At 67.4% G+C, this 113,822-nt stretch carries 101 protein-coding genes and 2 pseudogenes (1 of these 103 running past the window's edge); 31 read left to right on the plus strand and 72 right to left on the minus strand.

The annotated features are described in order from the left end of the window. The first annotated feature begins 270 nt into the window (after window positions 1–270). Complete coding sequence (locus E9536_RS42015) at window positions 271–582, plus strand: hypothetical protein (protein WP_247873399.1); 312 nt, start codon at window positions 271–273, stop codon at window positions 580–582. A gap of 314 nt (window positions 583–896) precedes the next feature. Here E9536_RS42015 and E9536_RS00010 read toward each other — a convergent pair whose 3' ends face one another. The 29 genes and pseudogenes from E9536_RS00010 to tssJ form a co-directional block, all read right to left on the minus strand. Next, window positions 897–1,925 carry a hypothetical protein gene (locus E9536_RS00010; protein ID WP_136469036.1) on the minus strand — a complete coding sequence of 343 codons (1,029 nt, stop codon included), beginning with the start codon at window positions 1,923–1,925 and terminating at the stop codon, window positions 897–899. 70 nt (window positions 1,926–1,995) lie between these two features. Further along, entirely contained in the window at window positions 1,996–3,159 is a 1,164-nt protein-coding gene (locus E9536_RS00015) for a hypothetical protein (protein WP_136469037.1), read from the minus strand. Window positions 3,160–3,249: 90 nt separating this feature from the next. After that, entirely contained in the window at window positions 3,250–4,131 is an 882-nt protein-coding gene (locus E9536_RS00020) for a contractile injection system protein, VgrG/Pvc8 family (protein WP_247873400.1), read from the minus strand. Continuing rightward, window positions 4,115–4,570 carry a phage tail protein gene (locus E9536_RS00025; protein WP_136469038.1) on the minus strand — a complete coding sequence of 152 codons (456 nt, stop codon included), beginning with the start codon at window positions 4,568–4,570 and terminating at the stop codon, window positions 4,115–4,117. Before E9536_RS00025 ends, E9536_RS00020 begins: the two co-directional genes overlap by 17 nt. A gap of 19 nt (window positions 4,571–4,589) precedes the next feature. Further along, entirely contained in the window at window positions 4,590–5,375 is a 786-nt protein-coding gene (locus E9536_RS00030) for a hypothetical protein (RefSeq protein WP_136469039.1), read from the minus strand. Window positions 5,376–5,423: 48 nt separating this feature from the next. After that, complete coding sequence (locus E9536_RS00035) at window positions 5,424–6,236, minus strand: N-acetylmuramidase family protein (RefSeq protein WP_136469040.1); 813 nt, start codon at window positions 6,234–6,236, stop codon at window positions 5,424–5,426. Then, window positions 6,233–6,505 (minus strand): phage holin family protein, encoded by a 273-nt coding sequence (locus E9536_RS00040; protein ID WP_136469041.1) that lies wholly within the window; start codon window positions 6,503–6,505, stop codon window positions 6,233–6,235. Before E9536_RS00040 ends, E9536_RS00035 begins: the two co-directional genes overlap by 4 nt. Before the next feature lies 1 nt (window position 6,506). Continuing rightward, window positions 6,507–6,851 carry a putative holin gene (locus E9536_RS00045; RefSeq protein ID WP_136469042.1) on the minus strand — a complete coding sequence of 115 codons (345 nt, stop codon included), beginning with the start codon at window positions 6,849–6,851 and terminating at the stop codon, window positions 6,507–6,509. 15 nt (window positions 6,852–6,866) lie between these two features. Beyond that, window positions 6,867–7,073 carry a tail protein X gene (locus tag E9536_RS00050; RefSeq protein ID WP_059449121.1) on the minus strand — a complete coding sequence of 69 codons (207 nt, stop codon included), beginning with the start codon at window positions 7,071–7,073 and terminating at the stop codon, window positions 6,867–6,869. Next, entirely contained in the window at window positions 7,073–7,552 is a 480-nt protein-coding gene (locus tag E9536_RS00055; protein ID WP_136469043.1) for a head completion/stabilization protein, read from the minus strand. Before E9536_RS00055 ends, E9536_RS00050 begins: the two co-directional genes overlap by 1 nt. 100 nt (window positions 7,553–7,652) lie before the next feature. Continuing rightward, window positions 7,653–8,342, minus strand: coding sequence for a terminase endonuclease subunit (locus E9536_RS00060; RefSeq protein ID WP_136469044.1), 690 nt, complete (start codon window positions 8,340–8,342; stop codon window positions 7,653–7,655). Continuing rightward, window positions 8,339–8,572 (minus strand): annotated as a pseudogene (locus tag E9536_RS00065) (P2 family phage major capsid protein); the annotation flags it as partial. The gene E9536_RS00060 and the pseudogene E9536_RS00065, both read right to left, overlap by 4 nt. A gap of 55 nt (window positions 8,573–8,627) precedes the next feature. Then, window positions 8,628–13,367 carry an RHS repeat-associated core domain-containing protein gene (locus tag E9536_RS00070; protein WP_136469045.1) on the minus strand — a complete coding sequence of 1,580 codons (4,740 nt, stop codon included), beginning with the start codon at window positions 13,365–13,367 and terminating at the stop codon, window positions 8,628–8,630. A 14-nt stretch (window positions 13,368–13,381) separates the two neighbouring features. After that, entirely contained in the window at window positions 13,382–14,647 is a 1,266-nt protein-coding gene (locus E9536_RS00075) for a hypothetical protein (protein ID WP_136469046.1), read from the minus strand. A gap of 15 nt (window positions 14,648–14,662) precedes the next feature. After that, the gene (gene tssI, locus E9536_RS00080; protein WP_136469047.1) at window positions 14,663–16,867 is read right to left on the minus strand and encodes a type VI secretion system tip protein VgrG; all 2,205 of its coding nucleotides are present in this window, start codon (window positions 16,865–16,867) and stop codon (window positions 14,663–14,665) included. Then, window positions 16,864–19,524, minus strand: a complete 2,661-nt coding sequence (gene tssH / locus E9536_RS00085) for a type VI secretion system ATPase TssH (protein WP_136469048.1) — start codon at window positions 19,522–19,524, stop codon at window positions 16,864–16,866. Before tssH ends, tssI begins: the two co-directional genes overlap by 4 nt. Window positions 19,525–19,536: 12 nt before the next feature. After that, window positions 19,537–20,613 carry a type VI secretion system baseplate subunit TssG gene (tssG, locus tag E9536_RS00090; RefSeq protein ID WP_348772114.1) on the minus strand — a complete coding sequence of 359 codons (1,077 nt, stop codon included), beginning with the start codon at window positions 20,611–20,613 and terminating at the stop codon, window positions 19,537–19,539. An 8-nt stretch (window positions 20,614–20,621) separates the two neighbouring features. Further along, complete coding sequence (tssF, locus tag E9536_RS00095) at window positions 20,622–22,493, minus strand: type VI secretion system baseplate subunit TssF (protein WP_060371992.1); 1,872 nt, start codon at window positions 22,491–22,493, stop codon at window positions 20,622–20,624. 4 nt (window positions 22,494–22,497) lie between these two features. Continuing rightward, window positions 22,498–23,046 (minus strand): type VI secretion system baseplate subunit TssE, encoded by a 549-nt coding sequence (gene tssE, locus E9536_RS00100; RefSeq protein WP_021157089.1) that lies wholly within the window; start codon window positions 23,044–23,046, stop codon window positions 22,498–22,500. 16 nt (window positions 23,047–23,062) lie between these two features. Next, window positions 23,063–23,554: a type VI secretion system tube protein Hcp gene (locus E9536_RS00105; RefSeq protein WP_027791618.1), complete on the minus strand. Its 492-nt coding sequence runs from the start codon at window positions 23,552–23,554 to the stop codon at window positions 23,063–23,065. A gap of 71 nt (window positions 23,555–23,625) precedes the next feature. Then, entirely contained in the window at window positions 23,626–25,134 is a 1,509-nt protein-coding gene (gene tssC, locus E9536_RS00110) for a type VI secretion system contractile sheath large subunit (RefSeq protein WP_124671510.1), read from the minus strand. Next, window positions 25,127–25,681, minus strand: coding sequence for a type VI secretion system contractile sheath small subunit (gene tssB, locus E9536_RS00115; RefSeq protein WP_059694813.1), 555 nt, complete (start codon window positions 25,679–25,681; stop codon window positions 25,127–25,129). Before tssB ends, tssC begins: the two co-directional genes overlap by 8 nt. A 73-nt stretch (window positions 25,682–25,754) precedes the next feature. After that, window positions 25,755–26,879 (minus strand): type VI secretion system protein TssA, encoded by a 1,125-nt coding sequence (gene tssA / locus E9536_RS00120; protein ID WP_136469050.1) that lies wholly within the window; start codon window positions 26,877–26,879, stop codon window positions 25,755–25,757. Next, window positions 26,866–29,226 (minus strand): serine/threonine-protein kinase, encoded by a 2,361-nt coding sequence (locus tag E9536_RS00125; RefSeq protein WP_136469051.1) that lies wholly within the window; start codon window positions 29,224–29,226, stop codon window positions 26,866–26,868. Before E9536_RS00125 ends, tssA begins: the two co-directional genes overlap by 14 nt. A 75-nt stretch (window positions 29,227–29,301) precedes the next feature. Then, window positions 29,302–29,997 carry a type VI secretion system-associated protein TagF gene (tagF, locus tag E9536_RS00130; protein ID WP_091919606.1) on the minus strand — a complete coding sequence of 232 codons (696 nt, stop codon included), beginning with the start codon at window positions 29,995–29,997 and terminating at the stop codon, window positions 29,302–29,304. After that, window positions 29,979–33,608: a type VI secretion system membrane subunit TssM gene (gene tssM / locus E9536_RS00135; protein WP_136469052.1), complete on the minus strand. Its 3,630-nt coding sequence runs from the start codon at window positions 33,606–33,608 to the stop codon at window positions 29,979–29,981. The genes tagF and tssM overlap by 19 nt, the downstream gene beginning before the upstream one ends. Window position 33,609: 1 nt before the next feature. Next, window positions 33,610–34,932: a DotU family type VI secretion system protein gene (locus tag E9536_RS00140; RefSeq protein ID WP_136469053.1), complete on the minus strand. Its 1,323-nt coding sequence runs from the start codon at window positions 34,930–34,932 to the stop codon at window positions 33,610–33,612. Window positions 34,933–34,947: 15 nt separating this feature from the next. Continuing rightward, the gene (gene tssK, locus E9536_RS00145; RefSeq protein WP_136469054.1) at window positions 34,948–36,372 is read right to left on the minus strand and encodes a type VI secretion system baseplate subunit TssK; all 1,425 of its coding nucleotides are present in this window, start codon (window positions 36,370–36,372) and stop codon (window positions 34,948–34,950) included. Next, window positions 36,369–36,884, minus strand: coding sequence for a type VI secretion system lipoprotein TssJ (gene tssJ / locus E9536_RS00150; RefSeq protein WP_027791609.1), 516 nt, complete (start codon window positions 36,882–36,884; stop codon window positions 36,369–36,371). The genes tssK and tssJ overlap by 4 nt, the downstream gene beginning before the upstream one ends. A gap of 631 nt (window positions 36,885–37,515) precedes the next feature. On the opposite strand from tssJ, the gene E9536_RS00155 reads away from it, so the two are divergent. Further along, window positions 37,516–37,902 (plus strand): TssQ family T6SS-associated lipoprotein, encoded by a 387-nt coding sequence (locus E9536_RS00155; protein WP_060371998.1) that lies wholly within the window; start codon window positions 37,516–37,518, stop codon window positions 37,900–37,902. A 44-nt stretch (window positions 37,903–37,946) separates the two neighbouring features. Next, a complete protein-coding gene (gene tagH, locus E9536_RS00160) occupies window positions 37,947–39,383 on the plus strand; it encodes a type VI secretion system-associated FHA domain protein TagH (protein WP_136469055.1) in 1,437 nt (478 codons plus the stop codon). Window positions 39,384–39,437: 54 nt separating this feature from the next. Here tagH and E9536_RS00165 read toward each other — a convergent pair whose 3' ends face one another. From E9536_RS00165 to E9536_RS00200, 8 genes are all read right to left on the minus strand, one after another. Continuing rightward, the gene (locus E9536_RS00165) at window positions 39,438–40,916 is read right to left on the minus strand and encodes a diguanylate cyclase (protein ID WP_136469056.1); all 1,479 of its coding nucleotides are present in this window, start codon (window positions 40,914–40,916) and stop codon (window positions 39,438–39,440) included. Window positions 40,917–41,354: 438 nt separating this feature from the next. Continuing rightward, window positions 41,355–42,800: an NAD-dependent succinate-semialdehyde dehydrogenase gene (locus tag E9536_RS00170; RefSeq protein WP_059552233.1), complete on the minus strand. Its 1,446-nt coding sequence runs from the start codon at window positions 42,798–42,800 to the stop codon at window positions 41,355–41,357. 152 nt (window positions 42,801–42,952) lie between these two features. Continuing rightward, window positions 42,953–44,251 (minus strand): cytochrome c, encoded by a 1,299-nt coding sequence (locus E9536_RS00175; RefSeq protein ID WP_060359050.1) that lies wholly within the window; start codon window positions 44,249–44,251, stop codon window positions 42,953–42,955. A 15-nt stretch (window positions 44,252–44,266) separates the two neighbouring features. Then, window positions 44,267–46,501 carry a xanthine dehydrogenase family protein molybdopterin-binding subunit gene (locus E9536_RS00180; RefSeq protein ID WP_136469057.1) on the minus strand — a complete coding sequence of 745 codons (2,235 nt, stop codon included), beginning with the start codon at window positions 46,499–46,501 and terminating at the stop codon, window positions 44,267–44,269. Window position 46,502: 1 nt separating this feature from the next. After that, complete coding sequence (locus E9536_RS00185; RefSeq protein ID WP_021162722.1) at window positions 46,503–46,958, minus strand: (2Fe-2S)-binding protein; 456 nt, start codon at window positions 46,956–46,958, stop codon at window positions 46,503–46,505. A 148-nt stretch (window positions 46,959–47,106) separates the two neighbouring features. After that, window positions 47,107–47,406 (minus strand): putative quinol monooxygenase, encoded by a 300-nt coding sequence (locus E9536_RS00190; protein ID WP_059694835.1) that lies wholly within the window; start codon window positions 47,404–47,406, stop codon window positions 47,107–47,109. Window positions 47,407–47,499: 93 nt separating this feature from the next. Further along, complete coding sequence (locus tag E9536_RS00195) at window positions 47,500–48,558, minus strand: NADP-dependent oxidoreductase (RefSeq protein ID WP_059694837.1); 1,059 nt, start codon at window positions 48,556–48,558, stop codon at window positions 47,500–47,502. A gap of 234 nt (window positions 48,559–48,792) precedes the next feature. After that, window positions 48,793–49,413 (minus strand): TetR/AcrR family transcriptional regulator, encoded by a 621-nt coding sequence (locus tag E9536_RS00200; protein WP_059694839.1) that lies wholly within the window; start codon window positions 49,411–49,413, stop codon window positions 48,793–48,795. 53 nt (window positions 49,414–49,466) lie between these two features. Here E9536_RS00200 and E9536_RS00205 point away from each other — a divergent pair, with 53 nt between their 5' ends. After that, window positions 49,467–49,799: a hypothetical protein gene (locus E9536_RS00205; protein ID WP_124838455.1), complete on the plus strand. Its 333-nt coding sequence runs from the start codon at window positions 49,467–49,469 to the stop codon at window positions 49,797–49,799. 149 nt (window positions 49,800–49,948) lie between these two features. On the opposite strand, the gene E9536_RS00210 is transcribed toward E9536_RS00205, so the two are convergent. Together E9536_RS00210 and E9536_RS00215 are read right to left on the minus strand one after the other, a co-directional pair. Beyond that, complete coding sequence (locus tag E9536_RS00210) at window positions 49,949–50,968, minus strand: DNA-binding protein (RefSeq protein WP_060207333.1); 1,020 nt, start codon at window positions 50,966–50,968, stop codon at window positions 49,949–49,951. Between the two features lie 174 nt (window positions 50,969–51,142). Beyond that, the gene (locus E9536_RS00215) at window positions 51,143–52,489 is read right to left on the minus strand and encodes a PLP-dependent aminotransferase family protein (protein WP_060085274.1); all 1,347 of its coding nucleotides are present in this window, start codon (window positions 52,487–52,489) and stop codon (window positions 51,143–51,145) included. Window positions 52,490–52,622: 133 nt separating this feature from the next. Between E9536_RS00215 and E9536_RS00220 the strand changes: the two genes are divergently transcribed. From E9536_RS00220 to E9536_RS00240, 5 genes are all read left to right on the plus strand, one after another. Further along, window positions 52,623–53,027, plus strand: a complete 405-nt coding sequence (locus E9536_RS00220; RefSeq protein ID WP_027791597.1) for a VOC family protein — start codon at window positions 52,623–52,625, stop codon at window positions 53,025–53,027. A 35-nt stretch (window positions 53,028–53,062) separates the two neighbouring features. Further along, window positions 53,063–53,692, plus strand: coding sequence for a LysE family translocator (locus E9536_RS00225; RefSeq protein WP_059694847.1), 630 nt, complete (start codon window positions 53,063–53,065; stop codon window positions 53,690–53,692). Between the two features lie 54 nt (window positions 53,693–53,746). Then, entirely contained in the window at window positions 53,747–54,592 is an 846-nt protein-coding gene (locus E9536_RS00230; protein WP_027791595.1) for a PhzF family phenazine biosynthesis protein, read from the plus strand. Window positions 54,593–54,769: 177 nt separating this feature from the next. Beyond that, on the plus strand, window positions 54,770–55,345 hold the full coding sequence (locus tag E9536_RS00235) for a DinB family protein (RefSeq protein WP_027791594.1): 576 nt from the start codon (window positions 54,770–54,772) through the stop codon (window positions 55,343–55,345). 178 nt (window positions 55,346–55,523) lie between these two features. Next, window positions 55,524–56,189, plus strand: coding sequence for a cation diffusion facilitator family transporter (locus E9536_RS00240; RefSeq protein WP_136469058.1), 666 nt, complete (start codon window positions 55,524–55,526; stop codon window positions 56,187–56,189). Between the two features lie 200 nt (window positions 56,190–56,389). Here the strand turns inward: E9536_RS00240 and E9536_RS00245 are convergent, their stop codons facing one another. Next, window positions 56,390–57,580 carry a LuxR family transcriptional regulator gene (locus E9536_RS00245; RefSeq protein WP_021162732.1) on the minus strand — a complete coding sequence of 397 codons (1,191 nt, stop codon included), beginning with the start codon at window positions 57,578–57,580 and terminating at the stop codon, window positions 56,390–56,392. A 281-nt stretch (window positions 57,581–57,861) separates the two neighbouring features. On the opposite strand from E9536_RS00245, the gene E9536_RS00250 reads away from it, so the two are divergent. The 5 genes from E9536_RS00250 to E9536_RS00270 all read left to right on the plus strand — a co-directional run bounded on the left by E9536_RS00250 (window position 57,862) and on the right by E9536_RS00270 (window position 63,252). After that, on the plus strand, window positions 57,862–58,800 hold the full coding sequence (locus E9536_RS00250; protein ID WP_136469059.1) for an alpha/beta hydrolase: 939 nt from the start codon (window positions 57,862–57,864) through the stop codon (window positions 58,798–58,800). Then, window positions 58,797–59,921 (plus strand): bifunctional 3,4-dihydroxy-2-butanone-4-phosphate synthase/GTP cyclohydrolase II, encoded by a 1,125-nt coding sequence (ribBA, locus tag E9536_RS00255; protein WP_136469060.1) that lies wholly within the window; start codon window positions 58,797–58,799, stop codon window positions 59,919–59,921. Before E9536_RS00250 ends, ribBA begins: the two co-directional genes overlap by 4 nt. A 152-nt stretch (window positions 59,922–60,073) precedes the next feature. Next, a complete protein-coding gene (locus E9536_RS00260) occupies window positions 60,074–60,502 on the plus strand; it encodes a helix-turn-helix transcriptional regulator (RefSeq protein WP_059694854.1) in 429 nt (142 codons plus the stop codon). A gap of 2 nt (window positions 60,503–60,504) precedes the next feature. Continuing rightward, window positions 60,505–61,845, plus strand: a complete 1,341-nt coding sequence (locus E9536_RS00265) for a type II toxin-antitoxin system HipA family toxin (protein WP_060372011.1) — start codon at window positions 60,505–60,507, stop codon at window positions 61,843–61,845. Window positions 61,846–62,016: 171 nt separating this feature from the next. Continuing rightward, a complete protein-coding gene (locus tag E9536_RS00270; RefSeq protein ID WP_136469061.1) occupies window positions 62,017–63,252 on the plus strand; it encodes an NADH:flavin oxidoreductase in 1,236 nt (411 codons plus the stop codon). 46 nt (window positions 63,253–63,298) lie between these two features. On the opposite strand, the gene E9536_RS00275 is transcribed toward E9536_RS00270, so the two are convergent. Further along, complete coding sequence (locus E9536_RS00275) at window positions 63,299–64,426, minus strand: VOC family protein (RefSeq protein ID WP_021162738.1); 1,128 nt, start codon at window positions 64,424–64,426, stop codon at window positions 63,299–63,301. A gap of 355 nt (window positions 64,427–64,781) precedes the next feature. Between E9536_RS00275 and shiA the strand changes: the two genes are divergently transcribed. Together shiA and E9536_RS00290 are read left to right on the plus strand one after the other, a co-directional pair. Then, window positions 64,782–66,089 carry a shikimate transporter gene (shiA, locus tag E9536_RS00285; protein WP_027791586.1) on the plus strand — a complete coding sequence of 436 codons (1,308 nt, stop codon included), beginning with the start codon at window positions 64,782–64,784 and terminating at the stop codon, window positions 66,087–66,089. A 204-nt stretch (window positions 66,090–66,293) separates the two neighbouring features. After that, window positions 66,294–67,595, plus strand: coding sequence for a UDP-N-acetylglucosamine 1-carboxyvinyltransferase (locus E9536_RS00290; protein WP_136469062.1), 1,302 nt, complete (start codon window positions 66,294–66,296; stop codon window positions 67,593–67,595). Between the two features lie 96 nt (window positions 67,596–67,691). Here E9536_RS00290 and E9536_RS00295 read toward each other — a convergent pair whose 3' ends face one another. Continuing rightward, the gene (locus tag E9536_RS00295) at window positions 67,692–68,303 is read right to left on the minus strand and encodes a hypothetical protein (protein ID WP_027791584.1); all 612 of its coding nucleotides are present in this window, start codon (window positions 68,301–68,303) and stop codon (window positions 67,692–67,694) included. Between the two features lie 172 nt (window positions 68,304–68,475). On the opposite strand from E9536_RS00295, the gene E9536_RS00300 reads away from it, so the two are divergent. Beyond that, on the plus strand, window positions 68,476–69,246 hold the full coding sequence (locus E9536_RS00300) for an IclR family transcriptional regulator C-terminal domain-containing protein (RefSeq protein ID WP_060372116.1): 771 nt from the start codon (window positions 68,476–68,478) through the stop codon (window positions 69,244–69,246). Between the two features lie 21 nt (window positions 69,247–69,267). Here the strand turns inward: E9536_RS00300 and E9536_RS00305 are convergent, their stop codons facing one another. From E9536_RS00305 to E9536_RS00325, 5 genes are all read right to left on the minus strand, one after another. Next, window positions 69,268–71,568, minus strand: a complete 2,301-nt coding sequence (locus tag E9536_RS00305) for an ATP-dependent DNA helicase (RefSeq protein WP_136469063.1) — start codon at window positions 71,566–71,568, stop codon at window positions 69,268–69,270. Continuing rightward, complete coding sequence (locus E9536_RS00310; protein ID WP_134257537.1) at window positions 71,565–73,259, minus strand: VRR-NUC domain-containing protein; 1,695 nt, start codon at window positions 73,257–73,259, stop codon at window positions 71,565–71,567. The genes E9536_RS00305 and E9536_RS00310 overlap by 4 nt, the downstream gene beginning before the upstream one ends. A 97-nt stretch (window positions 73,260–73,356) precedes the next feature. Next, window positions 73,357–74,238, minus strand: coding sequence for a MipA/OmpV family protein (locus tag E9536_RS00315; RefSeq protein WP_136469064.1), 882 nt, complete (start codon window positions 74,236–74,238; stop codon window positions 73,357–73,359). 203 nt (window positions 74,239–74,441) lie between these two features. Then, window positions 74,442–74,753, minus strand: a complete 312-nt coding sequence (locus E9536_RS00320) for a hypothetical protein (protein WP_060085522.1) — start codon at window positions 74,751–74,753, stop codon at window positions 74,442–74,444. A 306-nt stretch (window positions 74,754–75,059) separates the two neighbouring features. Then, the gene (locus tag E9536_RS00325; RefSeq protein WP_136469065.1) at window positions 75,060–75,341 is read right to left on the minus strand and encodes a hypothetical protein; all 282 of its coding nucleotides are present in this window, start codon (window positions 75,339–75,341) and stop codon (window positions 75,060–75,062) included. 141 nt (window positions 75,342–75,482) lie between these two features. Here E9536_RS00325 and E9536_RS00330 point away from each other — a divergent pair, with 141 nt between their 5' ends. From E9536_RS00330 to E9536_RS00340, 3 genes are all read left to right on the plus strand, one after another. Continuing rightward, a complete protein-coding gene (locus tag E9536_RS00330; RefSeq protein ID WP_060314823.1) occupies window positions 75,483–75,731 on the plus strand; it encodes a hypothetical protein in 249 nt (82 codons plus the stop codon). A gap of 351 nt (window positions 75,732–76,082) precedes the next feature. Then, window positions 76,083–76,514 (plus strand): CBS domain-containing protein, encoded by a 432-nt coding sequence (locus tag E9536_RS00335; protein ID WP_027791577.1) that lies wholly within the window; start codon window positions 76,083–76,085, stop codon window positions 76,512–76,514. Window positions 76,515–76,571: 57 nt separating this feature from the next. Beyond that, window positions 76,572–77,069, plus strand: coding sequence for a PRC-barrel domain-containing protein (locus E9536_RS00340; protein WP_027791576.1), 498 nt, complete (start codon window positions 76,572–76,574; stop codon window positions 77,067–77,069). Between the two features lie 12 nt (window positions 77,070–77,081). Here E9536_RS00340 and E9536_RS00345 read toward each other — a convergent pair whose 3' ends face one another. The 4 genes and pseudogenes from E9536_RS00345 to E9536_RS00360 all read right to left on the minus strand — a co-directional run bounded on the left by E9536_RS00345 (window position 77,082) and on the right by E9536_RS00360 (window position 80,515). Beyond that, entirely contained in the window at window positions 77,082–77,693 is a 612-nt protein-coding gene (locus E9536_RS00345; protein WP_136469066.1) for a DUF4142 domain-containing protein, read from the minus strand. A 49-nt stretch (window positions 77,694–77,742) separates the two neighbouring features. Further along, a complete protein-coding gene (locus E9536_RS00350; protein ID WP_059694873.1) occupies window positions 77,743–78,288 on the minus strand; it encodes a hypothetical protein in 546 nt (181 codons plus the stop codon). Between the two features lie 89 nt (window positions 78,289–78,377). Continuing rightward, a pseudogene (locus E9536_RS42620) lies at window positions 78,378–78,508 on the minus strand (transporter); the annotation flags it as partial. Window positions 78,509–78,523: 15 nt separating this feature from the next. Beyond that, window positions 78,524–80,515, minus strand: coding sequence for an ATP-binding protein (locus tag E9536_RS00360; protein WP_136469067.1), 1,992 nt, complete (start codon window positions 80,513–80,515; stop codon window positions 78,524–78,526). A 381-nt stretch (window positions 80,516–80,896) separates the two neighbouring features. Between E9536_RS00360 and E9536_RS00365 the strand changes: the two genes are divergently transcribed. Next, complete coding sequence (locus E9536_RS00365) at window positions 80,897–81,934, plus strand: sigma-54 dependent transcriptional regulator (protein ID WP_060372117.1); 1,038 nt, start codon at window positions 80,897–80,899, stop codon at window positions 81,932–81,934. Window positions 81,935–81,993: 59 nt separating this feature from the next. Here E9536_RS00365 and E9536_RS00370 read toward each other — a convergent pair whose 3' ends face one another. Both E9536_RS00370 and E9536_RS00375 read right to left on the minus strand, forming a co-directional pair. After that, window positions 81,994–83,793, minus strand: coding sequence for a methyl-accepting chemotaxis protein (locus E9536_RS00370; RefSeq protein ID WP_027791571.1), 1,800 nt, complete (start codon window positions 83,791–83,793; stop codon window positions 81,994–81,996). A 355-nt stretch (window positions 83,794–84,148) separates the two neighbouring features. Further along, window positions 84,149–84,403 (minus strand): DUF3562 domain-containing protein, encoded by a 255-nt coding sequence (locus tag E9536_RS00375; protein ID WP_060085258.1) that lies wholly within the window; start codon window positions 84,401–84,403, stop codon window positions 84,149–84,151. Between the two features lie 554 nt (window positions 84,404–84,957). Between E9536_RS00375 and E9536_RS00380 the strand changes: the two genes are divergently transcribed. Continuing rightward, the gene (locus E9536_RS00380; RefSeq protein WP_027791569.1) at window positions 84,958–85,392 is read left to right on the plus strand and encodes a hypothetical protein; all 435 of its coding nucleotides are present in this window, start codon (window positions 84,958–84,960) and stop codon (window positions 85,390–85,392) included. Between the two features lie 551 nt (window positions 85,393–85,943). Here E9536_RS00380 and E9536_RS00385 read toward each other — a convergent pair. The 5 genes from E9536_RS00385 to E9536_RS00410 form a co-directional block, all read right to left on the minus strand. Further along, complete coding sequence (locus E9536_RS00385) at window positions 85,944–86,879, minus strand: universal stress protein (RefSeq protein WP_091919663.1); 936 nt, start codon at window positions 86,877–86,879, stop codon at window positions 85,944–85,946. 209 nt (window positions 86,880–87,088) lie between these two features. After that, window positions 87,089–88,471, minus strand: coding sequence for an amino acid permease (locus E9536_RS00390; RefSeq protein WP_059694883.1), 1,383 nt, complete (start codon window positions 88,469–88,471; stop codon window positions 87,089–87,091). 443 nt (window positions 88,472–88,914) lie between these two features. Further along, on the minus strand, window positions 88,915–89,940 hold the full coding sequence (locus E9536_RS00400) for a DedA family protein/thiosulfate sulfurtransferase GlpE (RefSeq protein WP_021159151.1): 1,026 nt from the start codon (window positions 89,938–89,940) through the stop codon (window positions 88,915–88,917). Window positions 89,941–90,125: 185 nt separating this feature from the next. Beyond that, entirely contained in the window at window positions 90,126–90,632 is a 507-nt protein-coding gene (locus E9536_RS00405; RefSeq protein ID WP_091919666.1) for a cupin domain-containing protein, read from the minus strand. Between the two features lie 377 nt (window positions 90,633–91,009). After that, on the minus strand, window positions 91,010–91,480 hold the full coding sequence (locus tag E9536_RS00410; protein WP_060085250.1) for a universal stress protein: 471 nt from the start codon (window positions 91,478–91,480) through the stop codon (window positions 91,010–91,012). A 322-nt stretch (window positions 91,481–91,802) separates the two neighbouring features. Between E9536_RS00410 and E9536_RS00415 the strand changes: the two genes are divergently transcribed. Next, window positions 91,803–93,911 (plus strand): PAS domain-containing sensor histidine kinase, encoded by a 2,109-nt coding sequence (locus tag E9536_RS00415; RefSeq protein ID WP_059694887.1) that lies wholly within the window; start codon window positions 91,803–91,805, stop codon window positions 93,909–93,911. Then, window positions 93,908–94,555: a response regulator transcription factor gene (locus E9536_RS00420; RefSeq protein WP_006483707.1), complete on the plus strand. Its 648-nt coding sequence runs from the start codon at window positions 93,908–93,910 to the stop codon at window positions 94,553–94,555. The genes E9536_RS00415 and E9536_RS00420 overlap by 4 nt, the downstream gene beginning before the upstream one ends. Before the next feature lie 73 nt (window positions 94,556–94,628). Here E9536_RS00420 and E9536_RS00425 read toward each other — a convergent pair whose 3' ends face one another. Further along, window positions 94,629–95,033, minus strand: coding sequence for a lysozyme inhibitor LprI family protein (locus tag E9536_RS00425; RefSeq protein ID WP_021159155.1), 405 nt, complete (start codon window positions 95,031–95,033; stop codon window positions 94,629–94,631). A gap of 348 nt (window positions 95,034–95,381) precedes the next feature. On the opposite strand from E9536_RS00425, the gene E9536_RS00430 reads away from it, so the two are divergent. The 3 genes from E9536_RS00430 to E9536_RS00440 are packed head-to-tail and all read left to right on the plus strand — an operon-like array spanning window position 95,382 to window position 97,698. Next, window positions 95,382–95,984: a DUF1326 domain-containing protein gene (locus E9536_RS00430; protein ID WP_059683480.1), complete on the plus strand. Its 603-nt coding sequence runs from the start codon at window positions 95,382–95,384 to the stop codon at window positions 95,982–95,984. Window positions 95,985–96,007: 23 nt separating this feature from the next. Beyond that, window positions 96,008–96,796: a DUF2182 domain-containing protein gene (locus E9536_RS00435; protein WP_136469068.1), complete on the plus strand. Its 789-nt coding sequence runs from the start codon at window positions 96,008–96,010 to the stop codon at window positions 96,794–96,796. An 8-nt stretch (window positions 96,797–96,804) separates the two neighbouring features. Then, window positions 96,805–97,698 (plus strand): DMT family transporter, encoded by an 894-nt coding sequence (locus tag E9536_RS00440; RefSeq protein ID WP_136469069.1) that lies wholly within the window; start codon window positions 96,805–96,807, stop codon window positions 97,696–97,698. 135 nt (window positions 97,699–97,833) lie between these two features. On the opposite strand, the gene E9536_RS00445 is transcribed toward E9536_RS00440, so the two are convergent. The 6 genes from E9536_RS00445 to E9536_RS00470 form a co-directional block, all read right to left on the minus strand. Continuing rightward, a complete protein-coding gene (locus tag E9536_RS00445) occupies window positions 97,834–98,160 on the minus strand; it encodes a DUF4148 domain-containing protein (RefSeq protein WP_027791556.1) in 327 nt (108 codons plus the stop codon). A gap of 223 nt (window positions 98,161–98,383) precedes the next feature. Beyond that, window positions 98,384–99,265, minus strand: coding sequence for a PilZ domain-containing protein (locus tag E9536_RS00450; protein WP_136469070.1), 882 nt, complete (start codon window positions 99,263–99,265; stop codon window positions 98,384–98,386). Window positions 99,266–99,344: 79 nt separating this feature from the next. After that, complete coding sequence (locus tag E9536_RS00455; RefSeq protein WP_136469071.1) at window positions 99,345–101,933, minus strand: transglycosylase domain-containing protein; 2,589 nt, start codon at window positions 101,931–101,933, stop codon at window positions 99,345–99,347. A 173-nt stretch (window positions 101,934–102,106) separates the two neighbouring features. Next, the gene (gene lhpH / locus E9536_RS00460) at window positions 102,107–103,114 is read right to left on the minus strand and encodes a trans-3-hydroxy-L-proline dehydratase (protein WP_021159162.1); all 1,008 of its coding nucleotides are present in this window, start codon (window positions 103,112–103,114) and stop codon (window positions 102,107–102,109) included. An 81-nt stretch (window positions 103,115–103,195) separates the two neighbouring features. Beyond that, on the minus strand, window positions 103,196–104,317 hold the full coding sequence (locus E9536_RS00465; protein WP_059694892.1) for a branched-chain amino acid ABC transporter substrate-binding protein: 1,122 nt from the start codon (window positions 104,315–104,317) through the stop codon (window positions 103,196–103,198). Between the two features lie 121 nt (window positions 104,318–104,438). Then, complete coding sequence (locus E9536_RS00470) at window positions 104,439–105,176, minus strand: GntR family transcriptional regulator (RefSeq protein WP_059683474.1); 738 nt, start codon at window positions 105,174–105,176, stop codon at window positions 104,439–104,441. Window positions 105,177–105,439: 263 nt separating this feature from the next. Here E9536_RS00470 and lhpI point away from each other — a divergent pair, with 263 nt between their 5' ends. The 3 genes from lhpI (at window position 105,440) to E9536_RS00485 (ending at window position 107,743) form a co-directional block, all read left to right on the plus strand. Further along, a complete protein-coding gene (gene lhpI, locus E9536_RS00475; protein WP_136469072.1) occupies window positions 105,440–106,375 on the plus strand; it encodes a bifunctional Delta(1)-pyrroline-2-carboxylate/Delta(1)-piperideine-2-carboxylate reductase in 936 nt (311 codons plus the stop codon). Window positions 106,376–106,542: 167 nt separating this feature from the next. After that, window positions 106,543–106,947, plus strand: coding sequence for a response regulator transcription factor (locus E9536_RS00480; RefSeq protein ID WP_027791549.1), 405 nt, complete (start codon window positions 106,543–106,545; stop codon window positions 106,945–106,947). Between the two features lie 16 nt (window positions 106,948–106,963). Further along, on the plus strand, window positions 106,964–107,743 hold the full coding sequence (locus E9536_RS00485) for a helix-turn-helix domain-containing protein (protein ID WP_021159167.1): 780 nt from the start codon (window positions 106,964–106,966) through the stop codon (window positions 107,741–107,743). A 48-nt stretch (window positions 107,744–107,791) separates the two neighbouring features. Here the strand turns inward: E9536_RS00485 and E9536_RS00490 are convergent, their stop codons facing one another. The 6 genes from E9536_RS00490 to E9536_RS00515 form a co-directional block, all read right to left on the minus strand. Then, the gene (locus E9536_RS00490; protein WP_027791547.1) at window positions 107,792–108,142 is read right to left on the minus strand and encodes a hypothetical protein; all 351 of its coding nucleotides are present in this window, start codon (window positions 108,140–108,142) and stop codon (window positions 107,792–107,794) included. A gap of 155 nt (window positions 108,143–108,297) precedes the next feature. Continuing rightward, window positions 108,298–108,537 (minus strand): hypothetical protein, encoded by a 240-nt coding sequence (locus E9536_RS00495; RefSeq protein ID WP_006479066.1) that lies wholly within the window; start codon window positions 108,535–108,537, stop codon window positions 108,298–108,300. A gap of 22 nt (window positions 108,538–108,559) precedes the next feature. Further along, window positions 108,560–108,844, minus strand: a complete 285-nt coding sequence (locus tag E9536_RS00500) for a DUF1488 domain-containing protein (protein WP_027791546.1) — start codon at window positions 108,842–108,844, stop codon at window positions 108,560–108,562. Window positions 108,845–109,006: 162 nt separating this feature from the next. Further along, the gene (locus tag E9536_RS00505) at window positions 109,007–109,405 is read right to left on the minus strand and encodes a DUF488 family protein (RefSeq protein WP_060359022.1); all 399 of its coding nucleotides are present in this window, start codon (window positions 109,403–109,405) and stop codon (window positions 109,007–109,009) included. 164 nt (window positions 109,406–109,569) lie between these two features. Beyond that, window positions 109,570–110,772: an amino acid aminotransferase gene (locus E9536_RS00510; RefSeq protein ID WP_136469073.1), complete on the minus strand. Its 1,203-nt coding sequence runs from the start codon at window positions 110,770–110,772 to the stop codon at window positions 109,570–109,572. A gap of 45 nt (window positions 110,773–110,817) precedes the next feature. Beyond that, window positions 110,818–112,203, minus strand: coding sequence for an amino acid permease (locus E9536_RS00515; protein WP_124814782.1), 1,386 nt, complete (start codon window positions 112,201–112,203; stop codon window positions 110,818–110,820). 319 nt (window positions 112,204–112,522) lie between these two features. On the opposite strand from E9536_RS00515, the gene E9536_RS00520 reads away from it, so the two are divergent. Then, entirely contained in the window at window positions 112,523–112,996 is a 474-nt protein-coding gene (locus tag E9536_RS00520; RefSeq protein WP_021159174.1) for an Lrp/AsnC family transcriptional regulator, read from the plus strand. Between the two features lie 13 nt (window positions 112,997–113,009). Here the strand turns inward: E9536_RS00520 and E9536_RS00525 are convergent, their stop codons facing one another. Beyond that, window positions 113,010–113,822 carry the 3' portion of an EamA family transporter gene (locus E9536_RS00525; RefSeq protein ID WP_060195834.1) on the minus strand. The gene runs 99 nt beyond the window's last position, so the window shows 813 of its 912 coding nt (coding positions 100–912); its start codon lies beyond the right edge, outside the window; it ends in the stop codon at window positions 113,010–113,012.

The raw sequence follows: 113,822 nt of genomic DNA on the forward strand, positions 1-113,822 counted from the left end.
TCCGCTCCGTTGCAGCCATCGCAGCCTCCGGCGCCGGACACCCGGCGGCCGGACAGCTTACGCGGCACGAAAGCGGACATTTCCATGTAGCCAAAAGCGGACATTTCCATCTAGCTACTACAACACAAACTACCGATAATTCACGTTATGTAAAGTAAAATCGCTAGCTTTCCCGATTGATTTCATCGGCTACGCACGACATTTGTCTGAGCATGAATGTAAGGTTTACGTTAGTTTACCGCCGCTCTTTGCAGTCCAGCAGGTTTTCTAGTGTCCGACCTCCGTCATGGCACGCTGCAGGAGCTTCTCGACCTCATCGACGGGCTGACCGTCAGCGATATCGCGCGCACGTTGCGCTGTTGCTCACGCATAGTCCGCAACTACCTCGCCGGCCGCTCACCAATACCGTGGCATCGCATTGAATTGCTGCGTTTATTGGCATGTGAGGCACCCGGCGAGCATACCGTTGTGCCGAGAAACGTCGAAGCTCCTGTAGTAGCCAACATCGAACCAGATCCGGCCGCGCCGGATGTAACGCCTGACGAAATGCTCGCCTGGGTTGGCGTCCATGCGTCGCATTAACTTTCGAGTCAGCGCAGCCTGGCGTATTACATTCGCGGCTGGAGCGTCGTCGATAAGATTCGGCGCGCGAAGCAGGAAGGCACGTTCAGCGCCGTCCTGGCGCGTTGGCGCACGCTCGCGCTCGAACTGCCACGCATGTGGCGTTCCGGCCCAATGCGGGCCGGCATCGGGCCGCCCGCTTACGTCGAAAGGTAATCGGGTTCGTCGGTGCCAGGCACTTCACGAACCCTTATGGCTCAGCCACAAAAAACCTCACCCTGTTACGTTGGCCAAACAACGTATTCTTTGCATCCTATTGATGGGCACTCTAGCGCTCACGAACTAGGTCGGGACAGGAGGCGCGGCAGAACCCGCACAAGACCAGCATTAATTTCAGTAATGATTTTTCGATCTGCGGCAGGTATCGCTCTGAAATTGTGGAAAATCAAATTTCTTACGTCATAAAGAAGATCTCCGCACTGCTCACTTTTGTACGCTTTATTTGCGCCAGCGAGGAGTGTCTTGCACGCAGAACAAATGTCCGCGAGCAAGTCTGCCGAGATTGATGATATCGATATCGAGGCTCTAATTCTATCTCGTTCAGCGCTTAATTCTTGGATGGGTGTAACAAGCTCTCTGAGATCGGAGGCTGTTCCGCTAAAATTATTAATCGCTTCTTTTAATTGTTGAAGTCTCTCAGAAAATACAGCTTGCATGAGCACTTCAAAAACTTGATATTGAAGCAGAAACGTCGCTATCGGATTTGCCTCATATGGGAGCATTTCGGTGTACAAGTTTTTGAAGTATGGTTCGCCTACATACTCCTTCCATACCGGATGAATTTTTAGATTTTTACCCTTGGGTAAATCCTTGAAAGCGAAGCTGCATGACGCAGAACGCCCCGGACTGTAAACGGAGTATCCGTATGAAAATAGACCGGGCAAATAGGAGTCTATATTAAAGTTGGGTTGTGCACGAGGATTTACAACTAAGATGGAAACGCCGTCCTCGTAAAAATCGGATATTTTGTAGTCGTATGCGTCAATTGATTCTGTCAGTTGAGAATATCCCGCCGCATCCTCTACAAGTTGCCAAAAGATAGAGGCCGCCACAGCTTGAAAATACTCATCATCGCTACGGGCGTGCTCGCGAGAGTCGAGCGCACGAATGGGCGTTAGAAGCCCAACGCGCTCATCGGCTGCAATATCAAAGATATCGTAAATCTGTCCCTCGCCAGGAACCGTCGACACAAAGAAGAACAGTTGATAGTCACGGGCTACGCGGTCTGCATAGGGGCGTGTGACGACAATTTCCCCTTCGTAATCTTCCGAATTCACATCGGCACGCAACTCTCGACCATCCAAGCTGGCTCGATAAGACGAGAGGTGCGCGGTCTCCCCGTTTGCGGTCCGAACTCTTAACACATCACCCCCTTCAAAATACTTGACTCTTGTATTTCTGGAGGGCAAGCGGAATTGATTCGTAAAGACTCAAATACCCATCGCCCGATGGATTAAATAGCTCCCTAAAATAATATTGAAAATACATGCGCTGCGCGTTACCGATTTTCTTTGCGTTATCGGCAATCCAGCGCATTGATTTATTGAATTCGGCTAAGAACATTTGAGTTTCGCTGCCGATCGAAATTTGGGAAAGCACTGATATCACGTCCTGAAAACCTTCGATAACATCATTGTCTTTTAACTTCCCAATTGCCGCCCCAAATCCGGCCAAAGCTTGTTGCTTCTTAAATACTTGGGTTGCGGTTTTTCCCCATACTGTGCCCTCCCCAAATCGCGCCTCATCTAGCGATTCGTCATCCATTAATTCATTGACTCGTATTACGAACTGATGAAAGGATGCGACAAATTCTCGGAAAAGATCTTTTCCGGAATTTTCTTGCGAGAGCTTCTCAAGACTTTTGATGTTCTCGAGGAGATCTGCGCGCTCCAGAGGCAATTCATTTCGCTCCAGGTAGCAATTAAATCCCTCTATAACTTCTTTGAAGTTATAGGCATTGAGGCCTTTGGCCTTGGTTGCATCAACTTCCCGCGTGAGAACGACTCCTGCGATTTCTTCTTTCGAGTAATCAAGATAAAGCATTTCAATTTGCTGGCGCAGGGACATTGGGGTTTGCCCGGTGTTAAGCGTCAGCATTCTGTATAAAATGCCCAGTCGATTGATGCCGAGGTATATTTCGCATCGAATCGGTAATTCTCGATAAGATTTTAGCCCCACATCATCGCCACGTCGTTTAAATTCGTCTTCAATGTCGATGAATGAGTGGCTTCGCTGGAGTCCGTCCAAGATCATTAGATGATCGACATGCCCCTCCAGGGCTGATTTAAGGTTTTCGTTTGTTAGTTCCTTGGGGTCCGGCGAAGAGAGTGCTAGTACGATCGGCGGTATGACGCAACCTTGAACCGCGTCTGTCTTTAATAGCGAGTATATTGTTTTTGAGCTGGAGACACGCTTTCTCTGAAACTCGTTGTTGTCAAGGACTGTTCGAGCCAAATCGATATAGTCGCCAATCGATATTTCGATCAAGTAATTCGTTGCGTTGATCCGACCGTCGTGAAGTTTCGATGCGATGCGCATTGTTTTCCCTATTCTTAGGTCATTGCCCCACCGGAGTCACTGTGCAGCGGCTAGATGGGACTGGTGTGAAGATTCTACCGCACGCTATAGCTAAAATTTCCGACTCGCCCGTAAGCTCACCCCCTTGTTTCGCGATCGGCGGACACTGCATCCGGACCCAGCAGAGGGGGCGCTACGAGCGCCCACGTCATCCGCTGGCTTGCAAGCGTGTCGCAGAGCTACAAGCACGTATAGCCGAAATACAATCATGTGGAAATCCGCTCCGTGCCAAGTGGCCGAGTAATTTTCGCGCTCGGACACATGATAGCGGTGCGTGTCACCATCCGCGCGCGTCAGGTTGAGCACCTTCAGCGCTTTCCCGCTCGAGGTCTTGCCCGCGCCGATCGGCATAAACAGCAGCCGCTTGTCCTTCACGTTCACGACGGCGTCGTAACGCTTCGCGAGCCGCGTCAAGAACGACATATCGCTTTCGTGTGTCTGGTCGATGTGTGCAATCTGAATTTTCGCGAGCTTGTCGCCGACCGTCGGCGTCAGGGAATAACGCTTCGCGATGGTCTGCACGATCGTTGCGATCGTCTGCTTGTGCCAGCTCTTTTCACGGCGTTCCTGCATCCCGTTCGTCATCGCGGCCGACCGCGCACGCACGGTGATCGTGTCAGGCGCCCCGCTGTGTTCGACTTCGTTCACAACGAACGTGCCCTTGTCGACGAGTGGGTCGCCGGCCCATCCGATCGATACCTTGATTTCGTCGCCGCGCTTCGGAATTGCCAGGTCATTCCGTGAATCGTCCAGCACCAGGTCGATTGTGTCCGCCTCGTCGGACCGAGCTTCAGACAACGTTAGCGATTCAAGCCGCGGCAGGAACCGGCGTGAAATGTTCTTGCCGCCGAGCGTAATGCGGTAGTCCGGTTTCGGCTCGATGCGATCCGATCGACGTCGCTCGTCGGCTCCGTATTCACTTCGCGTCGTCATTACCCCCCTCGTCGTCTGCTATTGCGTCCTGCTCTTGGTCGACACGCAGCGCATCTTCGTCGACGCGCTCCAACGTCAGCGTGAAATCGATTTTCTTCGGCCCCCCCTCCGGCGTGTGATATCGCTGCGTTTCGTTCAGGCTGGTGATTACGAATACCCCATAAACGACTCCCATTCCGTCGACCAGGACGTAGCCGTCGCCAGTGTCGGCCATGTCGGCAAGGCGCTTAATCGACGCGATCGAGCCGATGGCTTGAGGGGCCACCATGCCGTGCAGCGTGATCGTGTCGTCGCCCTGCCCCGTGTACTGGCGTGAGTCGCGTACACCGATTCGCGATTTCTTCGGATGCTTCCACTGTCGGTGCCGTTGCAGTTCGTGATACGGCGCCGTCGTCAGGTTGAAGGCGAATTGGTCGAGCGACAGTAGCGATGTCAGCATCGGTTTATCTCCGTGAAGGTCAATCCGACAGCCGCGAGCCGCTACGTGCGCGCTTCGCTCGCTCGCGACGGTCGAGTTCGGCCGCGACCGCTCGCGCGATCGCCTGCGGATCCGTTCCTGGCTGTGGGTGAATGTGGATCGTGATGGGCGCCGGCGCCATGCTGGCGGCCGTTGCGGCCACGGGCGCGGTCGGTGCGAGCGTCAGCGGCGGTCGACGGTCGATCGCAATCGGTTGCCGTACGACGGCCGCGGCCGCCGCTTCGCCGAGCTGCGACGCCGGCGCAGCACCACTCGTCGTCGGCAACGTCGGTGCCGGCATGCTGAACGCTGGCGTGCCGAACGCTGAAACTGCGGCCGTGGCGACACCGAGTGCTGCGCGCGCGACTCGATGCTGTTCGCCGTCGATCCCGATCGCCGCGCCCTGCCCGACGAATCCGCTGAGTTCGGCGAACACCCGGCTAGGGCTATGAATGCCGAGCTTCTGTTTGAACCAGGAAATCGCGCTTTCGCCAATGTTGTTCAGCGCTTGGCACATCGCCGACATGCCGCCCATGAACCCTGCAATCACGCCCTCGATAATCTGACCGCCAATCGTCCTGAAGCGTCCGACCAAGCCGAACACGAACCCGATTATCTGGTCCCAATGTCGCACGACAACGCCGAGCAACGTCCAGTTCATGAAATAGTCGACGATGCCACGGCCGACCGCTGCGGCGGTGCTCGCGATCCAATCCCACGTTGCGGCCGCTGCCGCCTTGATCGTGTCCCAATGGCGAACGATGACGCCGACCAGCGTCCAGTTCACGAAGAAGTCCACTACGGCGCCGGCCGCACAAGCGCGCACGGATCCCGGTCACGCGGCTGCCTTTGCGTCGGCGGTGAAGCGTGCGTATGCCTGGGCCAGCTTCGCGTCGTACAGGTTTCGGGCGTAATCCGGGCCGTTGTAGCCCTTCGCGAACGCGGCCCACTTCCGCCCCTTCAGCGCAGCCAGCAAGCCAGCATCCGCCGCGACGAAGCGCACGAACGCGTCGAACTGCGCGCCTTCGCTCGTCTCCATCGCCGCGACGAAGGCGTCGACGCTCGAGTAGCCGAGGCGTTGCCAATGGAAACCCATGACCTGAAACGCGCCCCAACTAGCCGATTCATACGCGGCCGCCGCGTCGATACGTGCCGCCAGGTCGAGGCGAACATATTCCGCAGCGCCGCCCTGATAGCCGCCGGCCGACATCGAAACGATGTTCGGGAACGAAGCCGCATATAGGGACGCGGTGCCCTTGTCCCGATGCTTCACCAGCTGCCGAAACATGACGTGCCGTTCGAACAGAATCACCGGCCGGCCGTCCGGCAGGAATCCCGAGCCGCGCGATTCGACGGCGCACACGGCGCGAACACACGCGGTCGGCACGCCCAATGTGTCGGCCGCACGCTCGATATCGGCGTCGGTTATGTGCTTCGGGTCGCGCATGCCGGTTGCCAGAAATGCATTGGTGTTCTTGCCCGCGACGCCGTCGACGACCAGGCCGGCCGCCCGTTGCAGCGCAATCACCGCCTGCTCTGTCTGCTCGTCGAAAACGTGCGTCACGTCGACGGGATAGCCGGATCGCGTGAGTCGTTGCTGCAGCAGACCGACTTCCGCGCCGCGGGCGTCCAATCGTAGGGTGTTCATGCGTCATCACTCCGCAGTAGGCGCGCGACGTTGCCGCGCGCAAGGTGTACGAATAGCGCCAGCAGCACGTCGCGCAGCGCCTGAAACGCACCGACCGACTCGGGATGCAGTAGCAGCTCGATCGCCGAGCCGCCGGAAATCGCGACGATCAACCAGGCAGTCCACGCGACATGGAAACGGTGTCGAGCGCCGTTCTTGCGGTACGTCAGCACACGCAGAATCACGGCAAAGTGCGCCGCCAGCGCGAGCAAGGCATAGGACAGGTGCATGTCACTTCCCCTTGCGGAGAAAATCGAAAACGTCCATCCGCTTCACCCGCTCGATAAGCGTCAGCGTGACCGTGATGACGAGCGCCGCGGCGAAGAATGCGGCGACGCCGGTCGAGCGGATCGGAATCGCGTTGATGATTTCAGGTGCAGCCAGATAGCCCATGACCAGGGAAATCAGCATGTAGGCGGCCCGCTTCGCGATGCCCACGTCTTTCGACGCAACGACAACGAGCGCGGCGCCAGCAAATGCGCCGATCAGTGCATCGCCGTCGATGCCAGGCGCAACGCCGGCCGGGCCGACCGCGGCAAGCAACGCTGCAGCGGTCGAGGTGTTCGGTTCAGCCATACGGGCGGCTCCAGGTCAGTCAAACAGTTGCAGTAGCGGCTTCGTCTGCGCGATCGTGTCCAGGTCGGGCATATCGACGAGCGTCCCCATCGGCAGCGCGACGCCCAGGCCGGCCAGCCCCGGATTGGCTTCGAGCACGGCTTCAACCGTGCCGGCCGTCGTTCCGTAGTGGCGCCAGCACATCGCGTCGAGGGATTCACCTTGCAGGGCCGCAACCTTCATCAAATCAATTCCACAGTCGAATTCGGGACGCCGAGGATTGCGCTTACCGCCCATCGGGCGTTACGCCCGGCTTCTTCGACGGTACAGGCCAGGTCGACGGCATCCTGACCGCCCGATTTCGTCGAGTCGTAGCCGCGGAATTTCTCCGTCACGTCGGCATACGCGCGGTGATACACCGCACGCAGGTAGTGATGCACGAAGGCGCTTTCACCGTCGACGCGTACCGCGGGCACATCGTCGAGCGCCGCATGACCGGCTGCGACCTGGCGCATGCGCCATGCGGACAACTCGCAGTTCACGCTCAGGACGGCGTCACGCGTCGCATGCCGGATGCGTTCAGCCGTCAACGTACCGTCGAGGCGCATCGCGTCGCGCATGTCCGTGAGGCTCACGTCGGGATACCAACCGTCGTTGGTAACGACACCGTCGATCGGCGACGCGGCGGGCGCCGGCGATGCGGTTGCAATAAAGCTGCTCATAGTCGGGAATGGGTGAGGTGGCGGTGGACCGACGCACAAGGTCCGTGTCCGTCAGGCGTAGGACCTGGGGCGTCGGTGCCGCCATGCCGGGTTGGGCTCTTTACGTGCCGTCGGTGCCGTCGCCCTGACGGCCCGAGGCTTCGACCTGCTTCGTCAGCCGGTCGATGTCCTTTTTCACGCCTACGCGTTCGTTGTACTTCAACGCGCGCCGCAGATATTCGAGCGCGCGTACCGGCTCGTCCTCCTGCACGACATAGCCGAGCGCGCGGTACAGCTTCGCGCGTATCTGGTCGTGCATGTCGCCCTGCTCCGTCAGCTCGGCAATCGTTTCGAGGCTCGCGGCGTTGAACGAGCCGTCCTCCATGAACGATTGCAGCGCCGCGTCGGCGAACTGCTCGGCGACGACTGAAGCGAGCGAGCGGTCGAACTGGTCAGGCATGACCAGGCCATGTTTCAACGCATAGGTTGCGATCGCGAGCGCGCCGTCGTAGTCGCCGGCATCGATCCGCCAGACCATGATCGTCACCAGGACGTCGTCCTGCGCACCGCGGCCGCCCGCCAAGACACCGGCCACGTAATCGGCATATTCCGGCAACAGCTTCCGCTTCTGCTCGATTTTCCGCGTTACCGACTGCACGCCCTTCAGTGCGCGGCGGTCGATCGCGAGCTTGCGCAACATCAGCTCGTACGGCGTTGCCCCGGCCATCGTTTCGCCAGGTGCGGCCGCAGCCGCTGCACGTGCGGCGCTCACGCGCTCGAAATGGATCCGGGCCGGCGTCTTGATCGTCATGCCGTCACCAGCTCGATATTTTCGGCCACGCAACCGCAACCGAAATCTTCGACCATGTACGCATCGTTTGACGATTCGTAGTTCTCGATGCGATCGCGCTCCGGAACGTCCTTCAGCGTGCGCCGGCGGGCGCCTTCCTGGTAGTAGATCGACAGGTTTTCGAGCTTCGTCACCATCAGCGCGCCCTTCGGGACGAACGGCACGCGCACCGCCGGCAGATTGCCGATGCGCTATCCATCAGCGATATTGCGGTGGCACGAACCTCGGCCGGCGGGCGTGCCGACGTTACAACTTGGGATCGCGCTTGCCGGTCATGCATTCGTGCCGTCCGCCGCGTGTATAGACGTCCACGCGCGCAATCTGCGACATCGAACCACCGGAGTACACCGTCAAACGGCCGATGCCCAGCGGGGCCAAAAGCCGGGACAGCATCGGTCTGCAGGCAGGCGCGCATGTCGTCCGGTCATTGATCAGGGTGACCTCATCGCCGAGCAGGCCTTCACGATGCCCCAGCAATAATGTGCCCGCCTCGGAGTGAAATAGAAATTGAAACGTGTTTCCCTTTGACCCATCAAGGCCGAGGCATTGCCGCCACGCCCGCGTCAACTGGAAATCCTGGGTCTCCCGCAAAGTGGAATTGATCCCGTACACGCGATCCGAGCCCAAGATCGTGCCGATCGATCCCAATTTATCCCCGGTCTTGAACCGGCCATCAGGATTGTTCGGCAGATCGAGCCCTCTTCTTTCCCGAAATGACCGGATTCTTTGATAGCCGTCAAATGGCGTTTCCTCTCGTTTAAGACCGAGAGGATCTCGCCAGCCAAATACGTTGGGCGCGTATTGGTACGGGTTGATTCCACCATCGATTCGAATGGGGTCCTGGCTGACGAAGCTCCCGATCGCCGGATCGTAATATCGGTATCGGTTGTAGTGCAGGCCCGTTTCCCAGTCCTCGTACTGCCCCTGGAGCCGTAGTCGCTGATCGTCGGCAGCGTGCATCCGGGCTGAACCGACATGCCCCCACGCCCCGTAGCGGCCTTCCCAGACGATTGCACTGGATTGATCGATCAGTCGTGTCGGCGCCCCGCTGGGCTCGGTTTGGAAGAACACGTTGCGCGCCGCAGATTCCGACGCCGCCGTCGACTGATCCGAACGGTTCTTCGGTGCGTATCGCAACGCTGCCAGTGGCCGAAACGTACCAGGGTAATAAACCCACTCGCACGATTCTCCGTAGCCATCCGCCGGAGATATGTCGACCGGGCCCGCTCCCCAGCCGGGATCCAGCTCGTTGACGACATTCATCAACGGCACGTCGACGTTCTGGTCCGGGCGCGCTATTTCACCCACCAACGCGTCGCCGTCCCAAAAGTAATCGTGACGGTGCGACCTGACTGTCGATGCTGATACCGACCCGGCCGGCGCGTCAGGCTTGTCGAGGATCTGCGTAGTCTTCCGGATGCGCCTTTGAAAGACGTCGTACGCGTAGCGGGTATGAATACGACTCGCCTGGATCGCAGGGTCCGCCGGGATGCGTACCGCCGATGTTTCGATCAGCAGCCCGTCGCCGTCCCAGCGCAGCAGCAAATCCTGTTGCGCGTCACGCTTGCGTATCAGGTTGCCGGTGCGATCGAACGTATAACGACAGCCATCGTGCTCGCCCTCGCGGACCCAGGCATCGAGTGGCAATGTCGGGTCCGACACACCGGTGCGATGGCTCGGGTTGCTTCTCGTCGTCAACAGGTCGCCCGCAGGATCGTGCAGGAAGCGCAGCAGTTTGCCGCTCGGGTCGAGGTGTGCGGTCAGCTTGCCCATCGGGTCGTAATCGAAACGTTCGATACCGAGTCGGGAGTCGCGCTTCTCGGTCATCTCGCCGTTGGCATCGTATGTGTACTCGGTGGCAAAGATGGCGCCGGTACCGGACAACAATGTTTGCCGCGCCAGTTGCCCCTCCTTCGTGTACACCAGCTCGCGTCGCAACGCCTCGCCCAGGTATTCCACGCAGATCCGGCCAAGCGCGTCCCGCTCGAGCTTGACGGGGGCGGCATCGTCGATCTGGATCGAGGCGACGGCGCCGAAAGCGTCGTAGCCATAGCGTACGGTGTGCGTCACCGTTTCGTGACCGGTCACGAGCCGTGTGCGGCGCTCGATGCGCCGCCCGACCGTATCGTACCGGTAAGCGATGACGAAATCGTCGCCTTGCCTTTCTTTAATGAGGCGGCCTGCGTCGTCGTAGCCCAGTCTGAGGCAACTGTCCGGATTCTGCGCCCCGACGAGCCTGCCGATGCGGTCGTATTCGAATTCCTCGATGCGGAAACCGTCGGCCTGTCTGGCGTCCGCGACCTGCTTCTGCACCACGCGCCCGAACCTGTCGGTCAGGTAGAGAACAGCCAGCCCGGCCGGGTCGACACTCCGTCGCAGTTCGCCGAACTCGCCATACTCGTAGCGACGCAGTTGGCCCCAGTAGTCGACTTCCTCGACAATGCGGCCCATCGCATCGCGCTTGAGCTGGTATCGTTCGCCGCGCTCGTTGATGACGCCAATGAGCCGGCCTTCGGTATCGTACTGGTATTCGACGCTGGTTCCGTCCAGCGATAGCCGTTTGGTGATTCGCCCCAGCGTCGAGTACTGAAGCTGCGCCGTAGCGCCGGCCGGATCGCGATAGTGCGTCAGGTTGCCGTCGGCATCGTACCCGCACAGAATCTCCTTCCCGCTCGGCTCGATTGCGCGCGTCAAATTGCCATTGCGATCGTATTCGTACCGACTCGTCTGTCCGAGCGCGTCGATCACTTCGACGAGATGTCCTCGCGCATCGTGCCGATAGAGCGTTCGATGACCGAGTGGGTCCGTTACCGCCGCCAGATGGCCATCGCGGTCGTATTCGAATCGCGAAAGTTCGCTGCATGGTCCGATCTGTGCGACAAGCTGCCCGTACGAGTCGTACTCGTAACGAGAGGTCGCATTCGACGGTGTCGTTTGTGCAAGCAAATTGCCTCGCTCATCCCATTCGTATCGCCATTGTCGTTCGCCGGGCAACGTCACGCAGACCGGATGATGGTTCGAGTCGTACTCGGTTCGAATCGATCTGCCATCCGGCAGCGTTTCCATCACGAGATTGCCGCGCCGATCGTATGCCCACGACGTGATGCGTCCGGCGGCATCGGTCGCGACACTCGTGCGTCCCTTTTCCTCGTACCGGTAACTCGTGATACCGCCGAGCGGATCCAGCTCGAATACAGGCATGCCCTGCGCGTTCAGTTGCAGTACTGTCGTATGTCCCAACGAATTGGTGATACACGTTTGCATTCGTGTGCGGTCGTACACAAATCGGTAATTGAACAAGCCGTCGTCGCCCCATGCATGGTCGACGCGCCAAACGCCGTCGTCGTCGGTGCAGTAATGGTAATGAAACGACATGCCCCGCGCGGTCGTATGCCTGACGATCCGATGCCCGTCCGCATAATCGAAGCGATACGGGCATCCCATTGCATCGACCGCGGCACGCAAGTTGCCGTCTCGATCATGCTCGTAGGTAACAAGCGGATGCGCGTGTCCATTCGCATCGACCAGCGTCAATGCGGTCAGCAATCCGGCATGCGCGGCGCCGTTCGCATCATGACGCGTAGCGTCCCGGATCTCGCATGCGATGACGCGCCCGGTTGCGCCATCCCGTCTCCATTCGGCGATACGTTCGAGTCGTCCGCCCTGATCGCGTTCGAAGACCCATGCATTTCCGTTCGGGTCGGAGATGCGATGGATGGGCAGCGTCGGTCTCGACTCGCCGCTCGGCGGGATAATCGTTTGCCGCCATTGCGGCGGCAACGGGAATCCGTATTCGATGCTTTCGCGCGTGCGCAGCAAAAGCCGGTCGCCGAGCAGGTACAACGCATCCGCTTGCTGCCAGTCGCATTCGCGCGAGGACCAGCCTTCGGTCGCGGGCAGTGCATCGAACGCAGTCGTATGATCCGGAAGATAGGCGACCACGCCGATCGCGTCGCCGTTCGGCAACAGCTCCAGCCGGATATCCGCTGGCGTCTGCCAACCTGCTCCAACGGCACCGACATGCGTATCGTGACTTGAATAGTATCGATCCCACTCGAGCGGCAAGCGTCCCGATACGATGAAGTCGCGTTGCTCCACGACCACTTCACCCGTCGACGCGTCCACCGGCTCCGCGTGCAACACCTTGCAGCGCAAGAATCCCGGCTTCAAATGCAGCTTGTCCGCCAGCGTCTTCGCCCACTTCGATCCCCGAAATGCCTTGAACAACCCCTTCGCCGCCGCGGCCATGTTCATGATCGGTGGTCCGCCCACCAACACGGGCCTTCCTGCCGGAATCGGCAGCATCACCGAACTCGGCATCGACGGATAGGTTCGATCGGTATGCGCGCTGTTATGCGGTGGCGGCTCCATCCCGATCGACCAGCAACTCAACGCCTCCAGCGCCATGTACGACATCGGATCGTTGTTGGCGAGCACCGTCTTGCTGCCCATGAACGATTCCCCGTCATTTGACGGCTCGAACTCGGCTGGCGGCGGGGCAAACGATTCGCCAAGCGGAAAATGCAAACCCGGAACGTGATACGCATGCGTTCCGGCCGTGGCCCGCATCATGCCGTTCACGAAAATCGGCCTGCCGCTGCCGCCACCCGATCCGACGTTCGAGCCAAGATCGTCGCTGATGCGATTCCTGATCGTATTGGCTGCTTTCGCCAGTTTCATCCCCTCGGCGACATTGGGGTCGCTGGTCAGTTCATTGACCTGCTGGCCCGCGTCATCGGCGAGGTGTTCGAGCTTCGCCACATCTTCAGGGTGATCTTCGATGTATTCGGTCACCTTCTCCTGCACGATCATCATCGCAATGCAGCCGGCCACAGCCTTTGCGGCCTGGATGTACTCGCGCAGATCGAGCATGAACCCGACATGGGGGTGCGGCAGGAACACCGGTGGCGTACCCGGCGTGACCAGTACCGAATGAACGTCCACGCCAACAACGGGATCCAGATGCTTGACGGCCAGAAGTGCCACGGTTTCGCCCCCGCTCAGCGACCACTGCGCAACGCCGCGACCTTTTCGCTCAACGCGTTGCGCCGTCGGTCCTGTACACCGAGCTGCGACACCATCCACTCGACAACCATCGGCAGATTGCTGTTCGCCCGCATCGGCTCGTCGATCATCAATCCCGCATCGAGCGCGTTGAACCCGGCCTCCAGCGCATGGTCACGCTCCCCTGCCCGCGCCCAGCACACCGCACTCATCCGCCACGCCTCGACCGTCATCAGCCCGTCCTTCGCCGCGGTAGTCGACGCCACCGCACGCTCATAGCAATACGCCGAGTGCGCATAATCCCTGTGCGTCAGATGCACGCTCGCTTCGCCGAACAAACCATTCGCGACAAGCTTGTGCCCGGCCGGATGCCCTGCTTCGACCGCACGCATCCCGCTGCTGACAGCGCTGCGATACGCTTCGATCGCACGCGCGCGATCGCGCCACTTCAGATATGCCGAACCTGCGATCAAATGGACGACCACGCACTGATCAAACCACTCCTCGCGTTCCGCGACGCCCAGTGCCGCCGCACGCAGTTCCTCGAGCCGTGCGGGACTGCCGCCTTCGATCATCTCGGTCAGCATCACGAAGTGCCGTCGGAACTCGCCGCTCGGCCCGCGCTCGCCCGATTCCGCCAGCAATTCGCGCGGCACGCTCGCCATCGAATATTTTCCCCGTACGACACGCACTGCCGCCCGATGCCGTTGCATCAACGCAGCAAACGGTGCGATTTCGATACGCGGCACGACAAAGCGCACGCGCTCGGCAAGCTGCGGCGCGACTGCAATGATCGACAGCACATCGTCCATCCATCGCACCCATGCCGCGTCATCCCGCACTTTCGCCGGCTCCAGCACGAACACCATCGCCGGAAAAACATCCGGATGGTGCTGCATCAGGCTGTCGGCAACCGCGAACAGATACAGCAACGGATTCTTGCCGTCGTCATACGGCGGCCGCCAGTTCGCACGCACGCCCTGCGCATCAGGCCCCTCTCGCCGGCTGTCGTAGAACGCAACGAGTTCATCCGTCAATGCTTGTGCATAACCCGATTCGTCGACGAACGACGCCCGCATCGTCCTGACCGCGCACGACGTCTCGTCCTGAACCTGGAAATACAGCCGCACGAGTTCCGAATCGGTCTCGTCGGTCTGCCAGATCATCAACCTCGCGGCTTTGTCTTTCGCGAAACTCATCCAGTCCGCATGCGCATCCATGAACCTGCGCTCCACCGGATTGGTCGGCTGCCAGTTCTGCATTCGTGCGGACCTCCGTCACGGGTTCAGTTTCAGGACGGCGCCTTCGACCGTGTGTTCCGCAGTCGCCGACGACGTCACCGTCTTGCCGTTCACGCTGTGGGTGTTCGTACCGGTCGATGCGACGTTGACGCCCTGGATCGTGATGGTGCCGTCGCTCTTCATCACGATGCTCGACATCCCGCAGACGAGCGCAAGCTGATCGCCTGCGTTGACGAGCACCTGATGCTGCACGTTCGTCGTATGGTTCGCGCCGACGTTGACGGTGTGCTCACCGCCGACCGTGTGCGTGTGCGCATTCGCAATCGTCGAAGTGCGCGTGCCGATCTCTTCGGTATGCGCCGACGCAACCAGCGTCTTCATGTCCTGCGACGTCGTCTGATACATCTGCCCGACGTTCAGCGTCTTGGCTTCGCCGATCGTTTCGGTCTTGGCTTTTGCAACCGTCTCGGTGTGCGCGCCACCGATGGTCGCATCCCGATTCGCGGCAATCGTCACGGTTTCGTTCTGTCCGACCGTTCGCGTCCGGTTGCCGACGACCCCATGCGTCTCGTTCGCCCCGATCTGCGCGACCCGGTTCTGCCCGATATTCACCGTCTCGTTCTGCCCCACGCTCCGTTGCCGGTTGTTCTTCACCTGCATCGTTTCGTCGTTCCCGACCGTATGCGTATGGTTGTTCCCGACGGAAAGCGAATGATCGAGTTCCGTCTCCGCATCGAAATTCCGTTCCGCGTGCATCCAGAGCTGCTCGGCGCCCTTCTTGTCCTCGAACCGGAACGCATTCGCATGCTCGGTCGTCCCGCCCGGTGACGAGCGCGACAGCAACCCGCTCTGCGTCGCGCTCCCGGGCAGCCCCCACGGCGGCATCTTTTCGCCGTTGTAAACCCGCCCGGTCACGATCGGCTCATCCGGATCGCCGTTCAGGAAATCCACGACGACCTCGTCGCCCACCCGCGGAATCTGCACACCACCGAACCCACCACCCGCCCAAGGACTCGACACCCGCACCCAGCACGACGAATCCTGATTGCTTTGCCCATATCGATCCCACCGGAACTGCAGCTTCACGCGCCCGTATTGATCGGTCCAGATTTCCTCCCCCGGCGGCCCGACCACGGTGGCCGTCTGCGGCCCGTTGGTGCGCGGCCGCGGCGTGTCGCGCGGCGCCCGGTAAGGCAGGCTCGACGGCTGCACGAGCATCATCGTCTGATGCACCACGGCCTCCGCGCCCTGATCGCTCGCATACGCGTTCTCCTGAAAGCGGTACTGGCACCGCACGATCAGGTATTCGCGGTTCTGGTCGGCGCGCGGGCAACGTTCGAGCGTGAACAGGTAACCGGGCGCGACACCGCGCACATCGGTATCGGCGCTCGCCCGCTCGTGCTCGGCCTGCTGCTCCTCGAGCCGAACGCGGCTGTAATGCGCACCCGGCGCATCGTCGCGATAGCCGCCCGGCCACTCGAACAACGCAAAACTGTCGTGATCGTGCCCACGCGGATCGACCTTCTGCGACGAAAGGTCGGCACGCGGCTTCGTATAGTCGTAGTCGGTGGTCTGGTGCCGGCCGACACTCACTTCCTGTGCGGGCAGCCAGCCGTCGATGCGCTCCTCGTCGGCGATCGCTGTGCGGTCGCGCGCGATGTACGGAATCGTCTCGTAGCCGGGCAGCGCCGTGTGCGACGACATCGCGTCGCCCAGCATCAGCGTATGCGTATCCTCGGCGTGCCTGAACCAGAAGTAGATCCCCTCGAACTCCATCAGCCGCGACACGAACGCGGCGTCGGTCTCGTTGTACTGCACGCAGTAATCGCGCGGCACGTACGTCTCCGCCAGATGGCTCTCGATCGGAAAGCCGTACGTCGACAGGACCTCCTGCACGATCTCCGGCACGGTCTTGTTCTGGAAGATCCGGCAATCGGAGCGGCGCGTCGCGAGCCACAACCAGGGCCGCACGATCAGCTCGTAGCCGTAGTACCGCTCGGCGCGCCGGCCGGCGAGCGACGCGCGCGCCACGATGCCGTTCAGGTAACGCGTCGACAGGTCCTGCTGTTCGATCCGGACCGTCACGGGCTTGCCGAGCATGTCCTTCAGCGACAGGCTGTGACTGTCGGCGAGCGCCTCGATCCGGAATTCGAACAGCCGGCCGAGTTCGTCGCTGCCGTCGAGCGTATGGAACTTGAGGTCGTCGCCGTGCGGGCTGTCGAGTGTGAATACGCGATTCAAGTCGTCTCCTCCTCGTCGAACCGGTATGCGAATTCGCCGTCGGCCGCGCCCAGCTCGATCGACGACAGCGTGCGGCCTTCGAGCGTCGCCTGCAGGATCGCGCGGCCGATGCGCGGCATCACGGTATGCGTGAGGATCGCGTCGACCATCCGGCCGCCGGACTCGATCGTCCGGCAGCGCTCGACGACCAGCGCGGTCGCCGCATCGGTGCAGCGCAGCCGGATGCCGTGATGCGCGTCGATCCGTTGCTCGATCCGCCGCAACTGCAGGGCGACGATCCGCGCAAGCGTCGCGTCGGTGAGCGGGTAGTACGGGACGACGGTCAGCCGGCCGAGCAGCGCGGCGGGAAACACGTCGAGCAGCGGCGCGCGCAGTGCATCGGCGAGCGTCTGCACGTCGGGCAGGCGCTCGGGATCGCGGCACAGCTGCATCACGCGATCGGCGCCGACGTTCGACGTCAGCAGGATCACCGTATGCCGGAAATCGATGTCGCGCCCCTCGCCGTCCTCCATCCAGCCCTTGTCGAATACCTGGAAGAAAATCTCGTGCACGTCGCGGTGCGCCTTCTCGATCTCGTCGAGCAGCACGACGCTGTACGGGCGCCGGCGCACGGCCTCGGTGAGCACGCCACCCTGCCCGTAGCCGACATAGCCGGGTGGCGCGCCCTTCAGCGTCGACACGGTATGCGCCTCCTGGAACTCGCTCATGTTGATGGTGATCGCGTTGTGTTCGCCGCCGTACAGCGTGTCGGCCAGCGCGAGCGCGGTTTCGGTCTTGCCGACGCCGGACGGCCCGCACAGCAGGAACACGCCATGCGGCTTCTTCGGGTCGTCCAGCCTGGCGCGCGCGGTCTGGATGCGCTCGGCGATCAGCTCGACCGCATGCTTCTGGCCGACGACGCGTTCGCCGAGCGTATCGGCGAGCTTCAGCACGGCCTGCGTTTCGTCGCGCACCATCCGGCCGAGCGGAATGCCGGTCCAGTCGGCGACGACGGCGGCCACGGCGTGCGTGTCGACGGCGGGCAGCACGAGCGGCGCATCGCCCTGCAGGTCGGCCAGCGCCTGCTGGGCGGCCGACAGGCGGGTTTGAGCGGCGACGCGCGCGTCGGCGTCGAGCACGTGCGACGGGTCGTCGTCGAGCAGCAACGCGCGGGCATCGACGATCGCCGTCAACGCGTCGCGTTCGGTCTGCCAGCGCGTGTCGAGCCGGTCGAGTTCGGCCCGGGCGGTGGCGATGTCGTGATCGATCGCATCGCGCCGCGCGGTATCGCCGGTGCCGAGCGCGCATTCGCGTCCGATCCGCTCCTGTTCGACGCGCAGGCTGTCGATGCGGCGGCGCGCATCCTCGATCGGCGCGGGCACCGCGTGCTGGCTGACGGCGACGCGCGCGCAGGCCGTGTCGAGCAGGCTGATCGCCTTGTCCGGCAACTGGCGGGCGGGAATGTAGCGGTGCGACAGCGTGACGGCGGCCTGCAGCGCGTCGTCGAGCACGAGCACGCGGTGATGCGCCTCGAGCTTTCCGGCCAGGCCGCGCAGCATCGTCAGCGCGGCCGCCTCTTCCGGTTCGTGCACGTGCACGAGCTGGAAGCGTCGCGTCAGCGCCGGGTCCTTCTCGATGTACTGCTTGTACTCGGACCACGTGGTCGCGCCGATCGTGCGCAGCAGGCCGCGCGCGAGCGCGGGTTTCAGCAGGTTCGCGGCGTCGCCGGTGCCGGCAGCCCCGCCCGCGCCGACGAGCGTGTGGACTTCATCGATGAACAGGATCGCCGGCCGCTCGGACGACATCGCCTCGTCGATCACGCCGCGCAGCCGGCTCTCGAACTCGCCCTTCACGCTCGCGCCGGCCTGCAGCAGCCCGATGTCGAGCAGGTACAGCGCGACGTCGCGCAGCGACGGCGGCACGTCGCCGGCGGCGATCCGCAGCGCGAAGCCTTCCGCAACGGCCGTCTTGCCGACGCCGGCCTCGCCGACCAGCAGCGGGTTGTTCTGCCGGCGCCGCAGCAGGATGTCGACGATCTGGCGAATCTCGGCGTCGCGCCCGACGACCGGATCGATGTCGCCGGCGCGCGCGCGGGCGGTCAGGTCGACGGCGAAGCGCGCGAGCGCCGGGCCGTCCGCGGCGCCGGCCGCGCCGCGCATCGCCGTGCCGCCGCCCGGCGTCGCTTGCCCGGCCGGCGGCGCCTCGGGCGAGCCTTCGACGATCGATTCGAGCGCGTCGGCGAGCACGTCCGGCACGATGCGCTCGAATTCGCGCGTGATCGCCAGCAGCACGTTGCGCAACTGCGGCGTCTTCAGGATGGCGAGCAGCAGCACCGCGCCGCGAATGCGGGTCGCGTCGTACTTCAGCGTCGCGTATACCCACGCACGTTCGACGGCGTCGTCGATATGCACGGACAGATCCGACACCGAGCCCGCGCCGCGCGGCAGCTTGTCGAGCGCGGCGACGAGCCCGCGGTCGATCGCGGCGTCGTCGATCGCGAAGTGGCGCAGCACGCGCTGCAGGTCGGCGTCGGGCCGTTGCAGCATCTGCTTGAACCAGTGCGCGAGCTCGACGTACGGATTGCCGCGCAACCGGCAGAAGCCGGTCGCCTGCTCGAGCGTCTCGTAGAGGAACGGATTCAGTTTTCCGAACAGGTTGACGCGGCCGATATCGGACATGACGGTTCCCGTTTAGGCGGTTTCGCGATGAAGGGGTGCGCCGGCGCGCCGCACGTCGTAGCGGACGACGAGGTCGCGCGCGGGGCCCGGTTCGAGCCGCTGCCCGAGCCACGCGGTGCGGCCGATGCCCTGCGGCGCGCCGAGCGCGATCGCCGGCACCGCGTCGGCCGCCAGTTCGAGCTGCACGTCCCAGTCGAACTCGATGCCGACGTATTCGCGCACCCATGACACGAGCTGCCGGGCATGCGGGCCGCCCGGCAGGAAGCGGCGGTACGCGTCGAGCGACAGCGGGCCGAGCACGATCCGGAAGCGCGACTGCGCATCGCGCACCGCGATGCCGAGCGCGACGGCGCCCAGCCGCAAGGTCGGCCGCGTCGCGCGGATCGTGCAGCGCTGCGACCGCTCGATCGCGACCCATTGCGGCACGTGCTCGACGATGCGGGCCTCGACACCGAAATGCCGGCGCAGGATCTGCACGAGCCCTTCCGGGTTGCGCGTGTGCCGGACGAGATGGCCGGCATGGAAATAACGTGCATGCGGCGCGAGCGTGTCGGCGTCGGCATGCGCGGCGGGATCGTTGTCGTGCGCCGCGCGCCCGATCAGGCTCGCGACATACCCGTCGAAGCGCGCGCGTTCCGGGCGATCGAGGCTCACCGTCGGCTGCGCGTCGGCCCACGCGCGGTAGAACAGCAGGATCAGCCGGTGATGAAACACGTCGGCGAACGCGGCAAACGTCGGGTCGTCGTGCTGTGCGGCGCGTTCGTACGCGTATTCGGTCAGGTGTGTCGGCAGCGGCCCGTTCGGGCCGAACAGCCCGAATCCGTGAATCGCAATGCGCGGCGACACGGTGCCGTCGTCGGACACGCCGGCGAGCATCGACGCCGCGAACGCGAGCGACGGTTGCTGCCCGAGCCGCACCGGCTCGTCGCGCGGCCGCGTGGCATGGCCGAGCGGCGCGCGGCCGGGCGACAGCGCATCGAGCCAGCGCAACGCCTGGAACAGGTCGTAACCGTGCGGTGCGGCACGCAGGCGCGCCCACCACGCGTCGCGACGTGCGGCTTCGGTGGCCGTTCCGGCACGCGGAGACATGTCGCGCGTCATATCGCGGGCCGCCTGCCGACACGCGCCGGCCAGTGCGCGAGCGTGCCGCGCTGCGCGCTGGTCAGCACGCATTCGGCGAACGCGTTGATCGACACGTGGCGCGCGAAGAACTGTTCGAGCACCGCGCCGAGCAGGAACGGGCTGTCGCCGGAGAACGCATGGTCGTCGACGGTCACGTCGACCTGCACGCCACGCCCGAACATCAGGGGGCCGGACGCCGGCAGCCGGCGGAACACCGGCGAGAACGCCACGCGCAGCACGCCGTCGATCTGCCGGCGCATCGCGGCATCGGCCGGGTCGGCATGCAGGCCGAGCAGTTCGCGCAGCGCATGCGCGCCCTCGTCGTCGTCGAGATCGGTCAGCGTGTGACGTGCGAGCCCGAGATGGCGGATCAGCCGCCACGCGGTTTGCGCGTCGGCGATCGGCGGGCGCGGCCGCGACGGGCCGCGGATCGCGACGATGCTGTCGACCGGGGCCGACACGCGCAGCGTGAACGTGTTCGCATCGCCGGGCGGCTGCAGCAGCACGAGGTCGCGGTTCGTGCACAGCGTGTCGGCCGCCAGGTAGCGCATCGTTTCGTCGTACGGCGCGCACTGGCTGTCGACGAGCGACACGTAGGTCTCGCTGCCGACGTAGCCGGTGCGCGTGCCGTTCGCGCGCGCCTGGGCGGAGACGAGCCGCGGTTCGCGCCGCACCGTGTAATACGCGCCGTGGTTGCCGTCGTCGCCGGCGAACGACGCGTGAAACGGCCGGAATTCACGCGACTGCCCGTCGTCGCGCTGCTCGCTCGCGAGGCGCTGCACCGCATAGACCTCGTAGTCGAGCGGCCGGCTGCGATCGACGACGACATGGTGTTCGCGCGCCCCCGGCTGCAACTGAATGCGATCGGCGCGGCGCGCGAACAGGTTCACGGCCGGCGTGCAGTTCAGCGCGAGGTGGCGCGCGCTGACGGCCGCCTCGAGCGCCGCGTCGTGGCGGTCGAACAGCACGGTCAGCTCGAACTCGTCGCCGGTCGCGCGAGCGAGCGCGGCACGCAGCCCGCCGATGCTGAAGAACAGGAAGCGCGCCGGAAACGCGAAATACTCGCGCAGGAGCCGGTAGCCGTGGAAGCTGCGGCCGTCGTCGGGCAGGATCGCCTGCGCGGGATCGAAACCCTCGTGGACGATCGCGTCGGCATCGAGCGTATGCAGCCAGCGCGGCGGCTGCGCCGGATCGTGGCACACGACGCCGAGCGCATGCGCGGCGATCAGTTCGAGCAGGTGCAGCGCGTCGCGCTCGGGGCCCGCGAGATGGAACGTCAGCCGGTCGAGCGGCAGTTGCGACAGCCTGGCGCCGCCGCGCGCCTTCAGCCGGATGCGCAGCGCACCGCGCGCGTCCTGCCGTGCGGCGACGACGCCGCGCGGCAGCCACGACGGTGCGCCGGTGACGCTCGCATCGGTCAGTTCGAGCGGCCACAGCGTCAGGTCGTGCGCGGTACGGAATTCGCACGCGGTCTGCTCGGACGCGGCCGGCCGTGCACGCAGCGCCGTGCCGGCCGGCAGCCGCCAGCCTTGCGCGAGGCTGCCTTCGTTCAGCATCGGCGCGAACCGCACGATCGCCATCGACGGCAGCGGCGCGACATAGCCGGGATACACGGCATCGAGCAGCGCCTGCGTGAAGCGCGGAAACTCGGCGTCCATCTTCAACTGCACGCGCGCGGTGAGGAAGCTGAAGCCCTCGAGCAGCCGCTCGACGTACGGGTCGGGCGGCCCCGATTCATTGAGCCGCAGCCGCGCGGCCACCTTCGGGAACTGCTGCGCGAATTCGCCGCCGAGCTCGCGCAGGTACGCGAGTTCACGGTTGTAGTAGTCGAGCAGGCGCGTATCCATCGCGTCAGGCTCCCGCCACGGATTGCAGCGACATCGCGCCCGTCTCGAGATCGAGGTCGGAGCGCAGCACGAATTCGAGCGGATGCGGGATCGACCACAGCGTGCCGCGAATCTCGAACAGCAGCACGTTGTGACGCCGTTCGCCGGCGCGGCCACCCGGCGCATCGGTCACGCTGCGGACATCGATGCTGTCGGGTGCGATGCGCGGCTCGAAGCGCACGATCGCGTCGCGGATCGATGCCTCGACCGACATCCGCTCGACGCCCGACATCGGCTTGCCGACGAGCGGCCGCATCCCGTAGTTGAGCACCGACGCCTGCGCGTGCGCGAACGCCGGCCAGTCGACGAAACCGTCCTCGGCGTTGCGCGTGTTGAGCAGCCATGCGAGATCGCGCAGCACGGCCGCACGCAGGCGTTCGGTGCCGATCCACTGCGCGCCGGGCGCTTCGCTCGCGCGCTGCGGCGTGTCGTCGGTGAGCCGGTCGAGCAGCGCGGGCTGAAGCCGGTCGCGCAGGTTGCCCTCCCGGCCGTCGCGGGTTCGCGGGTCGTCCATGGTCGTCTCCGCGCCGTCACATCTCGGTGTTTTCCTTGATGTTCCAGCCGACGGTCACCTCCGCGCCCTTGCCGCCGTTGTCGTTCTGCTGCCAGTACTGCTTCTTCACCTTCGCGGCCTGGAAGCCGTAATGCATCATCAGCCGGTCGGCGACGTCGCCCGGATCGATCCCCGCGACCTGCGCGGACGTGACGAGCACCTCCTGCAGCGTGACGCGCATGAACTCGACCTGCGTGCCGCCCGTCTTGCACGCGGAGATCTCGACCGACGACAAATGCTTGCCGTTCGCGCAGTTCTTGATGATCGCGGGTGCCCCCTTGTCCATGTACGCGGCGACGACCAGATCGTTGAAGCTCGCCTTGCCCGCGTTGCCGCCGCTGCCGCTCGCCATGGCGCCCGGCTGGCTCGCGCCCCACGTGAACGACTGGATGTCGGTCCAGCCCTTGTGCTGCGCGTCCGCCGATTCGCCGGTCACGCCGTCCACCTTCATAAACATTGCCACGCCCATAACCGTCTCCGTTTCAGTGCGATGTCAGGATGAATGCCGCGTTGAAGTCCGATCGTTGCATGCGCCGCCGCTCATTCGTTGGCCGCCTTCGCGGTCGGCAGCCGCGAGATGAGCCGCAGCGACACGGTGAGCCCTTCCAGCTGGTAATGCGGCCGCAGGAAGAATTTCGACGTGTAGTAGCCGGGGTTGTCCTCGACCTCGTCGACGACCACCTGCGCGGCCGCGAGCGGCTTGCGCGCCTTGGTTTCCTGCGACGAATTGACGGGGTCGCCGTCGACGTAGTTCATGATCCAGTCGTTCAGCCAGCGCTCCATGTCGTCGCGTTCGCGGAACGAGCCGATCTTGTCGCGCACGATGCACTTCAGGTAATGCGCGAAGCGGCAGCACGCGAACAGGTACGGCAGGCGGCCGGACAGGCGCGCGTTCGCGGTCGCGTCGGGATCGTGATACTCGGCCGGCTGATACAGCGACTGCGCGCCGATGAACGCCGCGAAATCCGAGTTCTTCCGGTGCACGAACGGCATGAAGCCGTTCTTCGCGAGTTCGGCCTCGCGGCGGTCGCTGATCGCGATCTCGGTCGGGCATTTCTGGTCGACGCCGCCGTCGTCGGTCGGGAACGTGTGGCTCGGCAGCCCTTCGACCGCCCCGCCCGATTCGACGCCGCGGATCGACGAACACCAGCCGTACTGCTTGAACGAGCGGTTGATGTTCGCGGCCATCGCGTACGCCGAGTTCGCCCACGTGTAGCGGTCGTGGTTCGCGGCGTCGGTGTCTTCCTCGAAGTCGAATTCGTCGACCGGGTTGGTGCGCGCGCCGTACGGCAGCCGGGCGAGAAAGCGCGGCATCGCGAGCCCGATGTAGCGCGAATCCTCCGACTGCCGCAGGCTGCGCCACGCCGCGTATTCGGTGTTCTGGAAGATCTTCGTCAGGTCGCGCGGGTTCGACAGCTCCTGCCACGAATCCATCTGCATCAGCTCCGGCGACGCACCGGCGATGAACGGCGCGTGCGCGGCCGCCGCGATTTTCGACAGCTCGCCGAGCATCTCGACGTCGGGCGGGCTGTGGTTGAAATGGAAATCGCCGACCAGGCAGCCGAACGGCTCGCCGCCGAACTGCCCGTATTCCTCCTCGTAGATCTTGCGGAACAGCGGGCTCTGGTCCCACGCGACGCCCTTGTAGCGTTTCAGCGTCCGCGCGACTTCGTTGCGCGACGCCGGCAGCGCCTTGATCTTCAGCAGCTCGTCGGTCTCGGTGTGCGTGACGAGGTAATGCAGCCCGCGCCACGCGCCTTCGAGCGTCTGGAACTCGTCGTGATGCAGGATCTGGTTGATCTGCTCGGACAGCTTGCGGTCGATCTCCGCGATGATCTGCTTCACGCTGCCGTACGCGTCGGTCGTCATGCCGACCGTATGTTCGAGCGCCTGCTGCGCGAGCGTGCGCACCGCGCGCTCGACCGATTCGCGCGCCTCGGCCGTCTTCGGCTTGAACTCCTTCTGCAGCAGCGCCGCGAATTCGTCGTGCGCGACGGCGGGTCGCGCGGCGTCGCGCGCGTCGACGCGGGACTGGACAGGATCATTCATCGCGGGCCTCCGGTTGGGTCGCGTCGCCGCTCTGCGTGCTCGCGTGCGGTTCGCGCACGAGCGTCTTCAGCAGGTCGGGGTCGTTGATCGCGCGTTCGATCAGTTGCTCGGCACCGTGCTTGCCGTCCATGTACGACAGCAGGTTCGACAGCTCGGTGCGCGCCTCCAGCAGCCGGCGCAGCGCGTCGACGTTGCGTGCGATCGCGGCCGGCGAGAAATCGTCGATCTGCTCGAACGTCATGTCGACGTTGAGCATCCCTTCGCCCGTCAGTGTGTTCGGCACCTGGAACGCGACGCGCGGCGCGACCGATTTCATCCGCTCGTCGAAGTTGTCGACGTCGATCTCGAGAAACTTGCGCTCCGGCAGGTCCGGCAGCGGCTCGGCGCGCTTGCCCGCCAGGTCCGAAATCACGCCCATCACGAACGGCAGCTGCACCTTGCGTTCGGCGCCGTAGGTCTCGACGTCGTACTCGATCTGCACGCGCGGCGCCCGATTGCGCGCGATGAACTTCTGTCCGCTGCCCGCCGCCTTGGTTCTGTCCGTCATCGTCCACTCCTTCACATCGATCAGGTTGCGCAGTCCGTCGTTGCCGCCCGCATGGCGGTTCCTTTCGTTCGGTTCATTCGTTTGATTCGCTTCGCTCGCCGCTCAGCAGGTCCAGCTTCGCGAGGCTCTCCGGCGCGAGATCGCGGATGATTTCGTAGAAGTCGAGCGCGAGCAGCCGCTGCGCGCGCCGCAGCAGCAACGGCGCCGGGTGGCTCGGTTCGTGCTGCTCGAAATAGCGGCACATCTTGTCGAGACCGATGCGCACGTCGTCGCGGCTCGTGATGTCGGCTTCGCGCCATGCGCGGCCGTCCGGCATCGGCTTCGGCGCAGCGGGTGCCGAGGCGGCCTGCGATGCGTCGCCGGGAACGGCCTGCTGCGTGGCGGGCGACACCGGTTGCGGCTCGGGTAGCGGCACCTCGCGTACGATCCGCCGCAGCGCCCTTTCCGCATCGCCTTCGTCGGGTGCCCATTCGCGGCCCAGCTTCTCCGTCACGCACGCGCGGATCGCATCCAGCGCGTGCAGTGCCGCGCGCGCCGCGTCGAGCGGCGTCGTGCCGTCGCCCGACTCGGCCGACAGCGCGGCCAGCAGGCTTTCGCGGCTGCCGGCTACGGGGCTGCCGGTATCGTCGCGGCCGTCGAGCAGCCGTTCGGCGTCGCGCACGCTCGGCCCGCCTTCGAACAGCGGCTGGCGGCGCGCCGCGCGCGCGCAGTCGTGCGCGCCGGCCACGTCGGCGAGCGCGTTCATCCGCGGTGTCGGGTCCGGTTCGCCGTCCGCGTCGAGCCGCGGATGCAGGGCGTCCCAGCGGCGCTCGAGCAGGTTCGCGACGAGCGCGAGCGCGTCCGCATAACCGGGGATGCCGTGCTGCTCGGTCCAGCTTCGCGCGAGACAGGCGATCACGCGCAGGTCCTTCGTGCGCGCGGACAGCGCCAGCGCGAGCCGCTCGACCGCGCGCCAGTCGGGCGCCTCGGCCGGGATCACGGTGTCGCCGTATTGCTGCTCGGCGCGCGGCGTCGCACGCTCCTGCAACTGCAGGAACTCGGCGTCGTATTCGAGGTTCGCGCCGCACGGCGCATCGGGCGCGACATCCGCGAGCAACGGGCCGATCAGGCCCGCGCGCGGCGTCGCCGGGATGCCGGGCGGCACCGCGGAAAATGCGGCGGCGGCCAGCGCCGCCTGGCTGACGTCATTCGAATGCATAGTCGATGTTGACCGGTTTGCTGCCGAAATCGATCGCCACGGTGCGGTGCAACGGCGGCAGCGAGCCGTTGCGGATTTCGATCACGTAGACGCCCGGCGTCAGCGATACCGAACGCAGCGGCGGGCTCGCACCGCGCCGCGCGCCGTTCACGTAGACGTCGCCCCATGGCCGCACGTTGAAACGCACCTGCACGGTTTCCTGCGCCTTCGGCGCACGCGGCTGTTGCTCGGCAGGCAGCGCGTTCACGGCGGCGACGGCCGTCTGGCTGTCCGGCGGTTTCGGTGCCGGGGATGGCGTCGAAACCGGCGGAACGGCGGCTTCCGACGGCGGCACGTTGACGACGCGCTCCGACGCGTCGAGGCTGCCGGCGGGCGCGATGGCGGGGCTGGCGCCGGCCGGCGGCGGGGCCGCGTTCGTCACGGTGGTCGCAACCTGCGGCGCGGGCGCGGCGGCCTCGACGGCCGGCGTGCTGGCAGGCTCGGCGGCGACGCGTGGCGGCGGAACCTGTGCAGACGATCCGGCCGGCAGGCTGGACGGCGGCACGACGATCGGCGTCGGCCCCTGCTGGGCCAGTGTGGCAGCCGGCGCGCTCGCGGGCGGTGACGTGCCGGCCTGCGGCTGGCTCGCGACGGGCGCGGGCTCGTCGGCCACGCGGGCGGGACGCGACAGGTAGGTCGCGGCGAGGCCGACGGCGATCAGCGCAGCGACCGCGCCACCGGCGTAGACAGGCAGTCGGCGCTTGCGCGATCCGGCGGGGGCGTGGCTGTGCTGGGCGCCGGGCGGCACGGAAGCGCCGCCTGACGACGATGCGGCGGGATACGGCGCGGTCGTACTGGCGGCACCGACACCGGCACCAGGGCCTTCAGCTGCGAACGCGTCCGCTTTCGCGGAACCCGCCGCACCACGCGCGCCGATGTCCGTATCGGGTCTTGCGGATCGCGTGCCGGTTTCGTCGTGCGGGTCGGTGCGTGCAGCGGCCGGTTCTTTCGCGCGTTCGACGTCTCCATTCGGCGCATCGGATTCAACCGGTTCCGCGGCCGGCCGGGACGCATGCGATGCGGACGCTGCGAGCGCTCCCGCAGCCGCCGTGGCGGCTGCGCCTTGCGTGGCCGCTTTCAACGTTGAAGACACATCATCGGTTTCCGGCTTGCCGTCCGACACACCGGGCGATGCGGATACCGTGTCCGTAGGCGTCGACAGGGGCCCTGCGCCCGCCTGCGTCGGCGGCCGCCCATCCGGTGCAGCGCCACCCGAAGCGGCCCCACCCGCGCCGATCGAAGTCGCGGCGGCAACCGACGCGGTCCCGGCCTCGACAGAAGCCGCCCCCTTGTCTCCCCCGCTCCTGCCCGCATCGCCCACGGGCGGCACGGCGGGCGCGCCATACCCGCTGCCCGTCCGGTCGAAGTCCCGCAACCCGAGTTCCGCCGCGAATGCCGCGACCGATTCCGGCCGGTCCGGAATCCGCAACTGCAGCGCATGATCGACGGCCGCGAGAAAAGCCGGGCTGTACACCTCGCCGGCCGGCAGTTCACGCGACGCGAGCGGCCGGTACGTGTCCTTGATGCTGCGCACGACGGCCGCGGGCGGCAACTCGCCGGTGATCATCGCGTGCATCACCGCGCCGAGCGCATAGAGATCCGTCCATGGCCCCTGGCTGAACGCGGGATCGTCGGTGTATTGCTCGATCGGCGCGTAGCCTGGCTTGATCATCATCGCGCCGTCGTCGACCAGATCGCCGATCCGTTTGCGCGCCGCGCCGAAGTCGAGCAGGATCGCGCTGCCGTTCGGGCGGATCAGCACGTTGTCGAGCGCGACGTCGCGATGGAAGCACTGCGCGCGATGCAGCGTGTCGAGCGCACCGAGCAGCGCGCCGACGATGTTGCGCAGCTGCGTCTCGCTGATCCGCATCCCGCCGTCGAGCAGTTGCTTGAGCGTGCGCCCCTCGTAGAACGGCATCACCATGTACGCGGTGCCGTGGCTTTCCCAGAAGTGCAGGACCTTGACGAGCCCCGGATGGTCGAATTGCGCGAGCAGGCGCGCTTCGTTGAGGAACGCGCCGCGCCCCGCGTCGAATGCCTGCGCGAACCGCTCGGAGCGCAGCGACACCGTATAGTCGCCGCCGCGCGTGGCCAGCATCGACGGCATGTACTCCTTGATCGCGACCGCGCGCCGCAACGTGCGGTCGAACGCGCGATAGACGATCCCGAAGCCGCCGATGCCCAGCACTTCGTCGAGCTGCAATTCGCCGAGGCGATGGCCGAGCGGCAGCGGCCGCACCGTGAATTCGGATGCGTCGCCGCGTGTCGCCGTGTCGTGCTCGTTGTCTCTCGATCCAGCGTCCTTCATCTCCACCACCTCTCGAAACCGCGTCCTTTCCGCCCGCCGCCGCGCCCGGCGGCCCGCCGTCCTTCTGTCCGGCCGCTAACCGCCGCCGAACAGCGTCAGGAACAGCGCGTTGTCGGGCGTGCCCGTGTGCGCGTGCGTGCGCAGCGGCGATCCGTCCGCGCGGTTGGTCCACCAGAAGCTGGTGCCGCCGTGCGGATCGAAGTAACCGGACAGCCCCGGCCACGCGGCCGGCGCCGGCCGCTCCGGCAGCGGCGCCGGCGTGCCGTCGACGATGTCCGCGTGGCTGTCGACGCCCGGCGCGAGCCGCACGCGTTCGAGCGTCCGCTCGAGATCGCCCGGCGCGCGGGCATGGCGGATCGCGTCGAGCAGCGCCTGTCCGACCTGCCAGTAGAACGCGTCGGCGGCGTCCGGCAGCCCGCTCCAGTAATCGGCCGCACGCATCGGCAGCGTGACGATCACCGGGTAGTAGCGCCCCACGCGGTCGCAGCTCGGCGCGAGGCAGCCCGGCTGCACGCACGACGCGCCGGCGCCCGCCGGGATCAGGAAATTCCAGACCGGCGCGACCGTGTAATGGCGCTCGATCTCGTCCGCGCCGCGCTGGCGCATCGCGGCCATCCCCTGCTGGAGCCAGCGCTCCCACCACAGCGCGAGCGCATGCGGCAGCCGGCTGTTCACGAAGTCGCCGGCGCCGGGAATCTTCCCGTACCAGGCCGGCGCATCGCCGTCGGTACGCGTGAACGGCGGTGTCGGGCTCATGGCTTCGGAGGGCATGTAAAGGACTCCATCTGGGGCAGCCTGAACGGGTTGCGGACACTGCCCGCATTCACTTGCAGCACGACCGGTTTGCCGTCGACCGTGAAGCGCGCAATCATCTGGTCGGAGCCGCGCCCGGCCGATACGGCCGCGCGGTCGAACAGCCGGTGCAGCGCCCACGGCCCGTCGGTCGAGAAGCCGTCGGTCGCGCCGGCCTGCCCCGACACCTGCAGCCGCACCTGGCTGCTGCCGCGCGGGCCCGGCCAGTCCACCGCGCTCTGCACGAGCGGGCCGTGCGCGTAGCGGACGATCTGCCCGTCGACGTCGAGCACCATCTCCGTGATCGACGGGTCCATTTCGAGCGGCTGGATCTGCACCTTCAGCTGCGCGGTGCGCGCACCGCCGCCGAAATAGGCGTCGCGGATCACCGCCGCCTTCTCGAACGACGCCAGCATCGCGGCGGCCGACGGATCGGCGTCCGCATTGCGGTTCGCGAAGCGCCACGGGTGCGACGTCGTATCGACGATCGACTGCAGGTTCTTCTGGAAGAAGTCGTCCATCAGGCCGCCGGGTGCGAACATCTGCGCGAAATCCGCCGGCGCGACGTCACGCGACGATCCGCGCGCGAACGGATAGCGCCCCGCGATCGCCTGCCGGCAGAAGTCGCCGACGTTCGCGCCGGCCCGCGTCGCGACGCTGCGCTGCTCGACGGTCGCCACGCTGCCGTTCGCGACGTTCGACAGGTCGTCGAGCACGTCGCGGAACGGCGTGGGCAGGCGGCCGGCCTGCGCGCGCAGCTTCGCCGGCGCGTCGGACGGCGGCGGCTGCGCGCCGCTCCTCAATGCGTCGTCGGTGGCCGTCAGGTAGGTGTACAGCGCGTCGATCGACTTCAGCACGTCGTTGAACGCCTGGGCCTGGTCGCCGCTGCCCGGCGCGAACGCGCGCAACCCGGCGAAGTGGCTATCGACGATCTGCTCGGCGCTCGCGGGCGCTGCTGCGGACGTGTTCGCATCGCTTCCCTTGCTCGCGAAGATCTGCGACAGCGAGCTGCGCGCCTCGTCGACCTTGTCCTGCGCGCGCGTGGCGAGATTGCGCGCCCCGCCGCCCGGTGCATCGCCGAGTGCCGTGTCGCGCGCGAGCGCGACCATCAGCCGCGTGAGCGGCGAATCGGCGGACGACAGCGCGCGTGCCACCTGGATGCTCTGCGCGAGCGTCGCGGTGCGCTGCAGCTTGATGTCGGCGAGATAGTCGTCCCAGATCTTCAGGTAGTCGTTCAGGTACAGCTGGCGGATATCGCGGGCCCACGCGGCCGCGTCGTTCGGCCCGGGAATCTCGGAAAGCCCGAGGTTCAGCACCCACACTTCCTCGCGCCCGTAGGCCTCGACCTCGCCGGCCAGGCGCGGCGCGAACACGTTGCGATAGCCGTTGCGCGTATAGAGGCCCGGCACGCCTTCCGACAGCGGCTTGCCGCCCTGGCGGCGGAACACCAGCGACGCGTCGGGGCCGACCGCGCGCGCGACGCTGAAGTCGAACGCGGCGGTGGCCGGCCGCAGCGTCATTGTGAGCTGCCGGTACAGCCGCTGCGAGAACGGCACCTGCCGCAGCCGGTCGCGCACGTCGGCCACGAGCCGCTCGTTCATCGGATACGGCGACACCGCGACGCGGCCGCCGAACAGCGCGGCGAGATGCGCACGCAGCGCGGTGCGTTCGGCCGGCGAGAAATCGGGCGGCAGCGCGCGTTCCATTTCGAGATCGACGACGGCCTGCACGAACGCGGGATCGTAGTGCGCGCTGTCGTACAGCATCAGGTACGCCTTCAGCGCCGCATACGCGAATTCGGTCTCGTCGGGCCGTGCGTCGCGCAGCGCGGCCTCCATCCGGCTCGCGGCGATCGGCAGCAGCACGTCCTCGAGCGCGCGCCGGTACACGGCGTCGACGGCCTCGTCGATCTTCTCGCCCTGGAACAGCCCCCACCGGTACGCGAGCGGCGGATGCTGCAGGTCGACGCCACCGGTATTCGCGAGGCCGCCGAGCGCGTCGAGCACGGGCAGCAGGCGGGCGACGTCGGCCGCATCGGAGAATTTCGCGCCGGCAATCTGCGCATCGACGGCCGGCACGCGCGCGCCGATCTGGTCGAGATACGCGCGATTGTTCGAATAGCTGCGCAGCCAGGCGACCAGCACGGCCACGCACACCAGCGCGAGCAGCACGTAGCCGGCGATCTGCAGCACGCGCCGTTTCTGATGCCAGCGCAGGTCGCTGCCGGCGAGCGACGCTTCGCGGAAGATGTGCTCCTGCAGCAGCGACTTCAGGAAGAAGCTGCGGCCGGTCGAGCCGACCTGCGCGACCGGCGGCACGCCCTCGATCTTCAGGAAGCGCTTGATGCCGCTCATCACGCGATCGAACGCGGTGCCCTCCTGCGTGCCGCTCGTCAGGTAGACGCCGCGCAGCATCGGCATCGGTTCGTAGCTCGACACGGAAAACACCTCGGCGACGAACTGGCCGAGCATGTCCTGCAGGTCGGCGATCTGCTGCGGCAGCAGGTACGTCATCTCGCGCTGGCGCGCGTCGGTCTGCGCGGCGAGCAGTTCGGGCAGCCCGTCGTTCAGCCGCTGGTGCAGCAGCCGGTATTCGCGGTCGAATGCCGCACGCAGGTCGAAACCCGGCGCCTCGCTCTGCGCGAGCGGGAACGTGAAACCCCACACCTGCGCGCATTCCGCGCGGCCGTAGTTGCCGAAATACTCGGCGAAGCCTGCGAGCAGGTCGGCCTTCGTCACGAGCAGGTACACGGGAAAGCGGATGCCGAGCTGCGCGCGCAGTTCGAGCAGCCGCTTGCGCAGCACCATCGCGTGCTGCGTGCGCTCGGCCTCCGACGCGCCGAGCAGGTCGGCCACGCTGATCGTCAGCATCGCGCCGTTCAGCGGCTGGCGCGTACGGTACTTCTTCAGCAGGTCGACGAAGCCTTTCCACTCGGCCTCGTCGAGCGCACGGTTGCCTTCGTGCGTCGTATAGCGGCCGGCCGTGTCGATCAGCACCGCGTCGTTCGTGAACCACCAGTCGCAATGCCGCGTGCCGCCCACGCCGCGAATCGCCGCGCGGCCGAACTGCTCGGCGAGCGGAAAACTGAGCCCGGAATTCACGAGCGCGGTGGTCTTGCCCGAGCCCGGCGCGCCGATGAACACGTACCACGGCAACTGGTACAGATACTGTCGCGACATCCGGTCGAACCAGCGCGGCAGGCCCTTGCGCACGGTGTCGGCCTGCCCGAAGCGGACCTTCTTCAGCAGCGTCGCGGCTTCGTCGAAGCGGCTGCGCAACTCGTCGAGCTGCGCTTTCGCCGGATCGTCGGCGGTGGCCGGCCCGGGCGCCGCTTCGCGCAGCTGGTTCAGCAGTTGCGCGTTGAGCCGGCCGGCGCGCCAGCTGCGCCACGCGACGCGCGCGCCCCACGCGACGAACAGCACCGCGATCGTCAGCCCGCGCGCCCAGCCGCTTTCGAGCGGGCGGACCTCGGCGAACGCGAACAGCGGGCCCGCGAGCCACACGAAGCATGCGAGCACGACGAGACCGGCGAAGGTCCAGATTTCCCGCGACGGCAACGGCCGGACGAAACGCGCGACAGCCTGGTTCATGTCAGTTGGCTCCCTGCGTTGCGCTCGCGCCGACGGCGGCACTGCCGGGCGCCGGCAGCAGCGTGATCTCGACGCGCCGGTTCAGCGCGCGATTCGCGGGCGAATCGTTCGGCGCGACCGGGTCGAGCGTGCCGCGCCCTTCCGCCGCGAGCCGTTCCGGATGGTCGAGCCGCGCGGCGATCATGCCGCGCACGGCTTCCGCGCGTTCGCGCGACAGGTCCCAGTTCGACGCGAAGCGCGCCGTATGCACGGGCGTGTCGTCCGTATAACCGGTCACGCGCACGTTGCCGGGCACCTTGTCCAGCGCGTCGGCCACACGGGCGAGCACCGGCACGTAGCGGTCGATCACCGACGTCGAACCCGACTTGAACAACCCGTCGCCGCGCAGCACGATCACGCTGCGATCGGCGGCGTCGCGCACCGACACGAGTCCGGCCGCGATCTCCGGTTCCAGGAACTTCGCGATGCGCGGGGCCGGTACCGGGCGCGGCGGCGCCTGCGCGGGCTGCAGCTTCGGCACGTGCAGCGCGTCGATCGACGCGAACAGCCGGTCCGAATGCCCGGCGAGCGCGATCCGCAGCCCGACGAACACGCCGAAGCCGATCAGCAGCGCGAGCGCCACGCACACCCACAGCGGCACGACGAACCGGCGCGCGACATCGCGCGTGACGACGTCGCGCCAGTGCGGCGACAGCGCCGGCTCGAATTCGCCGCGCACCGAGCGGATCGTGAGCGCGAGCTGGTGGCGCAGCGCGTCGAGCTGCGCATGGCCGTTGTCGAGCACGCGATAACGGCCCTCGAAGCCGAGCGCGAGACAGAAATACAGCAGCTCGAGCAGGTCGAGATGCTGGCGCGGCTGCTGCGACAGGCGTTCGAGCAGGTGGAAGAATTTCTCGCCGCCCCAGGTCTCGTTGTGGAACGACACGAGCAGGCTGTGCGATGACCACACGCTGCCGCCCCACGGCGTCAGGGCGGCCGCCTCGTCGAGCGCCGTGCACAGGCAGTAGCGCGCGCCGATGATCGCTTCCGACGGCACGCCGGCCTCCTGCGCGCGCGCCTCGAACTGCCGGATCTCGACGACGAGATGCTCGCGCAGCCACGCGGGATTCGGGTGATGGACGGTCGAACGGATCTGCGGCACGAGGTTGAGCAACGGATTGGCGGCCGCGACGAGCGGGTTCGTGCCGCTCGCGGCCCAGCGCCCGGGGCGCGGCTGCGTCGCGGTCGGGCCGGCCGCGCCCGCCGCGGCCGGATGCATGCCGCCCGGATTCGGCGGCACGAATCCGCCTGCGCCGGGAGAGATCGAATCGGAGGAGGAATTCATCGCGTCGCCCCGCCCTCACCCGCGTATCGCCCAGAACTCCATCGAGAGTCCAGGGAATTCGCCGGCGAAATGAAAAGCGAGACCACCGGAGCGCGCCAGCTGCTTCCACAGGTCGCTGCCCTTGTCGATCTCGAAGTACGTATGGCCCGCGTGATACGGGATCTGCCGCGGCGCGACCGGCAACTGGCGCATCGTGATGCCCGGCAGTTGCAGCTGCACGAGATCGCGGATCCGCTCGACCGGCCCGAGCTTGGCCTGTGCGGGAAAACGCGCGCGCAGGCTGTCGGCCGGTACGTCCGCGCGCACCGCGAGCACGAAGCCGGCCGTGTCGCGCAGCACCGGGTCGGCCAGCGTCGCGACGCGGATGCCGTTGCCCGCATCGCGCAGCTCGATCTGGATCGCGTTTTGCTCGAGCACCGTCGACAGCGACCGCCGCAGTTCGGTCATCAGTTCCGCGAAGCTCGTGCGCAGGTCGTCGTGCACGTAGACGGCGAGCGACTGCGGGCGCCGGCCGGCCGCCGTGAACGTGCTCAGGTCGCACGCGAGCTTCAGCCAGTCGCAGAACAGCGCCTCCGGATGCGTCGACACGTGCTGCTGCGCATGCCAGGTCAGCGCGAGATAGCGGTTCACGAGCTGCAGCAGCAGGAAGTCCGCGACTTCCGACACGCCGCCGCGCCCGGGCTCCGACAGCCGTTCCGCGAGCGCTTCGCTGCGTTGCGTGAGCAGCCCGTGCAGCTCGCGCGCGTAGGCCAGCAGCACGGCGTCGTGCTGCGCGACGAGGCGCGGCGGGATGTAGCCGTCGTCGACGAGCAGCCGTGCATCGGTGCGCCGCTCGACGATCCGGGCGACGCCGAGTGCGTGCCAGTCGCCGGTCAGCTCGGCTTCGAGCATCAGCCTCACGTTCAGGCGCCCCGTCTGCAGCAGTGCGGGACCGAGCGCGACCGCGTTCGCGTCGGCCACTTCGTATTCGCGCACGACGTAGCGCGCGACATCGGCGCCGCCGTTCGTGCCGTTCGTACCGTTCGCGCCGCTCGCGCCGTTCGGGGCATGGCCTTCGCCTGCACCGAACGACACCTCCTCGCCGCCGCCGCGCCACAGCGGCAGCGCGAGCACGACGAGCTGGTCCTTCGCGTCGGCCGGCACGTCGAGCGGTTCGGGAAGATCGTCCGGATGGGACAGGTCGAACGGCGTGCCGTCGCGCATCACGCCCGATGCGGTGCGCAGCGCGACCTTGCCGAGCGCCAGTTGCTCGCGGTCGAGCTCCAGCGTGTCGAAGCCCCAGAAGAAGCCTTGCAGCGGGAGGCAGCGCAGCGCGACATAGCGTTCCCAGTGCCGTTCGAGCTGCTGGAAATGCTGCGGCCGCAGGAACATCCCCTCGGTCCACACCACCCGCTGGCGGAGCGCCGCGACCGGTGTCGCGGACATCGTCGGTTCGGTCATGGGCGCCCCTTCGCATCGTTCAGCGCGAGGCCGCCGTTGCGCACCGCGATCGACAGCTTCAGCTCGCCCGGCGACGTCTGCCAGAACTTGTAGAGATTGAGCTGCTTCGCGCGCGGCAGCGGCACCGTCAGCCGCCAGCGGTTCTTTTCGAGCATCCGGTATTCGGCGACCACGCCGATCGCGCCGGCCTCGACGTTGCCGCGATAGTGCAGCGTGCGCGACTCGCCCGGCCGCAGGATCACGCGATCGGTGCCGAGCAGGTCCGTGCCGAGCACGTTCTCCGGCTTGTCCTGCAGCGAGAAGAAATCCGCGCTGTCGAACGACGATGCCGCGCGGAGCTGGAACACCTTCAGCACGATCGGCGCAGGCTTGCGGTTCGGGTCAGGGTTGACGTCGGGTGCAACGTCGACCGTGATCGCATACGGCACCGCCGCGGCGTGCTCCGTCGCGCCGCATCCCGGCAACAGCATCACGCATCCCCATACGATGAAACTGCTCGACCGCCATTGCATATTCCACCCTCGCCACCCAATAGCCGTCCGCCGGTTTTCGACCGCGAAACCGGTTGATCCGATTGAAAAAGGGACAATTAATTGATCGGTAATTGTGTAATCCGTATATCCATCCACCTCAATCCGTATCGGCAAATTGTTCTTGTAAAAAGCCGGGTCATATCATTCATGGATTTTGAAAGTCGATTTGGCGAGATGGTGGTCAATTGAGAATTGGGGTTGATGAATTAATGGCAAAAATCAATCCGACCGGTTCGCCGTCGCGGCCCGGTTCTGTGGCGTGGACACCTGTCGGATGGGCTCGGGCGCAAGCCGGCCGGCCACCGGGCAACGAACGCCCGCGGCGCTGACGGTGTGCCAGGCTATTCGTTTCGCACGAACGGACGGCCCGTTTTTTCGTGCATTGACGTGCGCTGACCAAACAACTGACGAATCCGAAAAACACAGCGAACTATAGGCCGTTTTTCCGGATTCACAAGCACTGAAATTCGTAGTCGATTCTGTATTCAGGTGGAAATGGAATGGTGAAATGAAACAAAACGTAACAGGCGATTCGGTGCCGATGATTGGCACTAGAATCCAACAGCGCTTGTGTGCCACCTTCCAATTACGCCAATTCCTGATTTCAATAATGAAAGGTCGTTCATCGCTCGTTCTTTTCCTCGGCGCATTGTTGCTGGGGGCCGGCGGGTGCAGTACGTCCCCGACCCAGTCGGCTGCACGCGCGACGGTCGACAGCGCGCGCGCCGCGTACGACAGCGGCGACTACGGGCGCACGATCGCGCTGCTGAGCCACGCGAAGGAAATCGACGGCGCCGACACCGACACGCAGGTTGCCGCGCACAAGCTCCTCGCGTTCAGCTATTGCGTGACGAACCGCATCACGCCGTGCCGCGCCGAGTTCTCGAAAATTCTCGACCTCAACCCGCGCTTCGATTTGTCCCCTGCGGAGAAGGGACATCCGGTCTGGGGGCCTGCGTTCGAATTCGCGCGCCGCAGGCATGCGTCGTCGTCCTGAACGAACCGGCCTGCGCGCGAGCACTTCACCGAGCGACGTATGACATGCAACTGATCGTGATCGAACATGCCGGCGAGCCGGTCGAAAACGACTCCTACGACGCCGTCGTGTTTCATCCGCCGGGCGGCACCATCGGCCGGGCCAGCGACAACCATCTCGTGTTGCGCGACGACACGCGGCAGATTTCGCGGCTGCAGGCGCTGCTGCAGGTGGGCGACGACGCCTGCCTGCTGAAGAACCTGAGCAGCGTCTCGACGATCGAGGTGAACCGCGAGCCGGTCGGCTATGCGCAGGAGCGCGCGCTCAACACCGGCGACATCATCCGCATCGGGCCGTACGTGCTGCGCGCCGAACGTGACGACGGCGGCGACGGCGTCGATGGCGGCCATGCACCGGTCATCGACATGGAGACCGATACCGGCATGCGTGTCGATATGCAGGCGCAAGCCCGGGCGGCAGCGGCGCCCGCGCAACCGTCGTCATCGCGTGTCGATACGAAAGGCGCCGGCAACCGGCTGTGGGGGCTCCTCCAGGATCGTCTCGCGCCGCGCGGCAAGGCGGCGGACGCCGCTGCGCGGCCAGGCGGCCCCGCACGTGCGGGCGCGGCGCAGCAGGCCGCACCGCCCGCGCCTTCGCAGCGCGACCTGCACCAGCTGTCGACCGATCCGCTCGACCTGTTCGCGCAGTCGTCGGGCGACCTCGGCGCAGCGGGCACGGCGGCGCACGCCGATCGCGGCAACGCGGCTCGCGACGCGTCGTCCGCGACGCAGGCGGATCACGCGCCCGAGTGGACGCAGCACGTGCGCGTGCAACCGGCCGCCGCGCACACCGATACGCGGCCGGCCGACGAACCGGCGCCGCATGCGGCGCGCGCGCCGACCCCCGACGAACTGCTGAGCGCGTTCTTCGAAGGCGCGGGGCTCGACACGGCCGCCGAATCGCATCAGTGGTCGGCCGAGCAGCTGTACATCGCGGGCCAGTTGCTGGCGCTGTTCGCGAACGGCACGGTCGAGCTGCTGTCGTCGCGCAGCATCCTGAAGCGCGAGGTGAAGGCGCACATGACGATGCTGCTCGATCGCGAGAACAATCCGCTGAAGCTGCTGCCCGACGGCGGCGCCGTGCTGCGGCAGATGTTCGGGCTGCCGCTGCCGGGCTTCATGTCGCCGCAGAGCGCGGTCAGCGACGCGTTCCAGGATCTGCACGCGCACCAGATCGGCATGGTCGCCGGCATGCGCGCGGCGTTGATGGACCTGCTGACGCGCTTTTCACCGCAGCGCCTGCGCGAGCGCGACGACGCGATGCGCTGGTACGAGAAGCGCGTGCCCGTGCTGTACAAGGCGAGGATGTGGGATCGCTACGCGGCGACCCATCGCGACACGGTGTTCGCGATCGAGGACGATTTCGCGTCGGTGTTCGGCAAGGCGTTTCTGGCGGCGTACGACGCGGAAGTGGAAAGCTATCGCGGCAGCGGCCGGCATTGAGCATCGAACCGCGCGCCCGCCACCGGTCGCGGGCGATGGGTGCCGGCGGAGGCGTCAGGTGGCCGCACCACACGACGCGACCTTGTTTCGCCCCGTTTCCTTCGCGACGTACAACGCCTCGTCGGCTGCCTTGATCACCGACTCGACCTCCCCTTCCTGCCCGGGCGCCCAGCTTGCCACGCCGATGCTCGCGGTGACGCGCCCGAATTCGCTTTCCGCATGTTCGATCGCCAGTCCGTCGATGGCTGCACGAATCCTTTCGGCGATCTCCGTCGCACCCGTCGCCGGCGTATCGGGCAGGATCACGACGAACTCCTCGCCGCCATAGCGGGCGGCGGTGTCCGCCGGGCGCCGGATGTTGTCGCCGATGCACCGTGCGACCGCCGCCAGCGCGTCGTCGCCGGCCTGGTGGCCATACGTGTCGTTGTAGGCCTTGAAGCGGTCGACGTCGACGAACAGCAGCGAAAACACCGATCGGGCACGGCGCGCGCGGCGCCATTCGAGATCCAGCACCTCCCCGAACGAGCGGCGATTGTTGAGCCCGGTGAGGCCGTCGGTGCGCGCGAGCATGACCAGCTCGGATTCGGCGCGCATCCTGCGTCGCAGCTGCGAGCCCAGCATGAAGGACAGCACGATGAACGCCGCGCCGAAGGTGGCGACCAGCGCGCCGATCGTGATGGCCCGGTGCCGCCACGCGGCGTAGATGTCCTGCTCCGCCTCGGCGACCATGATGATCAGCGGCAGGTGCGGCAGCGTTTTGAAGTAGTACAGGCGGCGCACGTTGTCGATCGTCGAGGTTTCGATGAACGAGCCTTCCGGTGCCGTCATGAAGTGGCGAAACGTCGGCGCCTTGCTGATGTCGCGACCGATGGTGCGCACGTCGAACGGCTGGCGCATGAACATGATGCCGTTCGTGCCGATCAGCGAAATCGCGCCGTGCGAGCCGAGCGCGAGGCCGGCGAACAGCGTGTGGAAATACTCGAGATTGACCGCGATCATTGCAATGCCGGCGAACGAGCCGTCCGGGTTCGACACACGGCGCGTCAGCGCGACGCTGAGCGCGCCGCCGCGCAGGCGGGACGCAAAGGGATCGCTGATGTAAAGCCCGACGTCCGGATTGTCGCGGTGCACCGTAAAGTACTTGCGGTCGCCGAAATTGCCGTGGCGCGGCACGTCGTTCGCCGAATCCAGGATGATGTTGCCGGCGGAATCCAGCACGAGCATCGAGCCGAGAAAATTCGCCGTCATCGCGTGATCGAACAGGATGCCGCGCCGCAGCGCCGGCGGGGCGGCCATGACGTCCGGCCGCCGGAGGCCCTGGATCACCGCCTCGAGCGACAGGCCGTAGAGCTCGATGTTGCGTTCGATGTCGCGCTCGGCGACGAGCGCCAGATTTCGCGACGTCTCTCGCGCGCGATCGAGCGCATCGTGACGGCTCTGAAACAACTGCAACACGCAGAGGCCCATCAGCGCGCACGCTATCAAGGTCCCCGCCAGCACAACGTAGTACGGCGCTGCCGACCGCGGATGCATCCGTGTCCTCTCAGATTGGCCCGGCGCTGACGCACCGGTCGTTATGGTTTGTTCTGAATAACCTATACCAAAAAGTACGACTTCCGGGTACGAGGTGCAGTCCTGACTTGCCGGGTTGCGTACGACGTGACCTGAGCGGTGTCGGGCGGATCGTGTTCCGCTCGGACCGGCACCGGGTGCCGGCGCTCATTCACCGAGGGGCGTCGCGTGGTGTGGCGTGTGGTGCTGCCGATGACGAAATCGAAACAATCCGACCGCAGTGGTACGCGTATTGAAATTGCCGTCAGGTTGCCATGCGAATGCACGGCTGGCGCGAAAGCCGGCGGGAGACCGGGCGTGCCGTTGCGCAGTGCGCAACGCGAGCGCCGCCCGGCCTGCGCCGATCGCGCGCGCCGCGCCGGCGGCGCCGCGCACGCGATCGGTCGGGTCAGACGGTCGTCAGACGGCCATCACCGTCACCGACTTCGTGACGAGGTACGGTTCGAGCGCTTCCGGCCCGCCTTCCGAGCCGTAGCCCGAGTCCTTCACGCCGCCGAACGGCATTTCCGGCCACGGCGTCGCGGGCTGGTTGATCCACAGCATCCCGACTTCGAGGCGCTGCGTGAGCAGGTGCACGTTCGCGAACGAACGCGTGAACGCGTAGCCGGCGAGCCCGAACGGCAGACGGTTCGCTTCCGCGATCGCGTCTTCGAGCTTGTCGAAACCGCGGATCGCCGCGACCGGGCCGAACGGCTCGTTGTTGAACACGTCCGCTTCGAGCGGCACGTCCGCGATCACGGTCGGCGCGAAGAAGTTGCCTTCCGAGCCGATCCGCTCGCCGCCGGTTTCGATGCGCGCGCCGACCTTGCGCGCGTTGTCGACGACGGATGCCATCGCGGTGAGCCGGCGCGGGTTCGCGAGCGCACCGAGCGTCGTGCCTTCCTCGAGGCCGTTGCCGACCTTCAGCCCTTCGGCATGCTTGACCAGCGCGCGCGTGAATTCGTCGCGGATGCTGTTGTGCACGAGAAAGCGCGTCGGCGAAATGCAGACCTGCCCCGCGTTGCGGAATTTCGCGCCGCCGGCGGCCTTCACCGCGAGCGCGACGTCGGCGTCCTCGGCGACGATCACCGGCGCGTGACCGCCCAGTTCCATCGTCGCGCGCTTCATGTGCAGGCCGGCCATCGAGGCGAGCTGCTTGCCGACCGGCGTCGAACCCGTGAACGTGACCTTGCGGATCACCGGGTGCGGAATCAGGTACGACGAGATTTCCGCCGGATCGCCGTACACGAGGCCGATCACGCCGGACGGCACACCCGCGTCGACGAACGCGCGCAGCAGCGCGGCCGGCGACGCCGGGGTTTCTTCCGGCGCCTTCACGAGGAACGAGCAGCCGGTTGCCAGCGCGGCGCTCAGCTTGCGCACGACCTGGTTGACCGGGAAATTCCACGGCGTGAACGCGGCGACCGGGCCGACCGGCTCCTTCACGACGGTCTGCTGCGCGCCGAGGTTGCGCGGCGGCACGATCCGGCCGTACACGCGGCGGCCTTCGTCCGCGAACCATTCGATGATGTCCGCCGCCGACAGCACTTCGACGCGCGCCTCGGTGAGCGGCTTGCCCTGCTCCTGCGTCATCAGCTGCGCGATCGCGTCGGCACGTTCGCGCACCAGCGCGGCCGCCTTGCGCATCGTCGCCGCGCGCTCGTGCGCGGGCACCTTGCGCCAGGCCTCGAAGCCGCGTTGCGCGGCGGCGAGCGCACGGTCGAGATCGGCGATGCCCGCGTGGGCCACCTTGCCGATCGGCTTGCCGGTCGCCGGGTTCACGACGTCGATCGTCTTGCCGCTCGCGGCGTCGACCCATTCGCCGTCGATCAGCAGTTGCGTATCCGTATAAGTCACGTTAGCCATCCAGACACCCCTACATTGCGTCGATAAACGCGCGCTGCCGCGAACGGCCGCGCGCCGGTTGACAGAAAAAGCCAGGCCGCCGGGGCTGGCACGCACCCGGCGGCGTCGACGGCAGGCACGCCGGCCCGCCATCGTTCCGCATGGAGTCGCGCTCAGCGCGCGGCCGCCGTCGCCTTGCGGAGTTTCGCGACGTCCGCCGCCTGCACGGCCGGCGCGCCGTTGTTCCATCCGGCGCGCATGAAGGTCAGCACGTCGGCGATCTGCCGGTCGTTCAACTGATTCGAGAACGCCGGCATCGGATAAGCGGACGGCACGCCATCGATCACGAGCGTCTCGCTGCCGTTCAGCGTCACGTTGATCAGCGACGCGGCATCGCCTTCGAGCACGTTCGGGTTGCCGGCGAGCGGCGCGAGCAGCGGCGCGTAGCCGCGCCCGTCCGCGCCGTGGCAATGCAGGCAGTAAGCGTTATACACCTTCGCGCCCGGATCGGCTGCCGGCCGGCCCAGCGCGACCTGCGTCGCCTTCGGATCGTAGCGGTACGGCGGCGCGCCCGTGCCGCCTGCCGCCGGCAGCGATTTCAGGTAACGGGAGATGGCCGCCAGATCGTCGTCCGTGAGGGCCTGCGTGCTGTGGTTGATCACGCTGACCATCGAACCGAACGCGGTCGCATGGCGGTTCGCGCCGGTCTTCAGGAACTGCGCGACCTCGGCCTCGTTCCAGCGGCCGAGCCCCGTGTTGGGCTCGCCGGTCAGGTTCGAGGCGAACCAGTTGTCGATCGGCGCACCCGACAGGAACGCCGCGCCGCCTTCGTCGAGCGCCTTCTCCTGGAAGCCGACGCCGCGCGGCGTGTGGCACGACCCGCAGTGACCGAGCCCCTGCACGAGGTACGCGCCGCGGTTCCACATCGCGTCCTTGGCCGGCTTGTCCGCGTAAGGCGTCGTGTCGAGGAACACCATGTTCCACAACGCGAGCGGCCAGCGCATGTTGAGCGGCCACGGGATGTCGGACGGCCGGTTCGCCTGCTTCACCGGTTCGACGCCGTGCATGAAGTACGCGTACAGCGCCTTCACGTCCTCGTCCTTCAGCTTCGCATACGACGGATACGGCATCGCCGGATACAGGTTGTGACCGTCCTTCGCGACGCCCTTGCGCAGCGCGCCGGCGAACTCGGCTTCCGTGTAGCCGCCGATGCCCGTTTCCGGATCGGGCGTGATGTTGGTCGTGTAGATCGCGCCCATCGGCGTGACCATCTTCAGGCCGCCGGCGAACGGCGTGCCGCGCGGCGCGGTGTGGCACGCAACGCAGTCGCCCGCTTTCGCGAGGTACGCGCCGCGCGCGACGAGCGCGCTGTCGGCCGGTGCCGTCTGCGCGGCCTGCGCGGCCGGGCCGGCCAGCATGGCGGACAGCGCGAGCAGCGATGCACGGAACGTATTCAGGGTGAGGTTTCGCATGATCGTCGCCTCCCCTCAAGCCGTCTTCAGCTGGTCGCCGACCGGCAGCTTGCGCAGCCGCTTGCCGGTCGCCGCGAAGATCGCGTTCGACAATGCCGCGGCCGTCGCGGCCGTGCCCGGTTCGCCGATCCCGCCCGGCGCTTCGCCGCTTTTCACCAGATGTACCTCGATCGGCGGTGTCTCGTTGATCCGCAGCATCCGGTAATCGGTGAAATTGCTCTGCACGACACGGCCGTCCTCGATCGTGATCTCGCCGTACAGCGCGCCCGTGATCCCGAAGATGATGCCGCCCTGCACCTGTGCCTCGATCGTGTTCGGGTTGACGGACATGCCGCAATCGACCGCGCACACGACGCGCTTGACCTGCACCTCGCCGTTGTCCACCGCGACGTCGATGACGATCGAGAAGAAGCTGCCGAACGCGTGCATCACGGATACGCCGCGCCCTTGCCCCGTCGGCAGCGACGGGCCCCAGCCGGCCGCCTTCGTCGCGACGTCGAGCACGTTGAGCGCGCGCGGCGTCTTGCCGAGCAGCGCGCGGCGGTATTGCACGGGGTCGGTCTTGGTCTGCGCGGCCAGTTCGTCGATGAAGCTCTCGACGACGAACGTGCTGCGCGTCGGCCCGACGCCGCGCCAGAACGCGGTCGGTACGTGGCGCGGCTCCTGGCGCACGTAGTCGATCAGCTGGTTCGGCAGGTCGTACGGCAGGTCGGTGGCCACCTCGACCGCGTCGGGATCGACGCCGTGCTGGAACGCGGGCGGCGCGAAGCGCGCGAGGATCGACGAGCCGACGATCCGGTGCTGCCACGCGATCGGCTTGCCGTTCGCGTCGAGGCCGGCCGAGATCCGGTCGTAGTAGTACGGGCGGTACATGTCGTGCTGGATGTCTTCCTCGCGCGTCCAGATCACCTTCACCGGCGCGTTGACCTGCTTCGCGATCTTCACCGCCTGGCCGATCATGTCCGTCTCGAGGCGCCGGCCGAAGCCGCCGCCGAGCAGGTGGTTGTGCACGACGATCTTCTCCGGCGGAAAGCTCGTGAGCTTCTGCACGGTGTCGACCGCCCGCGTCGGCACCTGGGTGCCGACCCAGATCTCGCAGCCGTCGGCGCGCACGTGCACCGTGCAGTTCACGGGCTCCATCGTCGCGTGCGCGAGGAGCGGCTGCTCGTACACGGCGTCGACGCGCGTCTTCGCATCCGCGAAACCCTTGCCGACGTCGCCGTCCTTGCGTGCGACGGCACCCTTGCCGTTCGCCGCGGCCTGCGCGAGATCGGCGACGATGTCCTTCGTCGATACCTTCGCGCCCGCGCCTTCGTTCCACTTCACGACGAGCGCCGATGCGCCGCGCTTCGCGGCCCAGGTGTGATCGCCGACGACCGCGACCGCGTTGTCCGCGCGCACGACCTGGCGCACGCCCGGAATCTTCTTCGCGGCCGTATCGTCGATGCTCGCGACCGTGCCGCCGAACACCGGGCTGTTCACGATCACCGCGTACAGCATGCCGGGCAGCCGCACGTCGAGCCCGAACTGCGCGGTGCCGTCGACCTTCTCCGGCGAATCGAGCCGCTTCGCGGGCGTGCCGATCAGCTTGAAATCCGCCGGCTTCTTCAGCGCGACGTCCTTCGGCACCGGCAGCTTCGCGGCGGCGTCGGCGAGCTGGCCGTACGACACGCGCCGGCCGCTCGGCGGATGCTGCACTTCGCCGTTCACCGCACGGCAGGATGCCGGATCGACATTCCATTGCTTCGCGGCGGCCGCGACCAGCAGCGTGCGCGCGGTCGCGCCCGCGCGGCGCAGCGGCTCCCATGCGTAGCGTACCGACGTCGAGCCGCCGGTGAGCTGGCCGCCGAGCAGCGGATCGAGAAAGAGCTTCTCGTTCGGCGGCGCATGGTCGAGCGTCACGCTCGACAGCGGCACTTCGAGTTCCTCGGCGATCAGCATCGGCAGCGCCGTGTAAACGCCCTGCCCCATCTCGACTTTCGGCATCACCAGCGTGACCTTGCCGGCGCGGTCGATCTGCACGAACGCGTTCGGTGCGAACACGCCTGCGCGCGCGGTTTCATCGCCGTCGCCACCGATCACCGAACGGCGCGCATCGTCGCCTGCCGCCGGCAGGCTGAAACCGAGCAGCAGGCCACCGCCCGCCGCCGCGCCCAGCGACATGCCGAGCCTGAGGAACGAACGGCGCGACACGCCCGCGCCGGCGGCTTGTCCAGCGGCCTTGCCTGCTTCGATCAGTCCTCGCGACATGTCATGCCTCCTTCGCGGCTTGCTTCACGGCCGCGCGAATCCGGTTGTACGTGCCGCAGCGGCAGATGTTGCCGGCCATTGCCGCGTCGATGTCGGCATCGCTCGGGTTCGGGTTCGATGCGATCAGCGCGGTGGCGGCCATCACCTGCCCCGACTGGCAGTAGCCGCACTGGACGACGTCGAGCTCGCGCCACGCCTGCTGAACCTTGTGGCCGGCCGGCGTCGCGCCGACGGCTTCGATCGTCGTGATCTTGCGGCCCGCGACGGCCGCGACCGGCAGCACGCACGAGCGCGCGGCGACGCCGTCGAGATGCACGGTGCACGCGCCGCATTGCGCGATCCCGCAGCCGAATTTCGTGCCGGTGAGGCCGACGACGTCGCGCAGCACCCAGAGCAAGGGCATGTCGTCGGGGGCGTCGACCGTGCGGGTTTCGCCGTTGATGTTGAGGGTGACCATTCAGCCTCCGGGGCCGGTGTATTGGGGAAACGACGCGCATCGCGCGCCGCGCGGGGTTTTCGATTTCGTCGCTGTCTTCGCCGTTGCCGGGCGAGACGGCTGCCGCGCGGCCCGGGGCGGAGCGGGCCGCGGCGTGGGTGCTGCTTCGTTACTCGGCCACGTCGATGCCGGACAGCACCTTGATGACCGCCGGCGCTGCGAACCAGTCGGCCGATTTCACGCGGAATTCGCCGAAATACGGGCTCGCGAGGTGTGCGTCGAACGCAGCCTGGTCGTCGTAGATCTCGTACAGGTGCAGGTTGGGCGAACCGTCCTGTTCGCGGAACAGGTCGTAGCGCCGGTTGCCCGGCTCGGCGCGCGTCTTCGCGACCATGCTGCGCAGCTCGGCTTCGGCGGCCTCCGCGTGTTCGGGTTTCAGGTACAGGGACGCAATCACGTGAAGCGCCATCTTGTCACTCCTTTTGAATCGAAATCGAGCATGCCACAAGCCGGCGTCGCGCGACGCCAGCGTGCAATCTTCATGGTTTGCCGTGCCGCGGTATCAGGCCAGTTCGTCCGGGCCCACGCGCACGACGACCTTGCCGAAGTTCTTGCCGGCCAGCAAGCCGATCAGCGCTTCCGGCGCGTCGGCCAGGTCGGGGACGACGTCCTCGAGCGTCTTCACCTTGCCCTGCGCGACCCATTCACTCATCTCTTTCAGGAACGGTGCATAACCGGTCGCATAGTGGTCGAGGATGATGAAACCCTGCATCCGGATGCGCTTGCGCAGGATCGTGCCCATCAGTGCCGGCACGCGATCGCGGCCGGTCGACACCGCGGTGTCGTCGTATGCCGCGTCGTTGTAGTGCGCGATGATCCCGCACACCGGCACGCGCGCGTGATCGTTGAGCAGCGGCCACACCGCGTCGAACACGGCCCCACCGACGTTCTCGAAATAGACGTCGATGCCGTTCGGGCATGCGTCCTTCAGCTTCGCGGCGAATGCCGGGTCGCGGTGATCGACGCACGCGTCGAAACCGAGCGTATCGGTCACGTAGGCGCACTTGTCGGCGCCGCCCGCGACACCGATCACGCGGCAGCCCTTCAGTTTGGCGATCTGGCCGACCACCGCGCCGACCGCGCCGCTTGCCGCCGCGACGACCACGGTTTCGCCGGCCTTCGGCTCGCCGATTTTCAGCAGCCCCGTGTAGGCGGTGAAGCCCGGCATGCCGAGCACGCCGAGTGCATACGACGGATGCGCGACGTCGCGGCCGAGCGGAATCAGGTCGCGGCCGTCGGACAGCGCATAGTCCTGCCACCCGGCGCCCGCGACCACGAGGTCGCCTTCGCGGAACGCGGGCAGGTTCGACGACACGACCTGGCTGACGGTGCCGCCGACCATCGGCTGCCCGAGTTGGGCCGGCGGCGCATAGGACGGCGCATCGCTCATCCGGCCGCGCATGTACGGGTCGAGCGACAACCAGACCGTTCGCAGCAGCACCTGGCCGGCACCGGGCGTCGGCACGGCACCGGATTCGGTGCGGAAGTTGCCCGGCGTCGGTGCGCCGACCGGGCGCGAATTCAGGACGATCTGGCGGTTTGCGGTCTTGCTTTGCGGCATGTGAGCCTCCGTCAACAGGAATGGACGTGCTTCGTGGGCACGATCGGATCAAGGGTGGAGCAGCGGAGACGCCCGCATGCTGCAACGTCGGCGGTCGGGCCGTCGCGGCTGCGTGCAGGCGCTTGAAACAATGGGGAACAGCGTAACGCGGCGTGGCACGTTCGTCATACTTGCTTGAGTAGACCAGTCGTCTAGAGTCAGGACAAAAACAAGGCGCGCCGATGCGCGCCCGGGTTACGACTGTGCGCCGCCATGCTCGGCCGGCGGCAGGTTCAGCATGCGCCGCGTTTCGACCATCGCCCTTTCGAGCGGCTTGCGGTCGCGGTGAATCTTTTCCAGCAGCGTCGCGCCCAGCCACATTTCGTAGAGGATCGCGGCCGTGTGCGATGGATCGGCGATCCCGCTCAGCGAGCCGTCGGCCAGTCCGGCCTCGATGCCGCCTGCGAGCCGCTCGATGATCTGGCTCGTGCCCTGCCGCAGCACCGCGCGCATCGTTTCCGACAGATCCGACACTTCCGCGCCGAGCTTCACCGCGAGGCACTTGCCTTGCGGATCGTCCGCGCACTGCGTGTGCAGCCAGTTGCGCCAGTACGTCATCAGGCGCTCGGCGCCGGTGCCGGCCTGATGCTTGAGCAGGTTGTCGAGATGCGCGTGATAGCTGTCGAAATACGCTTCGAGCAGTGCTTCGCCGAATGCCTCTTTCGAGCCGAAGTAATGGTAGAACGAGCCCTTCGGGATGCCCGCCGCAGCGAGAATCTCGTTCAGGCCGACCGCCGAAAACCCCTTGTGGAGCATGATCGGCTTGGCGATATTCAGGATGTGCTGGCGGACTTCGGCGCCCGAAGATGCGTTCATGGTGGCGTATGTTAGCAACGATTAGACCGGTCGTCTAGCGGCGTCGATCCGGCATGTTGAGCGGCACTTTACCCGATCCCCGCCGGGCCCCCAAACGTTGTGCCGGTCTTCCTTTCCTCGCTCCGCGTTGCCGCGCACGCGGCGTCACGCGCACGACCCGGTTTCGTCGCGGGCGATTCATCGAGCATCCGCATAACTCGTGGAATTTGGGCCTCGACACGCGCTCCCTGGCTGTCCAACCACGCGCGAAGCTGTTGCAAACCGATATCTCGATCACGTTAGCGACAGAGCATATTCCGAATATCCTGATCCATGATGTTCAAGCTCATTTCTCCGTCGGAATAATCCAGTCGTCAGATCACGATTTTGTTGTTCTCATGAACTGATTTTGTCCACCGGAGCCGACGCTGCCGTCGCGGTATATGGCAAGTTGACCGGTAACGTTGGGTGGGTGGGCGTGTAGCCGTCTCGTTTGCCTGCTTGCCGGCGGTTGGCGTGCATCGCCATCGGCTGATGCACGCTCGCGGCGGCGCCGTCAGCGCGGCGCTTCGTCAGCACGCTTTCGCGTGCGTGCCCGTCGCTCGTCCCGTTGCGCGGCCGGTCCCGCCTTGGCGCCACGCAGCGGCGCGCGGCGCACGAGCACCGTCATCTCGCGCCGCAGTGCATCGAGTTCCTTGCCGCGCGCCGCATCGGCCGCCTGCGCAGCGTCGAGCTGCCCCTGAAGCACGCCGCATCGATGCAGCGCGTCGCCCAGTTGCGCCTGCAGCGCGGCAACGTCTTTCCGCTGCTGCGCATCGCGCTGCTCCGTGCGCGATGTCACGGCATCGAGCTCCTTTTGCAGTCGCGCGGCTGCGAGCCGCTCTCGATCGATCTCCTGGAGCGCCCGCTTCTCCGACGCACGCAAGCGTTCCTCGGCCCGGCCGGCGTCGTCGCGTAACCGGTCGAGCTGGGTGGTGAAATCCGCGCGGGCCTGCGCGAGTGCACGGTCGCCTTCCGCGTTGTCGGCCGTCAGGCGCTCGATGTCCGCTTGCAGCGCTTGCCGCGATGCTTCGTCGGCCGCCCTCGCCTGCTCCAGCTCCTGAATGCGCACCTGCGCGGCCAGCAGCGCGGCCGTGCGTTGTTCCAGCGCGGTTTCGGTGCGGGCCAGCTCAGCCTGCAGCGCCGCGACTTCCGCCTTCGCCGCCGTCCGCTCGGCTTCGACTTCCGCGCGCAATGCGTCGAGCGCGGCGGCCGCGTCGGCGCTCGACCGATTCCATAGCGCCGCGACGAGTTCGCCGGCGGCCGCCTGCAGATCGGCCGGCAGGTCGGGATGCTCGATGCGGACGCGGCTCTTTTCCCGCAACTCGGCCCAGAACTCGCCGAGCACGGCCGTCGGCGTGCTCATGCTGCCCTTGCGAACGAGCTGGTACAGGCGGTTCGCGGTGGGCGTGATGCCGAAGCGGAAGAACAGCAGCGCGCAGGCTTCGCGATACAGCTCGCGGGTTTTCGGGAAGTCGGCCTTGAGGCGCTCGATTTCGGCGGTCAGGCGGGATTCGTCGGCGGCGAGATCGGACATGGCGGGTTTCGGTGGCAATTTCGTCAAAAATATAACGTAAACCGTTAAAAATACAATTATGTCGATTTATGGATTTGACATTATTTCTATAATGTCGAGATCGTGGAATATCGGTATGTCCCCGCCGGTATGCGGCGCGCGGCCGTCGGCCAGTACGGTGCTCGCCCGGTGGCGTCAAGCGCGCTGCTTCAGCAGCCCTGCCAGAAGGGTCAGTGCTTCCGTCAGATCGTCGAACGACGGGCCGCCGAGGCAAAGTCGGATTCCGCTCGCCCGATCTTCCGGGTTCACCATCATGGATTCCGGAGGGGTCAACTTGATATGCATCGCTGCAGCGACGGATGCGACACGATTGGCAGCATCGCGCTCCATCGGCAGCCAGGCGTTGTAGGCGCCGGGATGCGAGACCAGTTCGCTCGCGCCGAGCAGAGAGATGGCCAGATTGGATCGACGCCGCGCCTCATGGTGCAGATCCCGCTGGATCGAGGAGATGACGTCGGTGGCCAGCCATTCCTCAACCACTGCGCAAGAGAGCGGCGACGGCGCCATTGGCAGGTCCCGCAGCGCGTCCTCCGCTGCGTCGTTGAGTCCGGCCGGCAGCGCGAGCACGCCGATCTGCAAACCGGGGCCAAGCGATTTGGACAGTCCGTTCACATGAAAGGCGATCTCGGGCGCCAATGCCGCTAGCGGTGGCGAAGCCTGCTCTGCCGACGCATAGACGCCGTCCTCGATGATCCACGCGCCCACCCGGCGGCATATATCCACGATGGCCTGCCTTCGTTCCGTGCCCATCGTCGCAGTGGTCGGGTTGTGCAGCGTCGGCGTGAGATAGACCGCCTTGCCGCCGGTCGATGCGGTGCCGTCGAGTGCGTCCGCCAGTGCCCCCGGCACCATCCCTTGCGCGTCGGTCTCGACGCCTTGCATCCGATATCCGTTGCGCCGAGCCAGCGCGATCGCGCCAGGATAGGTAATCCGCTCGGTCAGAAGCAGCCCTTGCGAGCCGCAGGCAAGATCGAACGCCAACGATAGCGCCTGGCGGGCGCCGCTCGTTAGCACCAGATGAGACGGTTCCACCATCAGGCCCAGCGTTTCGAGCCAGCGAGCCAGCACACGTCGGTGCTCCATATGCCCAGCGGGCGGGGCATAGAGATTGAGGTGGTCCGCATCGATCTTGCGTGCGATCCCCGTCAATGTTCGCGCCAGCAAGCGAGCGTTGAGCATGGCTGGCGGCACATTGGACGAAAGGTCGATCTGTCGATCCTGATGCGCCTGGCGAATCGCCACGAAGGTTCCCCGGCCCTTGATGCTGCGCGTCAGGCCGCGCCGTTCAAGCGCGGCATAGGCTTTCGTCACCGTACCAAGGCCAATCCCCAGTTTCAACGCGAGATCGCGATGAGCGGGCAGGCGGTCGCCTCCCGTCAGCCGCCCCTCGACGATGTCGTCGGCCAGGGCGAGGACCAACCGCTCGGCGGTATTCGCCTCGATGTCGGCAAGCCGTGGTGACCAGGGAGATTGCAGGAGCATGTTCGCCGCCTAGATATTAGTGTCACGTGACACTATTTATATAAACAACAAGCGTAACATGTGCGATGTGATTGGATGAAGTCATGCATTTCTGGAGGCGCCTGATCGCCACGATGGGCGCGTGGAGAGTCAAATGTTCAGCCATGTAACTGTTGGGGCGCGTGATCTTGGGCGGGCAGGCCGTTTCTATGACGCTGTACTCGCTCCGCTCGGACTGAAGCGTCGCGTCGTCACGTCCGATGGCGGGCCTCCGGCGCTTTGCTGGGTAACCGGTCAAACGCCGCTGCCGCGCTTCTATGTCTACATTCCTTACGATGGAGAGCCGGCGACCATCGGCAACGGCAGCATGGTCGCCTTTCTGGCCCCGTCGCAAGAAGCCGTGAACACGGCCTACGCGAAGGGTCTTGAGCACGGCGGGACGGACGACGGTGCACCCGGGTTACGCCCCCGCTACGGTGACGGCTACTTCGGCGCGTATCTGCGCGACCCCGACGGGAACAAGATCCATATCGTTCATCGCGGAGACCTCCAGCCATAACGCTGGAGACGCCCCGCATCTCTGGAGAAACTCGAATGATCGCCAGTCAGATCGCACTCGCCTACGGCACCTATCTCATCGCCACCGCCAGCCCCGGGCCGAGCAACATGGCGATCATGGGAACAGCGATGCGTGACGGCCGCCTGCCTGCCCTCGTTCTAGCGGCAGGCGTCATCACGGGCTCACTCTTCTGGGCGATCCTGGCGGCGACCGGCGTTTCCGCCGTGCTGGCGGCCTATGCCGAGGCGCTTTTCGTCATCAAGATGGTGGGTGGTGTCTACCTGCTCTACCTGGCGTTCCGCACGGGCAGGTCGGCGCTGAAACCGGGCTCCGACTTCGCGAAGATGGAACCGGGACGCTCGACACCTCGCTATCGGCGGCTCTACCGCCAGGGCGTTCTCATGCATATCGGAAACCCGAAGGCGGTTCTGGCCTGGATGGCAATCATGTCACTTGGGCTTCCGGAGCACGCCCCCGGCGGTACCTTGCCGGCGATCATCGGTGGTTGCGCGTTCCTCGCCGTCATCGTGTTTGGTGGTTATGCGGTCCTCTTCTCGACCGCTAGGATGATCGCCCTGTATACCCGCCTCCGGCGCTGGATTGAAGGCACGCTATCCGCGGTGTTCGCCGTTGCGGGAGTCCGGCTGCTTGCCTGGCAACGTTGATATCCCGGCTTGTCGGCGCCCTCACGAACCGATCTGAATTGAAAGAGCGATGTCATGACTTTTGCGATCCATATGATCGATGTCTTCGGCGCCGGGCCGTTTTCGGGCAATCCGCTGGCGGTCGTTATCGGTGCCGATGCCCTGGCAACGGATGACATGCAGCGGTTGACGCGGTGGTTCAACCTGTCCGAGACCGCTTTTCTCTTGCCACCCACGCATCCTGAGGCTGACTACCGGGTCAGGATCTTCACGCTGGACAGGGAGATGCCTTTTGCCGGGCACCCGACGCTCGGCAGTTGTCATGCGTGGCTCTCGACGGGCCGCGTGCCGAAGAGCGAAGCGGAAATCGTCCAGGAATGCGGCGCCGGGCTGGTTCCGATCCGACGCAATCACGAGCGGCTTTCCTTCGCCGCCCCGCCGCTGATCCGCTCCGGTGCGCCAACACAGGATGAATTGGATCAGGCTCGGCGACTGCTGGGGATCGAATCGGGCGATGTCCTCGATGCCGCCTGGATCGATAACGGCCCCGGATGGCTGGGCATCAGGCTGGTGTCGGCGGAGACGGTGCTTGCCCTCAATCCGCTCCGCAGTTGGCCCGGCCGGATCGATGTCGGCGTTATTGGCCCTCATGCAACAGGCGGCAACGCGGCCTTCGAGGTTCGCGCCTTCTTCAGCGACCATCTGGGCGCTATCGTCGAAGATCCAGTTACTGGAAGCCTCAATGCTTCAATGGCGCAGTGGCTGTTCGCGACAGGTGTGGTTGAGGACGACTATGTCGCCGCCCAGGGGACACGCCTCGGCCGCCATGGCCGCATTCATTTGACCCGCGACGAGGCTGGCCAAATCTGGGTCGGCGGCAAGACTCGCACGCACGTCGAAGGCCGGCTTCACGGCCTTTGAAAAGGCAAACGAGAAAGCTGCAACCTGATGTTCGGGCGAACTGGCGCACATAACGCCTGTCCGGGTCGCCCCATACGCTGAACAGCTTGCTCGCAAGACTGCTTGCCGGCGTGACGCGACAGCACCGGATCAACCTGAGCACTGTTCTGACGCTCGAAAACACGCAAGGAGTTCAGCATGTCTGCCCCCCCGCAGAACCCGATTGCTCCATCCGTAACCACCGATCGCATCACACTGCCCGCCTCGGCGGCAGACACCTTAAGAATGCTGGTGCGCTACAAGTCCTGGGCGAATGGACTGACGTTCAAGAGCGTGATGGACCTGCCGGCTGGCGAAGCCCTTCGGCAGAGACCGACGCGGTTCGGAAACATGGTGCATACCTTGAATCATGTCTACGTGGTCGACGACATTTTCAGACATCATCTGCAAGGAAAGAAGCACACCTACACCTCGCGCAACACCGACCACACGCCTGCCGTTTCCGATCTTTGGAAAGCGGTTCAGGAAATGGACCGCTGGTACATCAATCTTGTCGACACCTGGTCGGACGCGGATCTCGCGAAAGCCGTTCATTTCGAGTTTGTTGGCGGAGGAGAAGGCGTCATGACCCGCGAGCAAATCGTGCTGCATGTCGTCAATCACGCCACCTATCACCGCGGATTTGTCGGCGACATGATGTATCAGGTGCCTTTCGCGCCACCGTCAAACGATCTTCCCGTATTCATCAGGGATCACTATCGCGATGCCCGGTGAGCGCCTGTTCGGCCGACCCGGCGCACGCCGGCAACTTGTCTCGCATCTGTGTGGGCCGCGGAGACCGCCGGATGCGCATCGCTGACTGGTCGCGTCGCGACCGTCGCCTGTCATTGATCTGCCACCGTTGCCCGGTAGCGTTCGGGTCTGACCCACGCTTTCGACAGACGATTCCGCCATGCAGCGCACGTCGCGCGCCACGCCCCACGTTTATGCGGCCACGTCCCGTGCCCTCGCCGCCAGCCTTGCGATCAACCTGCTGCTGCTCGTCGTCGAGACGGTCGCGGCTTGGTCCGCGCATTCGTCGGGGTTGCTCGCGGACGTCGCGCACGCGGCGATCGATCTCGCAGCCGATGCGCTGATCCTCGTTGCATGCCGGCTCGACGCGCGCCTGCCGCCGGAACGGCGCCCGACCTGCGAGCCGCTTGCGCTCGCGGGCCTCGGCGCATTGCTCGTGGCGACCGGCGCGCAGATGATCTGGCACGCGACGAACCGGTTCGCTGCGCCGCCCGTCGTACAGCCGGGCATGACGACGCTCGCGCTCGTCGCCGTCACGCTCGCCGGCAAGGCCGCGCTGTCGCACTGGATGCTGCGCAAGGCGCGCGAGACGGGCTCCGCGCTGCTCGAGGCGAGCGGCTGGCATGTCCGGACCGATGCGCTGGCGTCGCTGCTGGCGGCGCTCGCGATGGGCGCGGCACGGATCGGCTTCGGCCGTCTCGACGACCTGGCCGCGCTCGCGATCGGCGCGCTCGTGATCCGCACGGGCGCGGGTTTCATCCGGCGCGGTTGCGCGCAGTGGCCGGCGTGGGCGTCGTGGGCGGGTCGTTCCACGCGCGGGTCGTGAACGCGCCCGGCAGCGCCGGCGTCGGGCATCCGGTCTCCGCGAGCGGCTGCGCTGAATGAAGGAGCGGTTCGCGCGGGTGCGAGCCTCTTTCGCGTGATGTCGTCGCCACGGCGTGGCACGTGACACGTGCCACGTCGATCGCTGCCGATGTATCGCCGGACGAATGCGGCCGGTTTCGATGAATCGGCGTCGGCTGCCGCTTACCCGAGCGGCACGACGCTCCCGAGCAGAATCCGCACGAGCGTCGCCTGGCGCGTGACGCCCGTCTTCGAGAAGATCGCGCGCAGGTGCGTGCGCGCCGTATTCTTGCTGATCCCCGATTCCTCCGCGGCCTCCTCGAGCGTCAGCCCGTTCGTCAGCAGCAGCGCGAGCGACGTCTCGGCCGGCGTCAGGTCGAACAGCTTGCGGATGATTTCCTGCGCACCCTGCGGCTTGCGGTCGGGGTCGCGCAGGAACAGCGTGACGGCCGGCCGCCGCTTGTTGTCCTCCGACCAGTCGGACAGCAGCACCGTGCGCACCAGCAGCCCGAGGCGCGGCTTGTCGAAGCTGCGCGTGATCGGCATCGCCTCGACGGTCGCCGCGGCCGTGCCGTGGTGCCCCATCACCGCGTGGCGGATCAGCCGCTTGAGCGTGCGGTTCTCCTGCGCGTCGGTCGCCTCGATCGTGCCGCGCGCAATCGTCAGACCGTTGTTCTGCTTCAGGATCTCGTCGGCGACGCTGTTCATGTCGATGATCGTGCCGTTCTCGTCGAGCGTGATCGTGCCGATCTGCATCCGGTTGATCGCGTTCGCGTAGATCGAGCGCTCGACCTCGGCCGTGTCGAGCCGCGAATGCAGCTCGACCGCACGCTTCAGGTGCGGCAGCAGCAACGCGCAGATCGCCTTGTCGCGCGCGGAGAACTGCTTCGAAGCATGGTTGCGGCATACGCGGAACCGGCACTCGACGCCCGACGGCGTGCGGAGATCCGCGCCGAGGATGTAGCGCACGTCCTGCGGCTTCAGGAACTGCTTGTACAGTTCGCTCGACAGCCAGCCCGTGTCGCCGAACACGTCGTCGACCGTGACCACGCGATCGGCCGGCAGGCCGACGAACGGATCGAGCGAATAGTAGTAGTTGTTGTACGACGCTTCGCCGTCACCCGGCACGACCGGGCCGTATTCCGATGCGTGCACGGACAGCGGCGCGCGGCGGTCGCTCGCGGCCGCGCGCAGGATCAGCGTCACGTAGTTGGCCTGCAGCAACCGGCGAACCAGCTCGAGCGCACCCGCCCACGGCGGCGTTTCCAGCGGGCCCTGGTAGATGCGCGCCATCAGCTCGCTGAAATCGGCGACGCCGATGTCGGCCTCGTCACTGGTTGCCTGGCTCTCTTGCGGAGCCCATCTCGTCTCCATCAGCACGCTCCATCCTCCATACGACATGTTTCCGACGCGACCCAACCGCGCCGCCATGATTAAGACGCGTCTAAATTCCGGCGTCATCGGGAGATTTACTGAATGGTGAGAATTGGCCATCTGGGCGAACCAACCATCGTCCGATCGGATGATGTGGCACCCTGCCCGCTACGCTGGAATGCCCGTCAGGCCGTGCCGGCAAGCGTCCGGCACGGACTCAGGGAAAACCGCGACACGGGTTTACCTGATTCAAACCGCATCCGATTCAGACAGGAGTCCCCATGCCGCTCGACCCACAGGCGCAGGCGCTGCTCGCCGCGTTCGCCCAGGCACCCGCGATCGATTTCGCGCAGCTCACCGTTCCCGCGTATCGCGCGAGTCTCGCCGCCGGCGGCGCGTTCGCCCCGGGCGATGCCGTCGCCGCCGAAGAGGACTGGCAGATTCCCGCATCGGGCCGTCAGTTGTCCGCACGGCTGTATCGGCCCGCTGCCGACGGGCCCTTGCCGCTGACGGTGTTCTTCCACGGCGGCGGCTTTGTCGCGTGCGGCATCGATTCGCACGCGAACCTGTGCCGTAGCCTCGCAGCCCGTGCGCACACGCTCGTGCTGTCGGTCGACTACCGGCTCGCGCCCGAGGCGCGTTTCCCGGCCGCCGCGCACGATGCATGCGACGCCGTGCGCTGGGCCGCTGCCAGCGCGCGCGATCTCGGCGCACGCGCCGGCGCGCTGGCGGTCGCCGGCGACAGCGCCGGCGGCAATCTTGCGGCGGTCGCGGCGCTGCAGTTGCGCGGCTCGGGCATCGCGATCGCGCACCAGTTGCTGCTGTATCCGGTCGTCGATTGCGCGACCGAGCATCCGTCGTACGAATCGCTCGGCAACGGCTATTTCCTGACGTCGGACATGATGCGCTGGTTCAAGCGCCACTATTTCGACGACGGCGCCGATCGCGCGTCGCCGCTTGCAAGCCCGCTCGCCGCGCCGGACGTCGCGGGCGCGGCGCCGGCGACGATCGTCAGCGCCGAATTCGATCCGCTGCGCGACGAGGCCGAGGCGTATGCGCTGCGTCTCGCACAGGCCGGCACGCCGGTGACCATCGTGCGCTGGCCGGGCCAGCTTCACGGTTTCGCCAGCATGCTCGGCGCGATCGATGCGGCCGACCGCGTGCTGACCTTCGGCGCCGACGCGCTGCGCCGCGCGTTCGACGCGACGGAGGCGCCATGAGCATCGCCGGCACGCGGGAGATCGTCGACGAGCTGCGTGCGGGGCGGATGGTCCTGCTCGTCGACGAAGCGGATCGCGAGAACGAAGGCGATCTCGTGATCGCGGCCGATCACGTGACGCCGGAAGCGATCAATTTCATGGCGCGCTTCGGGCGCGGGCTGATCTGCCTGACGCTGACCGCCGAGCGCTGCGAGCAGTTGCGCCTGCCGCCGATGGCCGATCACAACGGTACGCCGTTCGGCACCGCGTTCACCGTCAGCATCGAGGCGGCCGAAGGCGTGACGACCGGCATTTCGGCGGCCGATCGCGCGCATACGATTCGCGCGGCGGCGCGGGCGGGCGCCCGCCCCGACGATCTCGTCCAGCCGGGCCACGTGTTCCCGATCGCCGCGCGCCCGGGCGGCGTGCTCGTGCGCGCGGGGCACACCGAGGCCGGCTGCGATCTCGCGGCGCTCGCGGGGCTCACGCCCGCATCGGTAATCTGCGAGGTGATGAACGACGACGGCACGATGGCGCGGCTGCCCGAGCTGAAGGCGTTCGCCGCGCATCACGGGCTGAAGATCGGCACGATTGCCGACCTGATCCATTACCGGCGCGAACACGAATCGCTCGTCGAACGCGTCGGCGAGCGGCCGCTGCATACGCCGTGGGGGCGATTCCGTGCGATCGAGTATCGCGACACCGTGCACGGCGCGCCGCATCTCGCGCTCGTGCGCGGCGAGCCCGATCCGTCGACGCCGGTGCTGACGCGCGTGCACGAATGCCATTCGCTGCTCGACCTGCTCGATGCGGAGCCGTCCGCGCATTCGTGGCCGCTGCATGCCGCGCTGCAACGGATCGACGCGGCCGGCTGCGGGGTCGCGGTGCTGCTCGACTGCGACATGCGCGGCGACGCGATGCGGATGCCGGCCGGCCATGCGCGCCGCGACGGACGCGTGACGGGAATCGGCTCGCAGATCCTGCGCGAGCTCGGCGTGCGGCGGCTGAACGTGCTGTCGAGCCCGTTCCGGTTGCCCGCGCTGTCGGGACACGACCTGGAGATCATGGCGTTCATTCCGCTCGGCGACGACGATCCGGAAAGCGCGCGAAGCGCGCATGCGAACCCGCTGCGGGCGGCGTGACGCGTTGCCGCGGAATGGTCGGCGGGTTGCCCGCTTGACAGGCTATCGTTTGTTTTCGTTGAATACAGTCTTTGGTTTGTATTTTGACAATACATGCTGTAGATTGTATTTTCCGATTACAAACGATCGCCTGTCATTCCGCGGAGCGCCCGATGGCCTTTCCTGTCCAGACCCTGACCCAGTTGCGTCCGATACTCGTCGGCTTCCGGAAATCCGCGGGGCTCACGCAGGCGCAATTGGCCGCCCGCCTGGGCGTCACGCAGCAATCCTACGCGCAGCTCGAAGCCAACCCGTCGGCGGTCAGCATCGAGCGGCTCTTCAAGGTGCTGAACACGCTCGGCGTGCGCATGACGCTCGCGCCGGGCACGCAGGACGCTTCGGCGGCATCGGCCGATCCTGCGCCTGATGCCGATGCCGCGCCGGCGGTTCGCCAACCCGCCGCGAGCAAACGCAAGCCGGATGCGGCGCGCGGCACCACGGCCGCCAAAAATCCAGCCCGGCCTGCGGCCGGCGCCGCGCGCAAGCGGCCCGCGACGGCGACACCCGGCAAGCCACGGGTTTCGAAGCGGGAGGACTGGTGACGATGGCCACGCGTGCCCGTCACGACCGGCTCGACCTGTGGATGAACGGCATTCCGGTGGGCTACTGGGAAGTCCGGCGCGGCGTCGAGCGTCTCGTCTACCTGCCGGCCTGGCTCGACGATCCACAGGGGCGGCCGCTGTCGCTGTCGCTGCCCTTCACGCCCGGCAACCAGCCGCACCAGGGCGCGATCGTCGCCGATTATTTCGACAACCTGCTGCCGGACAGCGAGCCGATCCGCCGCCGCATCGCGCAGCGTTACCGGCTCCGGTCGACGGCGCCGTTCGAGCTGCTCGCGTCGATCGGCCGCGATTGCGTCGGCGCGATCCAGATGCTGCCGCCCGGCGAAACGCCCATCGATCTCGAGACGATCGACGGCGTGACGCTCGACGATACGGCCGTCGCCGAGGTGCTGCGCCACGCGACCGCCACGCCGCTGCCCGGCCATGCGGAGCCGGAAGGCGACCTGCGCCTGTCGATTGCCGGCGCGCAGGAAAAGACGGCATTGCTGCGCCAGGGAAACCGCTGGCTGCGGCCGTCGGGCAGCACGCCGACGACGCACATCTTCAAGCTGCCGCTCGGGCGTGTCGGGAACATGCAGGCCGACATGCGGACGTCCGTCGAAAACGAATGGCTGTGCGCGAAGCTCGTCGCCGCGTACGGCTTGCCGGTCGCGGCGTGCGACATCGGCCGGTTCGACGACCAGAAGGCGTTGATCGTCGAGCGCTTCGACCGGCGTGCTTCGCGCGACCGCACGTGGATCCTGCGGTTGCCGCAGGAGGACATGTGCCAGGCGACCGGCACGCCGTCGGGCGCGAAATACGAATCCGACGGCGGCCCGGGCATCGACACGATCATGGGCATCCTCGCCAATTCGGCCGACGCCGCGCCCGACCGGATGAATTTCTTCGTCGCGCAGCTCGTGTTCTGGGTGCTGGCGGCGATCGACGGGCATGCGAAGAACTTCAGCATCGCGCACCTGCCCGGCAACACGTACCGCAGCACGCCGCTGTACGACGTGCTGTCCGCGCATCCGATCATCGGCACGCGCCGCAACCAGCTTCCGCCGCGCCGCGCGCGGCTCGCGATGGCCGTGTGCGGGAAGAACCGGCACTACGTGATCGGCGAGATCCAGCCGCGCCACTGGGTCGCGCAGGGCCGACGCGTCGGCCTGACCGAAGACGACGTGCACGCCGCGATGGCGGCCGTCGCCGCTCGCACGGAGCCTGCGATCGCGGAAGCCGCGGCGCAGATCCCGGCGGAATTTCCGGTGGACGTCGCGGATGCGATCTTCGACGGGATGCGGCGGCAGGTCCGCAAGCTCCGGGCAGGCGATCTCGCGTGACGGATCGACGGCGGGTGGTCGGGTTCGGGGCGGGCTTTGGCGTCCGGTGGCGCGCTTCGATGTACTGAATCGGGGCGCGCCCGGAACGGGTTGTGCCGGGCTCGTCCACCCGGACGATGCGCTCCTGCGCCACCGCCGCACAATGGTCGTCGTGTCCAATCCCGCCCCCTCATGGAATCCGCCGACCTCACGACCGCGTTCAGCCCGCTGCAGATCGGCCCGCTGACGCTGCGCAACCGCCTGATCAAGTCAGCCACCAACGAGGGCATGACGCCGAACGGCGTGCCGTCGCGCGCGCTCGTCCGTTTTCACGAACGCATCGCCGAAGGCGGCGCCGCGCTGACGACCGTCGCGTATTGCGCGATCAGCGACGACGGACGCACGTTCGTCGACCAGGCACGGCTCGACGTGCCGACGGTCCGCCAGTTCCGCGCGCTGACCGACGCCGTCCATCGCCACGGCGCCGCCGCCTCCGCGCAGATCACGCACGGCGGCTGCTTCACGTTCCTGCCGTCGCTGTCGACCCGACGGCCGTTGAGCGCATCGGGCGGTTTCAACAAGGTCGGCGTGATGAGCGGCCGCTTTTTGAAGCAGGCGATGACGCGCGACCAGATGTCCGCGGTCGCCGACGAATTCGCGCAGGCCGCACGCCATGCGCGCGACGCCGGCTTCGATGCGGTCGAGATCCACATGGGGCACGGCTATCTGCTCAGCCAGTTCCTGTCGCCGCTGTACAACCGCCGCCGCGATGCGTACGGCGGCGACGCGGCACGGCGCGCCGCTTTCCCGGCCGAGGTGCTGCGCCGCGTGCTCGACGCGGTGGGCCGCGATCTCGCCGTCGTCTGCAAGATCGGCGTGACCGAAGGCGTGCGCGGCGGCGGAACCGCCGACGACGCATGCGAGATCGCGCGGCGGCTCGAAGCCGAAGGCGCGCACCTGCTCGTGCTCAGCGGCGGGATGAACGTCGAATCGGTGTGGCAGCTGTTCGGCAGCCCGTTGCCCGGCGACGCGCGCGCGAACGCCGACAACGCGATCGTGCGCGCGGCGATGGCGCTGCAGAAACTCACCGAGCCGAAGATGGGCGCGTTTCGCGAGATGTATTTCCTCGAGCACTCGAGGAAGGTGCGCGCGTCCGTCCGGATGCCGCTCGCTTACCTCGGCGGCGTGCGTTCGCGCGGGAACGTCGAGCTGGCGATGCGCGAAGGGTTCGATGCGGTTGCGCTCGCCCGCGCGCTCGTGTTAGAGCCGGATTTCGTCAACGGACTGCGCGACGGCCGGCTCGCGCAGTCGGGCTGCACGTCGTGCAACCGTTGTGTCGTGTCGATGTACACGCCGGGCGGCACCGCGTGCGTCCTGCACGAGCCGAACGACCCCTCGCCGAACCGGGTGCCGGCCGCCGGCGCGTGAGGTGCGACGCGGGGCGCGGGACGCTCGATGCGGCCGCCGGCGCCGCTCAGCCGGCGTCGCGCGCGCGGGCGAGCGCCGCGAGATTGCCTTCGCCGAACCCGTGGTGTCCCTTGCGCTGCACGATTTCGAAGAAGATCTCGCCGGGCCGGCGCTTGACGAAAGTCTGGAAGAACAGCCTCGGCACGCCGTCGCCGCCGATCTCGCCGTCGACCAGCACCGCGCGACGGCGCAGCGCGTCGAGATCGACGCCATGCCCCGGCAGCCGCGCGTCGACGTCATCGTAATAGCGGGCCGGCGGCTCGATGAATTCGACGCCGTTCGCCCGCAGCGCATCGACGCAGGACAGGATGTCGTCGGTAGCCAGCGCGACGTGCTGCACGCCCTCGCCCGGATGGTCGGGCAGATACGCGTGCATCAGCTCGGTGCGCCGCGTGCCTTCCTCGTAGACCGGAATCCGCACCGCGCCGCACGGCGACACCATCACACGCGATTCCTCCGACACATGCCAGTGCGCGTCGATTTCGTGGATCTCGCGAAAATGCAGCAGGTCGTGGTAGAAATCCAGCCACTCCCGCATGCGCCCCGCGCCGACGGTCTGCGTGAAATGATCGACCTGCTGCAGCCCGACGCCCACGCAATCGAGATCGGTATGCGCGGTCGCGATGTCGATCGGCCGGAAATCGATGTCGAAGATCGAGATGTCGCCGACGCCGCCCCGCTGGCCGTCGCGCCCGCGCCAGCGGTCGACGAAATAGAGGTGCGAATCGCCGATGCCCTGGATCGCGGGGATCTTCAGCTCGCCGACGCCGACCTTCTCGCCTTCGAACGCCCACGCACCGAGCTCGATCGCCCGCTCGAACGCGCGCCGGGCGCTGGCCACGCGCAGCCCGATCGCGCAGACACCCATCCCGTATTCCTCCGCGTAGCGCGCGGCGAACGAATCGGGCTCGGCGTTGATCAGGAAATGCATCTGACCTTGCCGGTAGAGCGTGACGTTCTTGCTGACATGCCGCGCGATCGCCTTGAACCCGAGCTGCTCGAAGCGCTGCGCGAGCGCCTCGGGCACCGGCGCCGCGAATTCGACGAATTCGAGGCCGGCCATCCCGAGCGGATTGGCGGCCGGATCGGCAACGGGCGGCGTATCGCTGGACAGGGGGTGGGAATTGCCGGGCATTCCAGTCTCCGGGGGCATGCGTTCGATGGGGATGGCGCCCGTCGCTGGCGGCAAACGCGGCCAGCGTGGCGACCGCATCCGCCCCGAACGGGCAAGTTCTCAATGCTGCAGATTTTAACCAGATCGTTCACGGCGGCACACCCTGGCCAAACGGGATATCGTCGCGCCGCCTAGTGCAAACCCGAAAAGCGTTCGATAATCGCACGGACTTGTACGATAATCGCGCACTCTGCCCGATTGGCCGATTGCCGCCGTACGGCGCGCGCCCTATTCTCCGTTCACTCATCGACTTCAATGCAGCATCGGACGCGGCGCCGCCACGATTCCACGATGCGCCGTGCCAGGAGACACCGCCATGACCCCAACCTTCGACACCCTCGACGCCGCCGCCAGCGCCCGCGTCCGCAGCCAGGCCCGCAAGGCCGCGATCGGCAGCTTCGTCGGCGCCGTTGTCGACTGGTACGACTTCCTGCTGTACGGGATCGTCGCCGCGCTGGTATTCAACTCCGAATTCTTCCCGAAAGTCAGCCCGACGATGGGCACGCTCGCGGCGTTCGCGACCTTCGGTGTCGGTTTCCTGTTCCGGCCGCTCGGCGGCGTCGTGTTCGGCCACTACGGCGACCGGCTCGGCCGCAAGCGGATGCTGGTCCTGACGGTGATGCTGATGGGGCTGTCGACGGTCGCGATCGGCCTGCTGCCGGCATTCTCGACGATCGGCTGGTGGGCACCCGTGCTGCTGGTGCTGATGCGCGCGATCCAGGGTTTCGCGGTCGGCGGCGAATGGGGCGGCGCGGCGCTGATGGCCGTCGAAAGCGCGCCGAAGCAAAAGAAGGCGTTCTACAGCAGCGGCGTGCAGGTCGGCTACGGCGTCGGCCTCGTGCTGGCCACGGGCATCGTGTCGATCCTGAGCCACACGCTCGGCGAGGCCGCGTTCAAGTCGTGGGGCTGGCGCCTGCCGTTCGTGTTCAGCATCGTGCTCGTGCTGATCGGGCTGTGGGTGCGCAAGAACATGGACGAATCGCAGGAGTTCGTCGAGAAGGTCGAACACGGCAACCGCAAGCTGCGCCTGCCGGTGCTGGAGGCGCTGACGCGCCATCCGAAGGCGTTCCTGCTGATCATTGCGCTGCGGCTCGCCGAGCTGTTCACGATGTACATCGTCACCGCGTTCGCGCTCAGCTATTCGACGACGAACCTCGGCATGTCGCGCGACCTGTTCCTGAACATCGGCCTGCTGGTGGGGGCGGTGAGCTGCGTGACGATCCCGTGTTTCGCGTGGCTGGCCGACCGCTACGGCCTGCGCCGCATCTACCTGATCGGCGCGCTGATCGGCGTCGCGTCCGCGGTGCCGTTCTTCCTCGCGCTGGAGGCGCGGTCGATCGCGTGGATCGTGATCTTCTCGATCCTGCTCGCGAACGCCGCGCACGACATGGTCGTGAGTGTCCAGCAGCCGTTGTTCACCGAGCTGTTCGGCGCCGAATACCGCTATAGCGGCGCGGGCGTCGGCTACCAGTTCGCGAGCGTGGTCGGCGGCGGGTTCACGCCGTTCATCGCGGTCGGCCTCGTCAGCGTGGCAGGCGGCTCGTGGCACCTCGTCGCCGGTTATCTCGCGGTGGGCTGCCTTATCTCGCTGATCGTCGCCGCGCGGATGCGGGCGGCGCAGTAACGACCCGATGGCCGGCCCCAACCGTGGCCGGCCATCACGCATCGCTCGATGGCGGCCGGCAACGGCCTCGGTGCGTCGCGCGCGACGTCAAACACTGTCAGTTATACGCGCCGATTCGCCCTTTTCCCCTCTGAACATTCCACGCCGCCCGCCGACCAATGGCATCATATGGGCCTACGTCAGTCACCGATACGCCCCCATATCATGTCGAATCTCATCGTCCACGGCGGCACTCCGCTGCGCGGGGACATCAAGCCGTCCGCGAACAAGAACGCCGTCCTGCCGATCCTGTGCGCCACCCTGTTGACCGACCAGCCGTTGCGCCTCATCGGCGTGCCGGACATCACCGACGTGCGCAAGATCCTCGACATCTTCCGCACGCTCGGCAGCGACGTGTCGGTCGACTTCACGACGGGCCTGCTCGAACTCCACCATCGCGACACGAAATTCGATCCGGCCGTCCATCGGCTGCCGGAAGCGATGCGCTCGTCGATCATGCTGATCCCGCCGCTGCTCGCGCGCTTCGGCGTCGCGCGCCTCGAGAACGACGTGAAGGGCTGCACGCTCGGCGTGCGCGAGATCGATCCGCACGTCGAGGTGTTCGAGCGCTTCGGCGCGCACATCGAGCGCACGCCCGATTCGCTGATCGTCCGCACCGACGGCCCGCTGACGGCCAACGATCACTGGCTCGACTACGCGTCGGTGACGACCACCGAAAACTTCGCGCTGTGCGCGACGACAGCGAACGGCACGTCGACGCTGATGAATGCCGCGTCCGAGCCGCACGTGCAGGAGTTCTGCCAGTTCCTCGCGATGATCGGCGTCGCGGTCGAGGGGATCGGCACGTCGCGGCTCTGCGTGACGGGCGGCCGCAAGCTCGGCGGCGGCGAATTCCGCTTCGCCGAGGATTTCCACGAAATCGCGACGTTCCTCGCGCTCGGCGCGATCACGGGCGGCGACATCACGGTACGCAACTCGTCGCCCGAACACTTCCCGCTGATCGACCGCACGTTCGCGAAGTTCGGCGTCAACGTCACGCACCGCGACGGCTGGTCGCGCGCGGAACGCGACGGCCCGCTGCGTGTGCGCCGGCCGTTCACGCAGAACATCCTCACCAAGGTCGAAGCCGCGCCGTGGCCGTACCTGCCGGTCGACCTGCTGCCGATCTTCATCGCGCTCGGCGTGCGCGCGGAAGGCAGCGCGATGTTCTGGAACAAGGTCTACGACGGTGCGCTCGGCTGGTCCGGCGAACTGTCGAAGTTCGGCGCGCACGTGCTGCTGTCCGATCCGCACCGGCTGATCACGTTCGGCGGGCTGCAGCTGACGCCGGCCCGCGTCGAGAGCCCGTACATCATCCGCGTCGCGATCGCGCTGCTGATGGTGGCCGCGAGCATCGAAGGCCGCTCGGAAATCATGAACGCACTGCCGATCCGCCGCGCGCATCCGCATTTCGTCGAGAACCTGCGCTCGGTCGGCGCGAACGTCGAATGGACGAGCAGCGAGTAAGACCCTGAAGGTACGGCGCACGCCACACGAGCGCCGTACCGCCACCCGCACCCGGTCGGCGGCTGTGTCAGCCGCCTTCTCCCGTCCCTCCCCCCGTTACTCGCCGCCCCCGCAATCGGCATCGCCGGCGCCCATGTGGTCGAACCCGTAGAGCATCACGGCCGTCGTCCCGCGCGCCGGGTTGCTCGGGCGCTTCGCCAGGCTTTCGTCGAGCGGGGACGACGGATACTGGACGCTCGTGTCCATCAGGTTGCCCGGCGCCGAGCGCAACTCCGCGTCGGTCAGCTTGCGCGCTTCCGCGCGCGGCAGCCCGAACGCCTTGCGCACGTCCGCTTCGTTCCAGGTTCCCTTGAGCGTGACGGTGACCATCTGCAGGTCGCCGTGCTCCCAGTCCAGTTCGACCTTCGTCGCGAGCGGATGCACGCTGGCCGCGAGCCGGTCGGGGAACACCGGGCCTTCGTAGTAGGCCTTCGTGTTCCCGCACGCATCGCCGGTATTCCGGTACTTCTTCAATGCGCAATTGAAGCGCTTGTCACGGTAGCCGAAGGTCGATTCGACGTAGCAGCCGAACTTCGGCGACGTCATGCGCGGCCAGGCACGCACGTCGACGGCCGGCTTCGGGAGCGACGTACCGGACGAAGGATTCGCCGCGGCAAGCAGCGGCACGGCCGCGACGAGCACGGCCAACACGGATTCGCGAATTTTCATTGTTGTGGTCCAGTTGAGGCGGCGATTCTAACCGACGGGCATGTTCCGGGCTCGGGGCACGCACCCAGCGCCGGCGCATGCAAGCCCGGCGATACATCGCGGCAGATCCGATTCGCGCGATAATCGCCCACTCATGCGCGATTGCCGCGCACCGGGACGCCACCTTCCGACGATGAAAAAGCCCGAACTCGACCGACGCGACTGGATTGCCGGCCTCGAAAAAGGCCTGGCGATCCTCGAGGCATTCGACAGCCAGCACGCGCGCATGACACCCACCCAGGCCGCCGCGCGCACCGGCCTCACGCGCACGGCCGCGCGGCGGTACCTGCTGACGCTCGAATCGCTCGGCTATGTGTACACCGACGGCAAGCTGTACGGCCTCACGCCGCGCGTGCTGCGGGTCGGCTGGTCGTACTTCGATTCGGCACGCCTGCCGCGCACGGTCCAGCCCTATCTGCAGCAACTGAGCGCGTCGCTGAACGAATCGGCGTACGTAAGCGTGCTCGACGGCTGGGAGCTCGTGTTCATCGCGCGCAACGGCGTGTCGCGCGTGATGACGACCGGCTTCGTGCTCGGCGCGCGCGTGCCGGCGCCGCTCACGTCGCCGGGCGTCGTGCTGCTCGCCCATCATCCCGATCGCGAAGCCGTGCGCGCGTGGCTCGACGACACCGAACTGCCGCCGTTCACGCCGCACACGGTCACCAACAAGGCGCGCCTGCTCGAACAGGTCGACCAGGCACGCGACGCCGGTTTCGCGGCGATCGAACAGCAATTGCAGGTCGGCGTGCGCGGCATCGCGGTGCCGCTGAAGAACCGTCACGGCGAAGTGGTCGCCGCGCTGAGCACGAACATGCCGATCGGCGCGGAGACGACCGACGCGGCCGTGCGGCGCGTCCTGCCGCACCTGCAGGAAACCGCGCTCGCGATGCTCAACGTGCTGTAGCGACGCGTCGGAGCGCCCCCGTCACTTGATCCGCCACCACCGCGGCAGCAGATCGCGCACCTCCCGCCGCCGGTAGCGGTCGTCGATCAGATGCACGACGCCTTCGTCGTGCTCGGTGCGGATCACGCGCCCGGCCGCCTGCACGACCTTCTGCAAGCCCGGATACAGGTACATGTAGTCGTAGCCGTTGCCGAAGCGTGCGTCCATCGCACGCCGCATCTGCTCGTTGACGTCGTTGACCTGCGGCAGCCCGAGCGTCGCGATGAACGCGCCGATCAGCCGCTCGCCGACCAGGTCCACGCCTTCCGAGAACGCCCCGCCCAGCACCGCGAAGCCGACGCCGCGCCCGCCCGCGTCGAAGCGCGCGAGAAACGCGTCGCGCTCGCCTTCGGTCATGCCGGGCGCCTGCGCCCAGACGGGCACGTCCGGGTGCCGTGCCTGCATCAGCGCGACCACGCGCCCCAGATAGTCGAAGCTGCTCAGGAACCCGAGGTAGTTGCCGGGCCGCGTCGCATATTGCGCGGCGATCAGGTCCACGATCGGTTCGAGCGACCGGTCGCGGTCGCGCCAGCGGGTCGACACGTGGCTCGCGACGCGCACCGTCAGCTGCTCGGCGCGGAACGGCCCGTCGACGTCGAGCCAGCCCGTGTCGCCGGGCAACCCGAGCGTGTCGCGGTAGAAATGAAACGGACTCAGCGTGCCCGAGAAAAGCACGGTCGCGCACGCGGCTTCGTAGCGCGGCGCGAGAAAGCCGGCCGGAATCACGTTGCGCACGCACAGCGTCGACTGGACGCGGCGCCGGCGGCCGGCCGACGCAACGCCGTCGAGCGCCGGCTGGCGCGGCATCGGTTCGCCGTGCAGCGTCGCGTCGAAGATCGACGCACTGTCGAACGCTTCGGCAAGCACGCCGAACTGGATCGCCTCGAAATGAAACCGCAGCAGCGCGTCGCCGTTCGCGCGCGGCGCGTCGGCCAGGTGCTCGCCGACCGCCGCGACGAGGTTCTGCAACGCCGACACGATCGGGCCCGGTATCTCCGGATACGCGGCATAACGCTCGGCCTGCGCGCGGTTGACCGTGCCCCACGCGCGGGCGAGCCGGTCGAAGGCCTTGCGCAGCACGGCGGGTGCGGCCTCGCGCGCGGCCGCGAATGCGAACGGATCGAGCGATGCGCTGTACATCTTGCGCGCACGATCGAGCAGGTTGTGCGCTTCGTCGACGAGCACGCCGACGCGCCACTGGTTCTGCTGCGCGAGCGTGTGCAGCATCGCGCTGCCGTCGTAGTAGTAGTTGTAGTCGCCGATCACCATGTCGGACCAGCGCGCGAGCTCCTGCGACAGGTAATACGGGCAGACGTCGTGCGCGAGCGCGGCCGCGCGCACGGTGTCGCGGTCGAGCAGCCCGGCCTCGATCGCCGCGTCGCGCGCGGCCGGCAGCCGGTCGTAGAAACCCTTCGCGAGCGGGCACGACTCGCCGTGGCACGCACTGTCGGGATGCTCGCACGCCTTGTCGCGCGCAACGAGTTCCAGCACGCGCAGCGGCAGCGCGGGCGTGCCGGCGCCGAGCGTCGCCGCCGCTTCGAGCGCGAGCGCGCGGCCGGGCGTTTTCGCGGTCAGGAAGTACACGTGGTCGAGCTCGCCCTCGCCGCAGGCCTTCAGCAGCGGAAACACGGTGCCGAGCGTCTTGCCGATGCCGGTCGGCGCCTGCGCCATCAGGCAACGATCGTCGCGGGCCGCGCGATAGACGGCCACTGCCAGCTCGCGCTGACCGCTGCGGAACTGCCCGTGCGGAAACGCGAGCGCGCGCAGCGCCGCGTCACGCGCCGCGCGGTGCGCCGTCTCGCGTTCGGCCCAGCCGACGAAGCACGCGCACTGCTCGGCGAAGAACGCCGCGAGTTCTGCCGCCCCCAGCGTTTGCGTCAGCACCGTCTCGCGCTCGGACACGATGTCGAAATAGACGAGCGCGACGTCGATTTCCCGGAGGCCGCGCGCGTCGCACATCAGGTGCGCGTAGACCTTCGCCTGCGCCCAGTGCAGTGCGCGGTGGTTGGCGGGCATCGCGTCGAGGCTGCCGCGGAAGGTCTTGATTTCCTCGAGGCGGTTCGCCGCCGGATCGTAGCCGTCCGCGCGGCCGCGCACGGTGAGCGTGCCCCACGTGCCCGTTAGCGCGATCTCGGTTTCGTAGCGAGCACCGCGGTTCGACGTGACCGCGCCGTGGCCGGCGATGCCTTCGAGCGCGGTGGGCGCGGGCGTGAAGCGCAGGTCGAGATCGCCGCGCCGCGCGGTGAACTCGCACATCGCCCGCACCGCGACGACGTAGCTCATGCGGACAGGCCCGCCGCTTCGACGGGCACGACGTCCGCGCCGGCCCATTCGACATCGATCACGCGCACCGGAATGCCGTGCGCGACGCAGTATGCGAGCCAGCGCGTCTGGTTGTCCTGCAGGCGGTCGCCGGGGCCTTTCACCTCGACGAGTTCGTAGCGGCGCTCGCCGGGCCAGAAGCGGACGAGATCGGGCAGCCCCGAACGGTTGCTGCGGATATCCGCGAGCAGGCGCGTGAACCACAGCCGCAGATGCTCCGGCGGCAGGCACGCAAGCGCCTCGTCGAGCAGTGCGTCGCTCAGCACGCCCCAGAACACGAACGGGGATTGCAGCCCCGCCTTCGTCGCGAAATGCCGGCGAATCGTCTCGCGATAAGCGCCCGAATCGAGTTGCGCAAAGCACGCGGCGAATGCGTCAGCACGGCGCGCGGCGAAATCGGGCGCGTGCAGGTCGGCCGGGCCGCGCTGGAACGGATGGAAGAACGCGCCGGGTACCGCGGCGAACACGGGTTCCCAGCACAGCAGCCCGAACAGCGAATTGATCAGCGTGTTTTCGACGTAATGGACCGGCGCAGCCGGTTGCGCGAGATGGTCGCGCACCGCGAATTCGACACTGACAAACGCATCGGGGCGCGCGAGCACGAGCGTTTCGCGCGGCACGTCCGCCGCCGGGGCCGCGCGTTCGACGCGCCGGCCGAGCCGGCGCTGCAGGCGCGGCAGCATGCGCTCGACACGCTGGCGCTCCTCGTCGCTCTCGAAACCGCCGCGCGCCTCGAGCGCCAGCGCGAGCGCATCGTCGTCACGCCCGCAGCGTTCGAGCACGCGGATGCGCCGATGGCGGCTGCCGGGCCAGGCGCTGCGCACATACGCGTCGAGCGCGCCGGCCCAGTCGGCCCGGCGCTCGCACGTCTGCCCGAGTGCGAACAGCAGCTTCGCGCGACGCGTCGCGAGCCAGGGCTGCGCGCAGCCGACCGCGTCGATCGCGTGCACCAGGTCGTCGAACGGCAGATCGTCGGGCCATGCGTCGAGCGCATCGCGGCACGTCTGCAGCGCGAGATACGCGTCGACGTCGCCGCGCTGCTGGAACGCGCGCGACGACGGCGCGATCGGCACGCTTTCGTACTGGAACACGCCGAGATCGGCGAGCACGAATTCGCTCCAGTCCTGGTGGAGATTGCCGAAGAACATCAGGCGCAGCCGGTCGCACAGCGCGCCGACCGTCACACGCAGCACGCGGTCGCCGGCCTGCGCGCACCACGCGTCGAGCGGTTGCGCGATGTCGTGCGCGGGCCGCAGCCGTTCGAGCCACTCGGGCTTGCGCTCACCCGCATGCGCGGCGAGTGCCGGGAAGATACGCAGCAGATCGGCTTTGGTCGACAGTGCGAACAGTTCGTCGAGCGTCAGCGCGGGGGCCGGATCGACCCAGCCGAGTTCGACGAGCGGCGCGGCCGCGTCGAGCGCGCAGCCGATTTCGTCGTACACGAGCTTGCTCGCGCGGAAATCGGACCCGTTGCGCATCAGCATCCGGACGAGCAGCGCGCGCGACGCCTGCGGCAGCGCGGCGAACTGCCGGACGAACGCGTGCTCGTGCGCATCGAACAGGTCGTCGTAACGCGCGCCGAGCCAGGCCAGCGCGCGTTCGAAATTGGTCAGGTAGTAAAACGCCGGGGGCGTCGGCGAAGCAGGCGTCACGGGGATTGATCACTGTACATTTGTACAGGTCGGAATCATATCAAATGTGACGGGAAATGCCGCTGCCCCGAACGCCTCGCTTGCTGCCCGGCCGCGCTCAGAACTGGTAATTCACCGACATGTCGAATACGCCGTTGGTCGACTGCTGCGTGATCGGGCTGCGCGCGGCGCGGCCGACGAGCTGCTCGATCGCGCCGTCGATCGTGATGAACCAGTGCTTGTTCACGAACCAGGCCATGGTCACGCCCGCACCGTATGACTTGATCCCGGCCCCCGACGAATACGCCGGCAGCCCCGAACGCGCGGCGGCCGCCTGGTTCACGCCGAACCAGCTGTTCATGTAGCGCGAATCGGCGAACGACACGGTCGGCCCCGCGAACCAGAAGAAATGCTCGTTGCTGCCCGGCAGCGGCATGTACGCGGAGAAATCGCCGACCCAGCCGTTCGAGCCGCCGATGCTGCGCCGGATATCCGCGCGCAGCACGAGTGGAAACTCCTTCGAGATCACGTAATCGGCCGCCAGTTTCATCACCGGCGCCGCGTTGATGTTGTCGAGGCCGTTCAGGTGCTGGATATCGTCGGCCGAGCGGCGCCCGAGGTCGTAACCGACGGACAGGCTCACGCGCCAGTTCGGCCCGCGCAGCACGTTCGCGCCGAGCCCCTCGCCCGTCGACAGGAAGAACAGGTCGCGATAGCGGATGTCGAGGTTCGGGCCGCCCATCACGCGATAGCGGTCGGAGCCCGCATAGCGCGGCTGCAGCGTCATCGCGGCGCCCACGCTGATATTCCACGTGGAAATGTTCGGGTCGAACAGTTTTTCGAGCGGCACACCCGCCGAGTATTGCCACTCGCCGAGCGGCGAAGGCGTCTGGGCCGACGCATCGCGGGTGCCGGCCGCGGCAAGCGCCGCGCACGCCGACAGGCCGGAAACGAACCGGCGTGCGCCGGGTGACAGCAACAGGCGAGCAACTGTGGCCAAGGTGGTCTCCGTCGGTTGCGCGAAACGAACCTGAAGGAAAGCGCATCGCGCCTCTTCGGCCGCAGCGGCTGCCAGGCTGCGGCGCGAACGTAGCGTGTGCTGAATTAACGGACATCCTACGCGACGCGCACGCAGACGCAAAGCGCCCGCTGCGCGCGGGCACTTTGCCCTGCATGGGGATCGAGCGGCGTGGCAGGGACGAATCAGAATCGTTCGACGTGATAGTCACCGGCCAGCGCGGCCGGGCTGCGTGACGACATCATCCGCGAGAAGCCGTCGGCGAGCCGACCGAGCGCCAGCTGCTTCTGGCTCGCATCCCAGTGCGTATAGGTGTCGTACGCGGCATCGTCGAACGACACGGTGACGGCAGCCGGGCGGCCGCTGGCGCGATAGCCGATCTGCAGCACGCCGCCCGGCAGTTCCTCGATGTGATAGCGCAGCGAACGCGATTCGAAATAGCGGCCCAGCACCTGAGCGATCGCGCGCTTGTCTGGCGATTGCACGTGAATGTCCATGACGGTCCTCCTTTTCAAGGTTCGCGCGGCCGGTCGCGGTGCACCGCTTCCGCCCGGCATCCGCATCGGCGGCGGGTTCGACGGCGGGTCGCCCTGCGGTAGCCCGTCAGGCACCGGCGGGTCGACCGGATCGTCGTGTCCGGGCGGCGGCGGGTCCGGGTTGACGTCGGGAGTCGTCGGCTCGGGGCGGTGCAGCATGGATGGCATATTCATGTCGCTCCTGCGCGGCGGCGTGCGCATTTCGATGGCGCGGCGAGCGCGCAAGCAGCATGCCTGCTGTCGCGCCGCGAACGTCGACGGCTTCGCTCAGTCGTCGTAGGCCGCCATCACCAGCCACATCGTGCGTCCTTCCGCGGTCAGCTGCACCGCGAGCGCGTACGGGTCGGACAGCGCCCGCTGCGCGCGCTCCGGGCCGTCGTAGACGGTGCGGTTCAGTTCGCGTACCTCGTCCTTGCCGTCGAACATGCGCCGCTCGGGCCGGTAGACCAGCGATTCGCGTTTCCACGTGTCGAAGCGCTCGCGCACGTGACCGAAATCGCCGCCGCACACGTTCGCGTCGTAACGTATCCTTTCCCTGGATGCATCCATCACGTTGTCCTCTCGTTCCCGCCGACGGCGCGTGCCTCGTGGCCGCACCCCGTCCGCCGCCCCCGGCGCGCAAGCACCGTGCCGCCGATACATGACGGGCACGGCGCTTGCGCCTTCAATCGCCATCAAGGAGGTTCGACCATGACCGCTCACGCCCCCGGCCGCCACCACGCCGTGCCACCGGCTGCCGGACTGCTCTGGCTCGCCACGTCGCGCCCGCCGTCGAAAGACAAGACGGAGGAGCGCATCGACGAGGGACTCGAGGAGACGTTTCCGGCCAGCGACCCGCCCGCCGTTGGCGGCGCGACCCGTATCGACCCTGCCAGGCCGTCCGGCGAGCACGAACGCCGCGCGCCGCACGTTCCTTCCCCGCCCCGCGATCACGGCTGACGGCGGCACCCGGCTCGCGCTGCGCGGCGGTGCAGCGGTGCGCCGGAGCAATCCGGAGTTGATCTGATGAAACGCCTTGAACGCAGATGGCATGAAATCAGCGGCGCCGCCGGCGTCGCGGCGCTGGCGGCAATCGAAAGCGCAGTGGTGCTCGTGATCGTCGCGATGACGGGCATCGGCCACTGACACCCTGTCCGGCCCGTTCGCGGCTTGCGCCGTGGAAGATGTACAAGCGGGCTGGCAAATTTCTCCGTCGCACGGCCGTCGAGGCCCGGCGTGTGCCCCGGCGTTTGCGGTACGCGCGCGGCACGCCATCTGCTTGCACATCGTCCCGCTCACGAAGGAGGCTTCATGTATCGCGTCACCGAGATCATGTCGCGCGACGTGGTGTGCGTCGCGCCGACCGACACGATTCGCCACGCGGCCGAGCTGATGCGGCGCTTCGATATCGGCGTACTGCCCGTTTGCGACGGTGACGAACTCGTCGCGATCGTGACCGACCGCGACCTTGCAGTGCGCGGGCTGTCGCACGGCCATTCGTTCGATACGCCGGTGCAGGCGGTTGCGTCGAGGCCCGTGCAATGGTGTGTCGAGGACGACGGTGTCGGCGACGTCCAGCAGCGGATGGCCGACGTGCAGCTGCATCGATTGCCGGTACTCGACCGTCACCGGCGGCTGGTCGGCATGGTGTCGCTCGGCGACATCGCGACGCGCGCGGGCGGCCCCGAGCGCGACGAACTGGCCAATACGCTCGAGGACGTGTCGCTGCCGCGCCGGCGCTGACCGGCGCCGTTCATATCGGCGACCCGCCCAGGTGCCGCTTCGACCAGGAGGTGTTCGATGACAACCGACAGACCGTCGCGCGACGCCACGCGCATCGTCGGCGACGACCGCCGCACGGCCGGCGGCGGGCCGGGGCCCGACGTGATGGCCGCCCGCACGCTCGAAGGCGATCGCGTGCTGACGATGGACGGCGACGACATCGGCCAGGTCGACGACATCATGCTCGACGTGCGTTCCGGCCGCGTCGCGTATGCGGTCGTTTCGTCACGCGGTCGGCCGGGGATCGGCGACAAGCTGCTCGCGGTGCCGTGGAACGTACTCGTGCTCGACGTCGAGCGCCAATGCTTCGTGCTGCCCGTGGCCACCGAACGGGTGCGCGAAGCCCCCGGCTTCGACAGGAATCGCTGGCCGGCAATGGCCGATCCGGACTGGGCCGAGGCGCTGCACGCGTACTACGGCAGTTCGCCGTACTGGCTCATCGAGGAAGGCGAAACGGCGCTCGACTCGCCGCCGTACGAGGCGTCGCCGGAAGGCCCGGAAGGCGGCAAGCGGTAACGCGATCGCCGGTCAGTGCGCGGCCGCCACCGACCGCTCGAGTTGCCGAGCGGCTGCCAGATGCGCGTTGAGCATCGGCAGCGTGTTGGCCGCGAACGCGCGAAGCTGCGGATCGCGGCCGTTCCGTGCCTCTGCTTCGTAGAGCCGGATCGCCGCTTCATGCGCGCGCGGGCCCGCCAGCGCGACATAGGCCGTGTCGAACGCACGCCCCTCCCTGGTTCTCAATGCCGTGACGGCCGGATCGACGAGCATCCGCGACTGCACCGGCAGGCCCTTGGCCGCCCCGAGTTGCTGCAATTCGCCGGCGATCCGTCGATGATCGTCGAGCATCCGGCGCGCGAACGCCTTCACGTCCGGGTTCGACGAGCGGTCGAGCGCGAGCTGGCTGGCCTGCCGCTCCACCTTGCCGATCATGCCGGCCTTGTCGACGAACTCGGCATCGATACCGGTCGGCCGCTGCGTCATGCCGGCCTCGTCGGCCGTCGTGCCGGGGCGGATCACACCGGGCCCGACCTGCGCCGACGAAGCGGGCGACGCCTGGGCCGGCGGAAACGCGGCGGCCAGCAGGCCGACGGTCGCGGCCAGCACGATCGCCACCGGCCGGCGGGTTCGGTTCGCTTTCATCTCGACCTCCGTGTGTCGCGACGGCACGGGCCGGTTGCGCGGGCTCCCGTCACGCCGGGCGACGGGACGACGTGAAGAAATCGGTCCACGCGCCGTGCCGCCACGCCCCCTCGGTTCGTTCCACCGACAGCGCGCCGGCGGCGAGCATCGTCCGCTCGGCGAACACCCTCGTGCGTCGCGTCACATGCGCGGCGAGCACGACACCGTTCTCGCACTGCTGCAGCGCGCCGCGGCCCTCCGGCGCATCGCCGCGCATCTTGCCGAGCGCGCCGCACAACGCGCCGACGTAACCACCGACCAGCGGCACACCGACCCATGCATGCGGCGAATGGAATCCGCCCACGTGGAGCAGCGCGGCTCCGGCCAGCCCGGCAATCGCCCCGATCGCCACACCCGCCAGCGCGCCCTTCCCGCCCGGCCGCGCGGCGGAATCCGCATACGCGTCGCCGCCGAGCCAGAACAGCGCGTGCTGCCCGGGCGGATTGAGAAAGAAGACTTTCACGTCGTCCCGATGCACGAGGTGGCCGCGCAGTTGCTCCGCGCAATGTTGCGCCTGCTCGAGCGTCGAAAAACGGCCGGCAATGATGGTGTCCATGTCGATCCCTCCTGCCCGGCAAAGTACCGGACCGGGCCGCGCGCACGCGGCGCGCGACCGGCCCGGTGCTTTGCCGGTGCCTCACGTTGCTTCCGGCGGATCTGCCGCCTGTCGAGCACGCGGCTCACGCCGTCGACGTCGTGTGCTGTCGCTCGTCGGGTACGCTGCCCGTCGGTTCGGCCGCGCGATGGCGAACCTGCACGTCGATATCGCCCGATGCCCCGGCTATCCGCCGCTACCGGTCATGCGGGTTCCGATCGTGCCCGGCATCCGGCGCGACATCGGCGATCACGCTCGCCAGCGTCGGCATGTCCACCGGCTTGCACAGATACGCGTCGAAGCCGGCGGCCATCACGCGGTGCCGGTCGGCGTTGCCGGCGTGCGCCGTGACCGCGACGACGGGCAGATGTCCGCTGCCGCCCGGCAAATGACGGATGCGGTCGAGCAGCCAGAAACCGTCGCCGTCGGCCATCGCGAGATCCGACAGCACGACGTTCGGCGCATCCTGTTCCACCGCTTCGAGTGCGTCGTGCCCCGATTGCGCGGTCGACACCTGCGCGCCCATCGTTTCGAGTGCCGCGGCGAGGCTCGCGCGCGAGGTCGCGTCGTCGTCGACGACGAGCACGCGCCGGCCGTCGAGCGCCACCGTATCCGGCGTGCCCGCCGCGTGCAGCAGGTCCTCGGCAGGATCGTCGACATCCCACCGGGTCGGCAGCGTGACCGTGACGGTCGTCCCGCGCCCGGTGCCCGCGCTCGTCGCGACGACTTCGCCGCCGTGCAGTTGCGCGATGTTGCGCACGATCGACAGGCCGAGCCCAAGGCCGCGCCTCGGCGATGCGAATGCGCGTTCGGGCCGGCTGAATGTCTCGAACAGATGCGGCAGGTATTCCGGCGCAATACCCTGCCCCGTGTCGGCGACCGACAGCCGCACACGCTCGCCCGCCCGGGTCAGCGACACGACGACGCGGCCGCCGGACGGCGTGAACTTGATCGCGTTCGACAGCAGGTTCGACAGGATCTGGCGCACGCGCTCGCGATCCGCCGGAATCACGCAGGTCGCCATTTCGTATTTCGTCGAGAGGTCGAGCCCGTTCGCCTGCGCCGTCGCGTCGAGTTCCCGCATGGCATCGCGCACGATCCGCACGAGATCGACCGGCACGCGCTCGAGGCGCAATCGGCCCGTCGCGAGCGACGACGCGTCGAGCAGGTCGGCCACCATGTGCGACAGCGACCGCGCGCTGCGGTCGATCGCGTCGACCGCCTGTTGCGCGAGCCCGTCGCCGTCGACGTTGCGCAGTACCTCGACCCAGCCGTAGATCACGTTGAGCGGCGTGCGCAGTTCGTGCGACACCGTGGCCAGCAGTTCGTCCTTCAGCCGGTTCGACGCGTCCGCCTGTGCGCGTGCGTCGCGCGCACCGCGCAGCGAGCGCATGTTGCGCCGTTCGCCGCGGCGCCGTTCGTGCGCGTCGCGCAGCGTCATCGACAGCCCCGTGCAATCGCCCCGCGCATCGACGATCGGCGACGCGGCGAAAGTCGCACGAAAGCGGCCGCCGTCGCGTCGCACGCAGAGCACGTCGAACGGACCGACCGGCGCACGTAGCGTCGCGAACGATCCGGACAGCGGATGCCGCCGCAACCAGCGCGGCGCGATCAACTCGGCGACGTCGAGCCCGGCGGCCTGCGCCGCATCGATGCCGAAGATCCGTCGCGCGGCCGGGTTCCAGCTCGTGATCCGGTGTGCGGTATCGACGCCGACGATCGCGTCGGGCGACGCGTCGACCACCCGGCGCAGCAGGCCGTCGTCGGGTACGGGCACGCGCGCGGCCGGCGAAGGCTCGCCATGCGGCTCGCGAGCGCCGGCGTCGCCGTCGTCATGGAATTCGCGGAGACGATCGCTTGCGAGCAGCGGCTTCACGGCCATCACGAGCACGCACTCGACGAAGCTGATCGCGACGAACGCGCCGGCCTGCTCGAGCAGCGTGGCCAGCGGCGCGTTGCGCCACCAGAGCGCAGAGATCACGGCCACACTCGCGGCGGCCGCGACCAGGCCGCCGCCGAACGACGCCAGCCATGCGACGGCCGCAACGCCTGCATAGAAAGGCAGCGGCGCAAATGGCGCGTGCCCGCCGACGACGCGAACCGTCCACGCCTGCAGCGCGGACGCCAGCCCGACGGCCAGCACGACCCATGCACCCTGCCGTAACAGCTCACGGGTCAGGGTCCTCATTGCATCCTTGCCTCGCGCCGGCTCCCGTCGCACGGCGTCATGCCGCTTGTCGACCAGCCTGCCGTCGAGCGTGCCGGGCGAGCCTGATGGCACCCGCAAGCGACATGCCCGATGCGTGCTTCAGGCGGCCGGCCGGCGCCAGCCTGCCGGGCTGCTCCGAAGGCCGCGGCCGGTCGGGCGCCGGCCGGTATCGGGGTACGCATCGACGCAAGGCGTCGCGACCGTCTTTTTCATCGGAGCGCTGTAAAAAAGCACCGATGTCCGCCTGAACCTCGGAAGTGCCGCGATTCGTGCCGTGAATCGATGGCCTGTTTCTTCCGCCCCCGCCACGCACATTGGAAATTTCTATTCCTCGGCACCTTCGTGGTCGTTTCGCTGTCGATGATAAATATTGCAATCAACGGAACGGGTGATGCCGATTTTCAAAACGACCCGCTAATGCCGATGGGAGATACCGCAAACCGTTCGAAGCAGCGTGCAGACGGCCGCCGTTTGTCGGGCCGCTCGTCCGCGATGCGCACGCTGCTCGGCCGCATCGAAAAAATTGCACCGACCCGCGCCAGCGTGATGATTGCCGGCGAAAGCGGGGTCGGCAAGGATATCGTCGCGCGCCGGCTGCACGATCTCAGTGCCCGGCGCGACGGCCCGTTCGTGCCCGTGAACTGCGGCGCGATTCCGCCCGATATCGCGGAATCGCAATTGTTCGGGCACGAGAAGGGCAGCTTTACCGGCGCGATCGCGCAGCGGGAAGGTTTCTTCGAAGCCGCGCGCGGCGGCACGCTGCTGCTCGACGAGATCGCGGAAATGCCCGCGTCGCTGCAGGTGAAGCTGCTGCGGGCGCTCGAATCGAATGCGATCGTCCGGGTGGGCGGCACGGAGCCGATTCCGCTCGACGTGCGCATCGTGTCGGCCACGCGCCACAACCCGGCCGAAGCCGTGCGCGACGGCCGGCTGCGCGAGGACCTGTTCTATCGCCTCGCCGCGTTCGCGCTGTACGTGCCGCCGCTGCGCCAGCGCGACAGCGACATCGAGACGATCGCGCTGGAGTTCGTCGACGCGCTCAACGCGCGGCACCGCGCGCACAAGCGGCTGACCGACGCGGCGATCGCGGCACTGCGCGCGTATTCGTGGCCCGGCAACGTCCGCGAGCTGCACAACACGATCGAGCGCGCGTACATCCTGTCGGACGAAGGCATCGACGTCACGCTGCCGAAGCCCGCGGTGCCGCCCGAGCGTCTGTCGGAGGACACGATGGCGCTGCCGCTCGGCGCGACGTTGCACCATGCGCAGCAGCGCTTCATCGCGGCGACGCTGCGCCACTTCGACGGCAACAAGCCGCGCGCCGCGAAAGCGCTCGGCATCAGCCTGAAAACGCTCTACAACCGGCTCGCGCTGATGCGCGACAACGGCCGCACCTGAGCGGCGCGGCCGTGTCGCCCGCGCACCGCATGCCGCGGTTGCGCGGTGCGCAACATGAATTACGCGACCTTGAACCGCCCGACCGTGGTCGCGAGCGCGTTCGCCTGCGACTGCAGTGCGGTCGCGGCGGCGGTCGACTGTTCGACGAGCGCCGCGTTCTGCTGCACCATTTCGTCGAGCTGCGTCACGGCGCGATTCACCTCCTGGATGCCGCGCGTCTGCTCGTTCGCCGCGTGCGTGATCTCGGAGATGATCGTCGTCACGTTCGACACGTTGGAGACGATCTCGCGCATCGTATCGCCGGCCTGACGCACCTGCCCGGACCCGGCCGACACGCTCGCGACCGTCGATTCGACCAGTACCTTCACTTCGCGCGCGGCCTGCGCGCTGCGCTGCGCGAGGCTGCGCACTTCCTGGGCGACCACCGCGAAGCCGCGGCCCTGCTCGCCCGCGCGCGCCGCTTCGACGGCCGCGTTCAGCGCGAGGATGTTGGTCTGGAACGCGATCCCGTCGATCACGCCGATGATGTCGCCGATCCGGCCCGACGCTTCCTCGATCTTCTCCATCGTCGCGACGACGTCCGACACCACCACACCGCCGTGCGACGCGATCCGCGACGCGGCTGCCGCGCGTTCGTCGGCCTGGCCGGCGGCTGCCGCCGACTGGCCGACGGTCGCGGTGATCTCTTCCATCGATGCGGCCGTTTCCTCGAGGCTCGCCGCCGCCGATTCCGTGCGCGACGACAGGTCCTGGTTGCCCGCCGCGATCTCGTTCGCGGCCGTGCGCACCGATTCGCTCGCATCGCGGATCTCGCGCATCACGTCGTTCAGCTTGTCGACGAAGCTGTTGAACGAGCGTGCGATGTCGGCCACTTCGTCACGGCCGTCGGCCGGCAGGCGCTGCGTCAGGTCGCCGGCGCCCGAGCCGATCGCGGCCATGGCCTGGCGCACTTGCGACAGGCGGCGGAACGCAGTCGCGGTGATCGCGCCGATGATCAGCGACGCGACGCCGACGATCACGAGCAGCGTGATCAGCGAAGCGGTCAGCAGCGAGCGCATCCCGGCCGTCGCCTCGTACTTGTCGAGCAGCACCAGCGCGTACCAGTCGGTGCCCGGCACGGGGCGCGCGCGCACCAGCTTCGCGTCGCCGCCGACGCTCACCTCGACCGGCGCGGTCGCGGCCGCGATCGTCGCGCCGTTCGTCGCGCCGAGTTCGGGCGACACGTCGGCGACCGGCTTCAGCGTGAGCTTCGGGTCCGGGTGCGCGACCACATGGCCGCTGCTGTCGATCAACATCCCGAAGCTTGCGGGCGTCGGGTGGATCGACTTCACGTTCGCGATCACGGTGTCCATCGCGACGTCGGCGGCGACGACGCCCTTCAGCGTACCGTCACGCAGGATCGGCACCGCGAACGTGACGACGAGGTTGCCCGTGCCGGCATCGACGTAAGGCGGCGTGACGACCGGCTTGCCGGCCTGCGCGGCCTGCTTGTACCACGGGCGGCCGGTCGGATCGTAGTCGGGCGGGATGCCGGTCGGGTCGGAGAAGTGGAACGCCTTGTCGGCATAGCCCGCGTAGACGTTCGTGAAGCCGCCGGCCGTGGCCATCTGCTTGAACACCGGCAGCGGATCGGGCGTCAGCGCGGCATCCTGCAGCGACGCGATCATCCGGCTCCGGGTGGCGACCCAGTCGGCGATCCCGACCACGTGTCCGCTCGCGACGGAGGTCAGGTTGCGGTCGATCGCGTCGTCGTTGTACGAGCGCGCGATGAAGTAGTTGATGAGCGTGGTGGCGACGAGCGCGAATACGACGATGGCGACGCACGCGGCGAGAATGCGGGCGCGGATGGACGAGAACATGGCAACGACTCGGTAAGGGAGCGCGAACGCCCGGTGGACGAATTCACCGGGTAAACGGCAATCGCGCCGCTTACTTGAGGCCACTGTGACAATTCAGTGAAACGTCTGACAAAACGCAATGCCGATCGTCAGCGGATCGTCGGCGAATCGTCAGGATGACTGCGCGGTCCTGCGACGCGCGCTCACGCCGCCGGGACGCGACGACGGTACCTGCGAGCGTGGGCAGGAGGCGTCGAAAAGGAGGTCGAGACAGGCCGGTTCTCGGTCGACGGATGCATGCGTGTCGATTGGAACCCGGCAGTGGCGCGGCGACGGATCGCGCCGCGCCCGTGTCATCGGTCGCGGCGCGCGCCCGTCACAGGCGATGGCCCGGCCGTGGATCGGCTTCCGCGGGCGGCCCGTCGGCCCGCGTGTCGTTGTCGAGCTCGTCCTGCCGGCGCATCCGTTCGCGCAGGTGCCGGATCGCGAACACGTGGATGTAATCGTGCACCCGCGCGTCGGACGACAATACGCGCACTTCGTCGTCGAGCATCGCACGCAACTGATCCGCACCGATCGCGCGCTGCCTGGCGGCTTCCTTAAGTGAATCGAGCAAACTGTCCTTGGACATCGACAGACTCCTGACGGTCGAGGAACGAAAAGAAGAAGGTACTGGAAGCTTAAAGACTGAACGGCCGCGCGGCGTGCGATGCGCCGGCGCGTGTTTGCGCGCGATCAACGGCACGTTGCGTGCCGTCGTGCCGATCCGTCCCCGAACCGGCCGCGCAAGATTCGCGGCGCAAACGGCCCGCGAACGAGACTGGAAACCTGCCACGCCACCCCGGGGCGCGGCACCGGCTGGCGGGCGAACGATGGGACGCTGCTCGACGCCGATGCATCCGCGAACTTAGACCGGCCGAAATCATGCGTCAAGCGCGCTGCGCCACGCGCCGGCCATTCGTCGGAACGAACGAGCCGGATCGTCGCCCGGACGGCCGATCGGGCGCCCTGCGTGTCAGCGGATTCCGATACGCACCGCGCAATCCCTGACAGCGAGTTCAGCGCACGCTGCTTGGCAGCGTACTGGCGCCCCACGATACTGGTGACATGGACGAAACGTTCATACAGGTCATCGCTCAGCCGGCCGTCGAGCCGGCATGCGGGGCTTGGCGCAGGAGACCAACCATGGCACATCGCAACTTACCGGGCCGGGACGGCCAACGGCGCGCGTCGGGCAACGCACGCGCCCTGCCCGCCCAGGCCGTGCCGGCCGGCAACCGTCCGTCGGACGATATCGACACCTTGCTTGCACTTGCTCGCGAAGCCGGGTTGCTCGTCACGCTCGACGGGCAGATCGGCCGCGAGAAGTACCAGAGCGTCGCGGGCTCGGTTCTCGCGTTGCAACGGTTCGCCGCGGCACTGTGCGCACGGGCCGCACCCGACGCGCCGGCCGCGGTCGAGGCACGCCGCAAGGCGCGCCCCGGCTGGCCGCATGCAAACCGCCTGCGCAACCGTACATGCGGCCTATGCGCGCCGCTGCACGTCGCGCGCCAGCGCCCGCGGGTACGCCGCGGCGCAGGCCGGCGACACGACTTGCGGTCGATGCTTCGCACCGGCTGAGCGGGCAAGCGGCCGGCACGGCACGGGGCCGTGCAATGGCTGCTCACCGCGCAACGTCGGCAGCGCCTGCCGCACGCCGAGCCTGTAGGACGACGGCGCGGCAACGGTGAGCCTGCCGCGACCTTCACCGCTTCGCATCGGCGCAACCGCGCGCCATCACGCATCACCACGCGCCGTTCCACACGGTCGCAATGACAACGATTCCTGCGGGGAATGCACTTCAGACGGGGCCAACGACAACACCAACGCGGAAAGCGGACGGGGTGACTTGCACCCCGCCCGTCCTCCAAGGCAGCCGACGGCTGCCTACCCTCGTGCCAGAGAGTTCTCGGCCGGATGACGCGCCGTGCATCGCACGTCGCGGCTCCGGAAAATGATGTGATGCCGGTGAATGCACCGTCGATCACGGCCTTCGACGCTCGCGCGGCTGCGCGGTGCATGCACGACAGACCGGCCGCGCGGCCGGTTGTTCCGTCAATGTCTCACGCGATACTTGCGCCATTTCTGATGCAGATCAAACCAGGCCGGTTTCGATCTCGACACCGCGCGATTTACTCGGTACCGCGCACGAGCAGCACGGGCACCTGGGCGAGATGCGCCACGCGACGCGCGACGCTGCCGATCAGCCAGGCGGCGATGCCGCGCCGGCCGTGCGTGCCGACCACCAGCAGTTCGGCACGCCAGTGCACGGCGTCGCGCATCAGTGCATGGGCGACGTCGTCGCTGGTCGGGCGGGTTTCGACGATACCGCGCTTGGTCGGGTTCCCGGTCGCATGGAACAGCGGGCCGATCTTCGCGAGTGCATCCTCGCCCTCCGCGCGATAGGCATCCTCGAGCGCGCGCACCGGCACGATATCCGTCAGACGAACCGCGCGATCGATCACGTATGCCGCGTACAGCAACGTTGTCGGCGTCGCGAAGCCGAGCCCGACGCGCACTGCGTGCAGCGACGGCTCGCTGCCGTCGACCGCGAACATCAGCCGCTGCAGGCCGCCATTCGACGGCAGCGCATAGGCGGCCGGCACGATCAGCAGCGCGCAGCGCGCGCGTGTCGTCAGCGTGTCCGACATCGCGCCTTCGACGAGCCGCAGCAGCCCGTGATGCGGATTCGCGCCGACTATCAGCACGTCCGCGCGCCATTCCGACGTATCGTTCACCAGTGCATCGGCCACCGAGCCGCCCGTCACCGACGTATCGACGATGGCCTGCTCGACCTCGATCCCGCTATCGGCGAACAGCGCGGCGATCCGCTCGTTGGTGGCCTGCGCTTCGCGCATCATGTCCTCGCGCGCGGACGTCAGCAGCGCGTCGATGCGCGGGATGTCGGGCAATACGAGGCGGGGGTTGTCGATTGCGCAGACGATGCGCAATCGCATGCCGGGACGCAACAGCGTGCGCGCGTAGCGTGCGGCGGACAGCGATTCGGGCGTCGGATCGACGGCCAGCGCGATCCGCGCAAGCGTCGGGATGGACTGGGCAGGCTGCATGGCGAAGGCCTCCGTGCGTGCGCGTCGTCGCGGAACGACGACGGGAGCTTCGCGCGGAAGCGGCGCGCGGCGGCCGGACGGCCGCCGCGGTCGCGGGGATCGGCGGGATGTCACGCGAAGCGCGGACAATCGATGCGTTCAGCATAGGACGTCCGGCCCGCGCGTGCATGATCGCGATCAAGGGTCGCGCGGGCCCCTGCCCGCGCCGCTTACGACTTCGTCGGCACCGATGCCGCCGGGCGGTTCGCGTAGAACAGTGCATACGCGATGCCGAGCAGCACGATCCACACCGGCCCGATCACGAGGGCGACGCGCGTGTCGGGCGTGAACGCCATCAGCACGACGACCAGCACGAGAAAACCGAGGGCGACGAACGAACCGAGCGGATAGAACGGCACGCGGATCGGCAGGCGCGCGATCTTGTCGGCCGACAGCGTGCGGCGAAAGCGCATCTGCGCGATCAGGATCACGCACCACGTCCAGATCGCGCCGAACGTCGACACCGACGTGAGCCACGTGAACACGTGCTGCGGCGCGAGATAGTTGAGCAGCACGCCGATCAGCAGCAGCGCGACCGAGACGATCACGCCGTACACCGGCACGCCGTTGCGGTTGACCTTGCCGAGCTTGCTCGGCGCCTGGCCCTGCTGCGCGAGGTTGTAGAGCATCCGCGCGGTGCTGAACAGGCCGCTGTTGCACGACGACAGCGCCGCGGTCAGCACGACGAAGTTGATGATGCCCGCGGCAGCCGGGATGCCGAGCCGCGAGAACGTCATCACGAACGGGCTGCCCTGCGTGCCGATCTGATCCCACGGATAGAGCGACATGATCACGAACAGCGCGCCGATGTAGAAAATCAGCACGCGCCAGAACACCGAGTTCACGGCCTTCGTCAGCGACTTCTCCGGGTTGCGCGCCTCGCCTGCCGTGAGACCGAGCATCTCGACGCCGAGATACGCGAACATCACGATCGGCAGCGCGGCGATCACGCCGTTGATGCCGTTCGGCATGAAACCGCCGTGCGCCCACAGGTTCGACAGGCCGATCGCGACACCGCCGTTGCCGATGCCGAACGCGATCATCAACCCGCCGCCGATGATCATCAGCACGATCGTGACGATCTTGATCAACGCGAACCAGAACTCGAATTCACCGTACAGCTTGACCGCGATGAAGTTCACCGAGCCCATCGCCATCAGCGCCGCGAGCGCCCAGATCCAGTTCGGTACGGAGGGGAACCACATGTGCATGTAGACGCCGACCGCGGTGATTTCCGCCATGCAGGTGACGATCCACACGAACCAGTAGGTCCAGCCGGTCAGGTAGCCGGCCAGCGGCCCGAGGTAGTCGCGCGCGTAGCGGCTGAACGCGCCGGCGACGGGATTGGCGATCGCCATCTCGCCGAGTGCGCGCATGATCAGGAAAATCGCGATGCCGCCCAGCAGGTAGGTCAGCAGGATGGCCGGACCGGCGACGCGGATCGCGCTGGCCGAGCCGAGGAACAGGCCGACGCCGATCGTCGCGCCGAGCGCCATCAGGTTGATGTGCCGCTCTTCCAGCCCGCGGTGCAACTGGTCTTCTGGTTGTTTCAAGTCCGTCTCCTGGCAGCCGTGAACGGGCCGCCGTCATTGTCGATATCAATGCGCGACCGTTCATGCCGAACCCGGCATGCCGAAAACGAAATAATCTCCGCCGTCATTTTCCGAATAAGAAACGACACGGATACTGCGTCAATCCGATGGGAATCGCCGCGGATTATCCGTATTTTCCGGAACAATCCGGAAAACGGATCGGGCCTTTCACGGAATACGCCCGTGCGGCCCGTGTGACGCGGCTGAGCGCGTAACGGACGGCGCCGGGATCAATCGCTTTCGGCGCGAACGAATACGCGTCGAATGTGCGCGATCATGCGCACGCAATATGCAGGCGGGATTATATGGAGGATCAGCGGTTTCGCGCCAGCCGATTTTCGTGGAAATCGTGTCGGGTGAAATCCACGGCGGAATTCGAATGCGCGCGTATCTCGCGCGTGGATTTATTTGGACAGCGTCGCGCGCACCGTATATTCGCCTTCGAGCGCACCGTGTTCCGGCCGCACGAAATAACGCGACGCGTCGAGATCGGCCGGCATCGGCTCGACCGGGTAGCCGTGCTTTTCCCACGCATCGAGGCCGCCCTTCAGCGCGCGGATGTTGTGGATCATCTTCTTCCGCTGCATCTTCGCGATCAGGCGCTTCGCGGTGGCCTCGTTCGGACACACGCAATAGACGACGATCGGCCGTTTCAGCAGTTCGGGGTCGAGCAGGTCCGGCGAATCGAGATCGACCGGCACCGCGCCGGCGATCCGGTACGGTTCGCGCTCGCGAATCGCCTTCGGCCGCGCGTCGAAAATCAGCGGCGGCTCGTCCGACGTCATCATCTCGACGAGTTGCGGCGGCGAGATGCGCACCTGCGCGAGATAACGGCGGAACTGCACGCGACGCACCCAGCGGTACAGCAGGAACGTGATGAAGATCGCGAGGAACGCGTCGAGGATCGTGCCGCCGCTCGCGCGCACCCACAGCACGAACTGGACGATCTGGTCGTGAATGGCCGCACCGCCGACCAGCCAGAACGCGGCCCACAGCGACGCGCCGGCCAGATCCCAGAACAGGAACACGCCGACACCGATCGCGGTCGTGCCCAGCAGCGGCGCCGACACGAGGCCGAGGCCCGGCAGGAACTTGGACAGCACGAGCAGCGGCGCGCCGTACCTTTCGAATACGTTACGCGCGAAACGCAGCGTGGTGTCGAGCGACAGCGAGAAGCGCACGAGGCCGTTCAACAGGCGCCGGCCGCGCGTGCGGCCCATGAAGAACCACAGCGAATCGGCCAGCATCGTCGCGCCGATCGCCGCCGCGAACATGCTGACCCAGGATGCCTGCCCCATTGCCGCCATCGTGCCGCCGAGAATCAGCATCGGCACGGCCGGCACCGGCACGCCGAGCTGCGTGATCAACACGCTCGCGAACACGGCCCACGGGCCGAGCGACGATGGAATAGCGATGGGAAAGTGCCACACGGCGGCGCTCCTGGAAGACATGCGGCCGCGCGACGAGGGCCGTCGGACCGGCTGGGCAGCGGCCGCCGCGGCACGTCCGCAGCCAACCAGTGCATGACGGGCATTCTAAACGGGTTTGGCCGCGATCGCGCGGAACCCGCGCCTTCGGCGCGGGCTTCAGGAGGTTGCCGGCACCGCTGTCGCGCTCATGCGTCCGGGCGCTGCGCAAGCCGCGCGACGTGTTCCGCGTAGTCGGGAAACGCGGCGGCCAGCGCGGCTGCGTCGGCCAGTTCGAATTCCGCGAACTCGAAACCCGGCGCCACCGTGCAGCCGACGAGCGCGACGTGCTCCGGCGCCGCGCAGCGCGCGCCGAACCAGCTCCCGGCCCGCACGACCGCCTGGAACACGGTGCCCGGATGCGTGAGCGGGTTGCCCAGCCGGTGGATCGTCAACCCGTCGCGCTCGTCGAGCACCCATACCTCGATCGGATCGCCCGCATAGAAATGCCAGACTTCGTCGGAACGGATTCGATGCCACGACGAGTAAGCGCCGTCGCACAACAGGTAATAGATCGCCGTCGACGCGGCGCGCGGCGCGCCGTCGGCGGAACGCACGACCGAATCGGTCGCACGGTAGGTTTCGCGGAAATAGCCGCCCTCGGGGTGCGGCTGCAGGTCGAACTGGCGAATCAGGTCGGTAGCGGAAATCGGCATGGCGGATGACGTCGGTAAGGTAAGGAACCGGACACCCGGCGCACCGGATCGCTTCGCCCGTCGCGAACGCGACCGCATGCCGCCGGATGCCGCTGGGTCGAACGCCGCGGCCATGCGCGCGGCGAACAAGCGGACACCGGCCGATGCTGCCAGAACTGCGCATCGGGATGCAACCGTGGGCACGCGATTGCCCCCATGGGGCGCAATCGGGTGTACTGCCCTCGCCCGGCCGGTGCGACAGAAACGGCCGTCGCTTTCACACGCCGAGCGTCGGCCGGCGCGTTGTGCGTTTCCGTTTCGTCAGGCCGTCATCCGGCGGATCCGCGCGACAGCCGCCGCCCACAGCCGCCCATACGTCGGCGCCGCGCCCGCGTACGTCACGCAGCCGACGGCGCGACCGGCTCGCTGTGCCGCACCAGCAGCACGGGCCGGTCGGCCGCGCGCAGCAGCGATTCGGCGACGCTGCCGAGCAGCAGCCTGCGCAGGCCGTGCCGCCCGCTCGTGCCCATCACGATCAGGTCGGCATCGGTTTCGGCGGCCGTGCGCATCAGCACGGTGGCGACATCCTCGCCGTAGGCGTCGAGCGCGCGCACGGTGCCCGGCACGTGCTCCTGGGCGAGCACCGCTTTCGCAGCGTCGAGCACCGGCGTCGCGGCATCGGTCGCGGCCGCATCGCCATCGCGCTCGGCCGCGAAACCCGCATCGACGTCGACGAGCTGCGGCCGGTGCTCGACGACATACGCGCAGGTGACTTCACCGCCTGACGCCGCCGCGATCCGGATCGCCTCGTTCAGCGCGAGACGCGCGCTCGGGCTGCCGTCGAGCCCGACGAAAATCCGCTTGTACATGGTCCGTCCCTCCGACCGGGCACGCCTCGCGCGTCGCGCGACGGCGGCCCGTTATCGCCACCCGGCCCGGTGCCGGCTGGCCTGCCGAACAGTCTGCCCCACGTGCCGACGCGCCCGTTGATGCGCGTCAAGTGCGGCCGGCGCACCCGCTGCTTCACGCCGTTTGCCGCAATTTCTAGTGACCCCATTACAAAAAACGTGTAAATCGCGCACAATTTCATCTTGAAATTAGACGTTGCGTGCAGCCGGTGCGAGTTTTGCCCGGTTTTGCTGCGCTGCCCCCGTGCCACGGGGCGGCCCCCGACAACAGAATGGCCATCGAATGACCGCCAGTGGAACCCCGACGCGTGACGCCCGAGGGCCCACGCGCCTCCAGATCATGTTACGCCAGCCGCTCGCGGCCGGCGTCGTTGCGCTGTGCGCCGGCGCGGCGCTGTCGCTCGGCGTCGCGCTGCTCGTGCGCGAGCAGTGGCAAGGCGCCGTCCATACGCGTTTCGAACGCCGCACGTCGCACGTGACGGCCATGCTCCGCCACGAGCTGCAGTCCGGCGTTGCCGTGCTCGCAGGCGCGCGCGGCGCGTTCAGCCTCGTCCCGGACATGACGCCCGAGCAGTGGCGCCGGTACGTGGACACGCTCGACCTCGACAGCGGCCGCTCGCCGGTTCGCCAGATCGGCTATGCGCCGCTGCCGCCCGCGACCCGCACCGCGCTCGCCGGCACGAACCCGATGCCGGCCGGCACGCTCGCGACCGCGGTGCTCAGCGCGCCGGCGTCGAATTCGCCCGTCGTGCGCTTCGGCGCCTCCGACGCTGCGCCGCTCGCGCGCGCGCTGCAGACCGGTGACATCGCGCTCGGCGTCCACCCGGCCGACGACGACACATCCCGCGACGCCCGCACCTTCACGCTGTTCGTGCCGGTCGCCGCGCCGCCGCATGCGGCCGCCCCGCCGTCCGGCACGCGCGACACCGCCGCCGACGGGGTGCTGTTCGCGGCGTTGAGCCCGCGTCGCCTGATCGAGCGCGCACTCGACGCGGAACGCGGAATCGACGTGTCGATGACCGCCGGCGGCGACCGGCGTGCGATCGTCAGCGTCGAAACGACGACCGACGAGGCGTCAGCATCGCCCGACCTGATGCGGCGCACCGACGAGCTGAACTTCGGCGGCACCGTGCTGGCGCTCGCCTATTCCGCGGACGGCCGCCCGAGCGCAACCGGCGCGCAACGCGCGGCCGGCACCGTGCTCGCCGCCGGGCTGATCGCGTCGATCGCGTTCGCGATGCTCGTCCACGCACTGCTGCGCCGCACCGGTGCCGCCGATTCCGGTGCGAGCAGCCGCGGCATCCTCAACGAGGCGCGGATGATGGGCATCATCCGTTCGTCGATGGAAGCGATCATCACGATCGACGAGAAGCAGACGGTCGTGATCTTCAATCCGATGGCCGAGCAGGTGTTCGGCGTGTCCGCGATGGAAGCGATCGGCGCGCCGCTGTCGCGCTTCATCCCCGAACGGTTCCGCGCCGCGCACGCGAAGCACGTCGACCAGTTCGGCGTGACGGGCGTGTCCGAACGTCAGATGGGCCGCCAGCGGGTGCTGTTCGGGCTGCGCGCCAACGGCGAGGAGTTCCCGATCGAGGCATCGATCTCGCAGATCCGCGACGCGTCGGGCAAGCTCTACACGGTCATGCTGCGCGACATCACCGAGCGGCTGCGCGCGGAGAATGCGCTGAAGCTGTCGCGCGAGGAATTGCGCGAACTGTCGGCGAACCTGCAGAACGTGCGCGAAGAGGAAAAGACCCGCATCGCGCGCGAACTGCATGACGACCTCGGCCAGCAGCTCACCGCGCTGAAGATGGATCTGTCGGTGGTCGAGCAGCAACTGCGCATGCCCGGCCGCGCGCTGCCCGACGCGGGCGTGCTGTCGCACCTGCAGGGCATGCGGCGGCTGATCGATGCGACGGTCGCATCGGTGCGGCGCATCGCGGCCGACCTGCGGCCCGTGATGCTCGACGATCTCGGCCTCGTGCCGGCGATCGAATGGCTCGCGAACGATTTCACGAACCGCTACGGGATCGACGTCGAGCGGCACATCGAAACGGGCGGCCTCACGTTCACCAGCGCGGGCGCGACCACGTTGTTCCGGATCGTCCAGGAAGCGCTGACGAACGTCGCGCGCCATGCGGATGCGACGCGCGTCGCGCTGCGGCTCGACGTGGAGGAAGGCTTCTGCGTGTTGCGCGTCGCGGACAACGGCCGCGGCTCGGCACCCGGCGGCCCGGCCCACGAAGACAAATCGTTCGGCCTGATCGGCATTCGCGAACGCGCCCACATGCTGGGCGGCACCGTGACGATCGACACCGCGCTCGCGCGCGGTTTCTCGATCACCGTCGCACTCCCGCTCAGCACCGTACAACAGGAAACGCTCATCACATGATCAAGGTGCTCATCGCCGACGACCATACGCTCGTACGCGACGGTCTGCGGCACATCCTCCAGAACGCCACCGGGTTCGAAGTGGCGGGCGAAGCCTGCGACGGCCCGTCGACGATCGCGCTCGTGCGCGCCACGCCCGCCCAGGTGCTCGTGCTCGACCTGTCGATGCCGGGCCGCAACGGCGTCGAACTGATCAAGCAGATCAAGGACGAGAAGCCCGCGCTGCGCGTGCTCGTGCTGACCATGCACGCGGAGCAGCAGTACGCGGTGCGCGCGTTCCGCGCCGGCGCGTCGGGGTATCTGACGAAGGAAAGCGCGAGCGCCGAGCTGGTCGGTGCGGTCACGAAGGTGGCGTCGGGCGGCGTCTACGTGAGCCTCGCGATGGCCGAGCAGTTCGCGCAGAGCCTGAACGAGCCGGCCGAGACGTTGCCGCACCAGCGGCTGTCCGATCGCGAATTCGACGTGTTCCGGCGGATCGCGGCTGGCCAGACGCTGACCGAGATCGCCAACGCGCTGTGCGTGAGCGCGAAGACGGTCAGCACGTACAAGACACGTATCCTGGAAAAGATGCAGATGCCGCACGAAGCGGCGCTGGTGCGCTACGCGATGCGGCACAAGCTGCTCGACGAAACGGACGACGTCTAGCGACGTCTGGCCGCGGATGGCGTGCGCCGCCCGGCCGCGCGCCATGCGCCCGGCCGCGGGCGGCTCACCACGCCTACTTCGCGGGCACCGGGCACGCGAGATCGCCTTCCTCGCACGACAGATAGCCCTTCAGCGTTTCGGTGCGCGCTTTCGTCAGATCGTCGAGGCAGGTCGACACGACCATCGGATACGCGCTGCCGCCCTCGGCGTTCGCGCTGGAGAAGCTGCATTCGGCATCGCGGTACGCGATCCACGCACGCTGCGCGTTCACGAGCTTGTCGGCGAGCGGCCGCGCATCGCGCAGGCGCGCGGTGACGGCCTGGTAAATCCGGTTCAGTTCCCCGTCGGATTTCCTGTACGCGCGATCGGCGCACGCCGTCATCGCCGCCTGGTCCGTCGCGTCGGCACAATTCGCCTGCGCATGGGCGACGTTCGCCGCCAGCGCCAGTGCGCACAGCAAACCGGTCAAGACACGCATGGATGCTCCTTGTTGTTCGTTGAAGTCGTGGAACCCGGTGCCGGGCCTGTCGCGCTGTCGCGCATCGGCCGCCGTGCGGCGGCGATACCGATCGCGATGCTAGCGCACGCGCGCCGGCTTGTCAGCCGGCATCGCAGCGCCCGCGACGGCTTGCATATCGGCCCCGCGCACCTACACTGGAAAATCGATACGCCGCTTCAGGCCCGCGCTATCGCATCCATCCCGTCTCCGCTTCCGCGCATTCCTCAGCGCATTTCGCGTTCGCATCGCCGAGCGGGGTGACGACTCGTCAGTCAGGTTCCTCCACCCGGCCCAACGTGCTATCGCCGTCGCTCCCTGGAGGGAATCATGAGCTATCACCTGGAAGGCCGTCTGCTCGAGGTCTGCAACTGTCGCGTACTCTGCCCGTGCTGGATCGGCGAGGACCCGGATTTCGGCGTCTGCGACACGATCGTCGCATGGCATGTCGACAAGGGCACCGTCGACGGCGTCGACGTGAGCGGCAACACGATCGCCGCCGTGTGCCGCGTGCCGGGCAACATCCTGCAAGGCAACTGGACGGCCGCGATCTACGTCAGCGACACGGCATCCGACGCGCAGGAGCAGGCGCTGCTGAAGGTCTACACGGGCCAGGCCGGCGGCCCGATCGCCGAACTCGCGAAACTGATCGGCACGGTCGTGTCGATCGAACGCGCCCCCATCGCCTTCAACGTCGAAGGGGCACGCGGCACACTGTCGATCGGCACCGACTACCACGCGGAACTCGAGCCGTATCTCGGCCCGAGCGGCGCGCAGACGACGCTGACCGACACCGTGTTCTCGACGGTACCCGGCGCACCGGTGTTCGTCGGCAAGGCGCCGGTCTACCGGTCGAAGAACGCGGCGATCGGCATCGACGTCGATCTGAAGAATCACAACGCGCTGCAGAGCACGTTCCTGTTCGACGCGTGAAGCGCGATCGCACGCCCACGGTCATGGCTGCTTCGCTGCATCGGCGCCTGTTTCCGCTCGTGCTCGCGAGTCTCGCCGCGTTCGCGTGGCTCACGCTGTGGGCATGGACGCGCAGCCCGTACGGGCGCTACCTCGACCACGGCGACAGCGCATTGTCCGCACCGTTCAGCGCGCTTTGCCGCGCGCTGCCGGGCGGCACGCTGTGGCTGCCGGCCGCGTTCGACGCGGCCGGCTGGACGCTGATGATCCTCGCGATGATGCTGCCGACGACGTTGTCGCTGTTCGATGCGTTCGCCCGCGTCGTCGCGAGCCGCCCCGACCAGACGCGCCTGCTCGCGCTCGTCGGCATCGGCTACGTCGCCACGTGGAGCGGTTTCGGCCTCGTCGCGCACGGCCTGCACGGGCTGGTGCTGGCAGGTGTCGCGCGCGTGCCGGCGCTCGCGTGGCGCGGCTGGCTGATCGGCGCGGCCGTCTTCGCGCTCGCGGGCGCGTTCCAGTTCAGCGGACTGAAGACGCACTGTCTCGATCGTTGCCGCACGCCGTTCAGTTTCGTGATCAGCCGCTGGCGTGGCCGCACGCCGATGCGTCACGCGTTTGCGCTCGGCGTCAGCCACGGGCTCTTTTGCGTCGGCTGCTGCTGGGCGCTGATGCTGCTGATGTTCGTCGTCGGCGCCGGCAGTCTCGGCTGGATGCTGGCGCTCGCCGCGTTGATGGCACTCGAGAAGAATGCGGCCTGGGGGCAGGCGCTCACCGCGCCGCTTGGCGCCGCGTTGTTCGGTGCAGCCGTGCTGATCGTTGCCAGCCACGCGTGAGGCCCGCGATGCGACCGCTTGCCTCCACGTTCGCGCTGCATGTCCGGCCGGGCATGCGCGTCGCCGCGCTGACGTCGATCGCGATGCTCGCGTTCGCGTCGAATTCGCTGCTGTGCCGGCTCGCGCTGCAGGCCGGACGAATCGACGCGGCCAGCTTCGGCAGCCTGCGTCTCGTATCCGGCGCGCTGATGCTCGCGATCGTCGCGCGCGCGGGGGCGCGGCGGCCCGCCCCGCCTGCGGACTGGCCCGCCGCGGCGATGCTGTTCGTGTACGTTGCGTGCTTCTCGTTTGCGTATCTGACCGTCAGCGCGGCCACCGGCGCGCTGATCCTGTTCGGCGCGGTGCAACTGACGATGTTTGCGGCGGGATGGCACGCCGGCGAACGGTTTGCCGCAACCGGCTGGGCCGGGTTCGGCGCGGCACTCGGCGGACTGGTGTATCTCGTGTCGCCCGGGCTCGCCGCGCCCACGCCGCGCGGCGCCGCGCTGATGACGGCTGCGGGCATCGCATGGGGAATCTATTCGGTACGCGGCCGTCGGCCCGTCGATCCGGTCGCGGCGACCGCCGGCAATTTCCTGCGCGCCGCGCCGCTGGCGCTCGCGCTGAGCGTCGCGCTCGCCGCCCGCTTTCACGTCACGCCGGCCGGCGCCGTACTCGCCGTGCTTTCCGGCGCGCTGACCTCGGGCCTCGGCTACGTGCTCTGGTACGCCGCGCTGCGGCACCTCACGGCGATGCGCGCCGCGGCGGTCCAGCTCTCCGTTCCCCCCATCGCTGCATGCGGCGCCGTGCTGTTCCTGTCGGAACAGCCGACCTGGCGGCTCGCGCTCGCATCGGCCGCGATCCTCGGCGGTGTCGCGGCCGTGCTCGCGACCCGGGCGCGCCAGGCGGGCAGCCGCCGCTGATGCGCATCGGGCGCAACGCGCTCGCGCCCGACCCGACGAATCAGGCAGCCAAAATGCAAAACCCGCACACGGACACCGTGCGCGGGTTTCGGAAGAGACGGCAAGCGCCGGGCGCCCTTGCGGGCGATGCCAGGCTTAGTGGCCGAAGTACACCGACGAACGGTCGGCGGCGGTCGGCACGAGCACGCGCTGACCCGACTGCGACGTCCCGACAGGGTTCGAGCCGTAGCCCGTTGCATCGGCTTGCGCGCCGGTGTTCTGTGCGGCGGCGATCTTTGCCTGCGCGGCCTGGATGTTTTCCGGGTAATTGATCCAGTCGTTCGGGTTGTAACCGGCCTTTTCGAGCTGAACCAGCTCGGCGCGCACTTGCGCGCGCGTCAGCGGCTGCTGGCTCTGGGCGAACGAAACGACCGGTGCGGCCACCAGGGCGGCCAGTGCAACTGCCTTGATCAGCGATTTCATGATGCGTTACCTCCAGGATTGTTTTGTCAGGCGCTTCGGACTCGGGGTCGTTGCGCATGAGTAGAAGTCTAGGAGGCGGCCCTATCAGGGTAAATACTTAAATCACGAATTCACTGTTGACGGAAAACATACAATCGTCGCGGAATTCACTGAATCGTCAGACGATTATCGGCGTTCGCGCACCGAATGCCGCGATTCGGTACCCGGTGCGCTCCGCCGGGCATCAGCGCCCCGACGACGCCATCAGCCGGTCGAACAACAACGCCTTGAGGCGAATCAGGTCGTCGGCGCCGGTCTCGCCGAACGCCGCATGATGCAGCGTCAGCGCGGGCGCCGCCGGGTCGGCATGGACGGCCCGCACCGTGCCGTCGAGCGCCAGCAGCTCGACCCGGGCGCCCGTCGCGTACGGCAGCAGCACGCGCAAGGGCTCGCCGATGGCGGCAATCGGCCGGTCGACGGCAATCGACAGCCCGCTCACGCTGATGTCGTGCACCATCCCGATGCCTTCCGCGCCCTCCGCTCCGCCTGCGCAGCAGGCGGCGATCCGCACCGGCACGCGCGGCTCCGCGCGTGTGCGCAGGCGGTCGACGAAACCCGGCGGCGACAGGACCAGAAACCGCGCGCCGCCCGCCTCGTGCACCGATTCCACCGTCGCACCGAAACGCGACACCGCGGCGCGGCCGATGGCCACCGCCTCGATGTCGTCGCCACTCGCGAAGTCGAACGCGGCCGCCGGCTGCGGCTCGACGAACAGCGCACCCGAGGCGGCAGTGCCGATCAGCCGGTAGCGCTGCAGCCCGCGGGTCGTGCCGACCCGGCGGCGGATGCCGATCGCGGCGCCCGCCGACAACCCCATTCGCGTGGCATGCGGCACCGCGTCGGGCACGCGCGGCGCGGTTTCGGTTTCGGCTACGGCTTCGGTGTCGTCGCGCCGGCGTACCGGCCGGAAATGGTCGAACAGGAATGCATGCTGCGGGGCATCGCGCAGCGTCGTGCCCGCCGGCAGCAGCGCGGCGCCGTCGGCATCGTAGAGATCGAAGGCGAGCGGGACACCGGCGGCGAGATCGTCGCGCGCGAGCGCGACGTAGTCGGAAGATAGCCTCATCGGAGAGGCGCGGAGCGACCGCGCGAGCTGTCGTGACACCATGATTACGGCAGCCGCGCGCGAAATCTGAACGGCTGCGTTACTGCGAGGCGCCGCTCGCGTCGGGAGCGGCCGGCACGGGCGGCTGGGCCGGTGCAGCCGAAGGAGCGGCGGACGGTGCGGCACCGAGGCCCGAACTGCCCCCGCCTGGCGTGCTCGCACCCGCTGGCGGCTGAGCAGGCTGCGGTTGCGAAGCGCCGGCCGACAGCGCGGCAGCCGACGCGGCCACTTCGGACGCCGGTACCCATTCCTCGACGATGCCACCCGATGCCGCTTCCGGCGCGGAGGCGGCCGAGGCGGTCGATTCCGTGCCGGTGTCAGCCTCGGGCGCGCGCTCCACCCGCTGCGTCCTGACCGGCGCGGGCGCCCTCTCAGGCTTGGGCGGGAACCATGTGTCGAACAGGTCCGTCACGCGCTCGCGCAGCGACGCGAACCAGCCAGGCGACGGCTCGGTATCGAATTTCGCCTTCGTGTCGACGATCCGGGCGCGCTGCGCACGCTGGAAGAAATCGCCGACGATCGGCAGCGCGCTGTGCGCGCCCTGCCCCCAGTAATCGCTGCGCAACGTCACGCGGCCGTCGTCGAAACCGACCCACGCGCCGGCAACGAGGCCGGGCTGCATCAGGATGAACCAGCCGTCCGCGTTGTCCTGCGTCGTGCCCGTCTTGCCGGCCACGTCGCCGCGAATCCCGAAGCGCGTGCGGATGCTGCCGCCCGTGCCCCGCGTCACGACGTCGCGCATCACGCTGAGCAGCGTCTTGTCGGTCTCGGCGTCGAGCGCGCGCTCGGGCGGCGCCGGCGCGTATTCGGCGAGCACGTCGCCCTGGCGGTTCTCGATGCGCGTCACCATCTGCGGCTCGACATACAGCCCGCCGTTCGCGACCGTCGCGTACGACGCGACCATCTCCTTCAGCGTGACCGGGCTCGTGCCGAGCGCGAGCGACGGCACGCGTTCGAGCGGGCTTTCCCGCACGCCCATGTCGCGCGCGAGCCTGGCGACGGAGGCCGGCCCGACCTTCTCCATCACCTGCGCGGTGATCCGGTTGCGCGACAGCGCGACCGCGTCGCGCAACGTCATCGGCTTGCCCGTCGGCGGCACGTCGTCGTTCGGCCGCCAGATCTCGCCGCCCTTCAACGGGATCTCGACCGGCTGGTCGATGAACGTGTCGTCCGGCTTCATCCCGTTCGCGAACGCGACGCCATAGACGAACGGCTTGAACGTCGAGCCCGGCTGGCGCCGCGCCTGCGCGACGTGGTCGAACGGCTCGCTGGTGAAGTCGCGGCTGCCGACCCACGCGCGGATCTGCCCGTTGCGCGGGTCGATCGCGAGGAAGCCGGCCTGCACGTCGGTCTTGGTCTTGCACAGCGCACGCATGAACCCGCGGTCGGCCGCGAGCAGCTTCATCGCGGCCGCGTCGTCCTTGCCGGCGTCCTGCGCGGCCTTGTATTCGGGCGACTCGCGCATGAAGGTGCGGAATACCTCGTTGTCGGTGCCGCAGCCGTCGCGGCCGCTCCACGCGTTGTTCGCGATGCCCTGCAACTGGTTGCCCTGCAGCGTGAGCGCCTGCGTCGCCATCTGCTGCAGCCGCGAGTCGATCGTCGTGCGCACGATCAGCCCGTCCGCGTAGATGTTGTAGTCGTTGCGGTCGGCCCACGCGATCAGCCATTTGCGGAGTTGCTGCGCGAAATGCGGCGCCGGCCCGGGCGGCTCCTTCTGGCGCTCGAAATCGATCCGCAACGGCCGGCGCTGCAATTGCGCGAACTGCGCGGGCGACAGCTTGCCGTACTTCACCATCTGCCCGAGCACCGTATTGCGCCGCTGCAGCGCGCGCTCGGGATTCAGCACCGGGTTGTAGTAGCTGTTGCCCTTCAGCATCCCGACGAGCGTCGCGCTGTCGAGCACGTCGAGCTCGTCGGCGGACTTGTCGAAATAGGTGCGCGCGGCCATCTCGACACCGTACGCGTTGTACAGGAACGGCACCGTGTTCAGGTAGGTCTCGAGGATCTGGTCCTTGCTGTAGACGGCCTCGATCTTCAGCGCGGTGATCGCCTCCTTCACCTTGCGCGTGAGCGTCGGCGCGCGGCCGATTTCGTCCGGATACAGGTTGCGCGCGAGCTGCTGCGTGATCGTCGAGCCGCCCTGGCGGCTACCCGAGAACGTATGGAGCGCGGCCGATGCCGTGCGCTTCCAGTCGAGGCCGTGGTGCTCGTAGAAGCGGTGATCCTCGGTCGCGATCAGTGCGTCGACCATGTGCGGCGAGATCTGCTTGAGCGGCACCCATTCCCGGTTCGACGGCTTGAATTCGGCCAGCAGCTTGCCGTCGGCGGACAGCACCTGCGCGGGCTGGTCGACACGCGCCTTGCGGATGTCGCCGATGCCCGGCGTAAACGGGATGAGCACGACCACGTACACCACGAACAGCGCCGGCACGGCGGCGCCCGCGAGCAGCACGCCGCGGCGCGTCGGATGACGCAGGTGGTGCCACGCAACGGCGGCGAGAGGCTTGACCCGCGCGACGGCGGCAGCCGCGACGGGTTGGGCGCGCGCGACCCATCTGGCACAGAAGTCACGCACTGACGACACGTTTCGGCGATTCACGCGGGTGGAGCTCGGCTGAAAAGGGTGCATCGTACCAAACTCGCGCGGCCCGCCGAACCGCGACGGCGTCGCGCCCACCCGCACGGGCGGCCGGGCGCCGGTTCACACGCAAAAAAGGCGCGCGCTCCCTCACTGGAACGACGCGCCAAGCCTGGTACGACAAACGGGAAGCCGCGCAACGCGCGGCCGATCGGCGCGGCGACTCAGCGCACGAGAAAACCGTAGGTCAGCGGATCGCGCTCGTCGACGATCCAGTTCGCGAACCCGCAGATATGCGCGCTGCCTTCCACTTCCGGAATCACGGCCGGCATCCCGCCGACCGTCGTTTCGCGCAGCACGCGCCCCTTGAAGACCGTGCCGACGATCGATTCGTTGACGAGCGTGTCGCCGGCCGCGAGCAACCCGCGCTGGTAGAGCTGCGCGACCCGGCCGCCGGTGCCGGAGCCCGTCGGCGAGCGGTCGACCTCGCGATCCGCGAACACGCAGCAGTTCGCCTGCGTCGAGCCCGGATGGCGCGGCGCGTTCGCGATGATCGTGCCGTAGATGTGGTTGATTTCCGGAATCTCCGGATGCACGACCGGGTATTTCGCGTTCGCGGCGGCCTTCACTTCCGCGCCGAAGCGGATCAGCCTTTCCACCGCCGCTTCGCGCACCGGCAGGTCGAACGGCGCGCCGTCGACGTAGAAATAGAACGCGCCGCCGTACGCGATGTCGCCGGTCACGGTGCCGAACGACGGCGTCTCGACCGACACGTCGCGTTGCCAGATGAACGACGGCACGTTGACGAAGCGCACCGGCCCCGCATGCTCGCCGTCCCACTTCACGAAAGCCTCGATGAAGCCGCACGGCGCGTCGATGCCGACCCGCGTTTCCGGCACCGTGCGCTGCACCCAGCCGAGCTCGACGGCGGCGGTCGACAGCGCGATCACGCCGTGTCCGCAATGGTCGCTGTAGCCTTCGTTGTGCACGAAGATCACGCCGAAATCGGCATTCGGCGACACCGGCTCGGTGAGGTAGCCGCCGTACATGTCGGCGTGGCCGCGCGGTTCGAACATCAGCGCGCGGCGGATCTCGTCGGCGTTCTCCTTGAGCCACGCGCGGCGCTGGACGATCGTGTCGCCCGGCAGTCTCGGCAGCCCGCTCGTGACGATGCGGAACGCTTCGCCGCCCGTATGCACTTCGACGGTGGAAAGGGATCGGGAAATTTTCATGGTCGATCGGATGCGTGGAAACGAAGGACGGCGGTCGCGCCGCCGTCCGGTGACAGGCTTGTGCGGCGCTTGGTGCGTCGCTTACTTCGCGTACGGCTCCGGCAGGCCGTTGCGGATCACGTAGACGGTCGTCGGCGCGCCCTTCAGGTCGCCGTTCGCGTCGAACGAATAGGTGCCCGCGACGCCCGCGTAGTTCGACTTCGCGAGCTGCGCGATCAGCTTCGCCTTGTCGGTGGTCGTACCGGCCTTGACCATCGCGTCGGCGAGCAGCTTCATCCCGTCGTAGTAGTTCACGCCGTAGACCTGCGTATCGGTGTGATACGTGTCGTGGTACTTCTTCAGGAATTCGCGGCCGGCCGCCGTCTTCTCGAGCGCGACGCCGCCCTGCGCGCAGTAGACGATCGATGCCGCGTCGCCCGCGACCTTGCCCATGTCGGCCGAGCAGATGCCGTCGCCGCCGAGCAGCTTCGCGCGCAGGCCGCGCTGCTTCATCTGCTTGGCCATCGGCGCACCCTGCGCCGCATAGCCGCCGAGGAAGATCACGTCGGGGTTGCTGGCCTTGATCTTGGTGAGGATGCCGAGGAAATCGGTGGCCGACGAGTTCGTGAATTCCTGGTCGACGATCCTGATCCCGTTCGCCTTCGCGACGTTCATGAACTGCTCGGCGACGCCCTGCCCGTACGCGGTGCGATCGTCGATCACGGCGGCGGTTTTCGCGTTCAGCGTCTTCGCGGCGAACGTGGCCATCGTGCCGCCGAGCTGCTCGTCGCTCGCGCCGATCCGGAAGATGTTCTTGAAGCCCTGCTTGGTCAGCGCCGGGTTCGATGCGACCGGCAGCATCGGCACGCCGGCATTCGAGTACACGCGCGATGCGGGAATCGCGACGCCCGAGTTGTACGGGCCGAGCACCGCGACGACGCCCTTGTCGACGAGGTTCTGCGCCACCTGCACGCCCGCTTTCGGGTCGGCCTGGTCGTCGTCGGAAACCAGTTTGAAGGTGACGGTCTTGCCGGCGACCTTGATGCCGGCCTTGTTGAGTTCGTCGACGGCCAGGCGCGCGCCGTTTTCATTGTCCTTGCCGTTCGCGGCCTGCGGGCCGGTCAGCGGCGCCGAATGGCCGATCATCACGACTTCCTGCGCGTGCGCGGAAGTCAGCGCGCCGGCGGCGATGGCCACCGAAAGCGCGGTAACGAGATGTCGCATGATGTCTCCTGATTGGTTTTGTGTGAAACCAATGTAGGACACGCGTGGTCACCGCGCAAGCAATTTCAAAATAAAGTGTTCGATTCTGGTCATTTTTCAGACCAGAACGATTTCGGCGCGGTCACTTCGGCGCGATGTCGCGCCGCACGCGGCGGATGTGCTGTTCGACATAGAACGCCGCCGCATCGGCGTCGCCCGACACGATCGCCTCGTAGATCAGCCGATGCTCGGACACGTAGAGCCGGATCCGGCCCGCGTCGTAGATGCCGTCGTCCTTCAGCCGCTTCCACAGCGGCTGATCCATCGTCTTCGCGACTTCGTCCGCGATCTTCACGATCAACGCGTCGCCCGTCATCAACGCGAGTTGCCGGTGGAACAACCGGTCGCTCTCGTTCCACAGGGCCCGCTGATGCGGATCGTCGACGTCGGTAATGGTTTCCATCTGGGCCAGGTAGCGTTCGGCGCCGGGGTCGGCCCGGCCGTGCGCGGCCGCGAGGCGCGCGATCGCCGGCTCGAGGATCAACCGAACGTCGAGCGTCGACGTCGGGCTGAAATCGGCTTCGGACGCCTCGTGCGTGTCGCCGCGCTGCGCGAGCACGTCGAGCGGCGCCGCGACGACGTAGGTGCCCGAATTGCGCTTCGTGAACACGAGCCCTTCGTTCTGCAGCGCACCGAGCGCTTCGCGCACGGCCGGCCGGCCGACCTGGAACAGCCCCGCGAGCTCGCGCTCGGACGGCAGCCGCGACTCGGCGGCATAGCGCCCCGCGCGGATCTCGTCGCGGATCTTCTCGGCCACCTGCTCGTAGATCTGCAGCGGCTTGAAACCGCCTTCGAGTGAGTCGGGACGCGCGGACATCATCGTGTAGCTCCTGCCCGGTCGAGGGCGTGAATCTGGAATGGGTTCGCACTATACCGGAGCGCGCCGGCATCGAGGCCATGGCGGCCCTTCTGGACAGATATTAGAACCAAAACCGGCAAGGCGCTTTATTTTCTGGGTTGCAGGCGGGCCAGCAAGTGGTATAGATTCGATCCACACTGCCCTGTGTCACGGTATCCGGCAGATTTGTGGCGGGCGCGGCATGCGCCCGTCGTCCACGCTCACCGACGCATGCGACGTACACGATGACCGCGCTTTCCCCGATTCCCGTTTTCGATGCGGCCGACACGGCCGCGCTGCTCGACTACCCGGCGCTGCTCGCCACGCTCAGGCAGGCCGTCGCCGACTATGCGGCGGGCGAGATCGTCAGCCCCGAGCGCCTGGTCGTGCCGCTGCAGGCCGGCGGCGTGATGCTGTCGATGCCGTCGAGCGCGCGCGACCTCGCGACCCACAAGCTCGTGAACGTGTGCCCGGGCAACGGCGCGCGCGGGCTGCCGACGATCCTCGGCCAGGTGACCGCGTACGACGCGACCACCGGCGAGATGCGCTTCGCGCTCGACGGCCCGACGGTCACCGGACGCCGCACGGCGGCCATCACCGCGCTCGGCATCCAGGCGCTGCACGGCGCCGCGCCGCGCGACATCCTGTTGATCGGCACCGGCAAGCAGGCGGCCAATCACGCGGAAGCGCTCGCGGCGATCTTTCCCGACGCGCGCCTGCACGTGCGCGGCAATCGCGCCGACAGCGCGGCGGCATTCTGCGCCGCGCACCGCGCGCACGCGCCGCATCTCGCACCGCTCGAAGGCGACGCGGTTCCCGATGCGATCGACGTCGTCGTGACGCTGACGACGAGCCGCACGCCCGTCTACCGCGAAGCCGCGCGCGAAGGCCGGCTCGTGGTCGGCGTCGGCGCGTTCACCGCGGATGCCGCGGAAATCGACTCGAACACCGTGCGTGCCAGCCGGCTGGTCGTCGACGATCCGGCCGGCGCCCGCCACGAAGCCGGCGACCTGATCGTCGCGCGGGTCGACTGGCAGCACGTCGCGTCGCTCGCCGACGTGCTGGGCGGCACATTCGACCGCACCGGGCCGCTGCTGTTCAAGAGCGTCGGCTGTGCGGCGTGGGATCTGGCCGCGTGCCGAACCGCGCGCGATGCGCTGGACGCGCGCCGGGCCGGCTGATCCGGCGGCACGACCCGCCTGCCCCACAGGCGGCACGTCACACCGGGGCCGCTCCGGCGGTTTCCCGTACGCGTTGTAGGAATCGCCCTACAACGCGTCGCCGCGGCCTACATCAACTTCCAATTCGGCCGATTTCATTTTCGGCGGCGCAACACGATACTGCCGGCATGAATGCCAGCCAGTTGCCCGCCGCGCTCCGGGTGTTTCTCGTCGATCACGCCGTCGCCGTCCGACAGCGGATCGCGCTGCTCGTCGGCGCGATCCGCGGTGTCGCCGTCGTGGGCGAGGCGGAAGACGGCCAGGACGCGTGGACGCACATCCGCAGCAGTCAGGCGGATGTCGTGATCGTCGACCTGCGGCTGGCGGACGGCAGCGGCCTCGACCTGATCGGGACGCTGTCGAAGGCCGCGCCGCGCATCGTTACGATCGTGCTGACGAATCACTCGGCGCCGGCATTCAGAGAGGCATGCGCGTCGGCCGGAGCCGACTACTTCTTCGACAAGACCGTCGAATTCGACGCCGCATGCCGCGTCATCGAATCCCTGGTGCACGCTCGCGTGCACCGCCCCTGACGAGCCGGAGTGACTCATGTCCACAGCCACCGCCTGCGCCGCCGACGTATCCATCACGCCCCGGCCGACGATTCCGCTTCGCGCGGTCACGCGTGCCGACGCCGCCAAACATCCCGCCGCGCGCTGCTCGGCGTGCGCGATGCGCTCGATGTGCCTGCCGCCGCAACTGACGGCCGCCGAATACGGCCGCCTCGACGCGATCATCTGTACGACCCGGCAGGTGCGCCAGGGCGATGCGCTGTTCCGCACCGACGATCCGTTCCAGAGCATCTACGCGGTGCGCGCGGGTTCGTTCAAGACGGTGATGATGCATCGCGACGGCCGCGAGCACGTGACGGGCTTCCAGATTGCCGGTGAAACGCTCGGGATGGACGGCATCGGCAGCGGCCAGCACTGCTGCGACGCGATCGCGCTCGAAGACAGCGTCGTGTGCATCATCCCGTTCGGCGCGCTCGAAGCGGCGTGCCGCGAGATCAAGCCGATGCAGCACTTCCTCTACCAGATGCTGAGCAGCGAGATCGTCCGCGAATCGAGCCAGATGCTGCTGCTCGGCACGATGTCGGCCGAACAGCGCGTCGCGCAATTCCTGCTGAACCTGTCGTCACGCTTCGAGGCGCGCGGCTATTCGGCGACGGAATTCAACCTGCGGATGACGCGCGAGGAAATCGGCTGCTATCTCGGGATGAAGCTCGAAACCGTCAGCCGGATGTTCTCGCGGTTCCATCGCGAAGCGCTGGTCGAAACGCGCGGCAAGCGCGTGCGCATCATCGACTCGCAAGCGCTCGCCCGGGTCTGACCGGGCGCGCCGGCGCCCGGCCGCCGGCGCGGCATCGCGTGCGATGCCTCATTGCGCCGCGCTGCCTGCCGCCGCATCGCGCAGCCCCACCCTTGCACCGCCCGCCTGGCATGCGATCAGCGCCTGTTCGGCCTGCATGAACGCGCGGCGCAGCGTGTCGTCCATGTCGTCGCCGACACACGCCGGCAGCAGCCAGAGCGACGTGTCGCGCATCACGAGGTCGAGCCGCACGTCGTACCGGCGCGCGCCATCGGCGGCGGCGCGCGATTCGATGGCGAGGTGGCAGCCGTCGATCAGCGCGCGGAAGCGCTCGAGCCGCACCAGCAGCGCGCCGGCTTCGGCTTCGATCGCGGCGGTACCCGCGAATCCATGGCAGGCGATCTGCATGCCCACGCCCATGTCGTGTCTCCTGACGGGGCCGCCCGCTCGTCGACCGCCTTGCATATGCCGCCCGCATCGACATGCGGCGGCACGTGTTGCCCGTGGCACGGCGCGATTTCTTCGATCGCTGCCCGGCCGATAGTCTGCCCGCGCCTTCGTCGGCGCGGGATCGTTCATACGTTGAAGGTCTGCGACGCCTTCATCTCGATCCATGTCATGCCTGCCCGCAGCCCTTCGATCATCGCCTCACGCTCGGTCGGATACGCATGGCTGTGCTCGAACGTATGGTGAAAGCGCGCGGCGCCGGCGCCATGCTCGACCGACACGCGGCAGCGGAATTCGCCCGATTCGCACGGGCGCGTCTCGACTTCGACGGACCAGTCGCGTTCGTGAATGTTGCCCTGCAGTGTCATGCACCCTCCTGCTGTATCCGTCTCAGAGCCGGAAGTGGCCGCTGTGCAGCAGCACCGGCCGGCCGCCGATTTCCTCGAGCATGCGTCGCGCCATCGCCTCGATCGCCGACCGGTGCGCTTCGAATGCGGCCAGCAGGTCGCGTTCGAGCAGCGACGGCGCGCCGAAATGATCTTCCAGCGCCTCGGCCGTGACCGCGCACTGCACGCAACGTCCGTCGACCAGCGCCGAAAACGCCACGACCAGGTCGCGTGCGCAATATTCGGGCGGTTCCGGCGGGAAGGCAATCTGCATCTGTCCGCCTGTCATCGTCGTGATGGCTCCATGACAAGAGCATAGTGGCGCGCGCGCCTCCACGCTTGACCCACGTCAACGGGTTCGCTGCGCTGCACGATGGACGGCGCGGCAGCGTGCCGGCCGCGACTGCGCGACGCCCCCCTCGCTCGCTTTCAACCTGCCTTCAACCCACGTTCAACCCGCGTCGGGCTCGATCGTCGCACCGCGTTCCGCGAGCAGTTCGCGCAGCACGCTGCGGTGGCAATGGCGTTCGTCCTCGCAATAGCAGCCGATCGAGAACGCGGTGGTCGCCGACAGCGCCGCCAGCAGGTCGAGCACCTTCGGCGCGTCGCCATGCGCCATCTCCGCGCGGAAGTGACGCCGGAACGCGTTCCATTCGGCGTCCGTTTCGGCGGCCTGCGCCTGCGCGACGAGTTCCGGGCTCGGCGACAACGTCGGCAGCCATACATCATAGTAGTTGCGCGACGCGAATTCCGCCTTCGGCACGCCGCGCGGCGGCCGCCGCACCGTGCCGATCCGCAGGCCCTCGCCGGCCGCGCGCGGCGTGCCGAGCTGGATGATCCGGATGCCCATGTCGCTCCTTTTCGTGTTGCGTCCGATTGCGTGATCGTACCGCCGCGCCTGCGCCCCCGTCAGCCGGGTGGCGGACATTGCGGCCGCACAAAGAAAAACCGGCTGCCCCCTTGCGGGAGACAGCCGGTTCGGCCAGCCGCGTTGCGCGCCGGGGCACGCCGCGATCAGACGCCGCTCTTCAGCACCTTGCCGATCGCATCGGCGACGATGGCGACGTTCGAGTCGTTCAGGCCCGCGACGCACATCCGGCCCGAACGCAGGATGTACACGCCGTGCACTTCGCGCAGCGCGTCGACCTGCGATTCGGTCAGGCCCGTGTACGTGAACATGCCGCGCTGCTTCACGTAGCGCGTCAGTGCCTCGCCGCTGACGTGGTCGCGCAGGCCGTCATGGATCGACTGGCGCATCCGCGCGATGCGGCGGCACATCGCCGCCAGTTCCTCTTCCCACTGCTTGCGCAGTGCCGGCGTGCCGAGCACGGTGGCCACGACCTTCGCGCCGTAGGTCTGCGGGTTGCTGTAGTTCGAGCGCACGGCACCGGCCAGCTGGCCGAGCACGCGGTCGGCCGCGGCGGCATCCTCGCAGACGACGCTCAGGCCGCCCACGCGCTCGCCGTACAGCGAGAAGTTCTTCGAGAACGAGTTCGCGACCAGCGCCGGCACGCCGCGGCGGGCCAGTTCGCGCACCGCGAACGCGTCCGCGTCGAGGCCCGCGCCGAAGCCCTGGTAGGCCATGTCGACGAACGGCAGCAGCCCGCGCGCCTCGATCACGTCGATCAGCTTCTCCCACTGGCCTTCGTCGAGGTCGACGCCGGTCGGGTTATGGCAGCACGCGTGCAGCAGCACGATGCTGCGCGCCGGCAGCGCGCCGATCGCCGCGAGCATCGCGTCGAACTTCAGGCCGCCCGTCGCCTCGTCGTAGTACGGATACGTGTTCACCGTGAAGCCGGCGCGCTCGAAGATGAAGCGGTGGTTTTCCCAGCTCGGATCGCTGAGCCACACCTGCGAATCCGGGAAATAGCGCTTCAGGAAATCGGCGCCCACCTTCAGTGCGCCGGAGCCGCCGAGCGTCTGCAGCGTCGCGATGCGGCCGGCCGCGCGGGCCGGGTGATCGGCGCCGAACACGAGCGCCTGCACGGCGTCGCGATACGCGGCGAGGCCGACCATCGGCAGGTACGGCTTCGCGCCGAGGTCACGCTGCAGCGCGGTTTCGGCTTCGCGCACGGCGCCCATCACCGGAATCCGGCCTTCGGCGTCGAAGTAGATGCCGATGCTCAGGTTGACCTTCTGGTCGCGCGGATCTTTCTGGAAGTTCTCGTTGAGCGTCAGGATCGGGTCGCCCGGGTACGCGTCGATGTGTTCGAACATGGCTTGAGTCTGTCTCGTTTGGAAGAATGATCGGGCCGGCCTGCGTCAGCGTGCGGATGCGCCGTCGTGCACCGCATAGCCTGCATTCTTCTGACGGAAGCGATACCCGACCGCGAGCACCGCGAGCCATACCGGGATCAGGTACACCGACAGGCGGAGATCCGGCGTCAGGTACATCACGACGAGAATGCCGGCCATGAATGCCAGGCACAGGTAATTCGTGAAAGGATAGCCCAGACTGCGGAAGGAAGTCTCCTCCCGGGCCGCACGCTTCGCCTGGCGGAACTTCAGATGGATCAGCGTGATCATCGCCCAGTTGATGATCAGCGCCGACACGACGAGGCCCATCAGCACCTCGAACGCCTTGCCCGGCATGAAGTAGTTGACCAGCACGCACACGCCGGTCGCGAGCGCCGACGCGCCGAGCGCGGCGAGCGGAATGCCGCGCCTGTTCACCGAGCACAGCACCTTCGGCGCATTGCCCTGCTGCGCGAGGCCGAACAGCATCCGGCTGTTGCTGTACACGCCGCTGTTGTAGACCGACAGCGCGGCCGTCAGCACGACCACGTTCAGCACGTTGGCCACCAGGTTGCTGCTCAGCGCGTGGAAGATCAGGACGAACGGGCTGCCGCCGGTGACGACCTTTTCCCACGGATACAGCGACAGCAGCACGGCGAGCGCGCCGATGTAGAAAATCAGGATCCGGTAGATCACCTGGTTGGTCGCGCGCGGAATGCTGCGCTTCGGATCGTCGGCCTCGGCCGCGGTGATGCCGATCAGCTCCAGCCCGCCGAACGAGAACATGATGGCGGCCATCGACATCACGAGCCCCGACACGCCGTTCGGGAAGAAGCCGCCGTGCTGCCACAGGTTCCGGACGCTCGCCTCCGGGCCTGCATGGCCGCTCGCGAGCAGCCAGCCGCCGAAGCCGATCATGCCGACGATCGCGGCGACCTTGATGATCGAGAACCAGAATTCCGTCTCGCCGTACGACTTCACGCTCGCCAGGTTGAGCAGGTTGATCGCGACGAAGAACACCAGCGCCGACACCCAGGTCGGCACGCCGGGCCACCAGTACTGCACGTAGATCCCGACGGCCGACAGCTCGGCCATGCTGACGAGGATGTACAGCACCCAGTAGTTCCAGCCCGACAGGAAGCCGGTGAAGTGGCCGACGTACTTGTTGGCGAAGTAGCTGAACGAGCCGGCGACGGGCTCGTCGACGACCATCTCGCCGAGCTGACGCATGATGAAGAACGCGACGACGCCGGCCACCGCGTAACCGAGCAGCACGGACGGGCCCGCCATCTTGATCGTCTGCGCGATACCGAGGAACAGCCCCGTGCCGAGCGCGCCGCCGAGCGCAATCAGCTGGATGTGCCGGTTCTTCAGCCCGCGCTTCAGGCCGTCGCTCTCGTTTCCAGAAACCATGTCTTCTCCACTCTGTCCGCCTCCGCCTGAAGCGGGGTGCGGTGCGCCTCGGTGTGCCGGGCGCTGTTTTGCTGTGCCGGGGCCGTTCGTGGAGCCGCCGGGTTGGGGACTGCAATCTTCGCGTGGCGGCGCCCGATTCGCGTCGACGTCCCCGCCAGACCGGCCGCCGACCGTCGCCGCGCCCGCCTTGCTGCGATCGCACACGAAAATCCGGCGTCAGTTTAGCGTCGCGACGGCGAAATCGGGTTTCGTAACCCGTTCATGCAAACCCTACATTATGAGATAAGATTGCACCCAGGAGACGGATGAGGAAATAAAAATGCATGAACCGGTTCTGGATCGCCTCGATCGCCACTTGCTCGCGATCCTGCAGGAGAACGGCCGCGCGTCGAACCTCGATCTGGCGAAGGCGGTCGGCCTGTCGCCCGCGCAGACACTGCGCCGCCACCGGCGGCTGGAGGAAATCGGCGCGATCCGCCGCTACGAAACCCGGCTGTGCCCCGACACGCTCGGTTTTGGCGTCACCGCCTTCGTGCACGTGACGATGGAGCGCGGGCATATCCGCGACCTGTCGAAGTTCCAGAAACTGGTGTCGGATCTCGCGCAGATCCAGGAGTGTTTTTCAGTGACGGGCGATATCGACTACGTGCTGAAAGTCGTCGCGCGCGACCTGAAGGGGCTGTCCACGTTCCTGCTCGAGACGCTGATGCGCATTCCCGGCGTGAGCGGCGTGCATTCGAGCGTGTGCCTCGACGAGATCAAGTGCACGAGCGCGATGCCGGTGGAAGGCTGAAGCACCGGCCCGCTTACCTCACTGCCTCGAACGCACTGATCAGCAACGCCCCCGCCGCGATCACCACGCATCCCGCCGCCCGGCGCGGCGTCAGCCGCTCGCCGAGATACACGCGTGCGATCAGCGCCGCGAACACCACGCTCGTTTCCCGCAGCGCCGACACCGGCCCCATCGGCGCGCGATCCATCGCCCAGATCACGATGCCGTACGCGAGCGCTGCGAACACGCCGCCGCACGCGGCCTTCGCCGTTTCGCCGACATCCTGCGTCAGCCGTAACGGCCCCGCCCGCAGCCGGTAGTACGCGGCCATCATCGCGCCCGTCAGCACGAACATCCACGCGGTATAGCCGACCGTGTTGCCGCTTTCCCGCACGCCGATTCCGTCGACCACGCTGTAGGCCGCGATCGATACGCCGGTCGCGAACGCGGTCGGCAGGACCTGCATCATCCGGTGCTTCGCGTCGCGCCCGCGCTCCAGGCCGATCGCCAGGATGCCCGCGCAGATCAGCACGAGCCCGCATTGCGCGCCGGCATTCAGGTGCTCGCCCGCAAACACCGCCGCGCCGAGCGTGACGAGCAGCGGCGCGGTGCCGCGCGCGACCGGGTATGCGACGGTCAGGTCGCCGTGCTCGTACGCGCGCACCAGCAGCAGCGTATAGACGACGTGGAGCACGGCCGATGCGACGACGCAGAGCCAGCTCGCGGGCGTGATCGGCGCGGCGGCCGGCAGGAACAGCAGCGCGAACAGCCCGATGGCGATCTGCAGCACGGTGGCCGACCGCAGCCGGTCGCCGCTGCTGCGCACGAGCGCATTCCATGACGCATG

The sequence above is a fragment of the Burkholderia sp. LS-044 genome (assembly GCF_004803625.1).
Taxonomy (GTDB): domain Bacteria; phylum Pseudomonadota; class Gammaproteobacteria; order Burkholderiales; family Burkholderiaceae; genus Burkholderia; species Burkholderia cepacia.

What these genes read in the sequence shown, in the direction of transcription:
- E9536_RS00155 (WP_060371998.1), top strand. Translation starts at nt 37,516, where the DNA reads ATGAAAGGTCGTTCATCGCTCGTTCTTTTCCTCGGCGCATTGTTGCTG.
- E9536_RS00265 (WP_060372011.1), top strand. Translation starts at nt 60,505, where the DNA reads ATGGCCACGCGTGCCCGTCACGACCGGCTCGACCTGTGGATGAACGGC.
- E9536_RS00415 (WP_059694887.1), top strand. Translation starts at nt 91,803, where the DNA reads ATGACCGCCAGTGGAACCCCGACGCGTGACGCCCGAGGGCCCACGCGC.
- E9536_RS00505 (WP_060359022.1), bottom strand. Translation starts at nt 109,405, where the DNA reads ATGGGCATCCGGATCATCCAGCTCGGCACGCCGCGCGCGGCCGGCGAG.
- E9536_RS00485 (WP_021159167.1), top strand. Translation starts at nt 106,964, where the DNA reads ATGTCCACAGCCACCGCCTGCGCCGCCGACGTATCCATCACGCCCCGG.
- E9536_RS00515 (WP_124814782.1), bottom strand. Translation starts at nt 112,203, where the DNA reads ATGGTTTCTGGAAACGAGAGCGACGGCCTGAAGCGCGGGCTGAAGAAC.
- E9536_RS00300 (WP_060372116.1), top strand. Translation starts at nt 68,476, where the DNA reads ATGAAAAAGCCCGAACTCGACCGACGCGACTGGATTGCCGGCCTCGAA.
- E9536_RS00425 (WP_021159155.1), bottom strand. Translation starts at nt 95,033, where the DNA reads ATGCGTGTCTTGACCGGTTTGCTGTGCGCACTGGCGCTGGCGGCGAAC.
- E9536_RS00250 (WP_136469059.1), top strand. Translation starts at nt 57,862, where the DNA reads ATGCCGCTCGACCCACAGGCGCAGGCGCTGCTCGCCGCGTTCGCCCAG.
- E9536_RS00175 (WP_060359050.1), bottom strand. Translation starts at nt 44,251, where the DNA reads ATGCGAAACCTCACCCTGAATACGTTCCGTGCATCGCTGCTCGCGCTG.
- E9536_RS00040 (WP_136469041.1), bottom strand. Translation starts at nt 6,505, where the DNA reads ATGCACCTGTCCTATGCCTTGCTCGCGCTGGCGGCGCACTTTGCCGTG.
- E9536_RS00140 (WP_136469053.1), bottom strand. Translation starts at nt 34,932, where the DNA reads ATGAATTCCTCCTCCGATTCGATCTCTCCCGGCGCAGGCGGATTCGTG.
- tssK (WP_136469054.1), bottom strand. Translation starts at nt 36,372, where the DNA reads ATGACCGAACCGACGATGTCCGCGACACCGGTCGCGGCGCTCCGCCAG.
- E9536_RS00185 (WP_021162722.1), bottom strand. Translation starts at nt 46,958, where the DNA reads ATGGTCACCCTCAACATCAACGGCGAAACCCGCACGGTCGACGCCCCC.
- E9536_RS00240 (WP_136469058.1), top strand. Translation starts at nt 55,524, where the DNA reads ATGCAGCGCACGTCGCGCGCCACGCCCCACGTTTATGCGGCCACGTCC.
- E9536_RS00370 (WP_027791571.1), bottom strand. Translation starts at nt 83,793, where the DNA reads ATGTTCTCGTCCATCCGCGCCCGCATTCTCGCCGCGTGCGTCGCCATC.
- E9536_RS00510 (WP_136469073.1), bottom strand. Translation starts at nt 110,772, where the DNA reads ATGTTCGAACACATCGACGCGTACCCGGGCGACCCGATCCTGACGCTC.
- E9536_RS00320 (WP_060085522.1), bottom strand. Translation starts at nt 74,753, where the DNA reads ATGGACATTCACGTGCAATCGCCAGACAAGCGCGCGATCGCTCAGGTG.
- E9536_RS00445 (WP_027791556.1), bottom strand. Translation starts at nt 98,160, where the DNA reads ATGAAATCGCTGATCAAGGCAGTTGCACTGGCCGCCCTGGTGGCCGCA.
- E9536_RS00270 (WP_136469061.1), top strand. Translation starts at nt 62,017, where the DNA reads ATGGAATCCGCCGACCTCACGACCGCGTTCAGCCCGCTGCAGATCGGC.
- E9536_RS00385 (WP_091919663.1), bottom strand. Translation starts at nt 86,879, where the DNA reads ATGCAGCCTGCCCAGTCCATCCCGACGCTTGCGCGGATCGCGCTGGCC.
- E9536_RS00380 (WP_027791569.1), top strand. Translation starts at nt 84,958, where the DNA reads ATGGCACATCGCAACTTACCGGGCCGGGACGGCCAACGGCGCGCGTCG.
- E9536_RS00035 (WP_136469040.1), bottom strand. Translation starts at nt 6,236, where the DNA reads ATGAACACCCTACGATTGGACGCCCGCGGCGCGGAAGTCGGTCTGCTG.
- E9536_RS00410 (WP_060085250.1), bottom strand. Translation starts at nt 91,480, where the DNA reads ATGTACAAGCGGATTTTCGTCGGGCTCGACGGCAGCCCGAGCGCGCGT.
- E9536_RS00455 (WP_136469071.1), bottom strand. Translation starts at nt 101,933, where the DNA reads ATGCACCCTTTTCAGCCGAGCTCCACCCGCGTGAATCGCCGAAACGTG.
- E9536_RS00075 (WP_136469046.1), bottom strand. Translation starts at nt 14,647, where the DNA reads ATGCAGAACTGGCAGCCGACCAATCCGGTGGAGCGCAGGTTCATGGAT.
- E9536_RS00275 (WP_021162738.1), bottom strand. Translation starts at nt 64,426, where the DNA reads ATGCCCGGCAATTCCCACCCCCTGTCCAGCGATACGCCGCCCGTTGCC.
- E9536_RS00200 (WP_059694839.1), bottom strand. Translation starts at nt 49,413, where the DNA reads ATGAACGCATCTTCGGGCGCCGAAGTCCGCCAGCACATCCTGAATATC.
- E9536_RS00335 (WP_027791577.1), top strand. Translation starts at nt 76,083, where the DNA reads ATGTATCGCGTCACCGAGATCATGTCGCGCGACGTGGTGTGCGTCGCG.
- E9536_RS00495 (WP_006479066.1), bottom strand. Translation starts at nt 108,537, where the DNA reads ATGACACTGCAGGGCAACATTCACGAACGCGACTGGTCCGTCGAAGTC.
- E9536_RS00330 (WP_060314823.1), top strand. Translation starts at nt 75,483, where the DNA reads ATGACCGCTCACGCCCCCGGCCGCCACCACGCCGTGCCACCGGCTGCC.
- tagH (WP_136469055.1), top strand. Translation starts at nt 37,947, where the DNA reads ATGCAACTGATCGTGATCGAACATGCCGGCGAGCCGGTCGAAAACGAC.
- E9536_RS00405 (WP_091919666.1), bottom strand. Translation starts at nt 90,632, where the DNA reads ATGCCGATTTCCGCTACCGACCTGATTCGCCAGTTCGACCTGCAGCCG.
- E9536_RS00190 (WP_059694835.1), bottom strand. Translation starts at nt 47,406, where the DNA reads ATGGCGCTTCACGTGATTGCGTCCCTGTACCTGAAACCCGAACACGCG.
- E9536_RS00375 (WP_060085258.1), bottom strand. Translation starts at nt 84,403, where the DNA reads ATGTCCAAGGACAGTTTGCTCGATTCACTTAAGGAAGCCGCCAGGCAG.
- tssF (WP_060371992.1), bottom strand. Translation starts at nt 22,493, where the DNA reads ATGGATACGCGCCTGCTCGACTACTACAACCGTGAACTCGCGTACCTG.
- tssJ (WP_027791609.1), bottom strand. Translation starts at nt 36,884, where the DNA reads ATGCAATGGCGGTCGAGCAGTTTCATCGTATGGGGATGCGTGATGCTG.
- E9536_RS00045 (WP_136469042.1), bottom strand. Translation starts at nt 6,851, where the DNA reads ATGGCTGAACCGAACACCTCGACCGCTGCAGCGTTGCTTGCCGCGGTC.
- E9536_RS00500 (WP_027791546.1), bottom strand. Translation starts at nt 108,844, where the DNA reads ATGACAGGCGGACAGATGCAGATTGCCTTCCCGCCGGAACCGCCCGAA.
- E9536_RS00170 (WP_059552233.1), bottom strand. Translation starts at nt 42,800, where the DNA reads ATGGCTAACGTGACTTATACGGATACGCAACTGCTGATCGACGGCGAA.
- tssC (WP_124671510.1), bottom strand. Translation starts at nt 25,134, where the DNA reads ATGAATGATCCTGTCCAGTCCCGCGTCGACGCGCGCGACGCCGCGCGA.
- E9536_RS00290 (WP_136469062.1), top strand. Translation starts at nt 66,294, where the DNA reads ATGTCGAATCTCATCGTCCACGGCGGCACTCCGCTGCGCGGGGACATC.
- E9536_RS00195 (WP_059694837.1), bottom strand. Translation starts at nt 48,558, where the DNA reads ATGCCGCAAAGCAAGACCGCAAACCGCCAGATCGTCCTGAATTCGCGC.
- tssH (WP_136469048.1), bottom strand. Translation starts at nt 19,524, where the DNA reads ATGTCCGATATCGGCCGCGTCAACCTGTTCGGAAAACTGAATCCGTTC.
- tagF (WP_091919606.1), bottom strand. Translation starts at nt 29,997, where the DNA reads ATGCCCTCCGAAGCCATGAGCCCGACACCGCCGTTCACGCGTACCGAC.
- E9536_RS00465 (WP_059694892.1), bottom strand. Translation starts at nt 104,317, where the DNA reads ATGCGACATCTCGTTACCGCGCTTTCGGTGGCCATCGCCGCCGGCGCG.
- E9536_RS00060 (WP_136469044.1), bottom strand. Translation starts at nt 8,342, where the DNA reads ATGACGATCAAGACGCCGGCCCGGATCCATTTCGAGCGCGTGAGCGCC.
- tssA (WP_136469050.1), bottom strand. Translation starts at nt 26,879, where the DNA reads ATGCATTCGAATGACGTCAGCCAGGCGGCGCTGGCCGCCGCCGCATTT.
- E9536_RS00105 (WP_027791618.1), bottom strand. Translation starts at nt 23,554, where the DNA reads ATGGGCGTGGCAATGTTTATGAAGGTGGACGGCGTGACCGGCGAATCG.
- E9536_RS00360 (WP_136469067.1), bottom strand. Translation starts at nt 80,515, where the DNA reads ATGAGGACCCTGACCCGTGAGCTGTTACGGCAGGGTGCATGGGTCGTG.
- lhpI (WP_136469072.1), top strand. Translation starts at nt 105,440, where the DNA reads ATGACCGCGCTTTCCCCGATTCCCGTTTTCGATGCGGCCGACACGGCC.
- E9536_RS00295 (WP_027791584.1), bottom strand. Translation starts at nt 68,303, where the DNA reads ATGAAAATTCGCGAATCCGTGTTGGCCGTGCTCGTCGCGGCCGTGCCG.
- E9536_RS00365 (WP_060372117.1), top strand. Translation starts at nt 80,897, where the DNA reads ATGATAAATATTGCAATCAACGGAACGGGTGATGCCGATTTTCAAAAC.
- tssB (WP_059694813.1), bottom strand. Translation starts at nt 25,681, where the DNA reads ATGACGGACAGAACCAAGGCGGCGGGCAGCGGACAGAAGTTCATCGCG.
- E9536_RS00420 (WP_006483707.1), top strand. Translation starts at nt 93,908, where the DNA reads ATGATCAAGGTGCTCATCGCCGACGACCATACGCTCGTACGCGACGGT.
- E9536_RS00205 (WP_124838455.1), top strand. Translation starts at nt 49,467, where the DNA reads ATGTTGAGCGGCACTTTACCCGATCCCCGCCGGGCCCCCAAACGTTGT.
- tssM (WP_136469052.1), bottom strand. Translation starts at nt 33,608, where the DNA reads ATGAACCAGGCTGTCGCGCGTTTCGTCCGGCCGTTGCCGTCGCGGGAA.
- E9536_RS00350 (WP_059694873.1), bottom strand. Translation starts at nt 78,288, where the DNA reads ATGGACACCATCATTGCCGGCCGTTTTTCGACGCTCGAGCAGGCGCAA.
- E9536_RS00435 (WP_136469068.1), top strand. Translation starts at nt 96,008, where the DNA reads ATGGCTGCTTCGCTGCATCGGCGCCTGTTTCCGCTCGTGCTCGCGAGT.
- E9536_RS00340 (WP_027791576.1), top strand. Translation starts at nt 76,572, where the DNA reads ATGACAACCGACAGACCGTCGCGCGACGCCACGCGCATCGTCGGCGAC.
- ribBA (WP_136469060.1), top strand. Translation starts at nt 58,797, where the DNA reads ATGAGCATCGCCGGCACGCGGGAGATCGTCGACGAGCTGCGTGCGGGG.
- E9536_RS00015 (WP_136469037.1), bottom strand. Translation starts at nt 3,159, where the DNA reads ATGCGCATCGCATCGAAACTTCACGACGGTCGGATCAACGCAACGAAT.
- E9536_RS00020 (WP_247873400.1), bottom strand. Translation starts at nt 4,131, where the DNA reads ATGACGACGCGAAGTGAATACGGAGCCGACGAGCGACGTCGATCGGAT.
- E9536_RS00345 (WP_136469066.1), bottom strand. Translation starts at nt 77,693, where the DNA reads ATGAAAGCGAACCGAACCCGCCGGCCGGTGGCGATCGTGCTGGCCGCG.
- E9536_RS00220 (WP_027791597.1), top strand. Translation starts at nt 52,623, where the DNA reads ATGTTCAGCCATGTAACTGTTGGGGCGCGTGATCTTGGGCGGGCAGGC.
- E9536_RS00450 (WP_136469070.1), bottom strand. Translation starts at nt 99,265, where the DNA reads ATGAGGCTATCTTCCGACTACGTCGCGCTCGCGCGCGACGATCTCGCC.
- E9536_RS00180 (WP_136469057.1), bottom strand. Translation starts at nt 46,501, where the DNA reads ATGTCGCGAGGACTGATCGAAGCAGGCAAGGCCGCTGGACAAGCCGCC.
- E9536_RS00490 (WP_027791547.1), bottom strand. Translation starts at nt 108,142, where the DNA reads ATGGGCGTGGGCATGCAGATCGCCTGCCATGGATTCGCGGGTACCGCC.
- E9536_RS00025 (WP_136469038.1), bottom strand. Translation starts at nt 4,570, where the DNA reads ATGCTGACATCGCTACTGTCGCTCGACCAATTCGCCTTCAACCTGACG.
- tssE (WP_021157089.1), bottom strand. Translation starts at nt 23,046, where the DNA reads ATGGACGACCCGCGAACCCGCGACGGCCGGGAGGGCAACCTGCGCGAC.
- E9536_RS00230 (WP_027791595.1), top strand. Translation starts at nt 53,747, where the DNA reads ATGACTTTTGCGATCCATATGATCGATGTCTTCGGCGCCGGGCCGTTT.
- E9536_RS00305 (WP_136469063.1), bottom strand. Translation starts at nt 71,568, where the DNA reads ATGAGCTACGTCGTCGCGGTGCGGGCGATGTGCGAGTTCACCGCGCGG.
- E9536_RS00055 (WP_136469043.1), bottom strand. Translation starts at nt 7,552, where the DNA reads ATGAGCAGCTTTATTGCAACCGCATCGCCGGCGCCCGCCGCGTCGCCG.
- E9536_RS00125 (WP_136469051.1), bottom strand. Translation starts at nt 29,226, where the DNA reads ATGAAGGACGCTGGATCGAGAGACAACGAGCACGACACGGCGACACGC.
- E9536_RS00165 (WP_136469056.1), bottom strand. Translation starts at nt 40,916, where the DNA reads ATGCATCCGCGGTCGGCAGCGCCGTACTACGTTGTGCTGGCGGGGACC.
- E9536_RS00245 (WP_021162732.1), bottom strand. Translation starts at nt 57,580, where the DNA reads ATGGAGACGAGATGGGCTCCGCAAGAGAGCCAGGCAACCAGTGACGAG.
- E9536_RS00210 (WP_060207333.1), bottom strand. Translation starts at nt 50,968, where the DNA reads ATGTCCGATCTCGCCGCCGACGAATCCCGCCTGACCGCCGAAATCGAG.
- E9536_RS00260 (WP_059694854.1), top strand. Translation starts at nt 60,074, where the DNA reads ATGGCCTTTCCTGTCCAGACCCTGACCCAGTTGCGTCCGATACTCGTC.
- E9536_RS00440 (WP_136469069.1), top strand. Translation starts at nt 96,805, where the DNA reads ATGCGACCGCTTGCCTCCACGTTCGCGCTGCATGTCCGGCCGGGCATG.
- E9536_RS00225 (WP_059694847.1), top strand. Translation starts at nt 53,063, where the DNA reads ATGATCGCCAGTCAGATCGCACTCGCCTACGGCACCTATCTCATCGCC.
- E9536_RS00325 (WP_136469065.1), bottom strand. Translation starts at nt 75,341, where the DNA reads ATGGATGCATCCAGGGAAAGGATACGTTACGACGCGAACGTGTGCGGC.
- E9536_RS00520 (WP_021159174.1), top strand. Translation starts at nt 112,523, where the DNA reads ATGCATGAACCGGTTCTGGATCGCCTCGATCGCCACTTGCTCGCGATC.
- lhpH (WP_021159162.1), bottom strand. Translation starts at nt 103,114, where the DNA reads ATGAAAATTTCCCGATCCCTTTCCACCGTCGAAGTGCATACGGGCGGC.
- shiA (WP_027791586.1), top strand. Translation starts at nt 64,782, where the DNA reads ATGACCCCAACCTTCGACACCCTCGACGCCGCCGCCAGCGCCCGCGTC.
- tssG (WP_348772114.1), bottom strand. Translation starts at nt 20,613, where the DNA reads ATGTCTCCGCGTGCCGGAACGGCCACCGAAGCCGCACGTCGCGACGCG.
- E9536_RS00235 (WP_027791594.1), top strand. Translation starts at nt 54,770, where the DNA reads ATGTCTGCCCCCCCGCAGAACCCGATTGCTCCATCCGTAACCACCGAT.
- E9536_RS00430 (WP_059683480.1), top strand. Translation starts at nt 95,382, where the DNA reads ATGAGCTATCACCTGGAAGGCCGTCTGCTCGAGGTCTGCAACTGTCGC.
- E9536_RS00470 (WP_059683474.1), bottom strand. Translation starts at nt 105,176, where the DNA reads ATGATGTCCGCGCGTCCCGACTCACTCGAAGGCGGTTTCAAGCCGCTG.
- E9536_RS00050 (WP_059449121.1), bottom strand. Translation starts at nt 7,073, where the DNA reads ATGAAGGTTGCGGCCCTGCAAGGTGAATCCCTCGACGCGATGTGCTGG.
- E9536_RS00480 (WP_027791549.1), top strand. Translation starts at nt 106,543, where the DNA reads ATGAATGCCAGCCAGTTGCCCGCCGCGCTCCGGGTGTTTCTCGTCGAT.
- E9536_RS00215 (WP_060085274.1), bottom strand. Translation starts at nt 52,489, where the DNA reads ATGCTCCTGCAATCTCCCTGGTCACCACGGCTTGCCGACATCGAGGCG.